Genomic DNA, 114,545 nt, shown 5'->3' with positions numbered 1-114,545 from the left:
GAACCCGCGGAGCTGGAGCGCGTCGTCCACCGCTCCGCCCAGCTCCTCGACGTGGAGATCGACCCGGCAGGCGCCGCCGAGATCGCGGGCCGCTCGCGCGGCACGCCCCGTATCGCCAACCGCCTGCTGCGCCGCGTCCGGGACTACGCCCAGGTCAAGGCCGACGGCCGGATCGACCGCGAGATCGCCGGCGCGGCCCTCGCGGTCTACGAAGTGGACGGACGGGGCCTCGACCGCCTCGACCGGGCGGTCCTGGACGCCCTGCTCAAGCTGTTCGGCGGCGGTCCCGTCGGCCTTTCGACGCTCGCGGTCGCGGTGGGGGAGGAGCGCGAGACGGTCGAGGAGGTGGCGGAGCCCTTCCTCGTACGGGAGGGACTGCTCGCCCGCACCCCGCGCGGCCGCGTCGCGACCCCCGCGGCATGGGCGCACCTCGGCCTGGTGCCGCCGCGGCAGACGGGCGGAAAGGGACAACAGGACCTGTTCGGGGCGTGATATCGGCGAGACAGTGCCGCGGCCGAAGGACAACGGCGCGGATAGTCGACCCCTCAGGAACTGCGGTGCCATGCTGAGCGTTGTTCGTTAGGTGCGGACTCGCTTAGACTCCGCCGATGCCGCCCTTGCGGGCGGCGTACCCACCCCCATCCCAATGGCCGCTTACCTGCGCGGTCGTGCGAAGGAAACTCCGTCCCGTGAATATCGTGACCCTCCTCCCGTTCATCGTGCTCATCGGGGCCATGTTCCTGATGACCCGGTCTGCCAAGAAGAAGCAGCAGGCCGCCGCGCAGATGCGTAACGAGATGCAGCCCGGCACCGGCATCCGCACGATCGGTGGCATGTACGCCACCGTCAAGGAGGTTCACGACGAAGCCGTCCTCCTTGAGGTGGCTCCCGGTGTCCACGCGGTGTACGCGAAGAACTCGATCGGCGCCGTTCTCGCCGACGACGAGTACAACCGCATCGTGCACGGCACCGAGGACGACCTGAACGAGGACGACGCCCCCGTCGTTCCGGACGACGCCTCCTCCCTGACCGAGACCGACGAGCCCGCCGACGCTTCCGCCGACTCGCCCATCGACCTCGGCAAGAAGGACACGGCCGCCGGGACCGACGACGCGGAGCCGAAGAAGACCGACGGCGAGTCCGACGCGAAGTAGTCACGGCCGGGGCCCGTGGGGCGCGCCGCTCGCGCGCCACGGGCCCCGGATCACGTGCGTTTCGCGCCGAATCCCGACACCACTTCATGGCCGCCCGCCCGGGCCTCCCCGCACCGCAAGGGGACAGACCGGACGCCGGGCGGTTGGACAGGGAGAACGAGAAGGTGGCAGCACCCAAGAAGGGCCGAAGGCAGAGCGCTCCCGGCAAGCCGGGACGCTCACTGGTCTTCATCCTGATCGCCCTCGTGGCGCTGACCGGGGGAATGTTCCTTTCCGGGCACACCACGCCGCGCCTGGGCATCGACCTCGCCGGTGGCACGAGCATCACGCTCGAGGCGAAGAACGAGCCCGGTCAGAAGAACGCGATCAACCCGACCAACATGAACACCGCGGTTGACATCATCAACAACCGCGTCAACGGCCTGGGTGTGTCCGAGGCCGAGGTTCAGACCCAGGGCGACAAGAACATCATTGTCAACATCCCCAAGGGTTCGAACGAGAAGCAGGCGCGCGAGCAGGTCGGTACGACCGCTCAGCTCTACTTCCGTCCGGTGATCACGCAGACCAGCGGCGCGCCGACGCCCGAGCCGTCCCCCAGCCCCTCGTCCGGAACGGACAAGGACAAGGCCACCGGCAAGGCGACGGACAAGGCGACCGACAAGGCCACCGACAAGGCGACGGACAAGGCCACCGACAAGGCGACCTCCCCCACCGCTTCCCCGTCGACCCAGGGCCGCGCCGTCAGCGAGGCCCTGAAGGCGGACGACCCCACGCCGTCGGACAAGGCCAAGGACGGTGACGACGGCAAGAAGAAGGACGAGACGCCGACGCCCGACCCGGCCACCGCCAAGCTCCAGGAGCAGTTCACGAAGCTGGACTGCACCGACAAGAAGGCCCGCGCCGCGGCCGGCCAGGGCGTCAAGCCCTCCGAGCCCACCATCGCGTGCGGCAAGAGCCCCGACGGCAAGTCGTGGGACAAGTTCATCCTGGCCCCGGCCGAGCTGAACGGTAAGGACGTCGACGACGCCAAGGCGACCATCAACCAGCAGTCCGGTGCCTGGGTCGTCAACATGGAATTCACCAAGGGCGGCTCGAAGAAGTTCTCGAAGGTCACCAGCAAGCTGTCGCAGCAGCAGCCCCCGCAGAACCAGTTCGCGATCGTCCTGGACCGCGAGGTGGCCTCCGCGCCCAGCGTCAACACGACCCTGAGCGCCAACGCCGAGATCTCCGGCAGCTTCAACCAGGAGTCCGCCAAGGACCTGGCGAACATCCTGTCGTACGGCGCCCTGCCGCTCACCTTCCACGAGCAGAGCGTCACCACGGTGAGCCCGGCGCTCGGCGGCGAGCAGCTGCAGGCGGGCCTCATCGCGGGCGCCATCGGCCTCGCGCTGGTCATCATCTACCTGGTCGCCTACTACCGCGGCCTCTCGCTCATCGCCATCGCGAGCCTCCTGGTCTCCGCGGCGCTGACGTACACGATCATGACGCTGCTCGGCCCGACCATTAAGTTCGCGCTGAACCTGCCCGCCGTCTGCGGTGCGATCGTCGCGATCGGCATCACGGCGGACTCCTTCATCGTGTTCTTCGAGCGCGTACGGGACGAGATCCGCGAGGGCCGCACGCTGCGTCCCGCCGTCGAGCGGGGCTGGCCGCGCGCCCGGCGCACCATCCTGGTCTCCGACTTCGTGTCGTTCCTCGCCGCCGCCGTGCTCTTCGTCGTCACGGTCGGCAAGGTGCAGGGCTTCGCGTTCACGCTCGGCCTGACCACGCTGCTCGACGTCGTCGTCGTCTTCTTCTTCACGAAGCCGCTGATGACCCTCATGGCCCGCAAGAAGTTCTTCGCCAACGGCCACAAGTGGTCCGGCCTCGACCCGGAGCGGCTCGGCGCCAAGCCCCCGCTGCGCCGGTCCCGCCGCACCACCGCTCCCCCCGCCGGCCCTGTCGACCCGAAGGAGGCGTGAGATGTCGAAGCTCGGCAATCTCGGCGCCAGGCTCTACCGCGGTGAGGTCGGCTACGACTTCGTCGGCAAGCGCAAGATCTGGTACGGCATCTCGATACTGATCACCATCACGGCCATCGTCGGCCTGGCGGTGCGCGGCCTGAACATGGGCATCGAGTTCGAGGGCGGCGCCGTCTTCAACACCCCGAAGACCAGCGTCTCGGTCTCCCAGGCCGAGGAGGCCGCGGAGAAGGCCTCCGGTCACGACGCGATCGTCCAGAAGCTGGGCGACAACGAAATGCGCATCCAGATCGCCGGTGTGGACATCAAGAAGTCCGACCAGATCAAGAAGGCGCTCGCCGAGGACCTGGACGTCAAGGCCGCCGACATCAACGCCGACCTGGTGGGCCCCAGCTGGGGTGAGCAGATCGCCAACAAGGCCTGGCAGGGCCTGGCGATCTTCATGGTGCTCGTGGTGATCTACCTGGCCATCGCCTTCGAGTGGCGCATGGCCCTGGCGGCACTCATCGCACTGATCCACGACATCACCATCACCGTGGGTGTGTACGCGCTGGTCGGCTTCGAGGTCACCCCGGGTACGGTGATCGGTCTGCTGACCATCCTCGGTTACTCGCTCTACGACACGGTGGTGGTCTTCGACAGCTTGAAGGAGCAGTCGAAGGACATCACCAAGCAGACCGGGCACACCTACAGCGAACTCGCCAACCGCAGCATCAACGGCACCCTGGTGCGCTCCATCAACACCACGGTCGTCGCGCTGCTCCCGGTGGCGGGCCTGCTCTTCATCGGTGGCGGTGTCCTGGGCGCGGGCATGCTCAACGACATCTCGCTGTCGCTGTTCGTCGGCCTCGCGGCCGGTGCGTACTCCTCGATCTTCATCGCCACGCCGCTCGTCGCCGACTTCAAGGAGCGCGAGCCGCAGATGAAGGCCCTCAAGAAGCGGGTGTTCGCCAAGCGCGCGGCGGCCGCCGCCAAGGGCGAGTCCGTGGACGCGCCGGAGTCCGCCGGTGCAGGGGAGCCGCAGGACGTCGTGGTCGGTGACGCCGCCCCGGCCGTCGTCGGTCCGCGCACCCAGCCCGCGTCGCGCGGCCGCGGCAAGGGCCGTCCTTCCGGGAAGCGCCGATGACCGAGCTCGCCGGCGTCACGGAGCTGCTGCTCAGCCGCATCCGTGACGTCCCCGACTACCCGGTGCCGGGCGTGATGTTCAAGGACATCACGCCGCTGCTCGCCGACCCGGTCGCGTTCGCCGCGCTCACGGAGACGCTCGCCGACCTCAGCGTGCGGCACGGCGCCACGAAGATCGTCGGCCTGGAGGCCCGTGGCTTCATCCTCGGCGCCCCCGTCGCACTCCGCGCCGGGCTCGGCTTCATCCCCGTACGCAAGGCGGGCAAGCTCCCCGGAGCGACGCTGAAGCAGAGCTACGACCTGGAGTACGGCAGCGCCGAGATCGAGGTGCACGCCGAGGACCTGGACGCGGGCGACCGCGTCATGGTCATCGACGACGTCCTCGCCACCGGCGGCACCGCGGCGGCCTCGCTGGACCTGATCCGCCGCTCGGGCGCCGAGGTGGCCGGAGTCGCGGTCCTCATGGAGCTCGGCTTCCTCGACGGCCGCCGGAAGCTGGAGCAGGCCTTGGGCGGGGCGCCGCTGGAGGCGCTGATCACCGTCTGAGGCACTGAGACGGTCCGCAGGACGGCACGACGGGCGTTCCGGTATCCACCGGGACGCCCGTCGCCCGTTGTCGTGCCGGCCGATTCCCTCGGCCGGCCCGCAGCGGGGGACCCGCCGGGAATCGGACACCCGCCCCTCGCGTTTCTCCTGTACAGAGCTGTCTCACCGGCCGAAGGCGAGCCGAAGGCCCAGGGTCGATACCATGGACTCTTCGGGGCCTGACCGGGGGACCCCGATCGCGCACAGGGAGCGCTCTTGCCAGACGAGTCCCAGCCACTCACCGCCGCCAAGGCCGCGCAGAAGGCCCAGCAGGCCTCGGCGGCCTCAGCCGCGCCCGCGAAAAAGGCAGAAGGCGGGCAGGGCGGCACGTCCGCGCAGCGCGCCCAGGGAGAGGTCGCCCGGGGCGACAAACCGGCCGAGCAGCCCCGCCCGAAGCCGCCCGCGGACCACCACCCGACAGCTCCCGCGATCCGGCCGGCCACCGGCCAGCCCGCGCGTTCCGGCTCCTCCAACCGCGTCCGGGCCCGGCTCGCCCGGCTCGGCGTCCAGCGCTCGAACCCGTACAACCCGGTCCTGGAGCCCCTCCTGCGCATAGTGCGCAGCAACGACCCCAAGATCGAGTCGTCCACGCTCCGCCAGATCGAGCGGGCCTACCAGGTCGCCGAGCGCTGGCACCGCGGCCAGAAGCGCAAGAGCGGCGACCCGTACATCACGCACCCGCTCGCCGTGACGACCATCCTCGCCGAGCTGGGCATGGATCCGGCCACCCTGATGGCGGGGCTGCTCCACGACACCGTCGAGGACACCGAGTACGGCCTGGACACCCTCAAGCGCGACTTCGGCGACCAGGTCGCGCTGCTCGTCGACGGCGTCACCAAGCTGGACAAGGTCAAGTTCGGCGAGGCCGCGCAGGCCGAGACCGTGCGCAAGATGGTCGTCGCCATGGCCAAGGACCCCCGCGTCCTGGTCATCAAGCTCGCCGACCGCCTGCACAACATGCGCACGATGCGGTACCTGAAGCGCGAGAAGCAGGAGAAGAAGGCCCGCGAGACCCTGGAGATCTACGCTCCGCTGGCGCACCGCCTGGGCATGAACACCATCAAGTGGGAGCTGGAGGACCTCGCCTTCGCGATCCTCTACCCCAAGATGTACGACGAGATCGTGCGCCTCGTCGCCGAGCGGGCCCCCAAGCGCGACGAGTACCTCGCCATAGTGACCGACGAGGTCCAGGCCGACCTCAGGTCCGCCCGCATCAAGGCCACCGTCACCGGCCGCCCGAAGCACTACTACAGCGTCTACCAGAAGATGATCGTGCGAGGCCGGGACTTCGCGGAGATCTACGACCTGGTGGGTATCCGGGTACTTGTCGACACCGTCCGCGACTGTTACGCCGCGCTCGGCACCGTGCACGCGCGATGGAACCCGGTCCCCGGCCGGTTCAAGGACTACATCGCGATGCCGAAGTTCAACATGTACCAGTCGCTGCACACGACGGTCATCGGCCCCAACGGCAAGCCCGTCGAGCTCCAGATCCGCACGTTCGACATGCACCGCCGCGCCGAGTACGGCATCGCCGCGCACTGGAAGTACAAGCAGGAGGCCGTCGCCGGCGCCTCCAAGGTACGCACCGACGTGCCGCGGAAGGCCGGCGGCAAGGACGACCACCTCAACGACATGGCGTGGCTGCGCCAGCTCCTGGACTGGCAGAAGGAGACCGAGGACCCCAGCGAGTTCCTGGAGTCGCTGCGCTTCGACCTGTCGCGCAACGAGGTCTTCGTGTTTACGCCGAAGGGCGACGTCATAGCGCTTCCGGCGGGCGCCACCCCCGTCGACTTCTCGTACGCGGTGCACACCGAGGTGGGCCACCGCACCATAGGCGCACGGGTCAACGGCCGCCTCGTACCGCTCGAATCGACCCTGGACAACGGCGACCTGGTGGAGGTCTTCACCTCGAAGGCCGCGGGCGCGGGCCCCTCCCGCGACTGGCTCGGCTTCGTCAAGTCGCCGCGGGCGCGCAACAAGATCCGCGCGTGGTTCTCCAAGGAGCGCCGTGACGAGGCCATCGAGCAGGGCAAGGACGCCATCGCGCGCGCCATGCGCAAGCAGAACCTGCCGATCCAGCGGATTCTGACGGGCGACTCGCTCGTCACGCTCGCGCACGAGATGCGCTACCCGGACATCTCCTCGCTGTACGCGGCCATCGGCGAAGGCCACGTCACCGCGCAGTCCGTCGTGCAGAAGCTCGTCCAGGCGCTCGGCGGCGAGGAGGCCGCCAACGAGGACATCGCCGAGAGCGCGCCGCCCTCGCGCGGCCGCAGCAAGCGCCGCTCCAACGCCGACCCGGGCGTCGTCGTCAAGGGCGTCGAGGACGTGTGGGTCAAGCTGGCCCGCTGCTGCACGCCCGTGCCCGGCGACCCCATCATCGGCTTCGTCACGCGCGGCAGCGGCGTCTCGGTGCACCGCAGCGACTGCGTGAACGTGGACTCCCTCTCGCGCGAGCCCGAGCGGATCCTGGAAGTCGAGTGGGCGCCCACCCAGTCGTCGGTCTTCCTGGTCGCCATCCAGGTCGAGGCCCTGGACCGCTCGCGCCTCCTGTCGGACGTCACGCGCATCCTCTCGGACCAGCACGTGAACATCCTGTCGGCGGCCGTGCAGACCTCCCGCGACCGCGTCGCCACGAGCCGCTTCACTTTCGAGATGGGCGACCCCAAGCACCTGGGCCACGTGCTCAAGGCGGTCAGGGGCGTGGAGGGCGTGTACGACGTGTACCGGGTGACGTCGGCGCGCAGGCCGTAAACGCGGTACTACGTAGAACGGCTCCCGCACATCGCGTGCGGGAGCCGTTCTACGTAGCGTGGTGAAAACTCAGCCGCCGAACTCGTGCAGGCCCTTCAGAGCCTGGTCGAGCAGTGCCTGGCGGCCGTCGAGCTCCTTCTGGAGCTTGTCGGCCTTGGCGTTGTTGCCCGCGGCGCGCGCCTTGTCGATCTGCTCGACCAGCTTGTCCACGGCGGCCTGCAGCTGACCGGTGAGACCCTCGGCCCGAGCCCGTGCCTCCGGGTTCGTCCGGCGCCACTCGGCCTCCTCGGACTCCTGCAGCGCACGCTCCACGGCGTGCATCCGGCCCTCGACCTTCGGGCGGGCGTCACGCGGGACGTGGCCGATGGCCTCCCAGCGCTCGTTGATGGCCCGGAACGCGGCACGGGCCGTCTTCAGGTCCGTCACCGGGACGAGCTTCTCGGCCTCGGCGGCCAGCTCCTCCTTGAGCTTCAGGTTCTCGCCCTGCTCGGCGTCGCGCTCCGCGAAGACCGCGCTGCGCGCCGCGAAGAAGACGTCCTGGGCGCCGCGGAAGCGGTTCCACAGATCGTCCTCGTGCTCGCGCTGGGCGCGGCCCGCGGCCTTCCAGTCGGCCATCAGCTCGCGGTACCGCGCGGCCGTCGGACCCCAGTCCGTCGAGCCCGAAAGGGCCTCGGCCTCGGCGACCAGCTTCTCCTTGGCCTTGCGGGCGTCCTCGCGCTGCGCGTCCAGCGAGGCGAAGTGCGCCTTGCGGCGCTTGGAGAACGCCGAGCGCGCGTGCGAGAACCGGTGCCACAGTTCGTCATCCGATTTGCGGTCCAGACGCGGCAGACCCTTCCAGGTGTCCACCAGGGCCCGCAGCCGCTCACCGGCCGCCCGCCACTGCTCGCTCTGGGCCAGCTCCTCGGCCTCGACGACCAGCGCCTCCTTGGCGTGCCGCGCCTCGTCGGACTGCTTGGCCTTCTGCGCCTTGCGCTCCTCGCGGCGGGCCTCGACGGTCTCCACCAGCTTGTCGAGCCGCTTGCTCAGGGCGTCCAGATCACCGACCGCGTGCGCCTCGTCGACCTGCTGACGCAGGTGGTCGATGGCGGTCATCGCGTCCTTGGCCGACAGATCGGTCGTCTTCACCCGGCGCTCGAGAAGTCCGATCTCGACGACCAGACCGTCGTACTTGCGCTCGAAGTAGGCCAGGGCCTCATCAGGAGATCCTGCCTGCCACGAACCGACCACTCGCTCGCCGCCGTCGGCCGTACGCACGTACACGGTCCCCGTCTCGTCGACGCGGCCCCACGGGTCGCTGCTCACAGCGCCTCCTCCACATGATGCCTGCGCAGGGCCTCGGGGCCCCCGGCATCGTCCACAGTTTCGTCACCGCCAACATAGGCGACCGGCGGGGCGGCTGTCCGCATCCCGCACGACCGAAGTTTGCCTGGCGGCGCTCAGGATTTGGTGACGGTGGCCTTGTCGATGACGACCGTCGCGTTGGGGGCGCCGTCGCCCTGCCCGCTGCTCTCGCCGGCTGCGGCGATCTTCTTCAAGACCTTCATCCCCGAATCGGAAATGGTCCCGAACGGTGTGTAGTCGGGCGGCAGCTGACTGTCCTGGTAGACGAGGAAGAACTGGCTGCCGCCGGTGTTCCTGCCCTTCTTCGCCCGGGCGTCGTACTGGTTCGCCATGGCGACCGTGCCGGCCGGATACACGTTCCCCTTCAGGCGCTTGTCCTTCAGGTTCTCGTCCGGGATCTGGTAGCCGGGGGTGCCCTTCCCGGTCCCCTTCGGGTCGCCGCACTGGAGGACGTAGATGCCGCCGGTGGTCAGGCGGTGGCACTTGGTGTGGTCCAAGTAGCCCTTGTTCACCAGGAAGTTGAAGGAGTTGACGGTGCGCGGTGCCTTCGCCGCGTCCAGGTCGAGGCCGATGTCACCGCACGTCGTCCTCAGGTCCATCGTGTAGTCGGCCGACTTGTCGATGGTGAGCGCCGGCTCCTTCTTGAAGCTCAGCGGCTTCACCTTGCCGGGCGCCGCCTTCTCGCACGGGTCCTTCGGCGCGCTGTCGGCCCGCGCGTCCGCGTCGTCCCCGTCGAAGGCCCCGGCCGCATACGACACGGCGCCACCGGCCACGACCACCGCGAGGGTCCCCGCGATCACCGCGTTGCGCGCCCGTACCCGGCGCCGCGCGGCCTCGCGCCGCTCCTGCTGCCGCAAGAACTTCTCCCGCGCGAGCTGCTTGCGCCGCTGTTCCTGGCTGACCACCGGCTCTTCTCCCCTTCTCCCGCGCATGTCTCGTCATGCGCTGCGTAGTGCCCCGTACCGTATATGGGTTACCTGTGGAATCGGCAGCGCCGGTAGGCTCTGATCTGCCGCGTTCTCCCGCCGGAGCCCGCGGCTCCCTCCCGCCGGACGACGAATGAAGGACGATCGTGCTGATTGCCGGGTTCCCCGCCGGGGCCTGGGGGACCAACTGCTACGTGGTCGCCCCCGCCGCGGGCGAGGAGTGCGTGATCATCGACCCGGGCCACCAGGCCGCCCAGGGAGTCGAGGACGCACTCAAGAAGCATCGGCTCAAGCCCGTCGCGGTCATCCTCACCCACGGCCACATCGACCACGTCGCCTCGGTCGTCCCGGTGTGCGGAGCGCACGACGTACCCGCGTGGATCCATCCCTCGGACCGGTACATGATGAGCGACCCCGAGAAGGCCCTCGGGCGCTCCATCGGGATGCCGCTCATGGGCGAGCTGACCGTGGGGGAGCCGGACGACCTGCGCGAGCTGAGCGACGGCGCGGGGCTGAAGCTGGCGGGGCTCGACTTCACCGTCGCGCACGCGCCGGGCCATACGAAGGGGTCGGTGACCTTCCAGATGCCCGAGACGGCCGAGATCCCCTCGGTCTTCTTCTCGGGCGATCTGCTCTTCGCCGGCTCCATCGGACGCACCGACCTGCCCGGCGGCAGCCACCCCGAGATCCTCCGGTCGCTGGCCCGCGTGTGCCTGCCGCTCGACGACTCGACCGTGGTGCTGTCCGGCCACGGCCCCCAGACATCCATCGGCCAGGAGCGCGCCACCAACCCGTATCTGCGGCAGGTGGCCGCCGGCCTGGGCGCGGACCCGACGTCCGCCCCGCGACGAGGAATGTGACGAGAGAACTCCCGTGAGCACCTTCAAGGCCCCCAAGGGCACGTACGACCTGCTTCCGCCCGACTCCGCGAAGTTCCTCGCGGTGCGCGAGGCGATCGCCGCGCCGCTGCGCAACTCCGGCTACGGCTACATCGAGACGCCCGGCTTTGAGAACGTCGAACTCTTCGCGCGCGGTGTCGGTGAGTCCACCGACATCGTCACCAAGGAGATGTACGCCTTCACCACCAAGGGCGGCGACGAGCTCGCGCTGCGCCCCGAAGGCACCGCCTCCGTGCTGCGCGCGGCGCTGGAGGGCAACCTCCACAAGGCGGGCAACCTCCCTGTCAAGCTCTGGTACTCCGGCTCGTACTACCGCTACGAGCGCCCTCAGAAGGGCCGCTACCGCCACTTCTCCCAGGTCGGCGCCGAGGCGATCGGCGCCGAGGACCCGGCGCTCGACGCCGAGCTGATCATCCTGGCGGACCAGGCGTACCGCGCCCTCGGCCTGCGGAACTTCCGCATCCTGCTCAACTCGCTGGGCGACAAGGAGTGCCGTCCCGTCTACCGCGCCGCGCTCCAGGAGTTCCTGCGCGGCCTGGACCTGGACGAGGAGACACGTCGACGTATCGACATCAACCCGCTGCGCGTCCTCGACGACAAGCGGGCCGACGTCCAGAAGCAGCTGGTGGGCGCGCCCTCGCTGCGTGACTACCTGTGCGACGCGTGCAAGGCCTACCACGAGCAGGTCCGCGAGCTGATCACGGCGGCGGGCGTCGCCTTCGAGGACGACGAGAAGCTCGTCCGCGGCCTGGACTACTACACCCGCACGACCTTCGAGTTCGTCCACGACGGCCTGGGCTCGCAGTCCGCGGTCGGCGGCGGCGGCCGCTACGACGGCCTGTCCGAGATGATCGGCGGCCCCTCGCTGCCCTCGGTCGGCTGGGCGCTCGGAGTGGACCGCACCGTGCTCGCCCTGGAGGCGGAGGGCGTCGAGCTCGAACTGCCCGCCGCCACCAGCGTCTTCGCGGTGCCGCTCGGCGAGGAGGCGCGCCGCGTCCTCTTCGCCAAGGTGACGGAGCTGCGCAAGGCAGGCGTCCCGGCGGACTTCTCGTACGGCGGAAAGGGCCTGAAGGGCGCGATGAAGAACGCCAACCGCAGTGGCGCGCGCTTCACCGTCGTCGCCGGCGAGCGCGACCTGGCGGACGGCGTCGTCCAGCTCAAGGACATGGAGTCCGGGGAGCAGGACGCGGTAGCGGTGGACGACATCGTGACGGTCCTGAAGGACCGGCTCGGAAAGTAGCGCCCCGCCCCGTCCGTCCCTCGTCCGTGCCTGCTTGTGTCCATCGGAGGGTGGACACACAGGCGCGTACGGCACAATGTGCGTGCCCGCGGACACCTCGAGCGACGGAACGGCGTGATGAGCAAAACGATGTCAGCGAAGGACGACGCCTCGGACGAGCGGGAGCGCGCGCACGCTCCCGGTGCCGTCGGCGGAAGCCGCGCGCTCGCCCTGCTGCTGGTGATCACGGGCGCCGCCGGACTGCTCGCCTCCTGGGTCATCACCATCGACAAGTTCGAGCTCCTGAAGGACCCGGACTTCCAGCCGGGGTGCAGCATCAACCCGGTCGTCGCCTGCGGCAGCATCATGAAGAGCGAGCAGGCGGAGGCCTTCGGGTTCCCCAACCCGATGCTGGGCCTGGTCACCTACGGCATCGTGGTCTGCGTCGGCATGAGCCTGCTCGCCGGGGCCCGCTTCCCGCGCTGGTACTGGCTCACGTTCAACGCGGGCGCGCTCTTCGGTGTCGGGTTCTGCACCTGGCTGATGATCCAGTCGCTCTACCACATCAACGCGCTCTGCCTCTGGTGCACCCTGGCCTGGATCGCCACGCTCCTGATGTTCTGGTACATCACGTCCTTCAACATCCGGGCCGGATTCCTGCCCGCGCCGGCCTGGGCCAAGAGCTTCCTGGCCGACTTCACCTGGGCGCTGCCGGTGATGCACACCGGCGTCATCGCCATGCTGATCCTCACCCGCTGGGGCGCCGACCTCTGGGCCTGAGCGGGCGGCCCGAGCTCCCGGAGGGATTGTCAGTGGGGTGACATAGGGTTCTTGACGTGGAGCCCGACCTGTTCACCGCCGCAGCCGAAGACCGCCAGGAAAAGGACCCGTCCAGCAGTCCCCTGGCCGTCCGGATGCGCCCGCGTACCCTCGACGAAGTCGTCGGCCAGCAGCATCTGCTGAAGCCGGGCTCGCCCCTGCGCCGCCTCGTCGGCGAGGGCGGCGGAGGCCCCGCAGGACCCTCGTCGGTCTTCCTGTGGGGCCCGCCGGGCATCGGCAAGACGACTCTCGCGTACGTCGTCTCGAAGGCCACGAACAAGCGATTCGTCGAGCTCTCGGCGATCACCGCGGGCGTGAAGGAAGTGCGCGCCGTCATCGACGGCGCCCGCAGGGCGATGGGCGGCCACGGCAAGGAGACCGTCCTCTTCCTCGACGAGATCCACCGCTTCAGCAAGGCCCAGCAGGACTCCCTGCTGCCGGCCGTCGAGAACCGCTGGGTGACGCTCATCGCGGCGACCACCGAGAACCCGTACTTCTCGATCATCTCCCCGCTCCTGTCCCGCTCCCTGCTCCTCACCCTCGAACCGCTCACCGACGACGACCTGCGCGCCCTGCTGCGCCGGGCGCTCATCGACGAGCGGGGACTGGCCGGCGCGGTCCAGCTGCCCGAGGAGGCCGAGGAGCACCTGCTGCGCATCGCCGGCGGCGACGCCCGCCGCGCGCTCACCGCCCTGGAGGCGGGCGCGGGCTCGGCCCTCGCCAAGGGCGAGCAGGAGATCACCCTCCAGACCCTGGAGGAGTCGGTCGACCGGGCCGCCGTGAAGTACGACCGCGACGGCGACCAGCACTACGACGTCGCGAGCGCCCTCATCAAGTCCATCCGCGGCTCGGACGTGGACGCAGCCCTGCACTACCTGGCCCGCATGATCGAGGCGGGCGAGGACCCCCGCTTCATCGCCCGGCGCCTGATGATCTCCGCCAGCGAGGACATCGGCCTCGCCGATCCGACCGCGCTGCCCACCGCCGTCGCCGCCGCCCAGGCCGTCGCCATGATCGGCTTCCCGGAAGCGGCGCTCACCCTCAGCCACGCGACGATCGCGCTCGCCCTGGCGCCGAAGTCGAACGCCGCGACGATCGCGATCCAGCAGGCCCAGGCCGACGTCCGGTGCGGCCTCGCCGGACCCGTCCCGCCCCACCTGCGCGACGGCCACTACAAGGGCGCCGCCAAGCTCGGCCACGCCCAGGGGTACGTGTACCCGCACGACGTCCCCGGCGGCATCGCCGCCCAGCAGTACGCGCCGGACACCATCGAGGGCAAGCGCTACTACCAGCCCACGAGGTACGGCGCCGAGGCGCGGTACGCCGACGTGGTCGAGCGGGTCCGCTCCCGCCTCAAGGGAGAGCAGCCCGAGAGCTAGCCCACCGGGCCCGGGCTGAGGCATCTCGCCACACCCGGTATAGTTGCCCGAAGCGCTGCGTCCCGTGTCCGGTCTCGTACCGGCACCACCAGAACGGGACATCCAGCCGGAACCCCACCGCCGTAAGGCAAGGGGGATCCAGGAGCGTCGCGCACCGTCGAAGGTGTCGCGGGCAGCCCACCACCATCTCGCACTCCGGGAATCGGTCGGTGGGCCACTCGCGTGCTGCACATAGTGCCCAGACCAGGGAGCGGCTGCCTCGTGAGCCCATGGCTCGTGAGGTTTCCCAGGCTGCGGATTGCGACCTCCCCTAACCACTGGTGAAGCCGATTTCACAGAGAACAGAGAGGTTGGTTCATGCCGAACCAGTCCCGCCCCAAGGTCAAGAAGTCGCGTGCCCTCGGCATCGCGCTGACCCCGAAGGCCGTCAAGTACTTCGAGGCCCGTCCCTACCCGCCGGGCGAGCACGGCCGTGGGCGCAAGCAGAACTCGGACTACAAGGTCCGTCTGCTCGAGAAGCAGCGGCTGCGTGCGCAGTACGACCTCTCCGAGCGCCAGCTCGTCCGTGCCTACGAGCGTGCGTCCAAGACGCAGCTCAAGACCGGTGAGGCCCTGGTCATCGAGCTGGAGCGTCGTCTCGACGCCCTGGTTCTGCGTTCGGGCATCGCCCGCACGATCTACCAGGCCCGCCAGATGGTCGTGCACGGCCACATCGAGGTCAACGGCGGCAAGGTCGACAAGCCGTCGTACCGCGTCCGTCCCGACGACGTCGTGATGGTCCGCGAGCGCAGCCGTGAGAAGCCGCTGTTCCAGGTCGCGCGCGAGGGTGGCTTCGCCCCCGACGGCGAGATCCCGCGCTACCTCCAGGTGAACCTGAAGGCCCTGGCCTTCCGCCTGGACCGCGACCCGAACCGCAAGGAGATCCCCGTGATCTGCGACGAGCAGCTCGTCGTCGAGTACTACGCCCGCTGACCCGGACGTAGCTCACCCTGCTGCAGCCCGTCGCCTCCCCGCCCTTCCTGGTGGGGGAGGTGGCGGGTTCGGTCGTTTCCGGGGCCGCCGCGCAGCGCCCGCGCCACCGCCGCGTCCAGACCGAGCGCGGCCCCCGCGCGCACGCACTCCTCGTACCGCTCGTCGCCCAGCGCCTCACGGGCCTGCCGCTCGCACAGCACGTGCGGGCCGCCGAAATGGGCCGAGCCGAACAGCGGAAGGCCCACCGAGGTCCAGATGCGGGACGCGGCGCCCTGCAGCACCGCCGCCTCCGCCGGATCGCCCTCCGCCACCGTGAACAGCGCGAGCAGCTCGATGGACAGGACCGTGCCGAGCAGGTCGTGGAAGCGGTGGTCGAGATCCAGCGACTCGGCGAGCAGCTCCCGCGCCGTCCGCGCCTCGCCGCGGGTCCACGCCGCGTAGCCGAGGACATAGAGGGCGTACGCGAGAGTCCAGCGCTCGCCGTGGTCCTCACAGACGCGGCGCACGTCCTCGCAGACCTCCACCGCGCCGGCGAGCTCCCCGCGGAAGGCCAGCACCATGGCCAGCTCGGTCTGCCCCATCAGGACATTGCTGTTGAGCTCGCCGATCTCCCGGTACCGCTCAAGCGCCGAGCGCAGCAGCGTCTCCGCGCGCGGCAGGTCGTCCGTGACCAGGGCCAGACAGCCGATGCGGTGCTCCGCGTACGCCGCGGCCACCGCGTTGCCCGTGCGCTTCGCGCCGTCGCGGCACTCGTGCAGCGCGGCCAGCGCGGCGACCGCGTCCCCCTGCAGCACCGCCACATAGCCGAGCACCCACAGCGCCTTGAGCCGCGAGTCCGCGTGACCGCCGTCGAGTTCGAGGGACCGGTCCAGCCAGTGCCTGCCCTCCGCGAGCCGCCCGCAGCCGACCCAGTAGAACCACAGCGTCCCGGCGAGATACTGCCCCAGATGGGCCTCGTCCCGCTCGGTCAGGGAGAACTCCAACGCCGCCCGCAAGTTGGGCAGTTCGGCGTCGATGAGTGCGGCGACCTCCTGCTGGCGCGGCGAGAACCAGTCCAGCTCGCACCAGGTGGCGAGCCCCATGTACCAGTCGCGGTGCCTGCGCCGCAGCCGCGCGCCCTCGCCCGCCGCCTCCAGCCAGTCGGCGCCGTAGGCCCTGACCGTGTCGAGCATGCGGTAACGCACACCCGACGGGCCCTCCTCGCGGTACAGGACGGACTGCGCGAGCAGCTCCTCCAGTACGTCGAGCACCTCGTCGGCGAGCAGTCCGTCCCCGGCACAGATGTACTCGGCGGCCTCCAGGTCGAACTGGCCGGCGAACACCGACAGGCGCGACCACAGCAGCCGCTCCCGCGGCGCGCACAGCTCGTGGCTCCAGCCGATGGCCGTCCGCAGCGTCTGGTGGCGCGGCAGCACGTCCCGCCGCACGCCCGTGAGCAGCCGGAACCGGTCGTCGAGCCGGGCGAGGAGCTGCGCGGGCGAGAGCGCCCGCAGCCGTCCCGCGGCCAGCTCCACGGCGAGCGGGATGCCGTCGAGGCGGTGGCACAGCTCCATGACGTCCGCGCGATTGCCGTCGTCGACGACGAAGCCGGGCAGCCCGGCCGCCGCGCGGTCGCTGAAGAGCGCGGCCGCGTCCGGGCCTGGCAGCGGCGCGAGCGGGAAGAGCCGCTCGCCCTCGGTCTCCAGCGGTCTGCGCCCCACGGCGAGCACCCGCAGCCCGGGGGAGTGCACCAGCAGGTCGCGCACGAGCGCGGCGCAGGCGTCGACGAGGTGCTCGAAACCGTCGACGACGAGGAGCAGCTGCCGCTCCTCCAGGTGCCCGAGCAGCACCTGGCGCGGCGGCCGCTTCGTGTGGTCGGTCAGCCCGAGGGCGTCGGCGACGGCGTGGTCGAGGAGGTCCGGGTCCCGCAGCGCCGTGAGATCCACCAGCCAGGCGCCGTCGCGCGGCCGGCTCCGCGCCGCGGCCCGCACGGCCAGGCGGGACTTCCCGACCCCGCCGACCCCCGTCACCGTGACCAGCCGCCCGGCCTCCAACGCGGCGGCCAGCTCGGCGAGTTCGCTCTCGCGCCCCACGAAGGCGTTCAGTTCCAGGGGGAGATTGCCGGACTGAGAAGGTCGCATGAGGTACGGAGCGTACTCAGTCGTATGCGGTCCGTACAATCAGGCCGGGCAACTCCTGGGTGCGCGACGGGGAATGCGGTACGGAGCGACGCCACCGGCGCGATAGGGTCGGAGGACGACTTTTCGATGTTCGGGTACGAAGTTCAGGGACGAGATTCAGGGAGCGGTGCCAAGTGTCCGGTGGAGAGGTTGCCGGGGTCCTGGTGGCCGTCTTCTGGGCGATCCTGGTCTCCTTCCTCGCAGTGGCACTGGCGAGGCTGGCCCAGACGCTCAGGGCGACCACCAAACTCGTCGCGGACGTGACCGAGCAGGCGGTCCCGCTCCTCGCGGACGCCTCCACCGCGGTGCGCTCCGCGCAGACACAGATCGACCGTGTCGACGCCATCGCCTCCGACGTCCAAGAGGTCACGTCGAACGCGTCGGCGCTGTCCACGACGGTCGCCTCGACCTTCGGCGGCCCGCTCGTCAAGGTGGCCGCGTTCGGCTACGGCGTGCGCAGGGCCATCAGCCGCAAGGCCGCTCCCGAGGCAGAGGAAATGCCCGTCAAGCCGTCCCGTCGTACGGTGATCGTGGGCCGAACCGTCCCGTCCGCACGGCGGACCAAGCGGGCCAACCGGAGTAAGAGGGACTGACGCAGCGATGTTCCGCCGTACTTTCTGGTTCAGCGCGGGCGCAGCCGCCGGCGTATGGGCCACCACCAAGGTCAACCGCAAGCTCAAGCAGCTGACGCCCGAGAGCCTCGCCGCGCAGGCCGCGAACAAGGCGATCGAGACGGGGCACCGCCTGAAGGACTTCGCGCTCGAGATCCGCGACGGCATGGCCGAGCGCGAGGCCGAGCTGGGCGAGGCGCTGGGCCTGCGGGACCACCCCGACGCCGAGCTGCCACCTTCGCGCCGCTTCGCGGTCATCGAGAACCACAGCAGCAACAAGAACCACACGAAGACGCAGTACAACTGGAATGAGGACCACTGATGGAGTCGGCTGAAATCCGCCGCCGCTGGCTGAGCTTCTTCGAGGAGCGCGGGCACGCCGTCGTCCCTTCGGCGTCGCTCATCGCGGACGACCCGACTCTGCTGCTCGTCCCCGCCGGCATGGTGCCCTTCAAGCCCTACTTCCTGGGTGAGGTCAAGCCGCCCGCGCCGCGCGTCACCAGCGTGCAGAAGTGCGTGCGCACGCCCGACATCGAAGAGGTCGGCAAGACCACGCGCCACGGCACGTTCTTCCAGATGTGCGGCAACTTCTCCTTCGGCGACTACTTCAAGGAAGGCGCCATCACGCTTTCCTGGGAGCTCCTTACCAGCCCTGTCGACAAGGGCGGCTTCGGCCTCGACCCCGACCGGCTGTGGATCACGGTCTACCTCGACGACGACGAGGCCGAGCAGATCTGGCGCGAGAAGGTAGGCGTCCCGGCCGAGCGCATCCAGCGCCTGGGCAAGAAGGACAACTTCTGGTCCATGGGTGTGCCCGGACCCTGCGGCCCCTGCTCGGAGATCAACTACGACCGCGGCCCGGAGTTCGGCGTCGAGGGCGGCCCGGCCGTCAACGACGAGCGGTACGTGGAGATCTGGAACCTGGTCTTCATGCAGTACGAGCGCGGCGAGGGCACCTCGAAGGAGGACTTCGAGATCCTCGGCGAGCTGCCGACCAAGAACATCGACACCGGCCTCGGTCTCGAGCGTCTCGCCATGATCCTGCAGGGCGTACAGAACATGTACGAGACGGACACCCTGCGCGTCGTCATGGACAAGGCCACCGAGCTCACCGGCGTGCGCTACGGCGCCGAGCACGGCTCGGACGTCTCCCTGCGCGTGGTCGCCGACCACATCCGTACGTCCACGATGCTCATCGGCGACGGCGTCACCCCCGGCAACGAGGGCCGTGGCTACGTGCTGCGCCGCATCATGCGCCGCGCCATCCGAAACATGCGGCTGCTCGGCGCCACCGGCCCTGTCGTCAAGGACCTCGTCGACGTCGTGATCGAGACGATGGGGCAGCAGTACCCGGAGCTCGCCACCGACCGCAAGCGCATCGAGACCGTCGCCCTCGCCGAAGAGGCCGCCTTCCTCAAGGCCCTCAAGGGCGGCACCAACATCCTCGACACCGCCGTCACCGAGACCAAGGCCGCCGGCGGCAAGGTCCTCTCCGGCGACAAGGCGTTCCTGCTGCACGACACGTGGGGCTTCCCCATCGACCTCACCCTGGAGATGGCCGCCGAGCAGGGCCTCTCCGTGGACGAGGACGGTTTCCGCCGCCTCATGAAGGAGCAGCGGGACCGCGCCAAGGCCGACGCCATGGCCAAGAAGACCGGCCACGCCGACCTGCACGCCTACCGCGCGATCGCCGACGCCTCCGGCGCCACCGACTTCACGGGCTACTCCCTCACGGAGAACGAGGCCCAGATCGTCGGCCTCCTGGTCAACGGCGTCTCCTCGCCCGCCGCCACCGAGGGCGACGAGGTCGAGATCGTCCTCGACCGCACCCCGTTCTACGCCGAGGGCGGCGGCCAGATCGGCGACACCGGCCGCATCCGCCTGGACAGCGGCGCGATCGTCGAGATCCGCGACGTGCAGAAGCCGGTGCCCGGCGTGCACGTCCACAAGGGTGTCGTCCAGGTCGGCGAGATCACCGTGGGCGCCCCGGTGTGGGCGTCGATCGACGCCCACCGCCGCCGCGCCATCGCCCGCGCCCACTCCGCCACGCACCTCACGCACCAGGCGCTGCGCGACGCGCTCGGCCCGACGGCCGCCCAGGCCGGTTCCGAGAACCAGCCCGGCCGCTTCCGCTTCGACTTCGGTTCGCCGTCCGCCGTGCCCACGGCCGTGATGACGGACGTCGAGCAGAAGATCAACTCGGTGCTCGCCAGGGAACTGGACGTCCAGGCCGAGGTCATGTCGATCGACGACGCCAAGAAGCAGGGCGCCATCGCCGAGTTCGGCGAGAAGTACGGCGAGCGCGTGCGCGTCGTCACCATCGGCGACTTCTCCAAGGAGCTGTGCGGCGGTACGCACGTCCACAACACCGCCCAGCTGGGCCTGGTGAAGCTGCTCGGCGAGTCCTCCATCGGCTCCGGTGTGCGCCGCATCGAGGCGCTGGTCGGCGTCGACGCGTACAACTTCCTCGCCAAGGAGCACACGGTCGTCGCCCAGCTCCAGGAACTGGTCAAGGGCCGTCCCGAGGAGCTCCCCGAGAAGATCTCCGGCATGCTCGCCAAGCTGAAGGACGCCGAGAAGGAGATCGAGAAGTTCCGCGCGGAGAAGGTCCTCCAGGCCGCCGCCGGTCTCGTGCAGGGCGCCAAGGACGTACGCGGGGTCGCCGTGGTCACCGGTCAGGTGCCCGACGGCACGGGCGCCGACGACCTGCGCAAGCTGGTCCTCGACGTACGGGGCCGTATCCAGGGCGACCGCCCGGCCGTCGTCGCCCTGTTCACCACGGCCAACGGCAAGCCGCTCACGGTCATCGCCACCAACGAAGCCGCCCGTGAGCGTGGCCTCAAGGCCGGCGACCTGGTCCGTACGGCCGCCAAGACCCTCGGCGGCGGTGGCGGCGGCAAGCCGGACGTCGCCCAGGGCGGCGGCCAGAACCCGGCCGCCATCGGCGACGCCATCGCCGCCGTCGAGCGCCTCGTCACCGAGACGGCCTGATGACCGCACCGGCAGGGGGCATGCGCCGCGGCCGGCGCCTCGCCATCGACGTCGGGGACGCCCGTATCGGGGTCGCCTCGTGCGACCCCGACGGGATCCTCGCCACGCCGGTGGAGACGGTGCCGGGGCGCGATGTCCCGGCCGCTCAGCGCCGCCTGAAGCAGCTCGCCGACGAGTACGAGCCGATCGAGATCGTCGTCGGCCTCCCTCGCTCCCTCAACGGGGGCGAGGGCCCGGCGGCCGCCAAGGTCCGCGCCTTCACCCGGGACCTCGCCCGCATGGTTGCCCCCATTGCGGTGAGGCTCGTGGACGAGAGGATGACCACAGTGACGGCCAGTCAGGGCCTGCGCGCCTCCGGCGTGAAGTCCAAAAAGGGCAGGTCTGTCATCGATCAGGCGGCGGCCGTGATCATCCTTCAGCAGGCCCTGGAGTCCGAACGGGCGTCAGGTAAAGCTCCGGGCGAGGGCGTCGAAGTGGTCATCTGATCGCGATACGGTAACGTTCCGCGCGATGCGGCGGCGTTCGAACAGCTGCCGCACAGCATCAAGAGGCGGAACGGTTGCCCGGCCATCCAGACGGCGGCCCCGCCTCGCGGCATGTAGGGGATCGATGACTGAGTATGGCCGGGGCCCAGGCTCCGAACCGTGGCATCCGGAGGACCCGTTGTACGGGGACAGCGGATGGGGAGGACAGCAGCCTTCGGGCGGCGCGTCCACCTACGGCGGCCAGGGGCAGTACCACCCGCAGCAGCCGCACCAGCATCAGCAGCAGCAGCCGTCGCACGAGTCGCAGTACGGCGGTGACTGGAGCACCGGACAGCAGCAGGCCTACGGGCAGCAGCAGTACGGCGGCCAGCAGCAGTACAACGGCGATTCCGGTCAGGGTTACAACGGAGGCCCGGGCCAGGGGTACGACAACGGCTCCGGCCAGGGCTACAACGGCGGCCCCGAGCACGGCCACAACGGTGGCAACGGTGGCTGGGACACCGGTCAGCAGGGCCAGGCCCCCTACAGCGGCGACCCGATGGACCCCTACGGCGGCCAGCAGGCCGGCTACGGCTCGGAGAACCACGACTACTACTCCACGCCGGACGCCTATTCGCCGCCGGAGCCGCCCGGCCGCCGCCGCCCGGCCCAGCCCCCCGAGTCCGAGTCGGAGGCCGACTGGGACCCGGGCCCCGACCAGGGCGAACACGCGTTCTTCGCGGGCGGCGACTCCGATGACGACGACGATGAGCCCGGCGGCCGTGGCGACCGGCGCGGCCGTGGCGGCAAGAAGCCCAAGAAGCGCCGCAACGGCTGTGCCTGTCTGGTCGTCACGCTGGTCTTCGCGGGCGGCCTCGGCGGAGTCGGCTACTTCGGCTATCAGTTCTATCAGGATCGTTTCGGCACGGCCCCGGACTACGCGGGCGAGGGGTCGGGGACGGCCGTCGTCGACATCCCCAAGGACTCCGGCGGCTATGTGATCGGGCAGAAGCTGAAGGAAGCGGGCGTCGTCAAGAGCGTCGACGCGTTCGTCTCCGCCCAGGGCAAGCACCCGGACGGGCAGACCATCCAGTCGGGCGTCTACACGCTCAAGAAGCACATGTCCGCGCAGAGCGCCGTCGAATTGATGCTCAGCCCGAAGAGCCGCAGCAACCTCATCATTCCCGAAGGCACCCGGAACGCGACGGTCTACAAACAGATCGACAAGCGCCTCGGCGTGGCAAACGGCACCACGGAAAACGTCGCCAAGAAGGAATGGAAGAGCCTCGGGCTCCCCAACTGGGCGAACACGCACAAGGACATCAAGGATCCCCTGGAAGGATTCCTCTACCCCTCCAGCTATCCGGTCGCCAAGGGCCAGAAGCCCGCGGACGTCCTCAAGAACATGGTCGCCCACGCGACGGAGAAGTACGACGAGCTCGGCCTGGAATCGAAGGCCAAGGACCTGAACCTGAAGGACCCGCTCGAACTCCTCACCGTGGCGAGCCTGGTCCAGGCCGAAGGCAAGTACAAGCACGACTTCGAGAAGGTCGCCACGGTCGTCTACAACCGTCTCAAGCCCAACAACACCGAAACGTACGGTCTGTTGGACTTCGACTCGACGGTGAACTACCTCCGCGGCAAGTCCGAGTTGGCGACGGGTTCGGTCGACGAGCTCCGCAGGCTCGAGGACCCGTACAACACGTACAAGATCAAGGGTCTGCCGCCCGGGCCGATCGGAAACCCGGGTGAGGTCGCGCTGAATTCGGCGCTGCATCCCGCCAAGGGCAACTGGTACTACTTCGTCTCCCTCAGCGAGGACAAGACCGTCTTCGCCGAGACCAACGAAGAGCAGAACCGGAACCGCGAGAAATACCTGAAGGGGCAATGAGCGCGCAGAAGCGACGAGCCGCGGTCCTCGGCTCCCCGATCTCCCATTCACTCTCCCCGGTGCTGCACAGCGCGGCATACGACGAATTGGGCCTGGGCGACTGGACGTACGAGCGTTTCGAGATCGACGAGGCGGCGCTGCCGGAATTCGTCGGGAAACTCGGTCCCGAATGGGCGGGGCTCTCGCTGACCATGCCGTTGAAGCGGGCGATCATGCCGCTGCTCGACGACATCAGCGAGACCGCGGCGTCCGTCGAGGCGGTGAACACGGTGGTGTTCGGCCCCGACGGGCGGCGCACCGGCGACAACACCGACATCCCGGGCATGGTCGCCGCGCTCCGCGAGCACGGCATCGAGCAGGTCGAGTCGGCCGCGATCCTCGGCGCGGGCGCCACTGCGTCGTCGGCGCTGGCCGCGCTCGCGCGGATCTGCACCGGCGAGGTCGTCGTGTACGTGCGCAGCGACACCCGCGCCGCCGAGATGCGGCAGTGGGGCGAGCGCCTCGACGTGGAGGTCAGGACCGAGGCCTGGGAGGACGCCCGCGAGGCGCTGACCGCCCCGCTGGTGATCGCCACGACCCCGGCGGGCACCACGGACCCGCTGGCCGGTCTGGTGCCGGAGCGGCCCGCCACCCTCTTCGACGTGCTGTACGACCCGTGGCCCACCGACCTCGCGGCGCGCTGGTCGGCGTACGGCGGGGCGGTCGTCAGCGGACTCGACCTGCTCGTCCACCAGGCCGTGCTCCAGGTCGAGCAGATGACGGGCCGCGCACCCGCGCCGCTCGGCGCCATGCGCAAGGCGGGGGAGCGCGCGCTCGCCGCACGGTGAATCCCTGGTCGCGCCGCGGTCGAGGCGCGGCCGAGGCGTGGGCCGGGGGCGTCCGTCAGATGGACCGGACGCCGGGTCACGCCTCAGGTCGTGGGAGGATCGGGGTGGCGGGCCTGGGCCGCGCACCCGGCCGCGCCGTCGAAGACAGCAGTTCGAGGCGCGAGCATGAGGAGCACCGTTGAGCAGGTTGCGTTGGCTGACCGCGGGGGAGTCGCACGGACCCGCGCTTGTCGCGACGTTGGAGGGTCTTCCCGCCGGCGTGCCGATCACGACGGAGATGGTGGCTGACCACCTGGCGCGACGGCGGCTTGGGTACGGCCGTGGTGCGCGGATGAAGTTCGAGCGCGACGAGGTCACGTTCCTGGGCGGTGTGCGGCACGGCCTGAGCATGGGCTCGCCGATCGCCGTCATGGTGGGCAACACGGAGTGGCCCAAGTGGGAACAGGTCATGGCCGCCGACCCGGTCGACCCCGCGGTCCTCGCCGACCTGGCCCGTAACGCGCCGCTGACCCGCCCCCGGCCCGGCCACGCCGACCTCGCGGGCATGCAGAAGTACGGCTTCGACGAGGCCCGTCCCGTCCTGGAGCGCGCCTCCGCCCGCGAGACCGCGGCCCGCGTCGCCCTCGGCGCGGTGGCCCGCTCGTACCTGAAGGAGACGGCCGGGATCGAGATCGTCTCGCACGTCACCGAGCTGGCGGCGGCGAAGGCGCCCTACGGCGTCTACCCGACCCCGGCCGACGTCGAGAAGCTGGACGCCGACCCGGTCCGGTGCCTGGACGCCGACGCGTCGAAGGCGATGGTCGCGGAGATCGACCAGGCCCACAAGGACGGCGACACCCTGGGCGGTGTCGTCGAGGTGCTGGCTTACGGCGTCCCGGTGGGTCTCGGCTCGCACGTGCACTGGGACCGGCGGCTCGACGCACGGCTCGCCGCCGCGCTCATGGGCATCCAGGCCATCAAGGGCGTCGAGGTCGGCGACGGCTTCGACCTCGCGCGGGTGCCGGGTTCGAAGGCGCACGACGAGATCGTCACGACCGAGGACGGCATCAAGCGCACCTCGGGCCGGTCCGGTGGCACCGAGGGCGGTCTGACCACCGGCGAACTGCTGCGCGTACGCGCCGCGATGAAGCCCATCGCCACCGTGCCGCGCGCGCTCGCCACCATCGACGTGGCCACCGGCGAGGCCGCGAAGGCGCACCACCAGCGCTCCGACGTGTGCGCCGTGCCGGCCGCCGGCATCGTCGCCGAGGCCATGGTCGCGCTCGTCCTGGCCGACGCCGTCGCCGAGAAGTTCGGCGGCGACAGCGTGCCCGAGACGCGGCGCAACGTGCAGTCCTACCTCGACCACCTGCAGATCCGGTGAGCGGGCCGGAAAGCGGCGGTCCGCAGGTCGTCCTCGTCGGTCCGATGGGCGTGGGCAAGACGACGGTCGGCGAGCTGCTCGCCGACCGGCTCGGGACCGCGTTCCGGGACACCGACGCGGACATCGTCGCCGCGCAGGGCCGGGAGATCTCCGACATCTTCGTCGACGAGGGTGAGGCGCACTTCCGTGGCCTGGAGAAGGCCGCCGTGGCGAGTGCCCTCGCGGAACACGACGGCGTCCTCGCGCTCGGCGGCGGCGCGATCCTCGACGGGACGACGCGCGCGCTGCTCGGCGCCCACCCGGTCGTCTATCTCTCGATGGACGTCGAGGAGGCCGTCAAGCGCACCGGCCTCAATCAGGCGCGCCCCCTGCTCGCCGTCAACCCGCGCAAGCAGTGGCGCGAGCTGATGGACGCCCGCCGCCACCTGTACGCCGAAGTCGCCCGCGCGGTCGTCGCCACCGACGGCCGCACCCCCGAAGAGGTCGCCCAGGCGGTCCTCGACGCACTGGAGTTGAAGGAAGCATGACCACGGAGCAGACCCCCACCCGTATCCACGTCGGTGGCACCGCCGGCACGGATCCGTACGAGGTCCTGGTCGGTCGGCAGCTCCTCGGCGAACTGCCCGGCCTCATCGGAGACCAGGCCAAGCGGGTCGCCGTGATCCACCCCGAGGCGCTCGCCGAGACCGGCGACGCGCTCCGCCAGGACCTCGCCGACCAGGGCTACGAGGCCGTCGCCATCCAGATCCCGAACGCCGAGGAAGCCAAGACGGCGGAGGTCGCGGCGTACTGCTGGAAGGCCCTCGGGCAGTCCGGCTTCACGCGCAGCGACGTCATCGTCGGCGTCGGCGGCGGGGCCTCCACCGACCTCGCCGGGTTCGTGGCCGCTACCTGGCTGCGCGGGGTGCGGTGGATCGCCGTACCGACCACGGTGCTCGGCATGGTGGACGCGGCGGTCGGCGGCAAGACCGGCATCAACACCGCCGAGGGCAAGAACCTGGTGGGCTCCTTCCATCCGCCGGCCGGGGTCCTCTGCGACCTCGCGGCGCTGGACTCGCTCCCCGTGAACGACTACGTCTCCGGGCTCGCGGAGATCATCAAGGCCGGTTTCATCGCCGACCCGGCGATCCTCGAACTCATCGAGGCGGACCCGGAGGCGGCCCGCACGCCCGCCGGACCGCACACCGCCGAGCTCATCGAGCGCTCCATCAGGGTCAAGGCCGAGGTCGTCTCGGGCGACCTCAAGGAGGCGGGCCTGCGCGAGATCCTGAACTACGGGCACACCCTCGCGCACGCCATCGAGAAGAACGAGCGCTACAAGTGGCGGCACGGCGCCGCGGTCTCCGTCGGCATGCACTTCGCGGCCGAACTCGGCCGCCTGGCGGGCCGCCTGGACGACGCGACGGCCGACCGGCACCGCACGGTCCTCGAATCGGTCGGTCTGCCGCTGACCTACCGCTACGACCAGTGGCCCAAGCTCCTGGAGACCATGAAGGTCGACAAGAAGTCGCGTGGTGACCTGCTGCGCTTCATCGTCCTCGACGGCCTCGGCAAGCCGACCGTCCTGGAGGGCCCCGACCCGGCCGTCCTCCTCGCCGCGTACGGCGAAGTGGGCCAGTAACCGGCGCTCCACGGCTGCCGGATCCGGCCACGGGCACTTCACGTACTCCCCGGCCGTTCACACAACAGCGGCCAGGGACGGTACCGTTCGGTAACGGGCGGCCCGGCCGCCGCCCGACCAGCGTCAGTCGCACGAGACGGAGTGGCACCGGATGCAGCACGCAGTGGGAACTCCGCTGCCGCCGCCCCACCAGCCGGGGCACGGACCGGCCACCGGCTGGTCGCCGGCCGCACAGCACCCCAGCGCTCCGCCGCACGCGGCGGTGCCCCCCGTTCCCGGCTTCGCGGGAGGTGGTCCCGTCCCGCCCGCGCCGCACGCTCCGGCGGCCCCGCAGCCTCCGCAGCACGGCCCGGTGCCGCCGGCGCCGGACTCCTCGGGGCAGACGGGGCACATCCAGCTGCCGCCGGGCGGCCCGGTGGCCGTGCCGAGCCCCCCGCCGGGCCCGGCGCAGACCGACACCGGCGGTACGACGCTCGCCGTGCTGCTCATCGGCCCCGCGGGCGCGGGCAAGACCAGCGTCGCCAAGTACTGGGCCGAGCACCGGCGCGTGCCGACGGCGCACATCAGCCTCGACGACGTGCGCGAATGGGTGCGCTCGGGGTTCGCCGACCCCCAGTCGGGGTGGAACGACCACTCGGAGGCGCAGTACCGCCTGGCCCGCCGCACCTGCGGCTTCGCCGCGCGGAACTTCCTGGCCAACGGGATCTCGTGCATCCTCGACGACGCGGTCTTCCCCGACCGCCCGGTCGTCGGCCTCGGCGGCTGGAAGCGGCACGTGGGTCCCGGGCTGCTGCCGGTGGTCCTCCTCCCGGGCCTGGAGATCGTCCTGGAGCGCAACGCGGAGCGCAGCGGTAACCGCCGGCTCTCCGACGAGGAGGTGGCCCGCATCCACGGCCGCATGGCCGGCTGGTACGGCTCGGGCCTCCCCATCATCGACAACTCCCAGCTGGATGTCCCCGCCACGGCCCGAGTCCTGGACGACGTCCTGGCCCGCGCCATCGCGAGTCCCCCGAAGTGGTAGTCACGGTGACGCCCACCGGTCACGGTTGGGACACCGTGTCTCCCCGGCTCCTTCACGCCACCTGAACCCGGCACTACGGTCATCCCCCTGCTACACGTTCGGGGGCATGACATGAGCAATCCGTACGGAAACCCACCAGACGCCCGCGGCCCCGCCCCGAAGTGGGCCCGGAAGCGGTACGTGATCCCCGCGATCGTCCTCGCCCTCGGGCTGGGGTTCGGCATGGGAGGGGGCGGCACAGCGGCGGACGAGGCAGCCGAGCCGAAGTCCACCGTCACCACGACGGCCACCGCGACCCGGACCGCGCAGCCCGGCCCGCGGCCGACGGCTACGGTGCGATCGACCGAGACGGTCGAAGCGACGAAGACGGTGAAGTCGACCAAGACCGTGAAGGCGACCAAGACGGTCAGGTCGACCGTCACGGCCACCCGCGACGGCGGCGGTTCCGGGGGCGGCGCCGTCCACTACGGCAACTGTTCCGAGGCCCGCGCGGCCGGCGCCGCCCCCGTGCATCGCGGTGACCCGGGGTACGGCCGGCATCTCGACCGGGACGGTGACGGCACCGGCTGCGACAGCTGAAGGTTCCGACGCCCGGTCGGACGCGCCCGCCGAGCCGTGCGGCGGCCGCGCTCATAGGCTCGCCCCATGTCAGAGGTGTACGCGGTCCGCAGGGAGCGGGTTCGGGAGCGGTGTGCCGCCGGCGGTGGCGCGGCGGCGTTGATCTCCCGGCCCGCCAATGTCCGCTATCTCGCCGGCGCGGCGCCCCACGGCGCCGTACTCCTCGTCGGCAGGGACGAGGACGTACTGCTGTGCGGGCGTCCGCCCGGCGGGCAGCAGGGCGAGGGACGGCCCGACGAAGCGCTGCGAGTGCAGCTGCTGTCCGCGCCGGGTGCCGATCCGGCCGTCGCCGGAGCCGGTCTCGCGGCCGCCGGGGGAGCCGCGGCGCTGGCCGTCGAGGAGCACCACCTGACCGTCGCCCGGCACCGGGCGCTCGGTTCGGTCGCGCCCCGGCTGCGCCTGACGGACCTCGGAACGGCCGTCGAGCAGCTGCGTCTGGTGAAGGACGCCGAGGAACTCTCCTGTCTGCGGATCGCCGCCGAGATCGCCGATCAGGCGCTGGGGGAGCTGCTCGAGTCCATCCTCGTGGGGCGTACGGAGCGGCACCTCGCGCTGGAGCTGGAGCGGCGGCTCGTCGACCACGGCGCGGACGGGCCCGCGTTCCCGACCTCCGTCGCCACCGGACCGAACTCCGGCAAGGGCGGCCACCGGCCCTCGGACCGGCGGGTGGAGGAGGGGGACTTCCTCTCCGTCTGCCTGGGGGCGAGCTACCGCGGATACTGCTGCGAGATCGGGCGTACGTTCGTCATCGGCACATCGCCCGCCGACTGGCAGATCGAGCTGTACGACCTGGTCTTCGCCGCGCAACGGGCCGGCCGCGAGGCCCTCGTACCAGGCGCCGCCTGCCGCGACGTGGACCGCGCGGCACGCCACGTACTGGACTCCGCGGGCTATGCGGAGGGGCTTGCTCCGCTGACTGGACACGGTGTGGGGCTCGAAATCGACGAGGACCCTCAATTGGCGCCCGCGGCCATGGGTAAACTGGACGCTTGCGTGCCGGTCACCGTCGAACCGGGGGTTCACCTCCCTGGCAGGGGTGGTGTCCGGATCGATGACACGCTCGTCGTGCGCCCCGAGGCGGACGGCGGACCCGAGCTACTCACCATCACGACCAAGGAACTGCTCGCGCTCTAGCGCGCGTGCCCGCCCGGGGTCGTCCACCAGTCAGTCAGTGCAGGAGATTCCGCAACCGTGGCTTCCACGAACGACCTCAAGAACGGCATGGTGCTCAAGCTCGAAGGCGGCCAGCTCTGGTCCGTCGTCGAGTTCCAGCACGTCAAGCCCGGCAAGGGCCCGGCCTTCGTGCGCACCAAGCTCAAGAACGTGCTCTCCGGCAAGGTCGTCGACAAGACGTTCAACGCCGGCGTCAAGGTCGAGACGGCCACTGTCGACAAGCGCGACATGCAGTTCTCCTACATGGACGGCGAGTACTTCGTCTTCATGGACATGGAGACCTACGACCAGCTGCACATCGACAAGAAGGCCGTCGGTAACGCCGCCAACTTCCTGATCGAGGGCTTCACCGCCTCCGTCGCGCAGCACGAGGGCGAGGTGCTCTTCGTCGAGCTGCCCGCCGCCGTCGAGCTCGTCATCCAGGAGACGGAGCCGGGCGTCCAGGGCGACCGCTCCACGGGCGGCACCAAGCCCGCGATCCTGGAGACCGGCCACCAGATCAACGTGCCGCTCTTCATCACCACCGGCGAGAAGATCAAGGTCGACACCCGTACCAGCGACTACCTCGGCCGGGTGAACAGCTAACCGTGGCTGCTCGTAACACGGCCCGCAAGCGCGCCTTCCAGATCCTCTTCGAGGCAGACCAGCGCGGTACCGACGTCCTGACGGTCCTCGCGGACTGGGTGCGCCACTCGCGGTCCGACACCCGGCAGCCGCCGGTGAGCGAGTACACGATGGAGCTCGTCGAGGGGTACGCGGAGCATGAGCGCCGCATCGACGAACTCATCTCGCAGTACGCCGTCGGGTGGACCCTGGACCGCATGCCGGTCGTCGACCGGAACATCCTGCGGCTCGGCGCCTACGAACTCGTCTGGGTCGACGGCACGCCGGACGCCGTGGTCATCGACGAGGCGGTCGAGCTCGCCAAGGAGTTCTCCACGGACGAGTCGCCGTCCTTCATCAACGGACTGCTCGGACGCTTCAAGGACCTGAAGCCGTCCCTGCGCCGGGACGAGGCGTAAGGCCAGGCGTAAGGCGTCGTCGTACGTCATCCGGAGGGCCCGCAGCAATCCGCTGCGGGCCCTCCGACTTTTCTCCCCGGAATTCGGAATGCGCGGGGAAATGCGGAAAAACCGCCGGGGTGGCCGCTGCCTTTCGGCTGCGGCCACCCCGGCGGCACGTTTCTGCTGTGGTGTCGCGCTGTGGTCAGACCTCTTCGTGGGCGACGGCGCGTCGCGCGTCCGCGTCCAGGACGCCCCAGCTGATCAGCTGCTCGGTCAGGACCGAGGGCGACTGGTCGTAGATGACCGCGAGGGTGCGCAGGTCGTCCTGGCGGATCGACAGCACCTTGCCGTTGTAGTCACCGCGCTGCGACTGGATCGTGGCGGCATACCGCTGCAGCGGGCCCGCCTTCTCCTGCGGGACGTGAGCAAGGCGCTCCAGGTCGAGGACGAGCTTCGGCGGCGGCTCGGCGGCGCCACCCGGAGCCGTACCAGGAAGAAGCTCCTGCACCGGGACGCCGTAGAAGTCCGCCAGCTCGGCGAGGCGCTGCACGGTCACGGCACGGTCGCCGCGCTCGTACGACCCCACGACGACCGCCTTCCAGCGTCCCTGGGACTTCTCCTCGACACCGTGGAGGGAAAGGCCCTGCTGGGTACGGATCGCGCGGAGCTTGGCCCCGAGCTGCTTGGCGTATTCGCTGGACATATAGCTCCCCGGACGCTGCGACAATCATGCGGCTCCGCCGCGTGGCTGGTAACTCACTGTGAGGTTACGCAGCGTTACTTGCCTGCGTCAAGCCGAAAGGTCCTTACCGCCCCTTCGGTGGAGGCCGATGACGTGCTGAGAGCCGCGTACTGGTAGCATGACTGGCGCAATTTCGACGTCCTTTAAGGTCCGTCCCGTGAGGCGGAGAAGGAGGTCCGTTTTCACATGGACACGCAGGACACAAAAGACTCCGCTGTCGCGCGCCCCGTTCTCGAAGGGCCCGACATCGCACGGGTGTTGACCCGTATCGCCCACGAGATCGTCGAGCGGGCCAAGGGCGCCGACGACGTGGTGCTGCTCGGCATTCCCACCCGGGGCGTCTTCCTCGGCCGCCGGCTCGCCGAGAAGCTCGAAGAGATCACCGGCCGCGCGATCCCGGTCGGCTCCCTCGACATCACCATGTACCGCGACGACCTGCGCATGCATCCGCCGCGCGCGCTGGCCCGCACCGAGATCCCCGGTGACGGCATCGACGGCCGCCTGGTCGTCCTCGTCGACGACGTGCTCTTCTCCGGTCGCACCATCCGCGCCGCCCTCGACGCGCTGAACGACATCGGCCGCCCCCGCGCCGTGCAGCTCGCCGTCCTCGTCGACCGCGGCCACCGCGAACTGCCCATCCGTGCCGACTACGTGGGCAAGAACCTCCCCACGTCGCTGCGGGAGACGGTCAAGGTGCAGCTCGCCGAGGAGGACGGCCGCGACGCCGTGCTGCTCGGCGCCAAGCCCGCCGCGTAAGACCGGTTTCCTCCCTCACGGGCCCAGGGCACACCCCTGCGCGCCCGCGCGCCCGCAGACCTCCACACACCGGAGTACACGCAGATGATGCGACACCTCATCTCGGCCGCCGACCTCTCCCGCGACGACGCCGTCCTCATCCTCGACACCGCCGAGGAGATGGCGCGGGTCGCCGACCGGCCGATCAAGAAACTCCCCGCCCTGCGCGGCCGCACCGTGGTCAACCTCTTCTTCGAGGACTCGACCCGGACCCGGATCTCCTTCGAGGCCGCCGAGAAGCGCCTCTCCGCCGACGTCATCAACTTCGCCGCCAAGGGATCCAGCGTCTCCAAGGGCGAGTCCCTCAAGGACACCGCGCAGACCCTGGAGGCGATGGGCGTCGACGCCGTCGTCATCCGGCACGGCGCCTCCGGCGCGCCCTACCGCCTGGCCACCTCCGGCTGGATCGACGCCGCCGTCATCAACGCCGGCGACGGCACCCACCAGCACCCCACGCAGGCCCTGCTCGACGCCTTCACCATGCGGCGCCGCCTCGTCGGACCCGACGAGGGCCTCGGCCAGGACCTGGCGGGCAGACACATCACCATCGTCGGCGACGTCCTGCACAGCCGCGTCGCCCGCTCCAACGTCGACCTGCTGCACACCCTCGGCGCCGAGGTCACCCTCGTCGCCCCGCCCACCCTCGTGCCGGTCGGCGTCGAGCAGTGGCCCTGCGACGTCTCGTACGACCTGGACAGCGTGCTGCCGAAGTCCGACGCCGTGATGATGCTGCGGGTACAGCGCGAGCGCATGAACGCCGCGTTCTTCCCGACCGAGCGCGAGTACTCGCGGCGCTACGGCCTCGACGGCGAGCGCATGGCGAAGATGCCCGAGCACGCCATCGTCATGCACCCCGGCCCGATGGTCCGCGGCATGGAGATCACCGCCGAGGTCGCCGACTCCGACCGCTGCACGGTCGTCGAACAGGTCGCCAACGGAGTCTCCATCCGCATGGCCGTCCTCTATCTGCTTCTCGGCGGCAACGAGCCCGCCGTCACCCACACCCGGCCCAACGATGCGGAGAGCAAGTAACCATGAGCAAGATCCTGATCCGTGGTGCGAAGGTGCTGGGCGGCGAGGCGCAGGACGTCCTGATCGACGGCGAGACCATCGAAGCCGTCGGCACGGGCCTCTCCGCCGAGGGCGCGACCGTCGTCGAGGCCGAGGGCAAGGTGCTGCTCCCCGGCCTCGTCGACCTCCACACCCACCTGCGCGAGCCCGGCCGTGAGGACTCCGAGACCGTCCTGACCGGCACCCGCGCCGCCGCATCCGGTGGCTACACCGCCGTGTTCGCCATGGCCAACACCTTCCCCGTCGCCGACACCGCCGGCGTCGTCGAGCAGGTCTACCGGCTCGGCAAGGAGTCCGGCTACTGCGACGTGCAGCCCATCGGCGCCGTCACCGTCGGCCTGGAGGGCAAGAAACTCGCCGAGCTCGGCGCCATGCACGAGTCCGCCGCCGGCGTCACCGTCTTCTCCGACGACGGCAAGTGCGTCGACGACGCCGTGATCATGCGTCGTGCCCTGGAGTACGTGAAGGCCTTCGGCGGCGTCGTCGCCCAGCACGCGCAGGAGCCGCGGCTCACCGAGGGCGCCCAGATGAACGAGGGCGTCGTCTCCGCCGAGCTGGGCCTCGGCGGCTGGCCCGCCGTCGCCGAGGAGTCGATCATCGCGCGTGACGTGCTGCTCGCCGAGCACGTCGGCTCGCGGGTGCACATCTGCCACCTGTCCACCGCCGGATCCGTCGAGATCGTGCGCTGGGCCAAGTCGCGCGGCATCGACGTCACCGCCGAGGTCACCCCGCACCACCTCCTCCTCACGGATGAGCTGGTCCGCTCCTACAACCCCGTCTACAAGGTCAACCCGCCGCTGCGCACCGAGCGCGACGTGATGGCGCTCCGCGAGGCTCTCGCCGACGGCACCATCGACATCGTCGCCACCGACCACGCCCCGCACCCGCACGAGGACAAGGACTGCGAGTGGGCCGCGGCCGCCATGGGCATGGTCGGCCTGGAGACCGCCCTCTCCGTGGTCCAGCAGACGATGGTCGAGACCGGCCTGCTGACCTGGGAGGCCGTCGCCGACCGGATGTCCTTCAAGCCCGCGCGGATCGGCCGGGCGACCGGTCACGGACGCCCCGTCTCGGCTGGTGAGCCGGCGAACCTCGTCCTGGTCGACGCCGATTACCGTGGGGCAGTGGACCCCGCGGGCTTCGCCTCGCGCAGCCGCAACACTCCCTACGAGGGCCGTGAGCTGCCGGGCCGCGTCACGCACACGTGGCTCCGGGGCCGGGCCACGCTCGTCGACGGGAAGCTCACGTGACATCACTTCTGGAACTGGCCGCCGGCAAGGAATCGGCGGAGGTGACCGACTGGGCCGCGCGCATCGGCTGGGTCGTCGGACTCCTGCTCTTCATCGCGCTCGTCTACTGGCTGATGCGCGAGGGCTGGAAGTGGCGCGGCACGCTCCAGGGCGACCTTCCCGAGCTGCCCGCCGCGCCGGACGACCCCGGTCCGGCCAGACTTGAGCTGAGCGGCCGCTACCACGGCTCGACCACGGCCGGGCAGTGGCTCGACCGCATCGTGGCGCACGGCCTGGGCACCCGCAGCCGCGTCGAGCTGACGCTCACCGACGCGGGCCTGGACGTCGTACGCCCCGGCGCGACCGACTTCTTCATCCCGGTCGCACAGCTGCGCGAGGCCCGCCTCGACAAGGGCATCGCGGGCAAGGTCCTCACGGAGGGCGGTCTCCTGATCGTCACGTGGGAACACGGCGGCAAGCTGCTCGACTCCGGCTTCCGCTCGGACCACGCGGCCGAGCAGCCCGAGTGGGTCGAGGCACTCAACAACATGGTCGGGACGCCCGACAACAAGAACGACAAGAACAGCACTACGGAAGGCACCGCACGATGACGACCTCCACAAGGGGAACCGGCAAGGTTTCCGCCGTACTCGTCCTGGAGGACGGCCGCATCTTCCGCGGCCGCGCCTACGGGGCCGTGGGGGAGACCTTCGGCGAAGCGGTGTTCTCCACCGGCATGACCGGCTACCAGGAGACGCTGACCGACCCGTCGTACGACCGCCAGATCGTCGTCGCCACCGCCCCCCAGATCGGCAACACCGGCTGGAACGACGAGGACGACGAGTCCGACCGCATCTGGGTCTCCGGGTACGTGGTCCGCGACCCCGCCCGCATCCCCTCCAACTGGCGCTCCGCGCGCCCCCTCGACGAGGAGCTGGCGCGCCAGGGTGTCGTCGGCATCTCCGGGATCGACACCCGCGCCCTCACCCGCCACCTGCGCGAGCGCGGCTCCATGCGCTCCGGCATCTTCTCCGGCGAGGCGCTGGCCCCGGACGCCGAGCTCGCCGCCCGCGTCCAGGCACAGCCCCAGATGAAGGGCGCCAGCCTCTACGAGGAGGTCGCCACCAAGGAGGCCTACGTCGTCCCGGCCGTCGGCGAGAAGAAGTTCACCGTCGCCGCCATCGACCTCGGCATCAAGGGCATGACCCCGCACCGCATGGCCGAGCGCGGCATCGAGGTGCACGTGCTGCCCGCGACCGCCACCGAGGAGGACGTGTACGCCGTGGCCCCCGACGGAGTCTTCTTCTCCAACGGCCCCGGCGACCCCGCCACCGCCGAGGGACCGGTCGCGCTGATGACCGCCGTCCTGAAGCGGAAGACGCCGCTCTTCGGCATCTGCTTCGGCAACCAGATCCTCGGCCGCGCCCTCGGCTTCGGCACGTACAAGCTGAAGTACGGCCACCGCGGCATCAACCAGCCGGTGCAGGACCGCACCACCGGCAAGGTCGAGGTCACCGCGCACAACCACGGCTTCGCCGTGGACGCGCCGCTCGACAAGGCCAGCGAGACCCCCTTCGGCCGCGCCGAGGTCTCCCACGTCTGCCTCAACGACAACGTCGTGGAAGGCCTCCAGCTGCTCGACCAGCCGGCCTTCTCCGTCCAGTACCACCCCGAAGCCGCTGCCGGCCCGCACGACGCCGCGTACCTCTTCGACCGTTTCGTATCGCTGATGACCGCAGAAGGAGCCCAGCGTGCCTAAGCGCACCGATATCCAGTCCGTCCTGGTCATCGGCTCCGGCCCGATCGTCATCGGCCAGGCCGCGGAGTTCGACTACTCCGGCACCCAGGCGTGCCGCGTCCTCAAGGCCGAGGGCCTGCGCGTCATCCTCGTCAACTCCAACCCGGCGACGATCATGACCGACCCGGAGATCGCCGACGCCACGTACGTCGAGCCGATCACCCCGGAGTTCGTCGAGAAGATCATCGCCAAGGAGCGCCCCGACGCGCTTCTGCCGACGCTGGGCGGTCAGACGGCCCTCAACACGGCGATCTCCATGCACGAGCAGGGCGTCCTGGAGAAGTACGGCGTCGAGCTCATCGGAGCCAACGTCGAGGCCATCAACAAGGGCGAGGACCGCGACCTCTTCAAGGGAGTCGTCGAAGAGGTCAAGAAGAAGATCGGGCACGGCGAGTCCGCCCGCTCCTACATCTGCCACTCCATGGACGACGTCCTCAAGGGCGTCGACGAGCTCGGCGGCTACCCCGTCGTCGTCCGCCCCTCCTTCACCATGGGCGGCGCCGGTTCCGGCTTCGCGCACGACGAGGAGGAGCTGCGCCGCATCGCCGGGCAAGGCCTCACCCTCTCGCCGACCACCGAGGTGCTCCTGGAGGAGTCCATCCTCGGCTGGAAGGAGTACGAGCTGGAGCTGATGCGCGACCGCAACGACAACGTGGTGGTCGTCTGCTCCATCGAGAACTTCGACCCGATGGGCGTGCACACCGGCGACTCGATCACCGTCGCGCCCGCGATGACGCTCACCGACCGCGAGTACCAGATCCTGCGGGACGTCGGCATCGCGATCATCCGCGAGGTCGGCGTCGACACCGGCGGCTGCAACATCCAGTTCGCGGTCAACCCCGAGGACGGCCGGGTCATCGTCATCGAGATGAACCCGCGCGTGTCGCGGTCCTCCGCGCTCGCCTCCAAGGCCACCGGCTTCCCGATCGCGAAGATCGCCGCCAAGCTGGCCGTCGGCTACACGCTGGACGAGATCCCGAACGACATCACCGAGAAGACCCCGGCGTCCTTCGAGCCGACCCTCGACTACGTGGTCGTCAAGGCCCCGCGGTTCGCCTTCGAGAAGTTCCCGAGCGCCGACTCCACCCTCACCACCACCATGAAGTCGGTCGGCGAGGCCATGGCCATCGGCCGCAACTTCACCGAGGCCCTCCAGAAGGCGCTGCGCTCGCTGGAGAAGAAGGGCTCGCAGTTCACCTTCGTCGGCGAGCCCGGCGACAAGGCCGAGCTGCTGGCCGAGGCCATCCGTCCCACCGACGGCCGCATCAACTCCGTCATGCAGGCCATCCGCGCGGGCGCGACCCCCGAGGAGGTCTTCGACGCCACGAAGATCGACCCGTGGTTCGTCGACCAGCTCTTCCTGATCAAGGAGATCGCGGACGAACTGGCCGCCACCGAGCGCCTGGACGCCGAGCTGCTCGGCGAGGCCAAGCGGCACGGCTTCTCCGACGCCCAGATCGCCGAGATCCGCGGCCTGCGCGAGGACGTCGTCCGCGAGGTGCGCCAGACCCTCGGGGTGCGCCCGGTCTACAAGACGGTCGACACCTGCGCCGCCGAGTTCGCCGCGAAGACGCCGTACTTCTACTCCTCCTACGACGAGGAGAGCGAGGTCGCCCCGCGCGAGAAGCCCGCGGTGATCATCCTCGGCTCGGGCCCGAACCGCATCGGCCAGGGCATCGAGTTCGACTACTCCTGCGTCCACGCCTCCTTCGCGCTGAGCGACGCGGGCTACGAGACCGTGATGGTCAACTGCAACCCGGAGACCGTCTCCACGGACTACGACACCTCCGACCGGCTCTACTTCGAGCCGCTCACTCTGGAGGACGTCCTGGAGATCGTGCACGCCGAGGCGCAGGCCGGGCCGATCGCGGGCGTCATTGTCCAGCTCGGCGGCCAGACCCCGCTGGGCCTGGCCCAGGCGCTCAAGGACAACGGCGTGCCGATCGTGGGCACCTCGCCGGAGGCCATCCACGCCGCCGAGGACCGCGGCGCCTTCGGCCGCGTGCTCGCCGAGGCCGGGCTCCCCGCCCCCAAGCACGGCACCGCGACGACGTTCGCGGAGGCGAAGGCCATCGCCGACGAGATCGGCTACCCCGTCCTCGTCCGCCCGTCGTACGTGCTCGGCGGCCGCGGCATGGAGATCGTCTACGACGAGACCCGCCTCTCCGCGTACATCGAGGAGTCGACCGAGATCAGCCCCACGCGGCCGGTGCTCGTCGACCGCTTCCTCGACGACGCCATCGAGATCGACGTGGACGCCCTCTACGACGGCGAGGAGCTCTACCTCGGCGGCGTCATGGAGCACATCGAGGAGGCCGGCATCCACTCCGGCGACTCGGCGTGCGCGCTGCCCCCGATCACGCTCGGCGGCTTCGACATCAAGCGCCTGCGCGCCTCCACGGAGGGCATCGCCAAGGGCGTCGGCGTACGCGGTCTGATCAACATCCAGTTCGCGATGGCCGGAGACATCCTCTACGTCCTTGAGGCCAACCCGCGCGCGTCGCGCACCGTCCCCTTCACCTCGAAGGCGACCGCGGTCCCGCTGGCCAAGGCCGCCGCGCGCATCTCGCTCGGCGCGACCGTCGCCGAGCTGCGCGCCGAGGGCATGCTGCCGGCCGTCGGCGACGGCGGCACGCTCCCCATGGACGCGCCGATCTCCGTCAAGGAGGCCGTCATGCCGTGGTCGCGCTTCCGCGACATCCACGGCCGCGGCGTCGACACCGTCCTCGGCCCGGAGATGCGCTCCACGGGCGAAGTCATGGGCATCGACTCGGTGTTCGGCACCGCGTACGCCAAGTCGCAGGCCGGCGCGTACGGCCCGCTGCCGACCAAGGGCCGCGCCTTCATCTCGGTGGCCAACCGCGACAAGCGCTCGATGATCTTCCCGGCGCGCGAACTGGTCGCGCACGGCTTCGAGTTGCTCGCCACGTCCGGCACGGCCGAGGTGCTCAAGCGCAACGGCCTCAACGCCACGGTGGTGCGCAAGCAGTCCGAGGGCGAGGGCCCCAACGGCGAGAAGACCATCGTCCAGCTCATCCACGACGGCGGCGTCGACCTCATCGTCAACACCCCGTACGGCACCGGCGGCCGCCTCGACGGCTACGAGATCCGTACGGCAGCCGTGGCGCGCTCCGTGCCGTGCCTGACGACGGTCCAGGCGCTCGCCGCCGCCGTCCAGGGCATCGACGCGCTGGGCCGCGGGGACGTGAGCGTCCGTTCGCTCCAGGAACACGCGGAACACCTGACCGCGACCCGCGACTAGCAGCCCACCAGGGGGACACCGGAAACGGTGTCCCCCTTCTGGTGAGGACCCCCGAGGACACTCATGTACAAGCTCTTCTTCAACCTCGTCTTCAAGCGCATGGACCCGGAGCGGGCCCACTACCTGGCCTTCCGCTGGATCCGCCTCGCGGCCCGTATCCCCGTGCTGCGCACCTTCGTCGCGGCCGTCCTCGCGCCGCGCCACAAGGAGCTCCGCACCGAGGCCCTCGGGCTGCGGATGCACGGTCCCTTCGGGCTCGCGGCGGGCTTCGACAAGAACGCCGTCGCGATCGACGGCATGTCGATGCTCGGCTTCGACCACATCGAGATCGGCACGGTCACCGGCGAGCCGCAGCCCGGCAACCCCAAGAAGCGGCTGTTCCGCCTCGTGCAGGACCGCGCGCTGATCAACCGCATGGGCTTCAACAACGAGGGCTCGGCGGCCGTGGCAGCCCGTCTGGCGGCCCGTGAGGCGGTCTTCAAGACCGTCGTGGGCGTGAACATCGGCAAGACCAAGGTCGTCCCCGAGGAGGAGGCCGCCGCCGACTACGTGAAATCGACCGAGCGGCTCGCCCGCCACGCCGACTACCTCGTGGTGAATGTCTCCTCGCCCAACACCCCGGGCCTGCGCAACCTCCAGGCCACCGAGTCGCTGCGCCCGCTCCTGACCGCCGTGCGCGAGGCCGCCGACCGCAGCGTCGAGGGCCGCCGCGTCCCGCTGCTCGTCAAGATCGCGCCGGACCTGGCCGACGAGGACATCGACGCGGTCGCCGACCTCGCCGTCGAGCTCGGCCTGGACGGCATCATCGCCACGAACACCACCATCGCGCGCGAGAGCCTCGGTCTGAAATCCGAACCCACCCTCTACGGAGAGACCGGCGGGCTCTCCGGCGCCCCGCTCAAGGAGCGCTCCCTGGAGGTCCTGCGCCGCCTCTACGCGCGCGTGGGCGACCGCATCACGCTCGTGGGCGTCGGAGGCATCGAGAACGCTGAGGACGCCTGGCAGCGCATCCTCGCGGGCGCCACCCTGGTCCAGGGCTACAGCGCCTTCATCTACGAAGGGCCCTTCTGGGGCCGCGCGATCCACAAGGGCCTTGCCGCACGCCTGCGGACCAGCCCGTACGCCACCCTCGCCGACGCCGTCGGCGCCGACGTGAGGAAGTCCGAGGTCACCGCATGAGCCCCCTGGAGCCCTTCGGCACGCGCCTGCGCCACGCCATGGACGAGCGCGGCCCCCTGTGCGTCGGCATCGACCCGCACGCCTCGCTGCTCACCGCGTGGGGCCTGAACGACGACATCGCGGGCCTGGAGCGGTTCACGCGGACCGTCGTGGAGGCGCTGGCCGGGACCGTCGCCGTTTTCAAGCCGCAGAGCGCCTTCTTCGAGCGCTTCGGCTCGCGGGGGATCGCCGTCCTGGAGAAGGCGGTCGAGGAGCTGCGGGCGGCCGGCGGCCTGGTCGTCATGGACGCCAAGCGCGGCGACATCGGCTCGACCATGGCCGCGTACGCCGAGACCTTCCTGCACAAGGACTCGCCGCTCTTCAGCGACGCGCTCACGGTGTCGCCCTACCTCGGCTACGGCTCCCTGAAGCCGGCCGTCGACCTCGCCCGCGAGAACGGCGCCGGGCTGTTCGTGCTCGCCCTCACCTCCAACCCGGAGGGCGCCGAGGTGCAGCACGCGGTGCGTGAGGACGGGCGCACCGTCGCGGCCACCGTCCTCGGACACCTCGCCGCGGAGAACGCCGGCCAGGAGCCCCTGGGGTCCTTCGGAGCGGTCGTCGGGGCGACGCTGGGCGACCTGTCCTCGTACGACCTCGCGATCAACGGCCCGCTGCTCGCCCCCGGCATCGGGGCACAGGGCGCGACCCCGGCCGATCTTCCCGGCGTCTTCGGTGCCGCCGTGCGCAATGTCGTGCCGAACGTCAGCCGGGGTGTGCTGCGTCACGGACCCGATGTCACGGCCCTGCGCGACTCCGCGGAGCGCTTCGCGGACGAGATCAGGACGGCGGTCGGAGCGGCCTGAGCGAGACCGGTGGCTCAAATCCGGGGAGAAATGCCCGATATGTACGGCTCGGTGCCAGCTGACCAGGACTTTTCGTCTGTTCTCGCTGACTCCGGCGGCCATGGCCGCTAGTCTCCGACGAGAGCGAACGGGCAAGTGCGTTGCGCGTTGCTCACCAGGTGTGGGGCGACTAGGTTCCTCACCGGTCCGTATCCGACAGTTCGACATCCGAGGTGACGTAGGCGTGGCTCTTCCGCCCCTTACCCCTGAACAGCGCGCAGCCGCGCTCGAAAAGGCCGCCGCGGCTCGCCGGGAGCGGGCCGAGGTCAAGAATCGACTCAAGCACTCCGGTGCCTCTCTCCACGAGGTCATCAAGCAGGGCCAGGAGAACGATGTCATCGGCAAGATGAAGGTCTCCGCCCTCCTGGAGTCCCTGCCTGGCGTGGGCAAGGTCCGCGCCAAGCAGATCATGGAGCGTCTTGGCATCTCCGAGAGCCGCCGTGTGCGCGGTCTCGGCTCCAACCAGATCGCGTCGCTCGAGCGAGAGTTCGGTGGCGGTGCCGCGGGCTGATGTTCTCAGGCACTCCTGAGAACCTGGATAATCGCTGCATGGCTGCAACATCCCGGGGGACGACCCCCGCGCCCCCGGACGTACGTCCGCGGCTGACCGTGCTCTCCGGCCCCTCCGGGGTCGGCAAGAGCACGGTCGTCGCTCATATGCGCAAAGAACACCCCGAGGTCTGGCTCTCGGTCTCCGCCACCACCCGCAAGCCGCGGCCCGGTGAGAAGGACGGTGTCCAGTACTTCTTCGTCTCCGACGACGAGATGGACAAGCTCATCGCCAACGGCGAGCTGCTGGAGTGGGCCGAGTTCGCGGGCAACCGCTACGGCACGCCGCGGCACGCGGTCCTCAAGCGTCTGGAGGCGGGCGAGCCCGTCCTCCTGGAGATCGACCTGCAGGGCGCGCGCCTGGTGCGCGAATCGATGCCCGAGGCACAGCTGGTCTTCCTCGCCCCGCCGAGCTGGGACGAGCTGGTCCGCCGGCTCACCGGCCGGGGGACCGAGGCGCCCGAGGTGATCGAGCGCAGGCTCGCCGCCGCCAAGGTGGAGCTGGCCGCCGAGGCCGAGTTCGACACGACCCTGGTCAACACCTCCGTCGAGGACGTGGCCCGTGAGCTGCTAGCCTTGATGAAGGTTCTTTGATCTTTACCCCTGTCTTGACCCTTCTGGTCTTGACCCCATCGGAAGGCGAAGAGTGTCCTCTTCCATCACCGCGCCCGAGGGCATCATCAACCCGCCGATTGATGAGCTGCTCGAAGCCACCGACTCGAAGTACAGCCTCGTGATCTACGCCGCCAAGCGCGCGCGCCAGATCAACGCGTACTACTCGCAGCTCGGTGAGGGCCTCCTGGAGTACGTCGGCCCCCTGGTGGACACGCACGTCCACGAGAAGCCGCTCTCGATCGCGCTCCGCGAGATCAACGCGGGCCTGCTGACCTCCGAGGCCATCGAGGGCCCGGCCCAGTAGGCGGTCCGTACTTTCGAGGTCCGTACTTTCGAGGTTCGTACCTTCACCACAGGCCCGGCAGCACGGCTGCCGGGCCTGTGGTGTGTCATGGAGCAGTACGCATCCGAGTGCGTTTCCGAGCGCGGGGAGACAGAGGCAGTGGCCGAGAAGCCGAAGGTAGTCCTGGGGGTCAGCGGTGGCATCGCCGCCTACAAGGCGTGCGAGCTGTTGCGGCGCCTCACCGAGTCCGGCCATGACGTACGCGTCGTGCCGACCGCGTCGGCGCTGCACTTCGTCGGCGCCGCGACCTGGTCCGCGCTGTCCGGCAACCCCGTCTCGACCGAGGTCTGGTCCGACGTCCACGAGGTGCCGCACGTCCGCATCGGACAGCACGCCGACCTGGTGATCGTCGCCCCCGCCACCGCCGACATGATGGCCAAGGCGGCCCACGGCCTCGCCGACGACCTGCTCACCAACACGCTCCTCACCGCCCGCTGTCCGGTGGTCTTCGCCCCGGCCATGCACACCGAGATGTGGGAGCACCCCGCCACCCAGGAGAACGTCGCCACGCTGCGCCGTCGCGGCGCGCTGGTCGTCGAGCCCGCCGTCGGGCGCCTCACCGGCGTCGACACCGGCAAGGGCCGCTTCCCCGACCCCGTCGAGCTCTTCGAGGTCGTACGCCGCGTCATCGCGCGCAAGGACCTGTCCCAGGACCTCGCCGGGCGCCACGTCGTCGTGAGCGCCGGCGGCACCCGCGAACCGCTCGACCCCGTCCGCTTCCTGGGCAACCGCTCCTCGGGCAAGCAGGGCTACGCGCTCGCCCGCAGCGCGGCGGCGCGCGGCGCTCGCGTCACGCTCGTCGCGGCCAACGCGGCGCTGCCCGACCCGGCGGGCGTGGACGTCGTACCGGTCGGCACCGCCGTGCAGCTGCGCGAGGCCGTCCTGAAGGCCGCGGCCGACGCCGACGCCGTCGTGATGGCGGCCGCGGTGGCCGACTTCCGCCCCGAGACGTACGCGACCGGGAAGATCAAGAAGAAGGACGGCCAGGAACCGGCGCCGATCGCCCTGGTCCGCAACCCCGACGTGCTCGCCGAGATCGCCGGGGCCAGGCCCCGCCCCGGCCAGGTGATCGTCGGCTTCGCCGCGGAGACGGACGACGTGCTGGCCAACGGCCGCGCGAAGCTCGCGCGCAAGGGCTGCGACCTGCTGGTCGTCAACGAGGTCGGCGAGCGCAAGACGTTCGGCTCCGAGGAGAACGAGGCCGTCGTGCTCGGCGCGGACGGCAGCGAGACGCCGGTGCCGTACGGACCCAAGGAGGCCCTCGCGGACACGGTCTGGGACCTGGTCGCGGACCGGCTTTCCTGACAGTCGCCCGTAGGTCCGCCCGCGCGCCCCTTTCTCCTTCTGGTTTCTCCCTCTGGTTTCCCCTTCTGGCGGAACTTGGCCACATTAGGACGCTTCTCTTGACGGGGTTCGCGCGGGCAGGGCTCAATGTCACTTCGCCTCATCGGGCGCCTCAAACCCGGGGAAAACGGGCGCGAGGCCGTTCGATGGAGGACGATCGTCGTACCACGCAAGACAGTGCCGCAGGTCACAGGCCTCCCAAGTGGCGAGACATGTGGACCGGCGGACGAGTGTGACCGATAAACTGGTCTCGGACGACGCCGGGCGCAGCTCCCGGCCGTCCACCCATGATCAGCCAGCAGCCGCTGCAACCACAGGGAGCGATGTGTCCCGGCGCCTCTTCACCTCGGAGTCTGTGACCGAGGGTCACCCCGACAAGATCGCTGACCAGATCAGCGACACCATTCTCGACGCGCTTCTGCGGGAGGACCCCACCTCCCGCGTCGCCGTGGAGACGCTGATCACCACCGGCCTAGTCCACGTGGCCGGCGAGGTCACGACGAAGGCGTACGCGCCGATCGCGCAGCTCGTGCGCGACAAGATCCTCGAGATCGGCTACGACTCCTCGAAGAAGGGCTTCGACGGCGCCTCCTGTGGCGTCTCGGTGTCCATCGGCTCGCAGTCCCCCGACATCGCGCAGGGCGTCGACACGGCGTACGAGAAGCGTGTTGAGGGCGACGAGGACGAGCTCGACAAGCAGGGTGCGGGCGACCAGGGCCTGATGTTCGGTTACGCCTGCGACGAGACCCCGGAGCTCATGCCGCTCCCGATCCACCTCGCGCACCGCCTCTCGCGCCGCCTCTCCGAGGTGCGCAAGAACGGGACGATCCCCTACCTCCGCCCCGACGGCAAGACCCAGGTCACCATCGAGTACGACGGCGACAAGGCCGTCCGCCTCGACACGGTCGTGGTCTCCTCGCAGCACGCGTCGGACATCGACCTGGACTCGCTCCTGGCCCCCGACATCCGCGAGTTCGTCGTCGAGCCCGAGCTGAAGGCCCTCCTCGAGGACGGCATCAAGCTGGAGACCGAGGGCTACCGCCTGCTGGTCAACCCGACAGGACGCTTCGAGATCGGCGGCCCGATGGGTGACGCCGGCCTGACCGGCCGCAAGATCATCATCGACACGTACGGCGGCATGGCCCGCCACGGCGGCGGCGCCTTCTCCGGCAAGGACCCGTCCAAGGTCGACCGCTCGGCCGCCTACGCGATGCGCTGGGTCGCCAAGAACGTCGTCGCGGCCGGCCTCGCGGCCCGCTGCGAGGTCCAGGTCGCCTACGCCATCGGCAAGGCCGAGCCCGTCGGTCTCTTCGTCGAGACCTTCGGCACGGCCACGATCGACACGGACAAGATCGAGACGGCCATCGGCGAGGTCTTCGACCTGCGCCCGGCCGCCATCATCCGCGACCTCGACCTGCTCCGCCCGATCTACTCGCAGACCGCCGCGTACGGCCACTTCGGCCGGGCGATCCCCGACTTCACGTGGGAGCGGACGGATCGTGTGGACGCGCTGCGGAAGGCGGCGGGGCTGTAGTTCCGGCTCTTCCAGGCTCGGCGAGGCCCGGTACCCCTGCGGGGGTGCCGGGCCTCGGCGTTTTTCCGGCCGTGTCAGTGGGGTCTGGTAGGAATGCAGCTGTGAGCAGGGAGAACGAAGGGTTCGGGGTGGGGGGAGACGAGGAGCCGGAGCAGCTTGCGCTCATTCGGGAGTCGGTGCGCAAGGCCAAGGTTCCGCGGGCCAAGCCGCGGACGTGGCGGGGGGCCGCGCTGGCCAAGGAGTTGCCGGTCGCGCGGGTGCTCGTCGACAAAGGGGTGCTGCATCTCGACCGGTACTTCGACTACGCCGTGCCCGAGGAGCTCGATGCCGAGGCGCAGCCCGGGGTGCGGGTGCGGGTGCGGTTCGGGGCGGGGGCGCGGAACGTGCGGGAGGGGCGGCGCGAGGGCGGCGGGCTGATCGACGGGTTCATCGTCGAGCGGTGCGCCGAGACCGAGTACACGGGTCCGCTGGCCGCGCTGGCGCAGGTCGTGTCGCCGGAGCCCGTGCTGGACTCCGGGCTGCTCGACCTGGCTCGGGCCGTCGCCGACCGGTACGCGGGGAGTCTCGCCGATGTGCTGCAGCTGGCGGTTCCGCCGCGGCACGCGCGGGCCGAGTCGCGGGTGTCGCCCGAACCTCCGGCTCCGCCGGCGGCGCCCGACGCGGGGAACTGGCGGCGGTACGGGCACGGGCCCGAGTTCCTGCGGGCGCTGGCCACGGGAGGTGCGCCGCGGGCCGTGTGGACCGCGCTGCCCGGGCCGCAGTGGGCCGAGGAGATCGCCCGCGCCGTGCAGGCCACGCTCGCCTCGGGGCGTGGCGCGCTCGTCGTCGTACCGACCGGGCGGCCCGCCGCGCGCGTCGACGCCGCGCTCACCGAGCTGCTCGGTGCGGGGCAGCACGCCCTGCTGACCGCGGACGCCGGGCAGGAGCGGCGATATCAGGAGTGGCTCTCCGTGCGGCGCGGGGCCGTGCGGGCCGTCGTCGGGACGCGGGCCGCCATGTTCGCGCCGGTAAGGGATCTGGGCCTGGTCGTCATCTGGGACGACGGGGACTCCAGCCACAGTGACGATCGTGCGCCCTTCCCGCACGTGCGGGAGGTCCTGGAGCTGCGTGCCACGCGGGACAAGTGCGGGTTCCTGCTGGGCAGTTGGAGCTGCACGGTGGAGGCCGCGCAGCTGGTCGAGAGCGGGTGGGCCGCGCCGCTGGTCGCCGATCGCGAGCAGGTGCGGGGGGCCGCGCCGCTCGTGCGGACCGTGGGCGACGGTGACCTGGCTCGGGACGAGGCGGCGCGCGCCGCGCGGCTGCCGTCGCTGGCGTGGCAGGTCGCGCGGGAGGGGCTGAAGCACGGGCCCGTTCTGGTGCAGGTGCCGCGGCGCGGCTATGTGCCGAGGCTCGCCTGCGAGCGGTGCCGTGAGCCCGCGCGCTGTCGGCGGTGCGCCGGACCGCTGGAGGCGCAGGAGAGCGGGGCCGCCCTGCGGTGCGGCTGGTGCGGGGTGGAGGAGGCCGCCTGGCACTGCGAGGCCTGTGGCGCGTTCCGGCTGCGGGCGCAGGTCGTCGGGGCGCGCCGGACCGCCGAGGAGCTGGGGCGGGCGTTTCCTGCGGTGCCGGTGCGGACGTCGGGGCGGGAGCAGGTTCTCGACACGGTGCCGGGCGCGCCGGCGCTGGTGGTCAGCACGCCGGGGGCGGAACCGGTCGCCGAGGGCGGTTACGCGGCCGCGCTGCTGCTCGACGGGTGGGCGATGCTGGGGCGGCCCGACCTGCGGGCGGGGGAGGACGCGCTGCGCCGGTGGATCGGGGCCGCGTCGCTCGTACGTCCGCAGGGTGCGGGCGGCACGGTGGTGGTCGTCGCCGAGCCGACGCTGCGGCCCGTGCAGGCGCTGGTGCGGTGGGATCCCGTGGGGCACGCGGTGCGGGAGCTCGCGGAGCGGGCCGAGCTCGGGTTTCCGCCGGTGTCGCGGATGGCGGCGGTGTCCGGGCCGCCCGAGGCGCTCGCGGAGTTCCTGGCCGGAGCCGAACTGCCGCCGGATGCGGTGGTGTTGGGGCCTGTCCCGGTGTGGGACGGGGGCTCCGGTGCCGGCTCGGCTCCTGGCCCCGGCGGTTCGCGGCGGGGTGCGGGTGCGCCCGCCGGCGAGGCGTGGGAGCGGGTGCTGATCCGGGTGCCGCCGGGCAGCGGGGCCGCTCTCGCCACCTCCCTGAAGGTGGCGCAGGCCGCGCGGATGGCCCGCGGGGCCAAGGGCGCGAAGGAGGCCGGGGGAGAGGCGGTAAGGGTGCGGGTGGATCCGTTGGACATTGGCTGAGTGGCGTGTGTGTGCGTGCGGCTAGGTGCCCTGCCGGGTGTGGGGCCTGGTGCCGTGCGCGTCGGCACAGAGCTGCCCCCTCGCCCTTGGGGAGGAGCGAGGGGGGAGCGGTCGGCGTAGGGGTCAGCCGTTGCGCGGGCCGGGGAACGCGTTCGGCCTGGGCTCTTCGCGGAGCGTGGGGCTGCCCGCGGTGGGCTGGGTCGGCATCGCGCGGGCGGCGGGGACGGACGGCAGCGGGACGCCGACCGGGAGCGGACGCGTGGCCGTGGACGTGACGGTGGACGTCACGGCCGGCGCCGGGGTCTCCGCGGCGCGCTCCGCCTCGGCCGCCGCCTGCGTGGTGGCCCGGCGCGCGCCGTACCGGCGGTGGACCGCCTGCTTGGTGACGCCGAGGGCCGAGCCCACCGCGTCCCACGAGAACCCGAGCGAGCGGTCGAAGTCCACCGCCGCGGTGACCAGCGTCTCGACGCTGTCCCGCAGTTCCTGGGCGAGGCGGACGGTCGGGGCGGGAGCCCGCCCGTACACGACGAAGCCCGCGGACGGGCTCGAGCGACGCGGGCGGTAGACGTTGCCGAGCTGGGCGGTCAGGGTACGCAGTGCATCCACCTGCCGGCGGACCCGCTCGATGTCCCGCACCAGGAGATGCAGGCTGGCCCGTGCCTGGGCGTCGTGGGTTGCGTGGTCGGCCATGAACAAGCCTCTCGAACCGGCGTTGAAAAGGATCGGGCCGAATCGGTGGCCCGTTTTGGTCAACTCTTTCTTGACCAACGCGCTAGCTCGTGTGGGGTCACGGTGCAGGGGCGTATGTGCATATGCACAGGGCGCGCGCCGCTTCGTACGCCCCCAGGAGCGTCAACCGCCGTCCTCTGAAAGGGCGACTGAGAGACCGCCTGGAAGACCGCCCCGGGTGGGTTGCTCAGGCGGCCCATAGACTGGTGCGCTGCCGTCGCCCCACCCTTGACCAGAGATCCGAGGTACCCCCGAGTGAAGCTCGTCTTCGCAGGCACTCCCGAGGTCGCCGTCCCCGCCCTGGACGCCCTGATCGCCTCCGACCGACACGAGGTCGCCGCCGTCGTGACCCGTCCGGACGCGCCCGCGGGCCGGGGCCGCAGGCTCGTGGCGAGCCCGGTCGCGGAGCGCGCGGAGGAGGCCGGCATCGAGGTGCTCAAGCCCGCGAAGCCGCGCGACGAGGAGTTCCTGGCGCGGCTGCGGGAGATCGGCCCGGACTGCTGTCCCGTCGTCGCCTACGGAGCGCTGCTGCCGAAGGTCGCCCTGGACATCCCGGCCCGCGGCTGGGTCAACCTGCACTTCTCACTGCTGCCCGCCTGGCGCGGTGCCGCGCCGGTGCAGCACGCGGTGCTGGCGGGCGACGAGATCACCGGCGCCTCCACCTTCCTGATCGAGCAGGGCCTCGACTCCGGCCCGGTGTACGGGACGGTCACCGAGGAGGTGCGGCCCACCGACACCAGCGGTGACCTGCTGACCCGCCTCGCCTTCGCCGGGTCGGGGCTGCTCGTCGCCACCATGGACGGCATCGAGGACGGCAGCCTGAAGGCGGTGCCGCAGCCCGCCGACGGCGTCACTCTCGCCCCGAAGCTCACGGTCGAGGACGCACAGGTGGACTGGGCGGCGCCCGCGCTGCGGGTGGACCGGGTCGTCCGCGGCTGCACCCCCGCGCCCGGCGCATGGACCGTGTTCCGCGGCGAGCGGCTGAAGATCATCCAGGCGGCCCTCGTCCCGGACCGCACGGACCTCGCGCCCGGTGAGCTGTCGGCCGCCAAGAACAACGTGTACGTGGGCTCCGGCTCGCACGCCGTCGAGCTGCTCTGGGTGCAGCCGCAGGGCAAGAAGCCGATGCGGGGCGCGGACTGGGCGCGCGGCGTGCGGATCGCCTCCGGCGAGCGGGTGGGCGCGGGCGACGTAGGCTAGGTGGGTTCGACCCACACCAGCAGCGGAGCACCTTGTGAACGACCAGCCGAACCGGCGACCCCGCAAGCCCGCAGGCAAGCCGGGCCAGTCCGGTAAGCCCGGCCAGTCCGGTAAGCCCGGCCAGTCCGGTAAGCCGGGCAAGCCCCACCGCCGCCCGCAGAAGGACCCCGTCCGCATCCTCGCCTTCGAGGCGCTGCGGGCCGTGGACGAGCGCGACGCGTACGCGAACCTCGTCCTGCCGCCCCTGCTGCGCAAGGCCAGGGAGAAGGACGAGAACTTCGACGCGCGGGACGCGGCGCTCGCCACCGAGCTGGTCTACGGCACGCTGCGCCGCCAGGGGACGTACGACGCGATCGTGGCGGCCTGCATCGACCGGCCGCTGCGCGAGGTCGACCCGCCGGTCCTCGACGTGCTCAACCTCGGCGTGCACCAGCTGCTCGGCACCCGCATCCCGACGCACGCCGCCGTCTCCGCCTCCGTGGAGCTGGCGCGCGTCGTCCTCGGGGACGGGCGGGCCAAGTTCGTCAACGCCGTGCTGCGCAAGGTGGCGCAGGACGATCTCGACGGCTGGGTGGAGAAGGTCGCGCCGCCCTACGACGAGGACGCCGAGGACCATCTCGCCGTCGTCCACTCGCACCCCCGCTGGGTCGTCTCGGCGCTGTGGGACGCGCTCGGCGGCGGCCGCGCCGGCATCGAGGACCTCCTCGAGGCGGACAACGAACGGCCCGAGGTGACGCTCGTGGCGCGCCCCGGCCGTACCACCGCCGACGACGTCCTCGACTCCGTCGGCGAGGACTCCGCGTTGCCCGGGCGCTGGTCGCCGTATGCCGTGCGGCTCAGCGAAGGCGGCGAGCCGGGCTCGCTGGAGGCGGTGCGCGAGGGGCGCGCGGGTGTGCAGGACGAGGGCAGCCAGCTGGTCGCGCTCGCGCTGGCGAACGCGCCGCTCGACGGTCCCGACGAGAAGTGGCTCGACGGCTGCGCCGGCCCCGGCGGCAAGGCGGCCATGCTCGCCGGGCTCGCCGCCCAGCGGGGCGCCACGCTCCTCGCCTCCGAGAAGCAGCCGCACCGGGCCGGTCTCGTCGCGCAGGCCCTCGCCGGCAACCCCGGCCCCTACCAGGTCATCGCGGCCGACGGCACCCGTCCGCCGTGGCGGCCCGGCACCTTCGACCGCGTCCTGATGGACGTGCCGTGCACGGGCCTCGGCGCGCTGCGCCGCCGCCCCGAGGCCCGCTGGCGCCGCCGCCCGCAGGACCTCGACGGCTTCGCCCCGCTCCAACGCGGGCTCCTGCGCACGGCGTTGGAGTCCGTCCGCGTCGGCGGCGTCGTCGGCTACGCCACGTGCTCGCCGCACCTCGCCGAGACCCGGGCCGTCGTGGACGACGTGCTCAAGCAGACCGGCGGCGCCGAACTCCTCGACGCCCGGCCGCTGTTGCCGGGGGTTCCGGCGCTGGGGGACGGGCCCGACGTACAGCTGTGGCCGCATCTGCACGGCACGGACGCGATGTATCTGGCGTTGATCCGCCGGACGGGCTGACGGTTCGGCCCGCCGGGACCGTGGGGTCCCGGCGGGCCGTCGAGGTGGCGGTCAGCTGTCGATGAAGGCGCCGCGGCCGCAGCCGGCGGAGGTCACCCACTCATGGGACGAGATCCGGTCGTTGGCGTTCTGGCCCGTGGTGAAGGTGTAGCCGTGCAGGTCCTGCAGGGCTACGCCGGGGCCCGCGCAGAGGAAGCCGCCGGCCCAGGCATCCGCGCCACCGGTCAGCCGGTAGAACGCGACGACGTCGTTGCCGCCGACGTAGCCGTTGTTCGCCACCGACGTGGCGTTGTTGTCGTCGGCGCCCTGGAAGGACCCCGCGCTGTTGCCCCAGTTCGCGTCGTTGCCCTCGGTCGAGCCCAGGAGGGTGCCCGAGCAGTCCGAGTGCAGCCAGGCGTACACCCTGCCGTTGGTGCCGTTGGGCGAGCAGTCGGCCATCACGCCCACCTCGTCGGAGGGGGAGGGAGCCGCCTGGGCTGCCGTGGCCGGCATCGTGAGACCGATCGCGGCCAGGAACAGAGCGGCAGCGGTGGCCTTTTTGCGCGTGATTCGCATGGTTCGCATTGCTTCTCTCCTTTGTTCTTCCTTCGGGTGTGTTCGTCCGCAGCTCTGTGCCGCGGAGGTCTCGGGCCGGTCAGTTCCGGCGGGTGAGGGCTTCGGCGCGGGTGAGGGCCGCCTGCTGGAGACGGCTGTGGACGGCGAGTTCCTCGCGGTACTTCGCGCGTACGGGGCCGAAGTAGGTGCGTTTGAGGGAGCGCGCGCGGTCGGCGAGCCGGGAGTCGCGGGCGCAGGTGGCCTCGGCGACCGCCAGTTCGGTCTCGACGGCGCGGGCTCCCTCCCTGCTCAGGCCTTTGGTGAGAGCGGGCAGGGCGGCGCGGATGCCCGGCGGGTCGGCGTAGGTATGGCCCTTGTCGCGCATACAGGCCGACCAGGCGGCGAGGGCCTTCGTGAATCGCGCGTCCTTCACGAGTTTCGGCACCCACAGCGGCGTGAGGTTCATGGCGATGCCGTTGACCCGGAACCACGTTTCCCGGTCGCCGTAGAGCTTCTTCTCCGCGGTGGCGCGGCAGCCTCCGCGGGGGGTGGTGAGCGTGCCGCCGGTGGGCAGTTCGGCAGTCAGCACTCCCTCCGACGCGTCGCCGGTCAGCGCGGCCGAGTAGGCCGCGCGTCGCACGCCGGAGAGGGACTCCACGTAGGCGCGGTTGGGATTTTGTCGCTGCTGTGCGAGCGATTGGCGCGGACTGTCGCTGCCGTAGCCGTGCGCACGGGCCCAGGCGACGTCGTCGAGGACGAAGCCGGAGCTGTGCCCGGCCTCGGCGTTGGCCGGGGGCACGGGCCAGTACCGGAAACCGCGCTCGGTCATGCACCGCTGGATGAGGCGGCCCTCGGCCCGCTGAATCCGGTCCAGTTGCGCGTTCGTCAGCCGCGGAGCCGGGGCCGGCCGGTGGCTGGAGTCGGCGACCGGCGCCGTGCATGCGGTCAGTGAGCAGAGGGCGATGGCCGTACCCGTGCCGAGCGTGGCGATGGTACGTCGCATGGTGGTGTCTCCCCCGTCGGGCCGGGCACCTCTCGTCGGGCCGAGAGCTGCGTCATGTCGGTGCGGGCCGGCCGTCCCTGTCGGCGTGGGCCCGCCGTGACCTCAGCTTTCGCGGTCGGCTCGTTGTCTGACAGGTCCCTTTCACCACCTCAGACAATTCCGTGGGGGGCCTACGAGTTCGCGTCACCTCGGTGGCGCCGGTTGGCCCGCCTCCGTACGGGTGCGTAGCGTGCGACGCGGATTCGTTCGCGCCGACGGGGGTGTCATGGGGCGTCGAGAGCAACCACTGGATGCGGCCGAGGGGCCTGTCGCACGCTTCGCCGACGAGTTGCGGAAGCTGCGCCGGGAGGCCGGCGGTCTCACCTACAGGGCGATGGCGGCGAAGGCGCACTACTCGGCCGCGACGCTGGCACAGGCGGCGGCCGGGAACCGACTGCCGTCGCTGGCGGTCACGTCGGCGTACGTGCGAGCCTGCGGCGGCGACAGCGCGTGGTGGGAGCGCCGCTGGCACGAAGCGGCGCGGGAAGCGGCCGAGGCGGCCAGGACCGACGACGAGGACGTCGAGCCGCCCTACCTGGGCCTGGCGCGCTTCGGTGTCGGTGACGGCGGCCGGTTCTTCGGACGGGACCAACTCGTCCGTGAACTCACCGAGTTGGTGCGGCGTGCGCACGTGTCGGTGGTGACAGGCCCTTCCGGGTGCGGCAAGTCCTCCCTCCTGCGCGCGGGGCTGATCGCCGGTCTCCAACAGGCCGAGCCGCCGCGGAAGAGGCCCACCGCGGTCCGGGTCCTCACCCCCGGACCGCACCCGGACCGCACCCACGCCGATGTCCTCGACCCGCTCGCCACCCCCTCCGGGACGCTGATCGTCGTGGACCAGCTGGAGGAGGTCTTCACGCTCTGCGCCGACCGGACCGAGCGTGCGCGCTTCCTCGACCGATTGTGGACGGCTGCCCAGCCCCGGCACGGTCTGCGTCTCGTCCTCGCCGTCCGCGGCGACTTCTACAGCCACCTCGCCCAGCACCCGTCCCTAGCCAGGGCCGTCCAGGGCGCCACTCTGCTGGTGACCCCCATGGGGCAGAAGGAGCTGCGTGAGGCCATCGTCAGGCCCGCCGCCCTCGGCGGCTGCGTCGTGGAGCGGAGCCTGACCGCCCGGATCATCGACGACGTCAGCGATGAGCCGGGCGGCCTGGCCCTGATGTCCCACGCACTGCTGGAAACGTGGCGGCGGCGCAGCGGCCGGGTACTCGTCGAGAGCGCCTACGACGCCGCCGGCGGCGTCCACGGCGCAATCGCCCGTACCGCGGAGGACCTCTACGCGAGTCTCTCGCCCGGCCAGGCCGAAACGGCTCGACGTATCCTGCTCCGCCTGGTCAGCCCGGGTGAGGGCAGCCAGGACACGCGCTGCCCTGCCGATCGCGGCGAGGTCACCACGCTGGGCCCAGGACCGGTGAACGATGCCGGCGCTGTCCTTGAACGCCTCGCCCGGGCCCGCCTCGTCACCGTCGGCGAGGACACCGTCGACCTCGCCCACGAGGCCGTCCTGACGGCATGGCCCCGGCTGCGTACCTGGATCGACGAGGACCGCGACCGGCTCCGCGTCCAGCGCCACCTCACCGAGGCGGCGGGCGTCTGGCAGGCCCTCGGCCGCGATCCGGGCTCGCTCTACCGGGGCGTACGCCTCTCCATGGCCGAGCAGCACTGCGCCGCACCGGACGGGCCCGACGATCTGACGCCGCTGGAGCGGGAGTTCCTGACCAGCGGTCTCGCCGCCCGGAGGCGAAGCCGTCGTCGACGGCGCGTCCGCACCGCCGCCCTGTCCCTGCTCCTCGCTCTCGGTCTCATCGCGTCCCTGATCGCCCGGCAGCAGAACCAGGCCGGTGAGCGTCGCCGAGTCGAGGCCGAGGCCCGCCGTGTCGTCGGTGTCGCGGAGGGCCTGCGGACGTCCGACCCGGGCACCGCCATGCGGCTGAGCCTGGCCGCCTGGCGCGTCGCCGACCTGCCCGAGACCCGGGCGGCCCTGTTGAGCGCTCTGGCGCAGCCGGAACGGGAGGCGTTCACCGATCCGGACACCGATGCCGACACGATGCGGTACCTCAGCCCCGACGGCCGCTCGCTGGTCAGCGTCGGCCGGCAGAAGATCACTCGGTGGGATGTCGAGACGCGCCGGAGAACGGCCTCGCTGCCGGGCCTCGGCAAGCGGCTGCGCTCCGTCGGGGTGATGCGGGCAGACGTGCGGTGGCTGCCCCTGTTCATGGGCCCGGATGGAAAAGTGGCCGTTCTGGATCTCGCCGAGGGAAAGCAGAAGGGTGCCGCGCTGGGCACCGCCCGGGCCGGCGCCGAGATGGGTACGAGCGGGCGCAGCCTCGTCGTCTACGACGCCACCCGGTCCTCCTACCGGATCCGCCTGTGGGACGTGGCGAGGCGACGGGTCATGCTCGATGTCGGGGCGCCCCGCCGGGCGCCCGCGCCGGACACCATCGGCACGGGCCTCTCCGACGCTCAGCAGGTGCTGCAACCCAGGGAGAGGCGGGGCTCGTTGGACGTCCGGGGCTATCCGGACGCGACCGTCACGCATGACGACCGTGTCCTGGCCCTGTGCCTCCCGGGGCGGCCCCTGCAACTGTGGGACGTCGCCGAACGCCGCAGGATCGCCGCGCCGTGGGCGCCACGGATCTCACAGCACCAGTGCCAGAACGAGCGGGTCTTCTTCACCCCCGACGGCCGCCGCCTGGCGCTCGTCACGGAGGAGAAGGTGCGGGTGTGGGACATCCGGTCCGGGGCCGAAGTCGCCGACTTCCGCGCGGACGCGGTGCAGACCCTCGCTTTCAGCGAGGACGGAAAGTTCCTGGCGACGGCCGGTGATGACGAGATCCTGCTGTGGAGGATGGACGTTCCGCACATGCCTGTCTTCCGTTACGAGCTGCCCGCGGAGGCGGTCAGTGATCTCCGGGTCGACTCGTGGGAGGGATGGATCCGGTACGTCGGCGGCACGCGGGGCTCCTGGGGATCAGAGGTGCGGACCCTCGACGTCAGCGAGGTGTTCACCGGCGGCTGGCGTGACGACAGGGGGGAGGCCCTCTTCAGTCCGGACGGGTCGACACTCGTCACGGCCCGGATCATGGAACGGACGGGCCAGGTCCGCTTCCGGACGAGGAACACGCGTACCGCGACCGCGGGACGCTCCGTCGATCTGCCGCGGATGCCGTGCAGGGGCGTACGGAAGACCGCAATGGCCGTCTGCGACGTGCTCATGGCCTTCAGCGCCGACGGCAAGACCCTCGCTTACGGAGTCAGCGAGGGGCGGCGACCCACATCCGCGCCCCTCCTGCACGTCAAGCTGTGGGACGTCGCTCGACGCCGGGTGACGGACTCACCCCGCTTGGAAGGAGACTTCAATGGACAGGGGAACTGGGTCGTCTCCCTCGCGTTCGGTCCGCGCGACGCGTCACTGATCACCTCGCAGGTTCCCGAAAACGGCGCGACACGCATCTGGGACCTGCGCAGCCACACCCCCGTCAAGACCCTGCCCGGCGTCAACGGCGCCCTCGCGCTCCGCCCCGGCGGACGGTTGCTCGTCACCGCCAGTGGCCAGGCGGTCGCCCTCCCCGGTGGGCGCAGGCCGCCCGGCGTGCGGAATCCCGGCCGCGACTTGGTCCTCGCCTTCAGCCGGGACGGGCGCCACCTGGCCACTGGGGACGCCTCCGGCAGAACCGTGCTGTGGAGCGGTGACCTGCGGCACCGGCTCGGTGTGCTCAGCGCCGGTTCGGCGGACAGATTCGTGTCGGCGCTGGCCTTCTCCCGCGACGGAGACGTGCTGGCCGTCGGGTTCGAGGACGGCCTCGTCGGGCTCTTCGACACCGCCACCCGCCGGCGGATCGGAGCACCGCTGCTGCTCACCTCCGGCGACAGGGTCCGAGCGCTGGCCTTCGGCGACGAGGGCGACAGGCTCCACGTGGCGGGTGAACACACACCGCCGCAGAGCTACGACCTCTCCCCGGAGCGGGCGGCGCGGACCGTCTGCCGCCGGGTGGCGGACGGCCTCTCGCCGGCGGACTGGCGTCGTCACCTGCCGGATCTGCCGTATCAGGAGACCTGCCGGGAGTGATCCTCCCGGTCCGGTTCCGGTCGCCGGGACAGCGCGTGCGGCCACCACACCTTCGGCCCCACGTCCAGGAACAGCGACGTGACCAGGATCGAACGTACGACGAACGTGTCGAGCAGTACGCCGAGCGCCACCGCGAAACCGATCTCGGCGAACGCCACCATCGGGAGCGTGCCGAGCGCGGCGAACGTGCCCGCGAGGACCAGGCCCGCCGAGGTGATCACCGCGCCGGTCGCGGCGAGGCCCGTCAGGACGCCCTGGCGGGTGCCCTGGTGGCCCGCCTCCTCGCGGATGCGGGTCGACAGGAAGATGTTGTAGTCGATGCCGAGCGCCACCAGGAACACGAAGACGAAGAGCGGGAAGTCGGTCGGCTCGCCCGCGTAGTCGAAGAGGTGGCGGAAGGCGAGCGCGCTCAGGCCGAGGGCGGTGGCGAAGGACAGGACCACCGTCCCGATCAGGAGGAGCGGGGCGACCACCGCGCGCAGCAGTACGGCGAGGATCAGCAGGACCACGACCAGGACCAGCGGGATGATCAGCTTGTTGTCGTGGGCCGTGGCGCGGTCCATGTCGAGGAGGGCCGCCGTGCCGCCGCCCACCCGCGCGTCCGCGTCCGGGACCGCGTGGACGGCGTCGCGCACCCGCTCAACGGTCCGCTTGGCGGCCGCGCTGTCGGGCGGGTCGGTCAGCGTCGCCTCGAGCAGCACCTTGCCGTCGTGCTCGGCCTTCGTCCCCGGTGGGCGGGCGACGCCGTCGGGCACCACGCCCCGGGTGTCCCGGACGGCCCGGGCGACGTCGTCGCTCCGCGCCGCGGCGGCCACGATGACCAGCGGGTCGCCGGAGCCCGCGGGGAAGTACTCGGCCTGCACCTCCTGGCCGGTGATCGAGTCCGGCTTGTCGGTGAACGCGTCGGCGTTGGTGAGCCCCTCGGCCCGCAGCTGCAGCAGCCCGAGCGAGAGCAGGGCGAGGGCCGCCGCCGTGACGCCCCAGATCAGCCGCGGGCGGCGGTCGATGCGCCGGCCCGTGCGGGCCCACACGCCGCGCTCCGTCGGCTCGGGGGAGCCGACGTGCGGGACGAGCGGCCAGAAGAACCACCGGCCGAAGATGACCAGGAGCGCCGGGAAGAGCGACAGCATCGCGAGCAGCCCCACGGTGACGCCGATCGCGGCGACCGGGCCGAGGCCGCTCGTCGAGTTCATCTCGGCGGCCAGCAGCACGAGCATGCTCAGGACGACGGTCGCGCCCGACGCGAGGACCGCGGGCCCGGCCCGGTGCAGGGCGAGCGCCATCGCCTCGTGGCGGTCCTCGTGGCGGCGCAGTTCTTCGCGATAGCGAGCGACGAGCAGCAGGGCGTAGTCGGTCCCCGCACCGAACACGAGCACCGTCAGGATGCCCGCGCTCTGGCCGTTGACGGTGAGGTCCGCGTGTTCGGCGAGCAGGTAGATGAGGGCCTGGGCCGTGAACAGCGCGGTGATCACGGCGAGCAGCGGGGCGAGCAGCAGCGTCGGACTGCGGTAGGTGAACAGCAGGATCACCACGACGATGACCGCCGCCGAGAGCAGCAGCGTCGAGTCGATGCCTTCGAACGCCTCGGCGGAGTCCGCGGCCGTGCCACCAGGGCCGGTGACGTGTACGGCCAGGCCGCCGTCGCCGTCGCCGACCCGTTCCCTGATGGCGTCGACGGCCGGGCCGATGCGCTCCCAGCCCTCGGCGTCCATGGTGATCGGGACGAAGATCTGGGCCGCCGCGGCGTCCGCCTTCTTGTCGTAGACGGGGCCGCGGGTCTCGGCGCCCCGGATGCCGTGCTCGCGCAGCGCCTCGGCCTGCCGTACGTCCTCGGCGATCCGCGCGCGGTCCGCCGCGGTGAGGCCGCCTTCGCGGGCGTACACGACGATGGCCGGGATCACCTCGGGCCTGAACTCGGCCGAGATGTCCAGGACTTGGGTCGATTCCGCGGAGCCGGGCAGCCAGGACTCCGCGTCGTTCTCCTGGGCGTCGGTGAGCTTCTGGGCCAGGGGCGCCGCGACGATCAGCACCGCCAGCCAGAACAGCACCACCAGCCACTTGGTGCGCCGCCCGCACACCAGCCACGCGACCCCGCGCCGCCCCTGCCGCCGTTCCTCCGCCATGGCTTCCCCCCGCTTGCCGTGCGCGGTGCCGCTGGACCGCCCAGCATGACACTCGGAGGGTGCGCGCGGGAGCGGCTGTGCCCATGCGGTGGACTGCGGTCAGCGGCGGGCGCCGGGCATGGCAGGCTTGGGGCATGGCCGTGCAGATCAACCCCAGCATCCTGTCCGCGGACTTCGCCCGTCTTGCCGAGGAGGCAAAGGCTGTCGAAGGCGCCGACTGGCTCCATGTCGACGTGATGGACAACCACTTCGTCCCGAACCTCACTCTCGGGGTGCCGGTCGTAGAGTCACTGGCCCGCGCGACGGACACGCCCCTGGACTGCCATCTGATGATCGAGGACCCCGATCGCTGGGCACCGCAGTACGTCGAGGCGGGCGCCGGATCGGTCACCTTCCACGCCGAGGCCGCCGCCGCGCCGGTCCGCCTCGCCCGCGAGATCCGCGCCAAGGGCGCCCGCGCCTCCATGGCGCTGAAGCCGGCGACGCCCATCGAGCCGTACGAGGACCTGCTCCCCGAGCTCGACATGCTGCTGATCATGACGGTCGAGCCGGGCTTCGGCGGCCAGGCGTTCCTGGACATCATGCTGCCCAAGATCCGCCGCACCCGTGAGCTCATCGGCAAGCACGGCCTGGAGATGTGGCTGCAGGTCGACGGCGGTGTCTCGGCCGAGACCATCGAGCGCTGCGCCGAGGCCGGCGCCGATGTCTTCGTCGCGGGCTCGGCCGTCTACGGCGCCAAGGATCCGGCAGAAGCGGTACGTTCATTGCGCGCCCAAGCGCAGGCAAAGACCGTGTCAAGCAGCTGGGCGTGCGACCACTGAGCCAAGGGAACGTGAACGCAGTCCCTCAGGGCTGATCGACTAGGCCGGATCTGCAAGGATGAACGGCGAACCCAGTTTGTGAACAGCAGTGAGGAGAGCGCCGTGTCGGCCATGTCGGCGGGTCGGTCAGCCATGCGGATGGGACCCGCGGAGCTGGTGCAGGCGGCGGCCATGGCCCGCCGCTTCTACCTCGAGGGCAAGTCCAAGATCCAGATCGCCGAGGAGTTCGGCGTCAGCCGCTTCAAGGTGGCCCGGGTCCTGGAGACCGCCCTCGAGCGGGATCTCGTACGCATCGAGATCCGGGTCCCAGCGGAACTGGACGCCGAGCGCTCGGACGCGCTGCGCGCCCGCTACGGACTGCGGCACGCGGTCGTCGTGGAGTCCCCGGCGCCCACCGACGAGATCGAGGACTCGCCGGACCCCGAGAACCTCGGCGAGGTCGCGGCGGACCTCCTCGGCGAGCTCGTCAACGAGGGCGACGTCCTCGGCCTCGCCTGGGGCCGCTCCACGATCCACATGGCGGCCGCGCTGGACCAGCTGCCGCCGTGCACGGTCGTGCAGCTGACGGGCGTGTACGACGCCGGGACCGCGGAGCGCGGCTCGGTCGAGGCCGTCCGCCGCGCCGCCCAGGTGTCCGGCGGCGAGGCCCACCCCATCTACGCGCCGATGCTGCTGCCCGACCCCGCCACGGCGGCGGCGCTGCGCAACCAGACCGGTATCGCCCGCGCCTTCGAGTACTTCGACAAGGTCACGGTCGCCTGCGTCTCCATCGGCTCCTGGGAGCCGGGCATCTCCACCGTCCACGACATGCTCAGCGACGAGGAGCGGGCGCACTACGCGTCGCTCGGCGTGGCCGCGGAGATGTCGGCCCATCTCTTCGACGCCGAGGGGCGTCGGGTGGGGCGGGATCTCGGGGAGCGGTGCATCACCGTCGAAGCGGATCGGCTTCGGCGGATTCCTGAGGTGGTCGCCATCGCGGGTGGGCAGCGGAAGGCTGCCGCGATCGATGCGGTGTTGCGGTCCGGGCTCGTCACCAGTCTGGTGACGGACACGGCTGCTGCTGACCAGTTGCTCGTCGCCGGGGCTGCGCCTCGGCCCGCGCTTAACCGGGCGGACCCGGACGGTAGCTGAGTCCCTGCGGGGGGGGGTGGGGGCTGGTCGCGCAGTTCCCCGCGCCCCCGGCGGGGGGCGGTGGGCGGGGGGGGGGGCTGGTGTCCCCGGTTGTGGCCCCGGTGGGGGGGGTGGTGGTGGTGTGTCTCGGCGGGGGGGGGGGGGGGTGTTCGGCGGATGCTGGGAGGGACGCCCCCGCCTGGGCCCGTGGCATGGCCACCGTCCAGGCGGACCGGCTGCCCGCGGAGGCGCGGAAGACGCTGCGGCGCATCGACGACGGGGGTCCCTTCCCGTACGAGAAGGACGGCGCCGTCTTCGGGAACTTCGAGCGGGAACTGCCCCGGCAGAAACGCGGCTACTACCGCGAGTACACCGTCCGCACGCCCGGTGAGCGCGATCGCGGGGCCCGGCGGATCGTCACCGGCGGCGGGGGCGAGATCTACTACACCGACGACCACTACGCGTCCTTCAAGGCGGTGCTGAGGTAATGGCCGACGACGCAGGCAGGAATCCGCTCGCGCCCGTGCTCGACGCGGCGCGCGGTGCGGGCTGGACCACTGCGACGCTCTCCCTGGCGGGGGTGACGGACAAGGCCGCGTTCATGGAGCGCTGCGCCCGCGGCCTCGGACTGCCCGACTGGTTCGGGCACAACTGGGACGCCCTCGCCGACTGCCTCACCGATCTGTCGTGGGCGCCCGCCGCGCGGGGGCGGCTGCTCGTCGTCTCCGGGTGGCAGGAGTACGCGCGGGCCGCGCCGGGGGAGTGGCGGGTCGCGCAGGAGGTGTTCTCGTCGGCGGTCGAGCACTGGCGGGACGCGGAGACCGGTCTGGAGATCGTGCTGGCGCTCGGCCCCGCCGCCATCGCCGCCACGGAGCGTGCGGAGCCCTGAACGGGCTGTTCCGGTCGACGGGGGCTCTTGGACGATCCGACGACCACCCGTACGGACCGCCTGGGTGATCGTCCCAGGCCGCACAACCCCGTCGGCATGGGAGAATGAAGTACGTGCTTTTCCCTCGGCCTAACTGTCCGGGGGCCACCTCTGATCGACTGGGATGAGCAGCACGTGCGCTTCCTCAATGACATCCAGCCTGCGTACGACCTGACGTACGACGACGTCTTCATGGTCCCGAGGCGCTCCGCCGTCGGATCCCGCCAGGGCGTGGACCTCAGCTCTCCGGACGGCACCGGCACCACGATCCCGCTGGTCGTCGCCAACATGACCGCGATCGCCGGCCGGCGCATGGCCGAGACCGTCGCCCGCCGCGGCGGCCTCGTCGTCATTCCGCAGGACATCCCGATGGAGGTCGTCACCGACGTCATCTCCTGGGTCAAGACGCGCCACCACGTCCTGGACACCCCGATCGTCCTGGCCCCGTCGCAGACCGTCGCGGACGCGCTGGCCCTGCTGCCCAAGCGCGCGCACAACGCGGGCGTCGTCGTCGACGCCGACCAGAAGCCCGTCGGCGTCGTCACGGACACCGACTTGAGCGGCGTCGACCGCTTCACGCAGCTCTCCGAGGTCATGTCCAGGGACCTGCTGCTCCTGGACGCCGACATCGACCCGCGCGACGCCTTCAACAAGCTGGACCACGCCAACCGGCGGTACGCCCCGGCCGTGGACAAGGACGGCCGCCTCGCGGGCATCCTCACCCGCACGGGCGCCCTGCGCGCCACGCTCTACACCCCGGCCGTCGACGCCAACGGCGGCCTGCGCATCGCCGCCGCCGTCGGCATCAACGGCGACGTGGCGGGCAAGGCCAAGCAGCTCCTCGACGCGGGCGTCGACACGCTCGTCGTCGACACCGCGCACGGCCACCAGGAGTCGATGATCGCCGCGGTGAAGGCCGTGCGCGCGCTCGACCCGCAGGTGCCGATCGTGGCGGGCAACATCGTCGCCGCCGAGGGCGTCCGCGACCTCATCGAGGCCGGCGCCGACATCATCAAGGTGGGTGTCGGACCCGGCGCCATGTGCACCACGCGCATGATGACCGGCGTCGGCCGCCCGCAGTTCTCCGCGGTGCTCGAGTGCGCCGCCGAGGCCAAGAAGTTCGGCAAGCACGTCTGGGCCGACGGCGGTGTCCGCCACCCGCGCGACGTCGCCATGGCGCTCGCCGCCGGCGCCTCGAACGTCATGATCGGCTCCTGGTTCGCGGGTACGTACGAGTCCCCGGGCGACCTCCAGCACGACGCCCAGGGCCGCGCGTACAAGGAGTCCTTCGGCATGGCCTCGGCCCGCGCGGTGCGCAACCGCACGTCCGAGGAGTCCGCGTACGACCGCGCCCGCAAGGCGCTCTTCGAGGAGGGCATCTCGACCTCCCGCATGTTCCTCGACCCGACCCGTCCGGGCGTCGAGGACCTGATCGACTCGATCATCGCGGGCGTCCGCTCCTCCTGCACGTACGCCGGCGCTGCCTCCCTGGAGGAGTTCGCCGAGAAGGCCACCATCGGTGTCCAGAGCGCCGCCGGATACGCCGAGGGCAAGCCGCTGCACGCCAGCTGGAGCTAGTCGCTGCGCGGTGCGCTCCGTCAGGGGCGCACCGCCGCCGCGTATGCCTTGGAAGCCGCCGCCGTCACCGCCTCCGCGAGGACACGGTGGCCCGCGTCGCCCGGATGCACCCCGTCCGCCAGGTGCCCCGCGTCCAGCAGTCCGCCGCCCGGCAGCAGCTCCGTTCCCGCGTCCAGGGCCGCCCGCTCCATGGCGGTCCGCAGGTCCCGGAGCGTGGCGCCGAGCGCGTTCGGCACCGCCTCGGCGTCCGGGCGGATGACGGGGGAGACGACCAGGACGGGGACGTCCGGGTGGCCCCGGCGCACCAGGTCCAGGAACGCCCGCAGCGTCTCGTACAGCAGCCGCGCCGAATGCGGCACCCGCGACCAGCAGTTGGTGCCGAAGGCGAGGGTGATCAAGTCGGCGTCCAGCGAGGCGAGTTGCTCGGCGGACGCCAGTTCGCCGCGTGCCGCGCCCGCGTAGCCGAGGTTCACCGTCTCCACGCCGAGGGCCCGCCCCGCGAGCGCGGGCCACGCGAGGTGGGGCCGCGAGACGGACCAGCCCTCCGCGATCGAGTCGCCGTACACGAGCCAGCGCGGGCGGTCGGCGGCGGGCGTCAGGGTGCCGTCCATCGGGTGTATCCCGTGCAGGACGGGCCGCAGAGACTCCGGCAGGTGCAGGGTGAACTCGCCGTCGGGGGCGGGGAGTTGGATCAGTGCCCGGTGCTCGCCGGGGGAGGCGGGGGTGTCGATGGCCTCCTCGCCGGTGAGGAGTGTGAACAGCGCGGGCGCGGCGCGGTGCGCGTCCGCTCCCGCAGGAGGCGACGCGGTGTACGCGACCTCCACGGCGCTCGCTCCGCGCGCCGTGAACTCCAGGCGCACCCCGGCGGGCAGGCCCGCACGGTCCCACGTGTCCCCGGGCAGCCGCTCCCGGTCGGCCGGGTCGGCGCGCACCACTCGGCCGTCCTTCGTCCACCAGGGCGCGCCCCGCACGAACTCCCTCACCGCGCGCCGCCGATCGTCGGGTACGGGAACTTCACGCCGACCCCGCCGTCCACGACGAGCGTCTGCCCGGTGACGTACGACGCGAGCGGCGAGGCGAGGAACAGCAGGGCCGAGGCGATGTCCGAGGTCTCGGCGACGCGGCCGAGCGGCGCGTTGCGGGCGTTGCGCTCGCGGCCCTCGTCGCCGACCAGGGCGGCCACGCGCGGCGTCCACACGACGCCGGGCGCCACCGCGTTCACCCGCACGCCGCGCGGACCGTACTCCACCGCCGCCGTGCGGACCAGGGAGACCAGGCCCGCTTTGGCCGCGCCGTACGCGGCGTGCAGGGGCGCCGCCGTGAGACCCGACACCGAGGCGACGAAGACCATCGCGCCGCCGCCCCCGTCGGCGAGGGCCTCGCCGCCGTACCGCACGGCCAGCCAGGCGTGCCGCAGGACCATCGAGAAGTGCCAGTCCCACCCCTCGTCGTCCAGGTCGGCCAGGGGCGAGTAGCGGGCCATGCCGACGATGTCGACGACGCCACCGACCGACCCGCACTCCCGGCGCGCGTACGCGAAGAGGTCCCGCACGTGCTCGCGCCGGGTCACGTCGGCGACGTACGGGACGCCGCCCGTCTCTGCGGCCACCGCCTCCGCCCGCGCCTTGTCGACGTCCACGCACAGCACCCGCGCGCCCGCCGCCGTCAGCGCGTGCGCGGTCTGGCGGCCGATGCCGTTGCCCGCGCCGAGCAGGACGAAGGCGCGGCCGTCCAGGCGGTGCAGGGCGGCGTAGTCGGGGACGGGGGAGGTGTCCAGGGGCTCCGTCATGCGGGCGTTCCCCTCGGCACGTACGACGCCAGCTCCGGGATGACTTCCTTGCCGAGGATCTCGATCGTCCGCAGGATCTCGCGGTGCTCCAGATAGCCCCACTGGACGTAGCAGATGAGCTGGTCGATGCCGAGGTCGGCGTACCGCTTGGCCTTGCGGACGATGGTCTCCGCGTCGCCGATGAGGATCATGTCCCCGGCATCGAACTCCTCGACGGGCACGCTGCCCTCGATGATCGGCGTGAGGAACGGGAAGGTCCGCTCGCGTTCCGCCGCAGTCAGGTGCGGCAGCTCCCAGTCGAGCGTGAACTGGGCGAGGTTGCGGTACCACCACGCGACCGAGTCCCAGACGCGCTTGGACGGCCGGTCCGCCGCGTGTACGAGGGTGTACGCGCTGACGCGGTCCGTGGTGACGTCCGTGATCGGGGACGGGGTGCGCGCCGCCCTCCGGTACGCCGCCACCTGCCGCGCCATCGACTCCAGCGGCTGCATGATCGAGAAGGAGAGCAGCCCGAGGCCGGCCGCGCCCGCGACCTCCGCCGAGCCGGGCGAGGTGGCGGCCATCCAGCACGGCGGATGCGGATCCTGCACCGGCTTCGGGGTCACCATCCGCCGCGGGAAGCTGAAGCGCTCCGACTCGTACGCGAAGTACTCCTCCCGCCACATGCCCGTGACGATCTCGATCGCCTCGCGCCAGTCGGCGCGCGACCGTTCCCTGTCGACGCCGAAGGCCGTCTGCTCCATGGGGGTCGAACGGCCCGTGCCCCACTCCACGCGGCCCTCGGAGAGCACGTCCACCGCGGCGACCTTCTCCGCGATCCGCTGCGGCGGCGTGAAGCCGAAGGGGGTGAGCGTGACGCCGAAGCCGAGGCGGATGCGCTCGGTCAGCGCCGCGATATGGCCGAGCAGGACCTCCGGCGCGGGGCAGTGCGAGCGGCCCTCGCGGAAGTGGTGCTCGACCGCCCACACGGTGCGGAAGCCCATCCGGTCGGCGAGCCGGATCTGCTCGACGGCCTCCCGGTAGGCGCGCTGCTCGGCGGCGCGCTGACCGTGCGGGTGGGGCGCGTTCCACGGTTTCGGTACGTCGATCTCGTACAGGACGTCGAGGTCCATGCCGTGCCTCCGTCTCGGGCGAGAGGCGTGCACGATGCGGCAGAACTGACGAAGTGTCAACAGAGCCCGGGGAGGCGCGGCACGCAACGGACGAAACGGACGGCGCAACGAAGAGACGTATATGACGGAAGTGCGCAATGATCAAACGCCGGTACGCAAGGTTGCTGCATTACGGTCGGGAACCATGGACTCTAGAGTCAGGCCCTGAACGTGGTGTGGCGGGGACTGCCTGCTCGGTGGTTCCCGTCGCCAAGCGCGGCTGCCCCGAGGTCCTCGCCGCCCTGACCGGCAGCGATGAAGGAGCCAGCGCGTGCTCGACCAAGGCGCACCCCCGCAGAACCGCCCAAGCACCCCGGGCACCCCCGGCCTCGGCAGCCGGCTCATGCGCCGCAAGCCGGTCGAAGCCCTGGTCGAGGAGGGTGGCCAGGGCGAGGGAGGATCGCTTCGGCGCTCCCTCGGCATGTGGCAGCTGACCATGATCAGCATCGGTGCCACGCTCGGCACCGGCATCTTCGTCGTCCTCGGCGAGAGCGTCCCCAAGGCCGGCCCCGCCGTCACGATCTCCTTCGTGATCGCCGGCCTCACCGCCCTCTTCTCGGCCCTCTCGTACGCCGAGCTGGCGGGCACCATCCCGGTCGCCGGCTCCTCCTACTCGTACGCGTACGCAACGATGGGCGAACTCATCGCCTGGGTGTGCGGCTGGTGCCTGGTCCTGGAGTACGGCGTGTCCGTGGCCGCCGTCGCGGTCGGCTGGGGCGAATACCTCAACGAGCTCCTCGACGGCACGATCGGCGTCACCATCCCCGACGCGCTCTCCGCGGCGCCCGGCGAGGTCGACGGCGCCATCATCAACCTGCCCGGCCTGATCGTCGTGCTGCTCGCCATGGTCTTCCTGCTCGGCGGCGCCAAGGAGTCGGCGACGGCCAACACGATCATGGTCATCGTGAAGATCGCCGCGCTCGTGCTCTTCTGCACCATCGGCTTCATGGGCTTCAAGTCCGGCAACTACGAGGACTTCATGCCGCTCGGCACGGCCGGCGTCAGCGCCGCCGCCGCGAGCCTCTTCTTCTCGTACATCGGCTTCGACGCCGCCTCCACCGCCGGTGAGGAGGCCAAGAACCCGCAGCGCGACCTGCCCCGCGCGATCATGCTGTCCCTGGTCATCGTCACCGCGCTCTACGTCCTCGTCGCGGCCGTCGCCGTCGGCGCCTGGAACTGGAAGGACTTCGAGGGCTCCGAGGCCACGCTCGCCGCGATCATGAACGACGTCAGCGGCCAGAGCTTCTGGGGCACGACGCTCGCCGCGGGCGCCGTCATCTCCATCGCGTCCGTCGTGCTCACCGTGCTGTACGGCCAGACCCGGGTGCTCTTCGCGATGTCCCGCGACGGTCTCGTCCCCAAGGCGTTCGGCAAGGTCAGCAAGAAGACGGGCACGCCCCGCGTGAACACGGTCATCGTGTCGCTCTTCTGCGGCGCGCTCGCCTCCGTCATCCCGCTCGGCAAGCTCGTCGACGCCACCAGCATCGGCACGCTCTTCGCCTTCGGCCTGGTCAACATCGCCGTGATCGTGCTGCGCCGGACCCGCCCCGACATGCCGCGCACCTTCCGGGTGCCGCTCGGCTGGCTCTTCCCGGTGCTCGGCTTCGGCTTCTGCGCCTACAACATGTTCAGCCTCGACTCCACCACCTGGACGGTCTTCGGTGTCTGGATGGCCGTCGGCCTCGTGTTCTACTTCCTGTACGGCATGAGCCGCTCCCGATTGGCCACAGCAGAGAAGTGATCCACCCCCCGTGCGACTGAACGATCTCGACGAACGCATCGTGCACGCCCTCGCCGAGGACGCCCGCCGTTCCTACGCCGACATCGGCCAGCTGGTCGGACTCTCCGCGCCCGCCGTGAAGCGGCGCGTGGACCGGCTGCGGGCCACGGGTGCCATCACCGGGTTCACCGTGCGGGTGGACCCGGCGGCGCTCGGCTGGGAGACCGAGGGGTTCATCGAGATCTACTGTCGCCGGAACACCTCGCCGGAGGCGATTCAGCGGGGGCTCGAGCGGTATCCGGAGATTTCGTCCGCGTCCACCGTTACCGGGGACGCGGACGCGATCGTCCAGGTCTTCGCGGCTGACATGCGGCATTTCGAGCGGGTGCTCGAGCGGATCGCGGGGGAGCCGTTCGTGGAGCGGACGAAGTCCGTGCTCGTGCTCTCGCCGCTCATGCGGAGGTTTTCTTCGGGGTCCCCGGCTTAGTTCTTTGGGCGCGGGTCGGTGTGGGTTGCGGTCTTTTTGCGCAGTTCCCCGCGCCCCTGAGGTGTCCCCGGCTTGGTTCTTCGTGGGGCGGGCCGGGGCGGCTAGGTGGCCGTCGCGTACGAGACCTTCCAGGGGAGGACGTGGAAGTCGCCGGTGCCCTTTCTGACCTTCTCGTAGGGGGCTGAGCTCGCGCACTTCGCCAGGGTGTCGGGCTGGCCGGGCGTGCCGCCGTAGGCCGCCCAGCTGTAGCCGACCCTGTCCTGGCCACCGGTGTCGTGGACGGTGAAGCCGACCCGCTTCCCCTTGATGTCCGGCATGTCGATGTCGCTGCCGGCGGCGGTGACGACACCGGTGACCGTGGCCACCTTGCCGCCCGTCATCAGGCAGTCGACGCGGCCCTCGGCCCAGGCGCCCCGGCCGCCCGGCTTCTCCAGATGGACGAAGCGGAACGTGCCGGTCGCCTTCGACGGGTCCTTCCTGTCCCCGGCCGCCAGATGCGCGTCGAACGTGAACGTCACGTCCTCGGCCGTCCTGCGGTACATCCTCGCCGAGCCGGTGAGCGCGGCGGCCTCACGCTTCTTCGCCTGTTCTCCGGCGCTCCCGGCCGCAGGTGTCGCAGGGCGCGCCGGGCCGTCACCGGCCGCCACGGCCGCGCCCGCCGCCCCCACGGTGAGCAGCAACGCGGCCGCCACGGCGACGGCGCGGGGGTGAGGGGTGCGGGGTGTGATCGTGCGGCTCATGGGGGAGTCCTCCGTCTTCGGGGGCGGAACCGTTCACCCGGCCTGTCCGGGCGTGATCACGATCTCGCGATACGGGGCCCGGCACGTCCGGCCACGGACCGCACTCCGCATCCGCCGCGCGGCGGAGGACCCCCGCGCACCCCGTGCGCCTGAAGGAGGACCACCCCGCTACCCGAGTCGCACGGTCACGCGCAACGAATCGCCGCCCCCGCCTCCCCGCACGCAACGGATCAAGCAGCTGCCCGCAACGGTCTGAGCTTGTCCGGGGGTGGTTGACGACCGTACCGTCATATCGACCCCGCCTTCCCCTTCGTACCCTCCGAGGTTCCGCCATGCCTGCGCTGCGCACCGCCCTGCTCCAGAGCTCTGGGCAGCTTGGATCCGTCGCCGAGAACCTCGCGGCCCTGGACGAGGCGGCGGGCCGCGCCGCCGCGGCGGGCGCCGGGCTGCTCATCGCGCCCGAACTGTTCCTCACCGGGTACGCCATCGGTGACGACATCGCCCGGCTGGCCGAACCCGTCGACGGCGAGTCCGCGAAGGCCGTCGCCGAGATCGCGGCGCGCCACGAGGTCGGCGTCGCCTACGGGTATCCGGAGCGCGAGGGCGATGTCGTCTTCAACTCCGTCCAGCTGGTCGGCCCGGACGGGGCCCGCCTCGCGAACTACCGCAAGACCCACCTCTTCGGCGGCTTCGAGCGCGACTCCTTCACCCCCGGTGAACAGACCGTCGTCCAGGCCGAGTTGGGCGGCGTACGGATCGGGCTGATGATCTGCTACGACGTGGAGTTCCCGGAGAACGTCCGCGCGCACGCCCTCGCCGGCACCGACCTCCTGGTCGTCCCCACCGCGCAGATGCACCCCTTCCAGTTCGTCGCCGAGTCCGTCGTGCCGGTGCGCGCCTTCGAGAACCAGATGTACGTCGCGTACGTCAACCGGGTCGGGCCCGAGGAGGAGTTCGAGTTCGTCGGACTCTCCACGCTGGCCGGGCCGGACGGCGTGGCACGCGCGCGGGCGGGCCGCGGCGAGGAACTCGTCTTCGGCGACGTCGACCCGGAGTTCCTGAGCGCCTCCCGCGCGAACAACCCCTACCTGCGCGACCGGCGGCCCGGCCTGTACGCGTCCCTCGGCTGACCGCCCGCGAGCCCTGGTCCCGGCCCGCACCCCCCTCTCACCTGCCTTTCAGTTCCGTGCAAGGAGTCCGTACCCCATGACGTCCACGGTGCCCACCGCCGTCCAGCACACCGACGCGCAGCCGCCGATCACCATGTTCGGCCCGGACTTCCCCTACGCCTATGACGACTTCCTCGCCCACCCGGCGGGCCTGGGCCAGATACCCGCGACCGAGCACGGCACCGAGGTCGCCGTCATCGGCGGCGGTCTCTCCGGCATCGTCGCCGCGTACGAGCTGATGAAGATGGGCCTCAAGCCCGTCGTCTACGAGGCCGACCAGATCGGCGGCCGGCTGCGGACCGTGGGCTTCGAGGGCTGCGACAGCGACCTCACCGCCGAGATGGGCGCGATGCGGTTCCCGCCGTCGTCGACGGCGCTCCAGCACTACATCGACCTGGTCGGCCTGAAGACCAGGGCGTTCCCCAACCCGCTCGCCGAGTCGACGCCCTCGACGGTCGTCGACCTCAAGGGCGAGTCGCACTACGCCGAGACCGTGGAGGACCTGCCGCAGGTCTACCGCGACGTGGCGAAGGCCTGGGCCGACTGCCTGGAGGAGGGCGCGGACTTCTCCGACATGAACCGCGCCCTGCGCGAGCGCGACGTGCCGAAGATCCGCGAGATCTGGTCGAAGCTCGTCGAGAAGCTCGACAACCAGACCTTCTACGGCTTCCTCTGCGACTCCGAGGCCTTCAAGTCCTTCCGGCACCGCGAGATCTTCGGTCAGGTCGGCTTCGGCACGGGTGGCTGGGACACCGACTTCCCGAACTCCATCCTGGAGATCCTGCGCGTCGTCTACACCGAGGCCGACGACCACCACCGCGGCATCGTCGGCGGCAGCCAGCAGCTGCCGCTGCGCCTGTGGGAGCGCGAGCCGCAGAAGATCGTGCACTGGGAGCCCGGTACGTCCCTGAAGTCGCTGCACGAGGGCGGCGAGCCCAAGCCCGCCGTGACCCGCCTCAACCGCACCGCGGGCAACCGTGTCACCGTCACCGACGCCTCCGGTGACATCCGCACCTACCAGGCGGCGATCTTCACCGCCCAGTCGTGGATGCTGCTCTCGAAGATCGAGTGCGACGACTCGCTCTTCCCCATCGACCACTGGACGGCGATGGAGCGCACCCACTACATGGAGTCGTCGAAGCTCTTCGTGCCGGTGGACCGGCCGTTCTGGCTCGACAAGGACGAGGAGACCGGGCGGGACGTCATGTCGATGACGCTCACCGACCGGATGACCCGCGGTACCTACCTGCTCGACGACGGGCCGGACAAGCCCGCCGTCATCTGCCTCTCGTACACGTGGTGCGACGACAGCCTGAAGTGGCTGCCGCTGTCGGCGAACGAGCGCATGGAGGTCATGCTCAAGTCGCTCGGCGAGATCTACCCGAAGGTCGACATCCGGAAGCACATCATCGGCAATCCGGTGACCGTGTCCTGGGAGAACGAGCCCTACTTCATGGGCGCGTTCAAGGCGAACCTGCCGGGTCACTACCGCTACCAGCGGCGGCTGTTCACGCACTTCATGCAGGAGTCGCTGCCCGAGGACAAGCGGGGCATCTTCCTCGCCGGGGACGACATCTCGTGGACGGCCGGCTGGGCCGAGGGAGCGATTCAGACGGCGCTCAACGCGGTGTGGGGCGTCATGCATCACTTTGGCGGGGCGACCGACGCCACGAACCCCGGTCCCGGGGATGTGTACGACGAGATTGCGCCCGTCGAGCTGCCTGAGGACTGACGGCGCCGTTTCGTCCGGGGCGCGTGGGAAGCTGCTGGTCCGTTGTGGCTGGTCGCGCAGTTCCCCGCGCCCCTGGGGGCGCCTGCCCTATACCCCCGCCGCCCTCGCCTCCTCGTACACCTGCGCCGCCAAGTCCTTGAGTTCCTGTGCGTCCCGTGCCGAGCCGCCGAGGTCGATCAGGATCTCGTCGACGCCCACCGCGGCGTGCGCGGCGAGGTCCTCGACGATCTGGTCGACGTTGCCGCGGAACGGGGCGCGGTCCGGGCCGTCGTACGCCTTGCTCGTGTAGCGCGTGTTGGCCCGCAGCACGCTCTGGACCGGGCGCTCGCGGCCCCGCTCGGCGGCCGCTTCGCGCACCCTGGTCCACTGCTCGGCGAGTGCGGAGGCGCCCGTCGCCACAGGCATCCAGCCGTCGGCGCGGTCGACGAGCCTGCGCAGGGCGCGGGGGCTGTTGGCGGGCAGCAGGATCGGGATGGGGCCGACCGGCTTGGGGCCGACCACGGAGGGCGCGATCGTGGTCAGCTCGCCCTCGTACGACACCGGGTCCGGGCCCCACACCGCGTGGCAGACGTCGATCAGCTCGTCCAGGACCTTGCCGCGCCGCTCGAAGGGGGCGACCGAGGCGGCCGCGTACTCGTCGTGGGACCAGCCCGTGCCGAGGCCCGCGACGACCCGGCCGCCGCTCGCCGCGTCCAGCGAGGCCAGGGAGCGGGCGAGTTGGAACGGGACGTGCAGCGGGGCGACGAGCACGCTGGTGCCGAGGCGGGCGCGTTCCGTGGCCGCGGCGGCGAGTGTGAGGGTGATCAGGGGGTCGGCGACCGAGCGGTACGCGTCGGGCCATGGACGGCCCGGGATGCCGTAGAGACCCTGGGTGGCGGGCTCGGGGTAGAGGACGCGCTCGTAGACCCAGAGGCTTTCGTAGCCGATGTCCTCGGCGGCCTGGGCGACCGCGGGGACGTCGCGTCCGATGGCGTACTGCCTGCCCTGCGGGAGACTCAGTCCGAGTCGCGTCGACATTCCGGTGCTCGCCATTCCGGTGCTCCTTCGCGTCGGGGGTCAGTCAGTGCATTCAACGTACATCGGTCTCAGTCCGGAAGTGGCGTCAACAAGATTCGTCCCACCAGGCCCACCGCCTCGTCGAGCCGCTCCCCGAACTCCTCGGCCACGGCGGGCAGTTCGCGCAGCGCCCACAGTGCGCGGGCCGACGCCCACGCGCCGTCCCGGGCGCGCTCCAGGCTCCACGAACCGGCCAGATGCGTCAGCGGGTCGCCGACCTGGAGTAGATCGGGGCCGGGCATCAGCTCCTCGCGGATGCGCTCCTCCAGCGAGCCGAGGACATCGCCCACGCGGTCGAACTCGTCCTCGACATCGGCCGGTTCGCAGCCGAGCGTGTGACAGCTGTCCACGAGGGCGAGCGCCAGATCGTGGCCGATGTGCGCGTTGATGCCAGCGAGCGCGAACTGCAGCGGGCTGATGCCCGGATGGCGGCGGTACTGGAACAGCGGGCGCCAGCAGGCGGGTGTCCGGTGGCCGTCGCCCGCCGCGTCGACGGCCGCCAGATAGCGTTCGGCGAAGCGGACGGCCAGCGTGCTCGCGGCGCGCGCGTCGGGGAACGCGCCGCCGTCGAGATGCCGGCCGACCTCCTCGGTGACCGAGAGATAGACGCGGTTGAAGACGGCGACCCCGTCGCGCGGCGGCCAGCCGGCGCCGAGCGCGCGCATCCGCGCCGCCACGGCGTCGACTCCGTAGGCCGGTGGCCTCAACTCCGCGAACCGCTCCAACTGCGCCATGGGGGCAGGGTCCCAGCCCCGGGCGCGCCCGGACCTCAGCGCACCGGCCGCTTCCCCGAAACGAGGGAACGGCCGCCGTGCGGGACCCGCGGCACCCGGCGGCTCAGGCAGACTGCCGTGCCTCCGGTCGCCAGCGCCGCCGCCACCAGGAGCGCGCTGACCCAGAGCGGCGAGCGGTAGCCGAGCCCCGCGGAGATCGCGAGGCCGCCGAGCCACGGGCCGAGGGCGCTGCCCACGTTGAACGCGGCCGTGGCGAACCCGCCCGACAGGTGCGGCGCGTCGGTCGCCGCGTACAGCGCCTGCGCGATGAGCGTGGACCCGACGCCGAACGACAGCGCGCCCTGCACGAGGAGCAGCACGACCGCCGCCACCGGATTCGCGGCGGTCACCGCGAGGAGGACCCATCCCGCGAGCAGCGCGAGCGAGCCGAACACCAGGAGCGGCATGGGCCGTACGTCGGCGATCCGGCCGCTCGCGGTGACACCGGCGAAGGATCCGATGCCGAACAGCGCGAGCATCGCGGGCACCCAGGCGGAGCCGACGCCGGTCACGTCGGTGACCAGCGGTGCCAGGTAGGTGAACGTACAGAACGTCGCGCCGTTCACCAGCGCGCCGAGCAGCAGCGTCACCAGCAGCCGCGGGCGGCGCAGCGCGCGCAGCTCACCGAGCGCGCTCGGCCCCGCGGCGTCCGCGGCACCGGCGGGCACGGCCCGCGCGATGGCGAGGACGGCGGGCAGCGAGATCAGGGCCACGGCCCAGAACGCCGAGCGCCAGCCCCACACCTCGCCGAGCAGCGCGCCCGCGGGCACGCCCGCGACACAGGCGAGGGTGACGCCGCCGAGCAGCGCGGAGGTCGCGCGGCCCTTCGCGTTCGGCTCGACCATGTCCGTGGCGGTCACCAGGGCGACCGCGAGGAATCCGGCGTTGGCGAGGGCTCCCACGACGCGCGTCGCGAGCAGCGCGGCGAAGCTCGTGGTGAGCGCGCCGGCGACGTGGACGAGGAGGAAGGTGACGAGGAAGGCCAGCAGGGCGCCGCGGCGCGAGAAGCGACGGCTCAGGATGGCCATCAGGGGCGCGCCGATGATCATTCCGACGGCGAACGCCGAGGTCAGATGGCCTGCGGACGGGATGGAGACATCCAAGTCCGCGGCGATGTCGGACACCAGTCCCGACAGCATGAACTCGGAGGTGCCTTGCGCGAACACGGCAAGTCCGAGGAGGTGGATGGCAAAGGGCACAGCGAAACTCCGCAACCACGGTGTGGATCGATCGAAACGATCAGGACACGGGAGCGGTGGTCCGGTGGGGGTGGAGCGGGCGCGTCAGTGCGACGGCGCGAGAAGCCACCGGACGACCGGTGGCGGGAGTCTGTCGGACTCGGGGCTGGACATGGTGCGCACCCTAATCAGGCGTCACGCACCACGTCCAACGGATTACCGGTCCAACCGGTCAGCGTTCCTCTTTGTCGTACGTCGACGTGCCGGCGTCCAGCAGTGGTTCCTGGGACTTGAGGTGCGCGGGGGCGAAGGCGCGCAGCACGTGGTAGCCCGTGATGACGACGATCGTGCCGAGCGCGATGCCGCTCAGCTCGAAGTTGTCGCTGATCTTCAGGGAGACACCGCCGACGCCGATGATGATGCCCGCCGCGGCCGGCACGAGGTTGAGCGGATTGCGCAGGTCGACCTTGGCGTTGATCCAGATCTGGGCGCCGAGCAGGCCGATCATGCCGTACAGGATGACGGTGATGCCGCCGAGCACGCCGCCCGGGATCGCGGCCACGACCGCGCCGAACTTGGGGCAGAGCCCGAAGAGCAGGGCGAAGCACGCGGCGGCCCAGTAAGCGGCCGTGGAGTAGACGCGGGTCGCGGCCATCACGCCGATGTTCTCGGAGTACGTCGTGTTGGGCGGGCCGCCGACCGCAGTGGAGAGCACGGAGGCGGCGCCGTCGGCGGAGATCGCCGTGCCGAGCTTGTCGTCGAGGTTGTCGCCGGTCATCTCGCCGACGGCCTTCACGTGGCCCGCGTTCTCCGCGACGAGCGCGATGACGACGGGCAGCGCCACGAGGATCGCCGACCACTCGAAGCTGGGCCCGTGGAAGGAGGGCAGGCCGATCCAGTCGGCCCTGCCCACGGCGGACAGGTCGAGACGCCAGTGGTCGACGACCTTGCCCGACGCGTCCGCCGAGTGGATCGTGCCGAAGACCTGGTCGAAGACCCAGGAGATGCCGTACCCGAAGATCAGGCCGAGGAAGATCGCGACGCGCGACCAGAAGCCGCGCAGGCACACCACGGCCAATCCGGTGAACAGCATCACCAGGAGCGCCGTCCACTGGTCCTGCGGCCAGTACGTCGAGGCGGTGACCGGCGCCAGGTTGAAGCCGATCAGCATGACAACGGCGCCGGTCACGATCGGCGGCATCGCGGCGTGGATGATCCGCGCCCCGAACTTCTGCACCGCGAGCCCCACCAGGAACAGCGCGGCACCGACCACGAGGACCGCGCCGGTCACCGTCGCGCTGGAGCCGCCCTGCGCGCGGATGACGGCGGCGACGCCCACGAAGGAGAGCGAGCAGCCCAGGTAGCTGGGGACCCGGCCGCGCGTGGCGAGCAGGAAGATGACGGTCGCGACGCCCGACATCATGATGGCCAGATTCGGATCGAGCCCCATGAGGACGGGCGCCACGAAGGACGCCCCGAACATCGCCACCACGTGCTGTGCGCCGAGCCCGAACGTGCGGGGCCAGGAGAGGCGCTCGTCGGGCCGGACGACCGCGCCGGGAGCGGGGGTGCGGCCGTCGCCGTGGAGTTTCCAGCGCACGCCGAGATCCATGGTGAGTGTCGCTTTCTGTGCGCCGGGCCGGGCCGTGCCCAGTGGGTCGTGTTTCCAGTGGTGCGTGGCCCGAAATGATCGACGCCATGTTAATGCGACGTCAGTGCGACTTCTCTCCGGTCGGCTGCGGGCTCGCCGCCCCGGCCGCCTTGCGGCCGTCCGTGCGGAGCACGCCCGCGAAGAGCACGAGGCCGAAGGCGAGCAGCGTCACCAGGCCGAAGGAGGTCACCAGGCTCGTCGCGTTCGCGAGGCCGCCGATCGCCGAGGGGGCGATCAGACCCGAGGTGTACGTGATGGTGGCGACGCCCGCGATGGCCTGGCTCGGGTTCGGGCCGCTGCGCCCGGCGGCGGCGAAGGCGAGCGGCACCACGACCGCGATGCCGAGGCCGAGCAGCGCGAAGCCGCACATCGCCATGACCGGGTGGGCGGCGAGGACCACGAGCAGCCCGCCGAGCACCGCGAGGACGCCGCCCGCACGCACCGTGCGCACCGCGCCGAACCGGTTGACCACGGCGTCGCCGACGAGCCGCGCGATCGCCATGGTGAGCGTGAAGCCGGTGGTCGACGCGGCGGCGACACCGGCCGACGTGTCCAGGACGTCCCGCAGATAGACCGCCGACCAGTCCAGGCTCGCCCCCTCCGCGAAGACCGCGCAGAACCCGACGGCGCCGATGAGCAGCGCCGACTTGGGCGGCAGCGAGAACCGCGGCGGCGCCTCCTCCTCCGGTTCCGCCTGTACGTCGAGCACGCCCTGGCAGGCCACGAGGCCGAGCGCGGTGAGGGTGACGGCGGCGAGGGCGTGGTGCAGGCGGGCGTCGGAGCCCAGGTGGGCGGCGACGGTGCCGGCCGCCGAGCCGATCAGGGCGCCGACGCTCCACATGCCGTGCAGACCCGACATGATCGACTTCCGCATGCGGGTCTCGGTCTCGACGCCGAGGGCGTTCATCACCACGTCCGACATGCCCGAGGAGGCGCCGTAGACGAAGAGCGCCAGGCAGAGCGTGAGCAGGTTCGGTGCCAGCGAGGGCAGGACCAGGGCGAGCGTCCACAGGGCGAGGAGGCCGCGCAGCGCGGGGCGGGCGCCGAAGCGGTGGCTGATCCGGCTCGCGAGCGGCATCGCGACGGAGGCGCCGATCGCGGGGAAGGCGAGGGCGAGGCCGAGCAGGCCCGCGCTGACGTCGGCGTGCTCCTGGATCCAGGGCACCCGGGTCGCGAAGGACCCGGCGACCGCGCCGTGCGCGCAGAAGACGGCCGCCACGGCGATCCGCGCCCGCTTCAACCGGCGCTTGTCGTAGACCACTTCACTCATTCCGCTTCACTCATTCCGTTCCGCCCCTCCCGAGTGCCGCACCGGTACGGCGACGTAAACTATCAGGAACCCTGCCTGATAAATAGAAGACTTTCTGTGGGAGGATCCGGCCATGCCTGTCTCGCCTGCCTCACCGAGTACCGCCCGGGCCATCAACGACCGGCTCGCCCTGGGGCTCCTGCAGAGCGAAGGGCCCCTGACCGCGACCCAGTTGAAGCAGCTCACCGGGTTGTCGAGGCCCTCGGTGGCCGACCTCGTCGAGCGGCTCCAGGGCTCCGGGCTCATCACCGTCGTCGGGGAGGCGGGTGCCCAGCGGCGCGGCCCGAATGCCCGGCTCTACGGCATAGTCGCCGACCGAGCCCACCTCGCCGCCCTCGACGTGCGCACCGACAGCGTCTCCGTCGTGGTGACCGATCTGGTCGGCGCGGTGCTCGCCGAGGCCTCCGCGACCGTCGGCGGCGACACGGAAGCCGCACTCGCGGGCGCCCTCGACCTGGTCGGGCGCACGGCGGGCGAGGGCGGCGTCCAGCGGCTGCACACCATCGGCATCGGTGCCCCCGGCCTCATCGACCCCGCCACCGGCGACCTGCACGACACGACCTCGCTGCCCGCCTGGCACCGCCGCCTCGCCGGCGCTCTGCAGGAACGGCTCGGCGCCCGCGTCCTCGTGGAGAACGAGACCAACCTCGCGGCCCGCGCCGAACGCCGAGACGGCGCCGCGCACGACCGGGACACCTTCGTGCTGCTCTGGCTCGGCGACGGTGTCGGCGCCGCCGTCGTGCTCGACGGAGTGCTGCGCAGGGGCGCGTCGGGCGGCACCGGCGAGATCGGCTTCCTGCCGGTGCCGGGCACGGGCTCGCTGCCGTCGGCGACCGGCTGCGAGGGCGGCTTCCACTCACTGGCCTGCGCCTCGGCGCTGCGCGAACTCGGCGCGGAGCACGGCCTGTTGCGGTCCGGCATGTCCGCCGCTGACGTGGTGCGGCACGCGGTCGAGGCCCACGAGGACGCCTTCCTGGACGCCGTCGCCGACCGCATCGCCATCGGCACCGCCGCGATGGCCGCGATCCTCGACCCCGGCTGCGTCGTCCTCGGCGGCGAGGTGGGCCGCGCGGGCGGCACCGCCCTCGCCACCCGCGTCGCCGCCCGCGTCACCGCCATGTCACCCCTGCGCACCGAGGTCCGCGCGGGCACGCTCGGCGGCGCCGCGGTGCTGCGGGGCGCCCTGCTCGCCGCGCGTGACGCGGCACAGGACGAGCTGTTCGGGCGGGCGGCGGAGGGTTCGGTCCGTCGGCGGCTCACCACGTGACACCGCAGGTCACCTGGGCAGCCCCTCCGCGACCGGAGGGACGCTAGCGTCGGCCGCCCGAGCGGGCCGCCAGGTACTGCTCGAACGTGGTTTTTCCGACGGCTCGTCCGGGGGTGAGGTGGCCGCCCGCGCGGGCCGCCCGGTAGGTGCGGCCCGCGAGCCGTACCGGCAGCAGTGCGCGCCGCTTTCCGCTCGCGCGGAGGTAGGCGCGTGCCAGTTCGGGGAAGGTGCGGACCTCGGGGCCGCCCATGTCGTCGACCCGTCCCGCCGGTGGCGACGCCGCCAGTTCGGCCAGGCGCTCCGCCACTTCGGCGACGTCGATCGGCTGGTCGCTCACGCCGGCGGGCAGCAGCATGACGGGAAGCTTCGCCGAGCCCTCCAGAATGCGCAGGGCGAGATCGTGGAACTGGGTGGCCCGCAGGATCGTCCAGCCGAGCCCCGACTCCTCGACCAGCCGCTCCACGGCGAGCTTCGCCTTGTAGTAGCCGAGCGGCACACGGTCGACGCCGACGATCGAGATGTAGACCAGGTGGGCGACGCCGGCCTCCCGCGCCGCCCGGACGAGGTTGCGGGCGGCCTGCTCGTCCCCGCCGCGCACCGTGCTCGCGCAGTGCACGATCACGTCCACGCCCGCCACCGCCGCGTCCAGACCGGTGCCCTCGCGCAGGTCCACGGCGTACGGCGGGGTGTGGCGGCTGAGCACCCGCACCTCGTGGCCGTCCGCCCGCAGCCGCTCGGTCACGAGGCGGCCGAGGGTCCCCGTACCGCCGGTCACCAGAATCGTCGTCATCGCAAGGCTCCTTCGTCGCAGCGCGTCTCCGGAACACCATGATGACGTCGACAACGCGGACACGCCCATGGGATGCCGCCGCATCCCATGGGCGTGAGCTCTCAGGAGGGGAACTCAGCAGGCGCCGAGGTCCTGCCAGACACCCCACTCGCCGCCTGCGCCGGGCTCATCGCCCTTCGTCCACCACTTGGCCTTCCAGGTGTGCGACTTGTGGGACACGGTCGTCCCGCTGCCGTACTCGGCGGACGAACTCCACGCGGGCGCCGTGCACTTGCCCGGCGTCGGCGGGTCCGTCGGGTCCGGCGGGTCGGTCGGTCCGGTGCCGCCGCCCGGCTCGACGAGCGTGGTGCCGCGCGCCAGGTCACCGGCGAGCGCGTACGTCGTGCCGCTGATGTTCACCGTCCAGTTCCACGGGGTGGAGACCGGCAGGTAGTAGTTGAAGGACAGGTCGACCGAGGCGCCGGGCGCGAGGGACTGCCAGGCGGGGAGCTTCAGCGAGACCCGGTGGAAGTCGCCCTTCAGGCCGCCGGCGTTGCTGCCCGTGTGGTCGCTGCTGATCACCTTCGTACCGAAACCGGACTGGTCGGAGGCGTTGCCCGGCGCCGCGGTGGAGTAGTCGAACTGGAACTCCGTGCCGCCCGGCAGCGCCGTCTTCGTGTTGTTGGTGATCTTCACCTTGGGCGTGATCGGGTAGTTGGAGTCGCCCAGCTTGAAGTCCCCGAAGTCCACGCCGATGTCGACGGCCTTGGTGGGCAGCTCCTTGTTCGAGACCTTCGCGCCGTACGGCTTCGCGGTCTTGAACTTGTCGTACATGAGCGAGGTGAGCGTGTCGCCGATCTCGTACTGGCCCTTGGCCGCGTTCCAGTCGTAGTCGCCGGCCATCTCCCAGACCATCGTGCCGCCGATGCCCCGGTCGACCACGTAGTCGGCCTTCTTCGCCACCGACTCCTCGTCCTCCGTCGACAGGAAGACCTTCTTGTCCGCGTTCCACAGCCAGGGCGCGACGAGCGAGGAGCTGTACTTGCGGGCGTAGGTGCCGGTGAGCTTCGTGTCGGCGGGGAAGCCGTACTTGGTGACGTAGTCGCCGACGATCCCCTTCTCCAGGTTCTTGGCGTGCCACATCGGGTTGGAGCCCGCCGGGGACTCCTTGCCGTTGTCGTCCTTGTCGTGCCAGAGGTTGTCGATGCCGACCGCGCCGTCACCGCACTTGGTCAGGCCGGATCCTGCCGGACAGCTGGTGGCCGCGGCCTTGCCCCACAGCCCGTCGGTGCCGCCCTGCACGTTCTTGTGGCCGCGCGTGTAGTACGGCAGGCCGATGTTGATGCGCCCTGCGGGCATCGAGCCGCGGAAGTAGTGGTAGGCCCAGTCGGTGTTCAGATAGCCGATGCCGCCGTACTGCGAGCTGCCGTAGACGTTGGCCGCCGCCAGCTCCGCGTCCTTGCCGTCGTCGAAGAGCGCGGCGTTGGGCCCGACGTACTCGTTCCAGGCGCCGTGCAGGTCGTACGACATGATGTTGACGTAGTCCAGGTACTTCTGGACCTGGAAGGTCTCCATGCCGCGCAGCAGATAGCCGGAGGAGGGGGCCGCCACGGTCAGCATGTAGTGCTTGCCGTCGGCCGCGCCCGCCTTGTCGAGCTTCTCGCGCAGGGACTTCATCAGCGCCGCGTAGCCCTTGACGAGGCCGCCGCGGCGGGCGTTGGAGATCGAGTAGTCGAGCGGGTTGCCCGCGTCCTTCATCGTGGTCGGGTACTCGTAGTCGATGTCGACGCCGTTGAAGCCGTACTTCTTTATGAAGGACACCGCGGAGTCCGCGAACGTGTCGATGCCGGCGTGGTTCACCGAGCCGTCCGCGTTGGTGGCCATCGAGTAGAAGCCGCCGGAGTTCACGCGCTTGCCGTCGTCCCCGAAGTAGCCGCCCGTCTCCGCCCAGCCGCCCACCGATATGAGCGTCTTGACGTTCGGGTGCTTCTTCTTGAACTTGTTGAGCAGGTTGAAGTGACCCTTGTAGGGCAGCGCCGGGTCCATCTCGGCGCCCGCGACGCCCGGCCACGTCATGCCGGTGGCGGGGTTCGTGTCGCTGTCGGAGCCGACCGAAAGCTTGTTGTCCTTGTTGACGTGCCCGAAGGCGTAGTTGACGTGGGTGACCTTCTCCCAGGGGATGTCCTTGGCGAGGTAGGCGGGCTCGCCGTTCTTGCCGGTGCGCCAGCCGGTGAAGTAGCCGATGACGCGCCGCTGGTGGTCGGCGCCCATCTTCTCGCGGCCTTCGCTGTCGTAGACCGAGCAGTAGGGGACGTCGACGCCGGGCGTCTTGTAGAGGCCGTCGGGGCGGCAGGACGCTTCGTCGGCGGCCGCGGCCTGCGTGGCGCCGCCTGAGACGAGGCTGAGCAGCATTCCGGCGACGGCGGCGCCGGACGCGAGCAGCGCGGGTCTGGCGCGGGTGAGGGACGGCAAGGGGACCTCCTGGGGCGGTGCGGAACACGAGCGGGGCGAAACAGCACGACTGGCGAAGATGTGGATCGTTCTGGGGCCCCGGCGTGCGCACACCGTCGGCTCCTGCTCCTCGGAGGTGACGGTGAGATTAAAAGGACTAGACCAGTGCGTCAATGGGTCTGGACCAAGTTGGTTGAACATGATGTTGAATGGCGGTTTGTGAGCCAGCCCACAGCAGGCCACCCGTATGGCCCGCAATCAGCCATGGCACACTGGCCTCGTACCAGAAGCAGCGCACTCCGGGGTCGGTGTAATTCCGAACCGGCGGTTACAGTCCGCGACCCGGCCACCTCCAGTGGCCGGTTGACCAGGCGAAATTCCTGGACCGACGGTGAAAGTCCGGATGGGAGGCAGTGCGCGGCGGGCGGGCATTTGTGCACGCCGCCGTAATGGCTTGTTCCTGGCTCCGGCCGGGGACGGTTCCTGGGTTTTCCCGGGACAGGTGTCATCCGGCGCAGGCGTTCCCCAGATGTCGCTGTCCGTTACTTTCTGTCGTCATCGACAGGCCCCGGAGTCCGTGCCCGAAGAGGCAGGAGGACCCGGTGGCCACCGCCGTAGCCGAAGCAGCCGCCATGCGGCGCGCCATCACGCTGGCCGCCCGCGGCCTCGGCTCCACCAGCCCCAACCCCGTCGTCGGCTGCGTCGTCCTCGACGCCTCGGGCGACACCGTCGGCGAGGGCTGGCACCAGCGCGCGGGCGGCCCGCACGCCGAGGTGCACGCCCTGCGCGCGGCGGGCGACCGGGCCCGGGGCGGCACCGCCGTCGTCACCCTCGAACCCTGCAACCACACCGGCCGCACCGGCCCCTGCGCGCAGGCCCTCATCGACGCCGGGATCACCCGGGTCGTCTACGCGGTAGGCGACCCCGACCCCACCGCGACCGGCGGCGCGCAGACCCTGCGATCCGCCGGAATCCCGGCGGAGCAGGGCCTGTTGGAGGCCGAGGCCGCCGAGGTGAACGCCGCCTGGCTGACCTCCGTACGGCTCGGCCGCCCGCACGTCACCTGGAAGTACGCCGCCACGCTCGACGGCCGCATCGCCGCCGCCGACGGCACCAGCCGCTGGATCACCTCCGCCGAGGCCCGCGCCGACGTGCACCGGCTGCGCGCCGAGTGCGACGCCGTCGTCGTCGGCTCCGGCACCCAGCGCGCCGACGACCCGCACCTCGCCGTGCGGGGCATCGACGGCGCCGTACAGCCCCTGCGGGTCGTCGTCGACACCAACGGGACCGCCGTCACGCCGGGCGCCCGCGTCCTGGACGACGCGGCGCCCACGCTGATCGCCGTCGCCGAGGACGTCACTCCCGCGTACGAAGCCCGGGAAGTGGTCCGGCTGCCGCGCACGGGAGGCGGGTTGGACATCCAAACCCTCCTGGGCGTGCTCCACGCGCGTGGCGTGCGGTCCGTCCTCCTCGAAGGCGGCCCGACGCTCGCCGGTGCCTTCGTCGCCGCCGGCGCCGTCGACCGCGTCGTCGGCTACCTCGCCCCCGTCCTGCTGGGCGCCGGCCCCGCCGCCCTGACCGGCGGCGGAATCACCACCATCACCGAAGCGTTGCGGCTCGACGTGAGCGAGACCGTCCGCATCGGCCCCGACCTGCGCATCACCGCGACCCTCGTAGCGAAGGAGCACTGAAGTGTTCACCGGAATCGTCGAAGAGCTGGGCGAGATCACCGCCGTCGAGAACCTCCCCGACGCCTCCCGCTTCCGCCTGCGCGGGCCCGTGGTCACCGAGGGCGCCAAGCACGGCGACTCCATCGCCGTCAACGGCGTCTGTCTGACGGTCGTGGAGCACGAGGGCGACGAGTTCACCGCCGACGTCATGGCCGAGACCCTGAACCGCTCCAGCCTCGGCGCGCTCACGGTCGGCTCCCGCGTCAACCTGGAGCGGCCCACCTCCGTGGGCGCCCGCCTCGGCGGACACATCGTGCAGGGCCACGTCGACGGGACCGGCGAGATCGTCGAACGCAAGCCGTCCGACAACTGGGAGATCGTCAAGGTCTCGCTCCCCGCAGGCCTCTCCCGCTACGTCGTCGAGAAGGGCTCCATCACGGTCGACGGCGTCAGCCTCACCGTGGTCGACGCGGGCCCCGACTTCTTCACCATCAGCCTCATCCCCACCACCCTCGCGCTGACCACGCTCGGCATCAAGCAGCCCGGCGACCCGGTCAACCTCGAGGTCGACGTCATCGCCAAGTACGTCGAGCGCCTGCTCGGCGACCGCGTCCAAGTGCCCGCTCAGGAGGCCACCAAGTGAACTGGCTCAACTCCGAAGCCTTCACGGCCTTCGACCAGCACATCCTCTGGTCCGACATGATCGGCAACACCGTCGGCCTCATCGCCCTGGCGCTCGGCTGGCGGCGCTCCATATGGACCTGGCCCGCGCAGTTCCTGTCCGGCGTCATCCTCGTCGCCGCGTACGCCTCCGCGCAGCTCTCCGGCGGTGTCGGCAAGCAGCTCCTGGTCATCGGCGTCGCGCTGTGGGGCTGGCGGCAGTGGACGCGCGGCAGGCAGCAGGCGCAGGACGGCTCCATCGCCATCCGGTTCGCCACCTGGAAGGAGCGGGGGATCCTGCTCGCCGGCACCGCGGTCGGCACCCTCGCCGTCGGCGCCCTGTTCAGCGCCGTGCCCGACCTGTCCTGGAACCCCTGGCCGGACGCCTACATTTTCGTCGGCACGCTCGCCGCGATGGTCGCCCAGGCCCGCGGACTCGTCGAGTTCTGGTTCGCGTGGCTGCTCGTCGACGTGGTCGGCGTGCCGCTCGCCTTCAGCAGCGGCCTCGCCTTCTCCGGCCTTGTGTACGTCGTCTACCTCGCCCTCGTCCTCTGGGGCATGCGCGACTGGTGGCTGCGCTCCCGCGCCGCCGCCTCGCAGCCCGTCATGGAAGGAGCCCCGGCATGACCGTGGCACCGATCTGGCGCAGCACCGCCAGCGATGAAGATTCCCTGGACCTCTCCCTCGACCCCGTCGAGCAGGCCGTCCGCGACATCGCGGCGGGCCGCCCCGTCGTGGTCGTCGACGACGAGGACCGCGAGAACGAGGGCGACCTCGTCGTCGCCGCCGAGATGGCGACCCCCGAGATCGTCGCCTTCATGATGAGCGAGTGCCGCGGCCTGATCTGCGCGCCGATGGAGGCCGACGAGCTCGACCGGCTCCGGCTCCCGCAGATGGTCGAGCACAACACCGAGTCGATGAGCACGGCCTTCACCGTCTCCGTCGACGCGACCGCCGCGCACGGCGTCAGCACCGGCATCTCCGCCGCCGACCGCGCCACCACGCTCCAGCTCCTGGCGAGCGGCGGGGCGGGGCCCGACGACTTCGTGCGCCCCGGGCACATCTTCCCGCTGCGCGCCAAGCCCGGCGGCGTGCTCGCCCGCGACGGCCACACCGAGGCCGCCGTCGACCTCGCCCGCCTCGCCGGCCTGCGCCCCGCCGGCGCCATCGTCGAGATCGCCGGCGAGGACGGCAGGATGCTCCGGCTGCCGGAGCTGGTCCCGTTCGCCCGCAAGCACGGCCTGACGATCATCTCCATCGAGGACCTGATCGCCTACCGCCGCTCCTCCGAGCCCACCGTCCGCCGCGAGGCCGAGGTCAGCCTGCCCACCGCCGCCGGCGACTTCACCGCGTACGGCTACCGCTCCACCGTCGACGGCGTCGAGCACGTCGCCCTCGTCCACGGCGACATCGGCGACGGCGAGGACGTCCTCGCCCGCCTCCACTCCGAGTGCCTGACCGGCGACGTCTTCCACTCACTGCGCTGCGACTGCGGCCCGCAGCTGGAGGCGTCCATGCGGCGCATCACCGACGAGGGACGCGGCGTCGTGGTCTACCTGCGCGGCCACGAGGGACGCGGCATCGGCCTGCTTTCCAAGCTGCGCGCGTACGCCCTCCAGGAGCAGGGCAGCGACACCCTCGACGCCAACCTGGAGCTCGGCCTGCCCGCCGACGCCAGGGACTACGGCGCGGGCGCGCAGATCCTGCGCGACCTCGGCGTACGCGGCGTCCGGCTGATGACCAACAACCCCGACAAGACCGACGCGGTCACGCGGCACGGCCTGAAGGTCACCGGGCGCGAGCCCATGCCCGTCGAGGCCGGCGAACACAATCTTCGGTACCTGCGCACCAAGCGGGACCGGATGGGGCACGACCTGCCCTGGCTGGACGCCACCGAAGTGTCCGCCTGCGGCAACCAGTAAGAACCGAACACGGCCAGAGGATCTGAAGGAGAAGCACGTGAGCGGCAAGGGTGCACCCGAACTGAGCGTCAAGAACTGCGGCGACCTGCGCGTCGCGGTGGTCGCCGCACAGTGGCACGAGAAGGTCATGGACGGCCTCGTCGACGGCGCCCTGCGCGCCCTGACCGAGCTCGGCATCAGCGAGCCGACGGTGCTGCGCGTGCCCGGCAGCTACGAGCTGCCCGTCGTCGCCAAGGTCCTCGCCGGGCGCGGCTACGACGCGGTCGTCGCGCTCGGCGTCGTCATCCGCGGCGGCACCCCGCACTTCGACTACGTGTGCCAGGGCGTCACGCAGGGCCTCACGCAGGTCTCCGTGGACACCGGCGTCCCGATCGGCTTCGGCGTGCTGACCTGCGACACCGAGGAGCAGGCCCTGGACCGCGCGGGCATCGAGGGCTCCCGCGAGGACAAGGGCCACGAAGCGGTCACCGCGGCTGTGGCCACCGCCACCACGCTGCGCACCGTCTCCGAACCCTGGCGCTGAGGGGGACCGCCCGGCCGCGTAGAGTGGCGACCATCATGTCCAAGAAGACTTTCGAGGAGCTTTTCACCGAGCTCCAGCACAAGGCCGCCAACGGCGACCCCGCGACCTCCCGCACCGCCGAGCTGGTCGACAAGGGCGTTCATGCCATCGGCAAGAAGGTCGTCGAAGAGGCCGCCGAGGTGTGGATGGCCGCCGAGTACGAGGGCAAGGAAGCCGCCGCCGAGGAGATCTCGCAGCTCCTGTACCACGTACAGGTGATGATGGTCGCCCGCGGCATCTCCCTCGACGACGTCTACGCCCATCTCTGAGCCGCACCCTCACCTCATCCACGCAACAACCAACAAAGGAAGCTGACCTCATGCTGCGCATCGCCGTCCCCAACAAGGGTTCACTGTCCGGACCTGCGTCGGCGATGCTCCATGAGGCCGGCTACCAGCAGCGCAAGGAGTCGAAGGAGCTCGTCCTCGTCGACCCCGACAACGAGGTCGAGTTCTTCTACCTGCGCCCCAAGGACATCGCCATCTACGTGTCGGCCGGACGGCTCGACATCGGCATCACCGGCGAGGACCTGCTGATCGACTCCGGCGCCGACGCCGAGGCGATCCTGCCGCTCGGCTTCGCCCGCTCCACCTTCCGCTTCGCCGCGAAGCCGGGCACCGCGAGCGACATCGCGGACCTCGCGGGCAAGACCGTCGCGACCTCCTACGAGGGCATCGTCGCCAAGCACCTCGCCGAGCAGGGCGTCGACGCCTCCGTCGTCCACCTCGACGGCGCCGTCGAGACCGCCATCGAGCTGGGCGTCGCCCAGGTCATCGCGGACGTCGTGGAGACCGGCACCTCCCTGCGCAACGCCGGCCTGGAAGTCTTCGGCGACCCGATCATGAAGTCCGAGGCGGTCGTCATCCGCCGCAGGGGCGCCGACACCGAGGACCCGAAGGTGCAGCAGTTCCTGCGCCGCCTCCAGGGCGTCCTCGTCGCCAGGTCGTACGTGATGATGGACTACGACTGCCGCGCCGAGCACCTGGAGCAGGCCGTCGCCCTCACCCCGGGCCTCGAGTCGCCGACGATCTCGCCGCTGCACAACGAAGGCTGGGTGGCCGTCCGCTCCATGGTCCCCGCCAAGGAGGCCCAGCGGATCATGGACGACCTGTACGCCATCGGTGCGCGGGCCATCCTGACCACGGCCATCCACGCCTGCCGCCTCTGACCGGCCCCCGATCCGGTAGGAGCACCGCCTCATGTCCGACAGCCCCGTCAGCCCCGACAGCCCAGCCGTTCCCGACCTGCCCGTCACCTTCCGGCCGACGCGGACCCGGGCCGTCCTGCTCACCGCGGGCGCCACGATCTTCGTGGTGATCACGGTGATCGCCTTCCTGCTGCCCAAGCTCAGCCCGGGGGAGCGGACCAGCTTCGTCTTCACCGGCGCGCTCCTCTTCGGCGTGCTCGTGCTGCTCAGCAGGCCCAAGGTCGTCGCCGACGACTCCGGGGTGACCGTCGTCAACATCGCGACGAGCCGCCGTCTGGCATGGGCCGAGATCGTGCAGGTCAACCTCCGCCCCGGCGACCCCTGGGTCTTCCTGAACCTCAGCGACGGCACCAGCCTCCCCGCGCTGGGCATCCAGCCGGGCATCGGCAAGCAGCAGGCCATCACCGACGCCCGCGCCCTGCGCGCGCTCGCCGACGCGCGTACGGCGCACGACGACTAGGGCGACAACTGGGCCCTGGACGTTCCGCGTCAGGTCTTGATTAATCTGTTGGCGGGGCGTGCGTGAGTGCCGCCCCGCCCCTGACGGGCCCGCCCGGCTCCCAGGGGCCCCTGCTAACCGAGGAGTGACTCCCTCCGGCGATGGACGGATCGTCCTGTAGTACCTGCGCCGCCCCCTCCCGACATACCGGGACCGGCACGACCGTAGAGGCGGCGGCATGACAGTGCCCCTGCTGCTTCTCGGGGCGGCATTCCTGCTGATTCTCGCCAACGGCTTCTTCGTGGCGGCCGAGTTCGGCCTCGTCACCGTCGAGCGGCCGGACGCGGAGAAGGCCGCGGCCGACGGCGACCGAAGGGCCCGTACGGTCGTCAGCGCCCTCAAGGAGCTGTCCTTCCAGCTCTCCGGCACCCAGCTCGGCATCACCATCACCTCGCTCGTCGTCGGCATGCTCGCCGAACCGGCCCTCGCGCACCTCCTCGCGGGCCCGTTCACGGCGGTCGGCGTCCCCGAGGGCGCCGTCGGCGGTGTCTCCGTAGTGGTCGGCATGCTGCTCGCCTCCGCCGTACAGATGGTCATCGGCGAGCTGGTGCCCAAGAACTGGGCGGTCTCCAGGCCGCTGCAGGTCGCGCGGTTCGTCGCGGGCCCGCAGCACGCCTTCTCGCGGCTCTTCCGGCCCGTGATCGCTCTCCTGAACGCCGTGGCCAACCGGCTGGTGCGGGCCCTCGGCGTCGAGCCCGCCGAGGAGCTGGCCTCCGCCCGCACCCCCGGCGAACTGGTCTCCCTGGCCCGGCACTCGGCGCAGGCCGGTGCCCTGGAGCAGGACACCGCCGACCTGTTCGTCCGCACCCTCTCCCTCGGCGAGCTGACCGCGCAGCACGTCATGACGCCCCGCGTGAAGGTCAGCGCGCTGCAGTCGTCGGCGACCGCCGAGGACGTGGTGAACCTGACCCGCGCCACCGGCCTGTCCCGCTTCCCGGTCTACGACGAGCGGATCGACGAAATCGTCGGCATGGTGCACCTCAAGGACGCCCTCGCGGTCGCCGCCCACGAGCGCCTCAGGACGCCCGTGCGCCGCATCGCGCAATCCCCGCTGCTCGTTCCCGAGACGCTGCCCGTGCAGCCCCTCCTGGAGCGGCTGCGCAGCGAGCAGCCCATCGCCGTCGTCGTCGACGAGTACGGCGGCACGGCGGGCGTCGTCACCCTGGAGGACATCGTCGAGGAGCTCGTCGGCGAGGTCCGCGACGAGCACGACCTCCTCGACCTGCCCGAGCTGTGCGCGGCGCCGGCCGAGGACGGCAGGCCCGCCTGGGACGCCGACGGCAGCTGCCGCGTCGACACGCTCCGGCGCATCGGGCTCAACGTGCCCGAGGGCCCGTACGAGACCGTCGCCGGCCTCGTCGCGGATCTCCTCGGCCGCATCCCGGCCCCCGGCGACCGGGCCGAACTCCCGGGCTGGCGGCTCTCGGTGCGCCAGGTCGGCCACTACCGCGCCGAGCGGGTCAGGATCGCGAGAACCGCGGACACCTTGGCCACCTCGGCCACCTCGGCCACCCCGGCCACCCCCGTTCCCCCGGCTCCCGTGGAGGCCCTGCGATGAGCCTGCTGCAACTTCTCTTCGCGGTCCTGCTCGTGCTCACCAACGGCTTCTTCGTGGGCGCCGAGTTCGCGCTCGTGTCCGTGCGGCGCAGCCAGATCGAGCCCCTGGACACCAAGCGGGCCCGCCAGGTCCTGTACGGCCTGGAGCATCTGCCGCAGATGATGGCGGCCGCCCAGTTCGGCATCACCGTCTGCTCGCTGACGCTCGGCGCGGTCGCCGAGCCGACCGTCGCACATCTCCTGGAGCCGGTCTTCGAGGCGGTCCACCTGCCCGAGGGGATGATCCACCCCCTCGGTTACGTGATCGCGCTCGCCGTCGTCGTCTTCCTGCACCTCGTCATCGGCGAGATGCTCCCGAAGAACCTCGCGATGGCGGCCCCCGAGAAGACCGCCCTCTGGTTCAGTCCGGGCCTGGTCGCCTTCGCGCGGCTCTGCCGGCCGGTGACCGTGGCGCTCGGGGCGTGCTCCCGCGTCGTCCTGCGGCTCTTCGGAGTGGAGCCGAAGGACGAGGTCGAGGCGGTGTTCACCAGCGTGCAGCTGGGCCGCCTCGTGGAGGACTCCGGGCAGGCGGGGCTGCTCGACCCCGTGGAGCAGGAGCGCCTGGAGGACGCCCTGGAGCTGGGCTCGCGCCCGGTCACCGACGTCCTGCTCGACCGGGCGTCCCTGGTCACCGTGGGTCCCTCGGTCACCCCGGCCCGCGTCATCGAGCTCACCGGGCGCACCGGCTACTCCCGCTTCCCGGTCTGCGCGGAGAACGGCGCCTTCATGGGTTACCTCCACGTGAAGGACGTCCTGGACCTGGAGGAGACCGACCGCGCCGTGCCGCAGCAGGTCTGGCGCCCGATGACCACGCTGCGGGCCGAACTGCCGCTGGACGACGCCCTGACCGTGATGCGCCGCGCGGCGACGCACCTCGCGCAGGTCGCCGACGCGTCCGGCAAGGTGCTCGGCCTGGTCGCCCTGGAGGACGTCCTGGAGCTCCTGGTCGGCGAGGTCCGTGACCCGGCGCACCGGGTCACGGTGCAGCGGACGCCGCCGCCGGAGGATGCCGAGGGCGCCAGGGACTCCGCGCTCGCCGTCAGCCGGGTGGGCTGAGCCTCCCGGGCCGGGCGGGGCGTCCCGGGGGTCTCAGATCCCCGGGGCGTCCTGCGGTCCCCGGCCCGAGAGCACCTCTCCGTAGGCCTGCATCAGGTCGGGCAGCCGGAGGGTCGACAGGTCGTCGCGCCCCGGTTCGCCGGGGTAGCCGGAGAGCCGCAGGTCGCGGTAGGCGCAGCTCTTCTCGTACAGCGTGCGCAGGAACCGGCCGTTGCCGAGCTCGTCGATCCAGGCCTGGTCGACGACGTGCCCGCTGATGGAGCGCAGCTCTTCGAGTGCCTCCTCGTCCCACACGTCCCCGTTGTCGGCCGCGAGGACCTCGCCGATGGCGGTGAGTTCGAGCGGGCGGTACGAGGGGAAGTCGACGCGGGTCGTGAAACGCGAGGAAAGGCCGGGGTTGGCGGCGAGGAGCCGGTCCATGCCCTCGGGGTAGCCCGCGAGGATGACGACGAGGTGGTCACGGTTGTCCTCGGCCCGCTTGAGGAGGACCTGCAAGGCCTCGTCTCCGTAGGCATCGCCCTTGCCGTAGCCGGAGTTGGAGAGGGAGTAGGCCTCGTCCACGAAGAGGACGCCGCCGATCGCCGAGTCGATCAGTTCGTTGGCCTTCACGGCGGTCTGGCCCAGGTACTCACCGACCAGGTCCGCGCGTTGCGCCTCCACCAGGTGGTCGCCGCCGAGCAGGCCGAGCGCGTAGAAGACGCGGCCGAGGATGCGGGCCACGGTGGTCTTGCCGGTGCCCGAGGGACCCGAGAAGACGAAGTGTCGTTTCGGCGGCTGCACCGGCAGGCCCTGCGCGGCGCGCAGACGGGCCATGTTCAGCTGCGCGGAGAGCGCCTTGACCTGGCGCTTCACCGGTTCAAGACCCACCATGCCCTCCAGCTCGGAGAGCGCGGCCGCCAGGAGCGCGGGGTCGGTGGGGCCCGGGGGCAGCTGCGGTGGGCCCGCCTTGATCGGGATGATCGCCTTCTCGCGGACGGCGTCGGCTTCGGAGGGCTTGGAGGGCTTGGAGGGCTTGGACGGGTTCGAGGGGCTGGTGGGGCCTGCGGGGCCGCCTGGGCCGCCGGTGCCGGTGCCGGTGGTGGGGCCGATGCCCGGCGGCAGCTGGGTATCGGTGACCTTCACGTCCCGCCCCTCGGTGCCGAACAGCGTGTCGATGCCGTCGGGCCCCTCCAGTACGTCCTGCCCCGCGCCGGTCAGACTGATCGCGGCGGCGAGATCGGCCGCCTCGTCGTACCCGTCGCCTTCGGAGATCGCCGCCAGTCGCGCCGAGGTGTCCATGAAGGAGGCGTCGACCCGGTGCACCGCGCGGTACAGCGGCAGGGCGGCCGCCGAGCGGCCGGTGCCCTCGTGCGCGCGGGCCAGCCAGTACCGCAGCTCCTTGCGCTGCGGCTGTTCGCTGCGGCAGCGCATGAGGGCGGCGGACAGCAGGGGCTCCGCCTGCCCGTACATCTCCAGGCGGACCCGGGCCATGCCTCCGAAGAGCCCGGCCTCGATGCCCAGCATGGGGTCGTCGATCAGCGGGTCCGTGTGGCGCACCAGCTGCTCCCAGTCCTTGACCAGGTAGGAGCGGCAGGCGTGCAGGAAGCGCACCTGCGGGTCCGCGTCGACGGGCGGCAGGCCCGCCAACGCCCGGTCGAGCTCCGGGACATGGCGGCCGTCGAGCCAGTGCGAGGCGTGCGCGAGCAGCAGGTCGCGGGTGCTCTCCAGGACCGGCTGCACCCACCAGCCCAGCCAGTACCAGGAGTTGAGGGCGCGCGCGTGCCGGGTGCGCTGCTCCCCGAACCGGTCCCGGTGCTGGAACATCCGCAGTAACGCCGTCGTCGTGTCGATCCGCAGCGCGTGCAGTCCGAGCCAGCCGTCGGCCATCCCCGGATCCATCCGCACCGCCGTCCGGAATTCCTCCTCCGCCTGCGGATAGGCGCCCATGGTGTAGGCGTCGACGCCCCTCAGCCAGGCGAGGTCGGCCGGAGCGGGTGAGCCCACCGCGTCGAAGTCCATCAGGTCCCCCACAAACCGTGCCCCCGTTTGCGTACCGCCGGACCGGTGCCCGCCGGCGACTGCGCTGAACCACTGCGCTGAACCACTGTGCTGCGGACGGGAGTTGGTTCGATGCGCAGAGCAGCCGTCCGAAAAGGCGCATCGAGATGCATCGTACCTGCGGGGGAGCGGTCGGCCGTAGGGTGCCGCACCGGCGGATCGGCTGGAAAGAGCCGATGCGGGTCCTGCCCGATGGTGACCGAGGGTGAGCGAATGGCGGCATCCGGCGGTCGGAAACCGGGCTCGGCGGGCAGAACGAAGCCCCCGATCACGGGGGAACAACCGGGGGCTTCGCGTCTGCGGGCGGTGTCGCAACACCGCACATTCAGAACGTAAGTCCTGTAAGGGCCCCGGGTCAAGCGTAGTTGGGGCACTGGCGAAAAACTGGCGAGGCCAACTGGAAGCGGTTTTCCGGAGGTTCAGCGGATCGCCGATGGCCCTTAACTCTGCGTGATGACTCAGGCCTGTGTAGGCGCCACTCCAGGCCCGGGAAGCACCTCGTATCCCTCTGGGCGCTGTCGTACCAGAAAGTGGGCGAAGGGCCGGGAGGGGTCCTCGGTGAAGTGCCGGCGCTCCTCGGGCTCCCAGCCGTCCCAGAAGTCACTCTGGACCGCCCCGTCCCGCCGGCGCCCCCGCCGCCATGCCTCCTCGCGCGGCACATCCATCCACAGCACCGCGGCGAGGTGCGGCCGCAGCGCCCGGCGGCCCGCGCCGACGCCCTCGACGATCACCACGGGCGCGGGCGGCAGGAGCTCGTCGGCGGGACCGAAGCGGCGCTCGTTCCAGTCGTACGTCGCGTAGCGCGCCGTCTCCCCGCGCGAGAGGGGACCGATGACCTGCCGGCGCAGCCGCTCCGTCCAGCCGAAGAGCTCCGCGTGGTTCGCGATGTCGTCGAGCCGCAGCACGGGCGCGTCGCCGGAGGCCTCGGACAGACGGCGGGCGAACGTCGACTTTCCGGAGCCCGCGTGCCCGTCCACGGCGATCAGACGGACGGGGCCGCAGGAGGGCGCCAGGCGTCGCAGGGTGTCGGCGAGGCGGGGGAGCGGGGTGGGCGGGTGTCCGGTCATCACGGGTAAGGGTACGACCGCGGAAGGATGTGTTCCGCGCGCCGTCGCAGGTCATGCCATTGGTTGAGGCCAATATTGATGCGCGCGACAGTGCCCGAAGCGCTGGCAGAAGTCGGCCGGGAACAGCCATAGTTGGCCCACTTCCGTGCACCTGACCCGACCCATCCGGATCTCGCCGGAAACCACGTCGACTGGGGGTCCCTCCATGGACCGAGCAGACCGAGCAGACCGAACCGGTGGCACCGAGCCAACCGGCAGAGCGGGCCGCGCCGACGCCGTGACCCGCAGAACCGTGATCGCCACGGCAGCCGCGGCGGCGGCCCTCGCGGCGACCGCGAGCCCCGCCCTGGCCGCGGGGCCGACGGGCGACCGGCGCCGCGCCCCGCGCGCGGACCGCTTCGTGGACAACCGTTTCTGGAGCTCGCTCGAGGACTGGCGCACCGGCACCCCGGAGGGCACGGCCGTCGTCACCGATGCCCGCCCCGGCCTGCGCATCGCCGAGCCCGCGGGCCGCACCGACTACGCCGACCCGCACACCGGCAGGACCACCACCTGGGAGTACGCCCGGTGGACGTCGCCCGCGCACCGCTCCACCGTCCCCGCCACGGAGCTCATCGCGTCCTGGAACGCCCGCACCCCGGCCGGCACCTGGCTCCAGGTCGAGCTGCGGGGCACGTACTCGGACGAGACGCAGTCGCCCTGGTACGTGATGGGGCGCTGGGCCTCGGGCGACGACGAGGAGATTGACATCCGGCGGACCTCGGTCGACGACCAGACCGATGACAAGTCCACGGTCTGGACGGACACGCTGTCCCTGGACGACACGGCCGGCGGCCTGCGCATCGTCTCGTACGAACTGCGTCTGACGCTCTACCGCAAGCCGGACGCCACCGTGACCCCCACGGTCTGGCGGCTCGGCGCGATGGCCTCGGCGGTCCCCGACCGCTTCACGGTCCCCGCGTCGAAGCCGGGCCTCGCCAAGGAGCTGAAGGTCCCGCGCTACTCGCAGGACATCCACAAGGGCCAGTACCCGGAGTACGACAACGGCGGCGAGGCCTGGTGCAGTCCGACCTCCTCGCAGATGATCATCGAGTACTGGGGGCGCGGGCCGACCGCCGAGGACCTGGCCTGGGTCGACCCCTCCTACGCCGATCCGCAGGTGTGCCACGCGGCCCGCTTCACGTTCGACTACCAGTACAACGGCTGCGGCAACTGGCCCTTCAACGCCGCGTACGCGGCGACGTACAGGGACCTCCAGGGCGTGGTGACCCGCCTCGCCTCGCTCACGGAGCTGGAGACGCTGATCGCCGCGGGCATCCCGGCCATAACGTCCCAGTCGTTCCTCAAGGAGGAGCTGACGGGCGCGGGGTACGGCACGGCGGGCCATCTCATGACGGTCATCGGCTTCACGGCGGCCGGCGACGTGATCGCCAACGACCCGGCGTCGCCCAGCAATGCGGCGGTCCGCCGCGTCTACAAGCGGCGGGAGTGGGAGAACATCTGGCTCCGGACGAAGCGCTACAACGCCACCGGAAAGGTCGTGTCGGGCACGGGAGGCGTCTGCTACCTGTACTTCCCGGTGAAACTGTCCGCACGGCAGCGTGGCGCGCTGGCCGCGGTCGGTATTCGCTGACCAGCCGCCTCCGGGTGGGCGTCCGTCAACGGGTGCCCATCAGCAGGCGTTCGAGCTCAGGGGCGGTGGCTGGTGCGGGCGCGCCGCACCCGGCCGGTACCGCAGCATCACGAACTGGGTGCCCGTCTCCGGCAGGGGGCTGGCGGCGGACGCGACGACCCAGCCCGGCCCCTTCGCGGCGTGGTTGATCTGGCGCACGGCGCCGTCGGGGTGCAGGTGGTACGAGGTCGCGGTCGCCAGATAGATGGGGCCCGCGAGCGGGTCGTGCCGGACGTCGCTCGCCAGGTCGATGAGCGCGGGGTCGGCGGGGCGGTTCGTGACGGCCCGCCGGAGCGCCGGGCAGGCCTCGCGCGCCCAGTCCTCGGCCCAGTCCAGGAGCACGTCGTGCCGGGCCTGGTCGTCCAGCAGCACCCAGCGCATGATGTTGGACGGCGGGCGCCCGCCGGGGAAGAGCGCCTTGAACTCGTCGTTGCACGCCACGACGTTCCAGTGCTCGTCGGAGAGGTAGGCCATCGAGCCCGTGACCCCCTCGACGACCGCCCGCCAGGCCGCGCCCATCGGCGTCGAGCCCGCTAAGTCCTGCCCGTCCGGCTGCACTTGCCCGTCCTCTTCATGTCGCCCGCAGGTCGGCACCGGCGCGATCACGCGCGTCCCGCCAGCCTAGTCAGCGTGCGCGGCAGGGCGTCCGGGGGCCCTACCGCAGCTATAGGGGACGTGGATCCCACCTGTAGGTGACATGTGTGTGCCCGCCCCCGCATGGGGACGGGCACACACGTCGGCTCAGCACCGACTCAGCGGTCTTCGCGGAACGAGTCGCGCATTCCCTCTGCCCTGTCGCGCATGTCGTCCGCGGCGCCCTTCGCCTTGCCCTTGGCCTGATCGGTCTTGCCCTCGGCCGCCTTGCGGTTGTCGCCGGTGGCCTTGCCCATCATCTCTTTGGCCTTGCCCTTTGCCTTGTTCATGGCGCTGTCGCCCATGACGGCTCCTCTTGGTCGGGGATGCTCCCACGCTAAGAGGAGCGGCGGAAAGCCGCATCTCGGGCAGTTCGGACGCGCGACGCGATCAGTTCAGCGCGGCCGAGGTGGTGTAGTAGAAGGTCACCTTGGGCCAGCCGCGGGACATGCCGATCTCGTTGAGAGCGTTCGCGATCTCCGTCGGGGTGATCTGCTTCGCCGCCGGCGCGTTCTCGATGTTGATCCTGAACGAGATCTCCATCCTCGCGTCGATGTCACCGATGCTGGCGTCACCGCGGAACTCGATCCCGTTCGCGACATCGACGGACGGGTCGGCGGCCTGGGCGGCGGCGGCTTTGGCACCCTCGCCCGCCGCCCCCTCGCCCGCCGCGCCGTCGGCAGCCGTGGCGGTCCCCGCCGACGCCAGGGCCGCTCCCGCGGCGGCGCTGCCCGAGTAGCCCAGCAGGGCGCGTCTGGAAACTCCGGTCATGTTCGTTCCCCTCCCATGATCTTCTGGATCTCCCCCCTGGAGATCGACCGCGAGCATAAGGGCGGAAGGCGCGACTCAGTACTGAATGGGATCATCCGCTTGTTGCCGGGTCCACCACCCAGTCCGGGTGCCCCGGCATCGGCGGCGTCTTCGAGCCGTACAGCCAGGGGTGCAGGAAACCCTCCAGATCCTCGCCCGCGACCTTCGAAGCGAGGTCGACGAACTGCCGCGTGCTCGCCGTGCGCCCCTCGAAGCCGCTCACCCACGCACGCTCGATCTTCTGGAACGTCGCGTCGCCGACCCGCTCGCGCAGCGCGTACAGGACCAGGGCCGAGCCGTCGTACCGCATGCGCTTGAAGAGGTTCGGCTCGGTCGGCTCGGCGGGCGCGCCGAAGTCGCGGCGCCAGATGTCGTGGTTCTGGTACGCGGTCTTCATGGCGGCCTCGAAGCTGTCCCCGCCGTGCCGCTCCGAGTACGCACGCTCGTAGAAGCGGGCATGTCCCTCGCTCAGCCACAGGTCGGACCAGCTCTTGAGGGCCACGCTGTCGCCGAACCACTGGTGGGTCAGCTCGTGCACCATGTTCCGCTCGGCGTCGACCCGGGTGCCGAGCAGGTCCGCCTTCGGGACGAGCGACAGGGTCTGCGTCTCCAGGGCCACACCGAGGTCGGTGTCGCCGACCAGCAGGCCGTAGCGGTTGAAGGGGTAGGGGCCGAGCTTCTCCTCCAGCCACTTCAGGTGGTCCGGGGTGAGCGCGCGGTACGCGGCCGTCGGTTCGACCAGTGCGTCCGGGACGACGTCGCGCAGCGGGAGCCCGCCAGGACCCTCGCTGTCGACCAACTGGAACTTGCCGACGGCCAGCTGCACCAGCTGGGTGGAGAGCGGCTGTTCGGAGTCGTACGTCCAGCGCACCCCGCCGTCGGGACGCTCGGCGCGCGAGACCAGCCTGCCGTTGGCGACGGCCGTGCGGTCGCCCGGTGTGGTGATGCGGAAGGTGATCGGCGCGCGCTGACTGGGATGGTCGTTGGCCGGGAAGATCAACCGGGCGCCGTTCGGCTGGGGATAGACCACCGTGCCGTCGGGCGTGGGTATCCAGCCGTAGTCCTCGATGGCGTCGTCGCGGTGCCGGGTCTGCGTCGGGTCGGCGGTGTACGAGACCTTGACCGTGAAGGAACTGCCCTTGGTTATCGGGGACTTGGGCGTGACCGTGAGTTCGTCGCCCGCGCGCGAAGCGGCCGCCGCGGAGCCGTTCACGGTGACCTTGTGCAGGGTGTTGCCGCCGAAGTCCAGGTTGAAGCGGGACAGTGCCTGGGTGGACCGGGCCCGGATCGTCGTCGTCGCCTCGAAGGGCGTCTTCGGTGCCTGCCAGTCGAAGTCCAGGTAGTAGCGCTCCACCTCGTACCCGCCGTTCCCGTCCAGTGGGAACATCGGGTCACCGAGGCCGGGCGCACCCGGAGACGGCTTCTCCGCGATGGCCGGGGCGGCCTGCGAGACCGGCGCGGTGAGGGCGGCCGCGGCGGTGATCGCGGCCGCGATGGCGAGCCGGCCTGCGCGGCGCGGGCGGGGCGTCGTCCGTTTCGTGCTCATCGGAAACCTCTCGGTCGTACGGTGCGCGGGCGAACGGACGGGAGGGACACCCCGCCGTCCGGTGTTAGACGCCCGGCGTCACGTCCGAGTTGCGGGGTGACCAAGCTCTCTCCCGCAAAAGGGTTTCCGGCTGGCATGGTGGAAGAGGTCCCGTGGGGGTGCAGTCACCGCCGGGGGCCTGTGGGGGAGTCCTGCCAGACGAGACGAGACGTCAGTGAGAAAGCCATGACCGCGACCTCTGCCACCGCCCTCCGCGCGAAGGCCCGTACCGGCGGCCCCAAGGAAGACGGGCCCAACCTCCTGGAGCACTTCGCGGGCTGGACCCTCGTCGTCGTCCTCGCGATGCTCGTCACGCAGACCGGTCTGCTGTGACGCCGCTCTCCTGACCGTCCGGGCCACCGCTCCCCGAGCCACCGCTCTCCCGGCCGCCGGCCTCGTCGAGGCCGGCCCGCCAGTGCCGCCCCGGCACGCCCACCAGGCCGTACAGCCACCGCACCGGTGATCGCCGGTGCAGCAGTGTGACGCCCGCCACGACCGCGAAGAGCGGAAGGCCGAGCCACCCGCCGGCGAGGCGCACCAGCACGCTCGCGAAGAGCGCGCCCGCGAACGGCAGCCCGTAGACCCCGGCCGCCGCGATGGCGATGCCCAGGAAGCGCGGCACCTGCCGGTCCTCGTCGGCGCCCGGCAGCGACCAGCCCTCCATGAGCCAGCCGATCTCGGTCGCCAGCATGGTGCCGATCACCGCGGCCCCGAACAGCAGCAGTGCCAGAAATGTCCCGGACGTCACGAAGTCCAGTACGTGGTTGACGACGCTGTCCCGCGACCAGTCGGCGAAATCCTCCGCGCCGGGTGAGAGGAACCGCTCGTACCCCCTGCCGTCCCACCCGTGGATCAACGTCCCGAACAGCAGGAAGTACCCCCCGACGCACTGCAGGTACGCCCAGTAGCCGGCCCCCACGAGCACCAGTCCCTGCGCCACCAGGAACCCGAGGATCGCGGCCACGGGGATCCCGCCCGCGTAGAAGAGCAGGAACCCCGCCCACACGCCTTCGTGGCCGTCCGCCACGTGCATGGTCGACCACGACGGGTTCTGCCACAGCAGGAAGAGCCCTGTCGGCACCATCAGGACGGCGGCGAAGAGCGCGGTGAGCGCCAGATACGGATTGGCGGCGCGGCTGCGCGTGCGCGGGCCCTCGCCCGCGTTGATCCGCTCCCACACCTGAAGCTGCCGCCCGGCCGAGAGGGCGAACGTGGCGCCCGCCGCGTACGCCCAGAACAACGCCGCTTGTATCTGGATCATGCCGTGGCCTTCAGCGTCAGCCCGCCCGCCACGATCGAGTCCGACGTGACCAGGGCCTGCTCGGCGCTCACGTCCGTCATGAAGATGAACGGCGGCACGAGGGGCGGCACCGGCAGCTTGTCGGGAGTGAAGGTGAGACAGAGGATGCCCTCCAGGCATCCCTTGAACTTGGTCAGATAGAGGGTGACCTGGCCGCTCAGGTCCAACGTGTCGGCGCCGAGGGCGAGTTCACGTCCGCCGTCCCGCGTCCTGAGCTGATAGTCGGTGAGCGAGGCGGCCTTCATCCGCAGCACCATGACCTTCAGCGGCCCGTCGGCGGTCGGGATCTCGCGGACGCCCGCGACGATGAAGCCCTGGGGGGCGAAGAGCGTGGTGGTGATGGTGGGCGGGGTCCTGGCCGCCACGATCGACTCGGCGGGCGCCGCCTTCGCCGGGCTCCCGTTCACGATGCCCGCGACGATCACCACGGGCAGCAGCACCCCGAGCGTCCGCGTCCCCTGCCCGTCGCGCACCCTGGGGCGCGTCGGATCCTCCTCGGCGTCCTCCGGCACCGGCGTCCAGCCGAACCCCATGGCGCTGCCCGCGATGCCGAGCAGCATGCCGACGAGGAATCCGCCGAGGTTGGTGGCCGCGAACGAGAGCACCGACAGGATCAGGGCGTTGACGCTCACGTAGTGGTGCGTGTGCGGCAGCAGCCACAGGAAGAGCCCCGCCACGACCAGCGCGATCCCGATGCCGAGCGCCGCGATCCCGCCGAGTCCCAGGCTGACGAGGACGGTCAGCGGCGAGAGCGGGATCAGGAGCAGTTCGGCGCCGCCGAGGATCATGAGCAGTCCGCCCCAGAACGGCCGGGTCCGCCGCCATCTGCGGACGGCCCGGCGCTGCTCGGGCCACGGCAGCCGCCGGTCGAGCCAGCCGCCGCCGTCGCGGCGGAAGGGTCTGACGCCTCCTCTGCCGCCGCCGGTCAGAAGCACTTCTTGCCGCCGAGGCTGACGTCGACCCGCATGCCCTTGAGCCGGAAGTTGCCGCCGGTCGCCGACCAGGCGTTCGACTTCACTCCGGAGACCGTGATGTCTCCGGCCTGGAGCCCGAACTTGCCCCTCTCGCCCTTGATTCCGGGGACCTCGTCGAGCGTCGAGGCGTCCCGGCCGATCTGTGCGGTGCCGAAGCGGGCGTCGCCGGTCAGGTCCTCGCCGTCGATGATGAGGTTGCTCGCGGTGACGTTGCCCGCGTCGCCGCCCGCCGTCAGCTTGAACACGACGGTCCCGAGCGGAGTCTTGACCTCGGCGGCCTGGCAGATGTCGGAGAGGGTCGCGTCACCGATCCCGAGGAGCGCCACCGGGTGCCCCTTCCCGTCGATGTCCCGGTCCGTCTGTACGTACGAGGACAGGCCCTGGCTGGTCAGCTTGCCGGACGACACCTGGAAGCTGGTGCCGGAGACGGCGAAGGACGCGGCGAGCGCGCCCTCGGCCATCACGGAGGCCATCACACCGACGGCCAGGACGGCCGGCAGGGCCACCACGGCCGTCTTCTTCCAGGATGTTCTGCCCTCGCGTAACGCGGTGCGGCTTGCGTTCACTGTCGTTCCTCCCGTACGTCGTTCCGCGTCCGTAGGCGTGCGTAAGGGGAGTGCGTGGGGCCGTCGGGAGCCGGACCGGCAGCCGGCAGTGGTCTGCCATACTGCGGACGATCCCGAGGCAGTTGGAGACTAGGGCCGAAATTGAATAATAGTCAACAGCGCGGAACGGACCGCTCGGCGGCACGTCGTGCCGAACTCATCGTCATCGGACGGAAGTTGTTCGCCGACACGTCCTACGACGCCCTGTCGATGGACGACATCGCGAAGCAGGCGGGCGTCGCCAAGGGGCTGATCTACTACTACTTCAAGTCGAAGCGCGGCTACTACCTGGCGATCATCGAGGACTCCGTCACGGACCTGGTCGCGCGCGCGGGACGCCACGACGACCTCCCGCCCGTGGAGCGGGTGCAGCGCACCGTCGACGGCTATCTGCGCTATGCCGAGCACCATCAGGCGGCGTACCGCACGATCATCAGCGGTGGCGTCGGCTTCGACGCCGAGGTGCAGGCGATACGCGACGGCGTGCGCGAGGCGCTGATCGGGACGATCGCCGAGGGGGCGTACGGCCGCAAGGACGTCCCGCAGCTGGTGCGCACGGCCCTGCTCGGCTGGCTGTGCAGCGTGGAGGGCGTCACGCTCGACTGGATCGGCCGCCGGGGCCTGTCGCGCGAGACGGTCGGCGCGCTCCTGGTGCGGACCCTCGGGGACACGCTGCGGGTGATCGAGGACTTCGAGCCGTCGTACCCGGCCCCGGCACGCCCCTGAGCGGGCGCACGCGAAAGGGGCGGGAGCCGACCGGCTCCCGCCCCTCAACAGACCTGTCGAACAAGGTCAGTTGATGGCCTTGATCAGCTCACCGTTGGCCGTGTCCCCGCTGAGCTCCCAGAAGAAGGTGCCGCCGAGGCCCTGCTGGTTCTTGTAGTTCATCTTGCCCGCGATGGTCGCCGGGGTGTCGTAGCTCCACCAGTTGTTCCCGCAGTGCGCGTACGCGGTCCCGCCGACCGTGCCGTTGGCCGGGCACTTGGTCTTCAGTTCCTTGTAGTCGTCGATGCCCTGCTCGTACTTGCCCGCGGCCGGTCCCGTCGCGGTGCCGCCGGGTGCCTTCTGCGTGACGCCCGTCCAGCCGCGGCCGTAGAAGCCGAGGCCGAGCAGCAGCTTCTGGGACGGAACCCCGAGCGCCTTCAGCTTCTTGATGGTGGCGTCGGAGTTGTAGCCGGCCTTCGGGATGCCGGTGTACGAGGTCAGCGGCGAGTGCGGGGCGGTCGGGCCCTTCGCGTCCCAGGCGCCGAAGTAGTCGTACGTCATGGGGTTGTACCAGTCGACGTACTGGGCCGCGCCCGCGTAGTCGGCCGCGTCGATCTTGCCGCCCGTCGAGGCGTCCGCGGGGATGGCCGCGGTGACCAGGTTGTTGCTGCCGAACTTCGAACGGACCGCCGACATCAGGTTCTTGTACGCGGCGCGCCCGCTCGTGTCACAGGTCAGACCGCAGGCGTTGGGGTACTCCCAGTCGATGTCGATGCCGTCGAAGACATCGGCCCACTTGGAGTTCTCGACGAGGTCGTAGCAGGACTGGGCGAAGGCCGCGGGGTTCTTCGCCGCCTCGGTGAAGCCGCCCGACCAGGTCCAGCCGCCGAACGACCAGAGGACCTTGAGGTTCGGGTGCTTCTTCTTCAGCTTGCGCAGCTGGTTGAAGTTGCCGCGCAGCGGCTGGTCCCAGGTGTCGGCGACGCCGTCCACGGACTGGTCGGCGGTGTAGGCCTTGTCCGTCGCCGCGTAGGCGTCGCCCATCGTGCACTTGCCGCCCTGGACGTTGCCGAAGGAGTAGTTGATGTGCGTCAGCTTGTTGGCGGAGCCGGACGTCTCGATGTTCTTGACGTGGTAATTCCGGCCGTAGACGCCCCACTCGGTGAAGTATCCGACGACCTTGGAGCCTGCGGCGGCCTCCTGCGCGGTGGCGGTCTTCGCGGCCGCGCCCTTGTCCGGGTCGGCGGCGGCGCTGCCCGCGCCGGCCAGCAGGCCCGCGCCGAGGACGGCGCAACAGGTGGTGGCGATGAGCGCCCGGAAGGAGGCGCGGGGGGAGTGCGGTCTGGGCATCGTGTCTCCTCGTGGGGGGACCGGGAGGGGGGAAGTGCTGCTGCTGAGGACCTGCGCGAGCGACTTGGCATGAACGCGGTAAGCCGTTTCGGGGGAACAGTAGGAGGACTAGACCAGTGCGTCAATGGTTCGTACCAATCCGGGCCGCGGCACCGATCTTCGGCTATCTTTCGAGTAAGCGGTCGTTAACTAGTGACGGGCTGCCGCCGATCGGGCATACTCAACGCGCCACAGCCGCTGGTCAGCTGCTTCCGAGACCCGGAAGGAGACCCCGGCTCGGCACGTTTCCCGGCGGCGCCGCCCCACCCAGCGCGGGCGTCCGCCGCAGCCCCACAGGGAGGAGAGCGTCATGCCCGACCACATCACGCAGTCGGTGGAGCGTCAGCTGCCCACGGATGAGGCCAGGGATCTGCTCTCGCTGGTCCGGGACATCGCCCAGCGCGAGATCGCCCCGAGGGCGGCCGAGGAAGAGGACGCCGGGCACTTCCCCCGCGAGGTCTTCACCCTGCTCTCCGAATCCGGCCTGCTCGGCCTGGCGTACGACTCCGAGTTCGGCGGCGGCGACCAGCCCTACGAGGTCTACCTCCAGGTCCTGGAGGAGCTCGCCGCCGCGCGCCTGACCGTCGGCCTCGGCGTCAGCGTCCACTCCCTGTCCTGCCACGCGCTCGCCAACTACGGCACCAAGGAGCAGCAGGCCGAACACCTGCCCGCGATGCTCGGCGGCGGCCTCCTCGGCGCGTACTGCCTCTCGGAGCCCGCCTCGGGCTCGGACGCCGCGTCCCTGCGCACGAAGGCGGTGCGGGACGGCGACGAATGGGTCGTCACCGGCACCAAGGCCTGGATCACGCACGGCGGCGTCGCCGACTTCTACACGGTGCTCGCCCGCACGGGCGGCGAGGGCCCCCGAGGTGTCACGGCCTTCCTGGTGCCGGGCGACGCCGAGGGGCTGAGCGCCGCGGCGCCCGAGAAGAAGATGGGCATGAAGGGCTCGCCCACCGCCCAGATCCACTTCGACGGGGTGCGCGTCCCCGACTCCCGCCGCATCGGCGAGGAGGGCCAGGGCTTCGCCATCGCGCTCTCCGCGCTCGACTCGGGGCGGCTCGGCATCGCGGCCTGTGCGATCGGCGTCGCCCAGGCGGCGCTCGACGAGGCCGTCACGTACGCGACGGAGCGGAAGCAGTTCGGCAGGCCCATCGCGGACTTCCAGGGCCTGCGCTTCATGCTCGCGGACATGGCGACGCAGATCGAGGCGGGCCGGGCGCTCTATCTGGCCGCGGCCAGGCTCCGCGACACGGGTCGGCCGTTCGCCAAGCAGGCGGCCATGGCCAAACTGCTGTGCACGGACGCCGCGATGAAGGTGACGACGGACGCCGTGCAGGTACTGGGGGGATACGGCTACACCGCGGACTTCCCCGTGGAGCGCCTCATGCGCGAGGCCAAGGTGCTGCAGATCGTCGAGGGCACCAATCAGATCCAGCGCATGGTCATCGCACGTCACCTCGCGGGTCCCGACTCGCGCTGAACTGGCCGCGGCGCACGGGCGGGGCCGAGAGCCGGGCCCACTCCGGATCGTGGTGTCCGGGCAGCGTCCGGCCGCGGTCGGCCCAGTGGCGGAGCAGAGCGCGGTAGATCGGTGGGTCCTGGAAGTAGGGCGGCTGGTAGGGCTGGTACGTCTGCCCGTACTGCTGATGCGGCTGTTGGTGTACGTGCTGTGGTGGCTGCTGGTACACGTGCTGCTGCGGTGGGGGCGGCCCCTGAGTGTGGGGTGACTGGTGCGGCGACTGGTGCTGCGGGGGATCCGGAGGGTGCCGGGGAACCGATTCTGCGACGGGCAGCGTCACCAGGGTGCGCCGCCGCCGACCGGTGGGAAGGTGCGCCGGGCCCGCGTCCGCACCCGTTTCCATGGGGGTCATACCAGGGCAACGCGCACTGTCGCGACGAAGTCACCGGCCAGGCGAATAGGGCGTCTGTTCACGGCGTGCCCGTGGAGGCGGTGAAGGTTCGGGCGGGTGTGCGATGCGTGTCCCGCGAACGGTCCGGCACGTGTCTGGCTCCGGCCTATGAACTGACGTAGCGTCAACTCCACGCCGGAGGGCCCACCGCCTCCGCCACCCTGAACTGCCGTGCGACCAGGGAGGTTTGCCGTGGCAGACGACCGTCCGGTCCCGCTCGACGAGTACCCCGTGCACCAGGTCCCCCTGTCGATGAAGCACGTCGCGACGGGCGACCGCAACGCCTACGACCGGTGCATCTTCCATCTCTTCGACCACCAGGGCCGCGCCCTGCTCATCCTCGGGCTCGGCGTCTACCCGAACACCGGTGTCATCGACGCGTACGCCACCCTGCGCATCGGCGACACGCTCCATGCCGTACGCGCCGGTGACGCCCTGGGCGAGGACCGCATGGACCTCCGCGTCGGGCCGCTGAGCATCACCGTCGACGAACCGCTGCACCGCCTCCGTCTGCGGTGCGCCCCCGACCCCGACGACCCCGCGTCCCTCTCCTACGACGTCACCTGGACCGCCGACTTTCCCGCCCTGTGGGAGCCGCACCACGTCCAGCGCCGCGGCGACCGGCTCACCCTCGAAGGGCGCCGCTTCGTGCAGGCGGGCCGGCCCGCCGGGATGATCCGCGTGGGCGGCGAGGAGATCGCCGTCACGGCGGGGGAGTGGACCGCGACCCGTGACCGCAGCTGGGGCGTGCGGCCCATTCCCGGCGAGGAACGCGGGCGCCTGGAGGAGGAGTTCGCCACCGAGGGCTTCCACTGGATCTGGTGCCCGGTGCGCTTCGAGGACCGCTTCCTCATGGTCATCGCCCAGGAGGACGCGGACGGCTACCGCACCCTCAACGACGCCACCCTCGTCCGTCCGGGCCTGCGCGACCGCCAACTCGGCTGGCCGCGTACCGACATCGCCTACCGCTCCGGCACCCGCCACCCCGAAAGCGCGGTCATCCACCTCACCGACCCCGACGACCGCAAGCCGCTGGAAGTCGACGTGCGGGTGCTCGCCTCACTGCCCCTGGCCGTGGGTGCCGGATACCCGCCCGCCGACGACTGGCAGCACGGCACCTGGCACGGCCGCGACTGGACCGACCGCCGCACCTACGACCTGTCGGACCCCGCCGCCCACCCCCTCGCCGCGTACGGCGTCATCGACCACGCCGCGCGCTTCACCCTCAACGGGCAGACCGGATACGGCATTTTCGAGCACGGCAGCTTCGGCCGCCACGACCCGAGCGGTTTCACCGGATTCGACTCCGTGGCGCCCTGAGGGCACGGGCCGGAGGAAGGAGTACGGACATGGCAACGGCACCCCGACCCCGCACCACCACCCGCGACCCGGAAGACCTCGCCCGACGCCTCGGCGCCTGGCTCGACACCCGGCTGCCCGGCGCCAAGGCGGTCGATGTGACAGCCCCCGAGTCCAACGGCATGTCCAGCGAGACCCTGCTCTTCACCGTCGAACACCCCGAACCGCCCATCACCGGCTGCGCGTTGCGGGTGGCGGCCGACCCGGTGGCGTACACGGTCTTCCCCGTCTACGACATGCCGCGCCAGTACCGCACGATGCGGCTCGTCGCCGAACACACCGACCTGCCGGTGCCGCGCGTGCTGTGGCTGGAGGAGGATCCGGGCCCGCTCGGCGCGCCCTTCTTCGCCATGGAGCGCGTCGAGGGCCGCGTCCCGCCCGACGTCATGCCCTATACGTACGAGGGCAATTGGCTGCACGCCGCCACTGACGCCGAACGCGCGCACCTCGAAGAGGCCTCGGTCCGCGTCATCGCCCACCTGCACGACCAAGTGCCGCCCGGCGCGGCGGAGTTCCTCGTGCCGCCGGGCGTGGGCACTCCGCTGCACCGCCACGTCGCGGCCCAACGCGCCTACTACGCCTGGGTGGTGAGCGGGCTGCCCCGCTCACCCGTCATAGAGAGCGCTTTCGACCGTCTCGAGAAACTGTGGCCCCGCGACGAGGGTGAGGCCGTTCTCAACTGGGGTGACGCACGCATCGGAAACATCATCTACGACGGCTTCGAGCCCGCCGCGATCCTCGACTGGGAGATGGCGTCGCTCGCCCCGCGCGAGGTCGACCTCGGCTGGGCGGTCTATCTGCACCGGTTCTTCCAGGACCTGACGGTGAGCTTCGGGCAGCCCGGGCTGCCGGACTTCCTGCGCCGCGACCGTATCGAGGAGACGTACGCCCGGCTCACCGGGCACACGCCGCGCGACATGGACTTCTACACGCTGTACGCGGCCCTGCGGCACGCGATCGTCATGCTGCGCGTCGCCTACCGGCAGGTCCACTTCGGCGAGGCCGCCGCACCCGGGAGCGCGGCGGTCGCGGACACATTGATCCTGCACCACGGCAGCCTGGCCGCCATGGTGCGGGGCACCTACTGGTGAATCAGGCGGCGGGCCGGTCCTGCCGCGGCACGCGGATCGGGCGCGAGCCCGGTCCGTGCACGTGCGAGAAGGGCTGCGTCCGCCAGTCGAGTCCCTGAGGGAGCGTCAACAGCAGGGCGGTGTCCTGCTCCTGAACCTCCATCGACTCGTCGGCGGGCGTGGCGTCGGTGGCTGCCCGGCCGGTGCCGGCGCAGACCGTGAGACCGAACGGGTTCCACGGAGTCGGGCACAGCGCGTGCTCCGGCAGCACGTCCTCGTCCGCGAGCAGCGCGATGGGCTGCTCGCAGTCGGGGCAGTTCACCCGGTACATCTCAAAGGTGTCGTAGGCGTCCAGGAAGGCGTCTGCCGGTTCGACGCCCTCCGGCTCGGGCTCGACGGCCGGCTGCTGCTTTGCGCGGGCAGACCTGCCGGGGCGCTTCAAATTCTGCATGGGAATCTCCCCCTCGGGTGGGCCGACAAGGCGCTGCGGCCTCGACCACAGCAAGCACTTCCCGTCCCGTCGTAGAGGTAATCGTTGCATCCCTTCGGACACGGTCACGAGAGTGTGTCGTTCGTCACATGCCAAATGGAGTTGCCCGCCCCGCAAAGTCGGCCCCTCAGGTATCCGCCGAGATCAAGAGCCCTGTAGGTTCGGCGCATGGAGGAGCTGGACCGACAGATCGTGCAGCTGCTCGTCAAGGACGGGCGGATGAGCTACACCGACCTGGGCAAGGCCACGGGCCTGTCCACGTCGGCCGTGCACCAGCGGGTGCGCCGGCTGGAGCAGCGGGGCGTCATCCGCGGCTACGCGGCGGTCGTCGACCCCGAGGCCGTCGGGCTGCCGCTCACCGCGTTCATCTCGGTGAAGCCGTTCGACCCCAGCGCCCCCGACGACATCGCCGACCGGCTCGCGGGCGTCCCGGAGATCGAGGCGTGCCACAGCGTCGCCGGCGACGAGAACTACATCCTCAAGGTCCGCGTCGCCACCCCGCTTGAGCTTGAGCACCTGCTCAGCCGCCTGCGCGCCCTCGCGGGCGTCTCCACGCGCACCACGGTCGTCCTCTCCACTCCCTACGAGGCGCGCCCGCCCCAGGTGTGACCCCCGCGCGGGCCCCCCGCCGGCAGGGGCGAGACTGGTCCCATGAGCGAGAGCACCACCCCCCAGGATTCGCAGAACCACCGCACCGTGCTGCTGCGCGGCGGTGACGTCCACAGTCCCGCCGACCCGTTCGCCACCGCGATGGTCGTCGAGCGGGGGCACGTCGCCTGGGTCGGCTCCGAGGGCGCCGCCGATTCCTTCGCCGACGGCGTCGACGAGGTCGTCGATCTCGAAGGCGCCCTGGTCACCCCGGCCTTCACGGACGCCCACGTACACACCACGGCCACCGGCCTCGCGCTGACGGGACTGGACCTGACCGGGGCCCGCTCGCTCGCCGACGCACTCGTTCTCGTACGCGAACACGCCGCCGCGCGGCCGCACGACACCGTCCTCCTCGGCCACGGCTGGGACGCCGCCCGGTGGCCCGGCGGCCGCCCGCCCACGCGCGCGGAGCTCGACGAGGCGACCGGCGGCAGGCCGCTCTACCTCTCCCGCATCGACGTCCACTCGGCCGTGGTCACCACCGCGCTGCTCGACCTGGTGCCCGGCGTCACCGAGCGTGCCGGCTACCACCCGGACGCCCCGCTGACCGCCGACGCCCACCACGGCGTGCGCGCCGCGGCGCTCGGCGCGATCACCGCGCGGCAGCGCACGGAGGCCCAGCGCGCCGCGCTCCGGCACGCCGCGTCCCTCGGCATCGGCTCCGTGCACGAGTGCGCGGGCCCCGAGATCTCCGACGAGGACGACTTCACCGGACTGCTGCGGCTCGCCGCCGAGGAGCCGGGGCCGCGCGTCGTCGGCTACTGGGCCGAGCGGGACGTCCGGCGCGCCCGGGAGCTCGGCGCGGCCGGCGCCGCCGGTGACCTGTTCGTCGACGGCGCCCTCGGCTCGCACACCGCCTGCCTGCACGAGCCGTACGCAGACACCGACCGGGGTGCCGCCCATACCGGCATCCCCTACCTGGACGCCGCCGACGTCGCCGCCCACGTAGTGGCCTGCACCGAGGCGGGCCTCCAGGCGGGCTTCCACGCCATCGGGGACGCCGCGGTGACCTCCGTGGTCGACGGCATGCGCGCGGCCGCCGAGAAGGTCGGTCTCGCGCGCGTGCGCGCCGCCAGGCACCGTGTCGAGCACGCCGAGATGCTCACGCCCGAGACGATCGCGGGCTTCGCCGAGTTCGGCCTCACCGCCTCCGTCCAGCCCGCCTTCGACGCGCTGTGGGGCGGCGAGGACGGCATGTACGTCCAGCGCCTCGGCGCCGACCGGGCCCGCACCCTCAACCCGTTCGCGGCGCTGCTGCGCACCGGTGTGCCGCTGGCGTTCGGCTCCGACAGCCCCGTCACACCGCTCGACCCGTGGGGGACCGTCCGCGCCGCCGCCTTCCACCGCACGCCCGAGCACCGGATCTCCGTGCGTGCCGCCTTCACCGCGCACACCCGCGGCGGCTGGCGGGCCGTCGGCCGCGACGACGCGGGCACCCTGGTGCCGGGCGCACCCGCGGACTACGCCGTGTGGCGTACCTCCGATCTGGTGGTGCAGGCCCCGGACGACCGGGTGGCCCGCTGGTCGACCGACCCCCGCTCCGGCACGCCCGGCCTGCCCGATCTGTCGCCGGGCGCCCAACTCCCCGTGTGCCTGCGCACGGTGGTGGCCGGACGGCCCGTGTTCGTGCGGCCGGAAGAGTGATGTCCCGGCGGTGCGCGCCGCGGGTCGCGGCCCGGCACCGCCTCGCACGACCTGGGCATCCTCGGCGCTGACCTGGCGGTCTGTGAAGTCACCGCAGATCAGCGGGGTATTGACAGAGAGCCGCCGTGGGCCGGTAGGTTCGGCCGGGTCCACCACAGGACGTCCGACCGGCGACCCTCCACGCAGTCGTCGAACGCCGCTGGATCACAGGTGGTGTGCCGCACCGGCGCACCATCACTGGGAGCCAGGTCCAGCGTCCGCGACGCGGAGGCGAGGGAACGCAACAGCCGGCCGGCAGGTGTGACCCGGGTGGGGCCCGGACGCTCAGTAGACAACGGCTCTCGGTCGATCCGCAGCCAGCGGGTCCCAGGCCGGCCCGAAGGGCGCCGGGCCCCGATCCGCAGTACGTCCCGTGCCGTCGCTGCGTCGCAGGCCGCGGCCACTATGGTGGTCCTCTGCGTACGAACGAAGGGGCAGTAGTGAACGACGGCGGCGGGGTCTCCGAAGCGGGGGACCAGGGGAGGCGGTTCGGCTCGCTCGGCACGGCCTTGGTGATCATTCCGACCTACAACGAGGCGGAGAACATCAAGTCCATCGTCGACCGGGTGCGGGCCTCCGTACCGGACGCGCACATCCTGGTCGCCGACGACAACAGCCCCGACGGCACCGGCAAGATCGCCGACGAGGTCGCGGCCGACGACGAGCAGGTCCACGTGCTGCACCGCAAGGGCAAGGAAGGGCTCGGCGCGGCCTACCTCGCGGGCTTCCGCTGGGGCCTCGACAACGACTACGGAGTCCTCGTCGAGATGGACGCCGACGGCTCCCACCAGCCCGAGGAACTGCCCCGCCTGCTCACCGCGCTGAAGAACGCCGACCTCGTGCTCGGCTCGCGCTGGGTGCCGGGCGGTCGGGTCGTCAACTGGCCCAAGCACCGCGAGTTCATCTCGCGCGGCGGCAGCACCTACTCGCGCCTCCTGCTCGACGTGCCCATCCGCGACGTGACCGGCGGCTACCGCGCCTTCCGCCGCGAGACCCTCGAAGGGCTCGGCCTCGGCGAGGTCGAGTCGCAGGGGTACTGCTTCCAGGTCGACCTGGCGCGCCGCGCGGTCAAGGCGGGCTACCACGTCGTCGAGGTGCCCATCACCTTCGTCGAGCGTGAGCTCGGGGACAGCAAGATGAGCCAGAACATCGTCGTCGAGGCGCTGTGGCGGGTCACCGCCTGGGGTGTGGGCGAGCGCGTCGGCAAGGTCATCGGCCGCAAGCAGCCCTGAGCCCCCAGCGTGGGCGGGGCTTCTTGATCATCCCCTTATGCCGGACTGAGGCGGGCCCAGGCACACTGGGAGCATGACGACTGGCGCACCGCCTCCCATCCGACCCGCCCGGCCCCGGCGCTCCGGGCCCCTGAGGTTCCTGCCGCTCGGCATCGCCGCGTGGCTGGTCCTCGAGATCTGGCTGCTCACCGTGGTGGCGGGAGCCACCAGCGGGTTCGTGGTCTTCCTGCTCCTGGTGGGCGGCCTCGTGCTGGGCTCCGCGGTGATCAAGCGCGCGGGCCGCAGGGCCTTCCGCAAGCTCAGCGAGGCGGTGCAACAGCAGCAGAGCGGCGTGACGCCCGCTCCGGAGACCGGGGGCGGCAGCGCCCTGACGATGCTGGGCGGCCTCCTGATCATCCTGCCGGGGCTCGTCTCGGACGCCCTGGGGCTGATCCTGCTGGTCCCGCCGGTCCAGAAGGCCCTCGGGCGGTATGCGGAGCGGACCTTCGAGCGCAAGGTGCGCGAGGCGACGCCCGGTGGCCTGGGCGACGCCTTCCAGCAGGCCCGGATGCACCGGCCCGACGGCAAGGTGGTCCAGGGCGAGGTCATCAGGGACGACGAGCCGCCGACGCGGAGCCCGCGCCCGGACGACCCGCAGCTGCCGCACTGATCGCACCATGAACACACAAAGGGCCGGGGGGGGGGGGGCGCGCGGGGGGCGGGGGCGGGGGGGCGGGCGGGGGGGTGGGGGGGGGGGGGGCGCGGGGGGCGGGGCCGGGGGGGTGAGGGGGGTTGG

102 protein-coding genes and 1 riboswitch (1 of these 103 cut by a window edge) are annotated in these 114,545 nt (G+C 71.2%); of the genes, 72 read left to right on the top strand and 30 right to left on the bottom strand.

Annotated features, from left to right (window positions below):
• From ruvB to ACI2L3_RS30060, 6 genes are all read left to right on the top strand, one after another.
• On the top strand, positions 1-492 hold the 3' end of the coding sequence (gene ruvB, locus ACI2L3_RS30085) for a Holliday junction branch migration DNA helicase RuvB (protein WP_404755533.1). Its footprint begins 606 nt before the window's first position; the window shows 492 of its 1,098 coding nt (coding positions 607-1,098); its start codon lies beyond the left edge, outside the window; its stop codon occupies positions 490-492.
• Between the two features lie 197 nt (positions 493-689).
• Complete coding sequence (gene yajC, locus ACI2L3_RS30080; RefSeq protein ID WP_404755532.1) at positions 690-1,154, top strand: preprotein translocase subunit YajC; 465 nt, start codon at positions 690-692, stop codon at positions 1,152-1,154.
• Positions 1,155-1,318: 164 nt separating this feature from the next.
• Positions 1,319-3,115 (top strand): protein translocase subunit SecD, encoded by a 1,797-nt coding sequence (gene secD / locus ACI2L3_RS30075; RefSeq protein ID WP_404755531.1) that lies wholly within the window; start codon positions 1,319-1,321, stop codon positions 3,113-3,115.
• A gap of 1 nt (position 3,116) precedes the next feature.
• Complete coding sequence (gene secF / locus ACI2L3_RS30070; RefSeq protein ID WP_404755530.1) at positions 3,117-4,241, top strand: protein translocase subunit SecF; 1,125 nt, start codon at positions 3,117-3,119, stop codon at positions 4,239-4,241.
• Complete coding sequence (locus tag ACI2L3_RS30065) at positions 4,238-4,786, top strand: adenine phosphoribosyltransferase (RefSeq protein WP_404755529.1); 549 nt, start codon at positions 4,238-4,240, stop codon at positions 4,784-4,786. Before secF ends, ACI2L3_RS30065 begins: the two co-directional genes overlap by 4 nt.
• A gap of 255 nt (positions 4,787-5,041) precedes the next feature.
• Positions 5,042-7,582, top strand: coding sequence for a RelA/SpoT family protein (locus ACI2L3_RS30060; RefSeq protein ID WP_404755528.1), 2,541 nt, complete (start codon positions 5,042-5,044; stop codon positions 7,580-7,582).
• A gap of 69 nt (positions 7,583-7,651) precedes the next feature.
• Here ACI2L3_RS30060 and ACI2L3_RS30055 read toward each other — a convergent pair whose 3' ends face one another.
• Positions 7,652-8,884, bottom strand: a complete 1,233-nt coding sequence (locus ACI2L3_RS30055; RefSeq protein ID WP_404755527.1) for a DUF349 domain-containing protein — start codon at positions 8,882-8,884, stop codon at positions 7,652-7,654.
• Positions 8,885-9,018: 134 nt separating this feature from the next.
• Positions 9,019-9,828: a peptidylprolyl isomerase gene (locus tag ACI2L3_RS30050; RefSeq protein WP_404755526.1), complete on the bottom strand. Its 810-nt coding sequence runs from the start codon at positions 9,826-9,828 to the stop codon at positions 9,019-9,021.
• A 167-nt stretch (positions 9,829-9,995) separates the two neighbouring features.
• Here ACI2L3_RS30050 and ACI2L3_RS30045 point away from each other — a divergent pair, with 167 nt between their 5' ends.
• From ACI2L3_RS30045 to rpsD, 5 genes are all read left to right on the top strand, one after another.
• The gene (locus tag ACI2L3_RS30045; protein WP_404755525.1) at positions 9,996-10,709 is read left to right on the top strand and encodes an MBL fold metallo-hydrolase; all 714 of its coding nucleotides are present in this window, start codon (positions 9,996-9,998) and stop codon (positions 10,707-10,709) included.
• 13 nt (positions 10,710-10,722) lie between these two features.
• Entirely contained in the window at positions 10,723-11,988 is a 1,266-nt protein-coding gene (hisS, locus tag ACI2L3_RS30040; RefSeq protein WP_404755524.1) for a histidine--tRNA ligase, read from the top strand.
• Between the two features lie 117 nt (positions 11,989-12,105).
• Positions 12,106-12,747, top strand: coding sequence for a vitamin K epoxide reductase family protein (locus ACI2L3_RS30035; RefSeq protein ID WP_404755523.1), 642 nt, complete (start codon positions 12,106-12,108; stop codon positions 12,745-12,747).
• A gap of 56 nt (positions 12,748-12,803) precedes the next feature.
• Complete coding sequence (locus tag ACI2L3_RS30030) at positions 12,804-14,165, top strand: replication-associated recombination protein A (protein ID WP_404755522.1); 1,362 nt, start codon at positions 12,804-12,806, stop codon at positions 14,163-14,165.
• Between the two features lie 357 nt (positions 14,166-14,522).
• Complete coding sequence (gene rpsD / locus ACI2L3_RS30025) at positions 14,523-15,137, top strand: 30S ribosomal protein S4 (protein ID WP_125511570.1); 615 nt, start codon at positions 14,523-14,525, stop codon at positions 15,135-15,137.
• Here rpsD and ACI2L3_RS30020 read toward each other — a convergent pair.
• Positions 15,125-17,257 carry an ATP-binding protein gene (locus ACI2L3_RS30020; protein WP_404755521.1) on the bottom strand — a complete coding sequence of 711 codons (2,133 nt, stop codon included), beginning with the start codon at positions 17,255-17,257 and terminating at the stop codon, positions 15,125-15,127. The two genes, rpsD and ACI2L3_RS30020, sit on opposite strands and share 13 nt — an antisense overlap.
• 173 nt (positions 17,258-17,430) lie before the next feature.
• Between ACI2L3_RS30020 and ACI2L3_RS30015 the strand changes: the two genes are divergently transcribed.
• The 14 genes from ACI2L3_RS30015 (at position 17,431) to nusB (ending at position 30,898) form a co-directional block, all read left to right on the top strand.
• On the top strand, positions 17,431-17,889 hold the full coding sequence (locus tag ACI2L3_RS30015; protein ID WP_404755520.1) for a DUF948 domain-containing protein: 459 nt from the start codon (positions 17,431-17,433) through the stop codon (positions 17,887-17,889).
• A 7-nt stretch (positions 17,890-17,896) separates the two neighbouring features.
• Positions 17,897-18,229 (top strand): DUF6167 family protein, encoded by a 333-nt coding sequence (locus ACI2L3_RS30010; RefSeq protein ID WP_404755519.1) that lies wholly within the window; start codon positions 17,897-17,899, stop codon positions 18,227-18,229.
• Positions 18,229-20,898, top strand: a complete 2,670-nt coding sequence (alaS, locus tag ACI2L3_RS30005; RefSeq protein ID WP_404755518.1) for an alanine--tRNA ligase — start codon at positions 18,229-18,231, stop codon at positions 20,896-20,898. The genes ACI2L3_RS30010 and alaS overlap by 1 nt, the downstream gene beginning before the upstream one ends.
• Positions 20,898-21,383 carry a Holliday junction resolvase RuvX gene (gene ruvX, locus ACI2L3_RS30000; protein WP_404755517.1) on the top strand — a complete coding sequence of 162 codons (486 nt, stop codon included), beginning with the start codon at positions 20,898-20,900 and terminating at the stop codon, positions 21,381-21,383. The genes alaS and ruvX overlap by 1 nt, the downstream gene beginning before the upstream one ends.
• Positions 21,384-21,507: 124 nt before the next feature.
• Entirely contained in the window at positions 21,508-23,253 is a 1,746-nt protein-coding gene (gene mltG / locus ACI2L3_RS29995; protein WP_404755516.1) for an endolytic transglycosylase MltG, read from the top strand.
• Positions 23,250-24,080 (top strand): shikimate dehydrogenase, encoded by an 831-nt coding sequence (locus ACI2L3_RS29990; RefSeq protein ID WP_404755515.1) that lies wholly within the window; start codon positions 23,250-23,252, stop codon positions 24,078-24,080. The genes mltG and ACI2L3_RS29990 overlap by 4 nt, the downstream gene beginning before the upstream one ends.
• Positions 24,081-24,258: 178 nt before the next feature.
• Positions 24,259-25,443: a chorismate synthase gene (gene aroC / locus ACI2L3_RS29985; RefSeq protein WP_404755514.1), complete on the top strand. Its 1,185-nt coding sequence runs from the start codon at positions 24,259-24,261 to the stop codon at positions 25,441-25,443.
• A 44-nt stretch (positions 25,444-25,487) separates the two neighbouring features.
• A complete protein-coding gene (locus tag ACI2L3_RS29980) occupies positions 25,488-25,970 on the top strand; it encodes a shikimate kinase (protein WP_404755597.1) in 483 nt (160 codons plus the stop codon).
• Positions 25,967-27,064 (top strand): 3-dehydroquinate synthase, encoded by a 1,098-nt coding sequence (gene aroB, locus ACI2L3_RS29975; RefSeq protein WP_404755513.1) that lies wholly within the window; start codon positions 25,967-25,969, stop codon positions 27,062-27,064. The genes ACI2L3_RS29980 and aroB overlap by 4 nt, the downstream gene beginning before the upstream one ends.
• Before the next feature lie 151 nt (positions 27,065-27,215).
• Positions 27,216-28,085, top strand: a complete 870-nt coding sequence (locus tag ACI2L3_RS29970; protein WP_404755512.1) for a Pro-rich N-terminal domain-containing protein — start codon at positions 27,216-27,218, stop codon at positions 28,083-28,085.
• A 111-nt stretch (positions 28,086-28,196) separates the two neighbouring features.
• Entirely contained in the window at positions 28,197-28,664 is a 468-nt protein-coding gene (locus ACI2L3_RS29965; protein ID WP_404755511.1) for an excalibur calcium-binding domain-containing protein, read from the top strand.
• A 66-nt stretch (positions 28,665-28,730) separates the two neighbouring features.
• Positions 28,731-29,837, top strand: coding sequence for a M24 family metallopeptidase (locus ACI2L3_RS29960; RefSeq protein ID WP_404755510.1), 1,107 nt, complete (start codon positions 28,731-28,733; stop codon positions 29,835-29,837).
• Between the two features lie 57 nt (positions 29,838-29,894).
• A complete protein-coding gene (efp, locus tag ACI2L3_RS29955) occupies positions 29,895-30,461 on the top strand; it encodes an elongation factor P (RefSeq protein WP_404755509.1) in 567 nt (188 codons plus the stop codon).
• Positions 30,462-30,463: 2 nt separating this feature from the next.
• Positions 30,464-30,898 carry a transcription antitermination factor NusB gene (nusB, locus tag ACI2L3_RS29950; protein WP_365363174.1) on the top strand — a complete coding sequence of 145 codons (435 nt, stop codon included), beginning with the start codon at positions 30,464-30,466 and terminating at the stop codon, positions 30,896-30,898.
• Between the two features lie 184 nt (positions 30,899-31,082).
• Here the strand turns inward: nusB and bldD are convergent, their stop codons facing one another.
• Positions 31,083-31,583: a transcriptional regulator BldD gene (gene bldD / locus ACI2L3_RS29945; RefSeq protein ID WP_030787240.1), complete on the bottom strand. Its 501-nt coding sequence runs from the start codon at positions 31,581-31,583 to the stop codon at positions 31,083-31,085.
• Positions 31,584-31,808: 225 nt separating this feature from the next.
• Here bldD and pyrR point away from each other — a divergent pair, with 225 nt between their 5' ends.
• From pyrR to ACI2L3_RS29875, 14 genes are all read left to right on the top strand, one after another.
• Positions 31,809-32,378, top strand: a complete 570-nt coding sequence (gene pyrR, locus ACI2L3_RS29940; protein WP_404755508.1) for a bifunctional pyr operon transcriptional regulator/uracil phosphoribosyltransferase PyrR — start codon at positions 31,809-31,811, stop codon at positions 32,376-32,378.
• An 84-nt stretch (positions 32,379-32,462) separates the two neighbouring features.
• The gene (locus tag ACI2L3_RS29935) at positions 32,463-33,449 is read left to right on the top strand and encodes an aspartate carbamoyltransferase catalytic subunit (RefSeq protein ID WP_404755507.1); all 987 of its coding nucleotides are present in this window, start codon (positions 32,463-32,465) and stop codon (positions 33,447-33,449) included.
• Positions 33,450-33,451: 2 nt separating this feature from the next.
• Complete coding sequence (locus tag ACI2L3_RS29930; protein ID WP_404755506.1) at positions 33,452-34,738, top strand: dihydroorotase; 1,287 nt, start codon at positions 33,452-33,454, stop codon at positions 34,736-34,738.
• Positions 34,735-35,328 carry a hypothetical protein gene (locus ACI2L3_RS29925; RefSeq protein WP_404755505.1) on the top strand — a complete coding sequence of 198 codons (594 nt, stop codon included), beginning with the start codon at positions 34,735-34,737 and terminating at the stop codon, positions 35,326-35,328. The genes ACI2L3_RS29930 and ACI2L3_RS29925 overlap by 4 nt, the downstream gene beginning before the upstream one ends.
• Positions 35,325-36,476: a glutamine-hydrolyzing carbamoyl-phosphate synthase small subunit gene (carA, locus tag ACI2L3_RS29920; protein WP_404755504.1), complete on the top strand. Its 1,152-nt coding sequence runs from the start codon at positions 35,325-35,327 to the stop codon at positions 36,474-36,476. The genes ACI2L3_RS29925 and carA overlap by 4 nt, the downstream gene beginning before the upstream one ends.
• Positions 36,469-39,777: a carbamoyl-phosphate synthase large subunit gene (carB, locus tag ACI2L3_RS29915; protein ID WP_404755503.1), complete on the top strand. Its 3,309-nt coding sequence runs from the start codon at positions 36,469-36,471 to the stop codon at positions 39,775-39,777. Before carA ends, carB begins: the two co-directional genes overlap by 8 nt.
• A gap of 63 nt (positions 39,778-39,840) precedes the next feature.
• A complete protein-coding gene (locus ACI2L3_RS29910; RefSeq protein WP_404755502.1) occupies positions 39,841-40,956 on the top strand; it encodes a quinone-dependent dihydroorotate dehydrogenase in 1,116 nt (371 codons plus the stop codon).
• Positions 40,953-41,798, top strand: a complete 846-nt coding sequence (gene pyrF, locus ACI2L3_RS29905; protein WP_404755501.1) for an orotidine-5'-phosphate decarboxylase — start codon at positions 40,953-40,955, stop codon at positions 41,796-41,798. Before ACI2L3_RS29910 ends, pyrF begins: the two co-directional genes overlap by 4 nt.
• Positions 41,799-42,021: 223 nt before the next feature.
• Positions 42,022-42,348: an integration host factor gene (locus ACI2L3_RS29900; RefSeq protein WP_055564204.1), complete on the top strand. Its 327-nt coding sequence runs from the start codon at positions 42,022-42,024 to the stop codon at positions 42,346-42,348.
• A gap of 38 nt (positions 42,349-42,386) precedes the next feature.
• The gene (gene gmk, locus ACI2L3_RS29895; RefSeq protein WP_404755500.1) at positions 42,387-42,980 is read left to right on the top strand and encodes a guanylate kinase; all 594 of its coding nucleotides are present in this window, start codon (positions 42,387-42,389) and stop codon (positions 42,978-42,980) included.
• Between the two features lie 52 nt (positions 42,981-43,032).
• The gene (gene rpoZ, locus ACI2L3_RS29890; protein ID WP_005319902.1) at positions 43,033-43,305 is read left to right on the top strand and encodes a DNA-directed RNA polymerase subunit omega; all 273 of its coding nucleotides are present in this window, start codon (positions 43,033-43,035) and stop codon (positions 43,303-43,305) included.
• A gap of 87 nt (positions 43,306-43,392) precedes the next feature.
• Entirely contained in the window at positions 43,393-44,649 is a 1,257-nt protein-coding gene (coaBC, locus tag ACI2L3_RS29885; RefSeq protein WP_404755499.1) for a bifunctional phosphopantothenoylcysteine decarboxylase/phosphopantothenate--cysteine ligase CoaBC, read from the top strand.
• A 364-nt stretch (positions 44,650-45,013) separates the two neighbouring features.
• A complete protein-coding gene (metK, locus tag ACI2L3_RS29880) occupies positions 45,014-46,222 on the top strand; it encodes a methionine adenosyltransferase (protein WP_055564207.1) in 1,209 nt (402 codons plus the stop codon).
• Between the two features lie 101 nt (positions 46,223-46,323).
• The gene (locus ACI2L3_RS29875; RefSeq protein WP_404755498.1) at positions 46,324-48,516 is read left to right on the top strand and encodes a primosomal protein N'; all 2,193 of its coding nucleotides are present in this window, start codon (positions 46,324-46,326) and stop codon (positions 48,514-48,516) included.
• Between the two features lie 123 nt (positions 48,517-48,639).
• Here ACI2L3_RS29875 and ACI2L3_RS29870 read toward each other — a convergent pair whose 3' ends face one another.
• On the bottom strand, positions 48,640-49,206 hold the full coding sequence (locus ACI2L3_RS29870; RefSeq protein WP_404755497.1) for a hypothetical protein: 567 nt from the start codon (positions 49,204-49,206) through the stop codon (positions 48,640-48,642).
• Between the two features lie 294 nt (positions 49,207-49,500).
• Here ACI2L3_RS29870 and fmt point away from each other — a divergent pair, with 294 nt between their 5' ends.
• Entirely contained in the window at positions 49,501-50,445 is a 945-nt protein-coding gene (gene fmt / locus ACI2L3_RS29865; RefSeq protein ID WP_404755496.1) for a methionyl-tRNA formyltransferase, read from the top strand.
• Positions 50,446-50,479: 34 nt separating this feature from the next.
• Entirely contained in the window at positions 50,480-51,979 is a 1,500-nt protein-coding gene (locus tag ACI2L3_RS29860; protein ID WP_404755495.1) for an RsmB/NOP family class I SAM-dependent RNA methyltransferase, read from the top strand.
• A gap of 51 nt (positions 51,980-52,030) precedes the next feature.
• Here the strand turns inward: ACI2L3_RS29860 and ACI2L3_RS29855 are convergent, their stop codons facing one another.
• Both ACI2L3_RS29855 and ACI2L3_RS29850 read right to left on the bottom strand, forming a co-directional pair.
• Entirely contained in the window at positions 52,031-52,543 is a 513-nt protein-coding gene (locus ACI2L3_RS29855) for a hypothetical protein (RefSeq protein WP_404755494.1), read from the bottom strand.
• Positions 52,544-52,613: 70 nt separating this feature from the next.
• A complete protein-coding gene (locus ACI2L3_RS29850) occupies positions 52,614-53,516 on the bottom strand; it encodes a hypothetical protein (protein ID WP_404755493.1) in 903 nt (300 codons plus the stop codon).
• A gap of 265 nt (positions 53,517-53,781) precedes the next feature.
• Between ACI2L3_RS29850 and ACI2L3_RS29845 the strand changes: the two genes are divergently transcribed.
• The gene (locus tag ACI2L3_RS29845) at positions 53,782-57,621 is read left to right on the top strand and encodes a hypothetical protein (RefSeq protein ID WP_404755492.1); all 3,840 of its coding nucleotides are present in this window, start codon (positions 53,782-53,784) and stop codon (positions 57,619-57,621) included.
• On the opposite strand, the gene ACI2L3_RS29840 is transcribed toward ACI2L3_RS29845, so the two are convergent.
• Entirely contained in the window at positions 57,600-59,744 is a 2,145-nt protein-coding gene (locus ACI2L3_RS29840) for an MMPL family transporter (RefSeq protein ID WP_404755491.1), read from the bottom strand. The genes ACI2L3_RS29845 and ACI2L3_RS29840 overlap by 22 nt on opposite strands.
• Positions 59,745-59,878: 134 nt before the next feature.
• On the opposite strand from ACI2L3_RS29840, the gene rpe reads away from it, so the two are divergent.
• The 5 genes from rpe (at position 59,879) to ACI2L3_RS29815 (ending at position 64,181) form a co-directional block, all read left to right on the top strand.
• Entirely contained in the window at positions 59,879-60,565 is a 687-nt protein-coding gene (gene rpe, locus ACI2L3_RS29835; RefSeq protein WP_404755490.1) for a ribulose-phosphate 3-epimerase, read from the top strand.
• A gap of 78 nt (positions 60,566-60,643) precedes the next feature.
• Positions 60,644-61,696, top strand: a complete 1,053-nt coding sequence (locus ACI2L3_RS29830) for a sugar-binding transcriptional regulator (RefSeq protein ID WP_150165561.1) — start codon at positions 60,644-60,646, stop codon at positions 61,694-61,696.
• Positions 61,697-61,809: 113 nt separating this feature from the next.
• Complete coding sequence (locus ACI2L3_RS29825; RefSeq protein WP_404755596.1) at positions 61,810-62,163, top strand: ribonuclease domain-containing protein; 354 nt, start codon at positions 61,810-61,812, stop codon at positions 62,161-62,163.
• Positions 62,163-62,564 carry a barstar family protein gene (locus ACI2L3_RS29820; protein ID WP_404755489.1) on the top strand — a complete coding sequence of 134 codons (402 nt, stop codon included), beginning with the start codon at positions 62,163-62,165 and terminating at the stop codon, positions 62,562-62,564. The genes ACI2L3_RS29825 and ACI2L3_RS29820 overlap by 1 nt, the downstream gene beginning before the upstream one ends.
• A 174-nt stretch (positions 62,565-62,738) precedes the next feature.
• Positions 62,739-64,181, top strand: coding sequence for a GuaB1 family IMP dehydrogenase-related protein (locus ACI2L3_RS29815; RefSeq protein WP_404755488.1), 1,443 nt, complete (start codon positions 62,739-62,741; stop codon positions 64,179-64,181).
• Positions 64,182-64,201: 20 nt separating this feature from the next.
• On the opposite strand, the gene ACI2L3_RS29810 is transcribed toward ACI2L3_RS29815, so the two are convergent.
• From ACI2L3_RS29810 to ACI2L3_RS29800, 3 genes are read right to left on the bottom strand one after another with little or no spacing between them, the layout of a single operon-like run.
• Positions 64,202-65,152, bottom strand: a complete 951-nt coding sequence (locus tag ACI2L3_RS29810; protein ID WP_404755487.1) for a GDSL-type esterase/lipase family protein — start codon at positions 65,150-65,152, stop codon at positions 64,202-64,204.
• 8 nt (positions 65,153-65,160) lie between these two features.
• Complete coding sequence (locus ACI2L3_RS29805; protein ID WP_404755486.1) at positions 65,161-65,970, bottom strand: SDR family NAD(P)-dependent oxidoreductase; 810 nt, start codon at positions 65,968-65,970, stop codon at positions 65,161-65,163.
• Positions 65,967-67,082 (bottom strand): LLM class flavin-dependent oxidoreductase, encoded by a 1,116-nt coding sequence (locus tag ACI2L3_RS29800; RefSeq protein ID WP_404755485.1) that lies wholly within the window; start codon positions 67,080-67,082, stop codon positions 65,967-65,969. The genes ACI2L3_RS29805 and ACI2L3_RS29800 overlap by 4 nt, the downstream gene beginning before the upstream one ends.
• A gap of 310 nt (positions 67,083-67,392) precedes the next feature.
• Here ACI2L3_RS29800 and ACI2L3_RS29795 point away from each other — a divergent pair, with 310 nt between their 5' ends.
• Both ACI2L3_RS29795 and ACI2L3_RS29790 read left to right on the top strand, forming a co-directional pair.
• Positions 67,393-68,862 (top strand): amino acid permease, encoded by a 1,470-nt coding sequence (locus ACI2L3_RS29795; protein WP_404755484.1) that lies wholly within the window; start codon positions 67,393-67,395, stop codon positions 68,860-68,862.
• A 10-nt stretch (positions 68,863-68,872) separates the two neighbouring features.
• Positions 68,873-69,328, top strand: coding sequence for an Lrp/AsnC family transcriptional regulator (locus tag ACI2L3_RS29790; RefSeq protein ID WP_268770070.1), 456 nt, complete (start codon positions 68,873-68,875; stop codon positions 69,326-69,328).
• Between the two features lie 101 nt (positions 69,329-69,429).
• Here the strand turns inward: ACI2L3_RS29790 and ACI2L3_RS29785 are convergent, their stop codons facing one another.
• Positions 69,430-70,068 carry a Repetin gene (locus ACI2L3_RS29785; protein WP_404755483.1) on the bottom strand — a complete coding sequence of 213 codons (639 nt, stop codon included), beginning with the start codon at positions 70,066-70,068 and terminating at the stop codon, positions 69,430-69,432.
• 332 nt (positions 70,069-70,400) lie between these two features.
• Here ACI2L3_RS29785 and ACI2L3_RS29780 point away from each other — a divergent pair, with 332 nt between their 5' ends.
• Both ACI2L3_RS29780 and ACI2L3_RS29775 read left to right on the top strand, forming a co-directional pair.
• Complete coding sequence (locus tag ACI2L3_RS29780) at positions 70,401-71,198, top strand: carbon-nitrogen hydrolase family protein (RefSeq protein ID WP_404755482.1); 798 nt, start codon at positions 70,401-70,403, stop codon at positions 71,196-71,198.
• A 76-nt stretch (positions 71,199-71,274) separates the two neighbouring features.
• The gene (locus ACI2L3_RS29775; protein WP_404755481.1) at positions 71,275-72,969 is read left to right on the top strand and encodes a flavin monoamine oxidase family protein; all 1,695 of its coding nucleotides are present in this window, start codon (positions 71,275-71,277) and stop codon (positions 72,967-72,969) included.
• Positions 72,970-73,056: 87 nt separating this feature from the next.
• Here the strand turns inward: ACI2L3_RS29775 and ACI2L3_RS29770 are convergent, their stop codons facing one another.
• From ACI2L3_RS29770 to ACI2L3_RS29750, 5 genes are all read right to left on the bottom strand, one after another.
• Positions 73,057-73,986: an LLM class F420-dependent oxidoreductase gene (locus tag ACI2L3_RS29770; RefSeq protein WP_404755595.1), complete on the bottom strand. Its 930-nt coding sequence runs from the start codon at positions 73,984-73,986 to the stop codon at positions 73,057-73,059.
• Positions 73,987-74,054: 68 nt separating this feature from the next.
• The gene (locus ACI2L3_RS29765; protein ID WP_404755480.1) at positions 74,055-74,759 is read right to left on the bottom strand and encodes a DUF5995 family protein; all 705 of its coding nucleotides are present in this window, start codon (positions 74,757-74,759) and stop codon (positions 74,055-74,057) included.
• A gap of 35 nt (positions 74,760-74,794) precedes the next feature.
• Positions 74,795-75,997, bottom strand: a complete 1,203-nt coding sequence (locus tag ACI2L3_RS29760; protein WP_404755479.1) for a Cmx/CmrA family chloramphenicol efflux MFS transporter — start codon at positions 75,995-75,997, stop codon at positions 74,795-74,797.
• 211 nt (positions 75,998-76,208) lie between these two features.
• Positions 76,209-77,588 (bottom strand): uracil-xanthine permease family protein, encoded by a 1,380-nt coding sequence (locus ACI2L3_RS29755; protein ID WP_404755478.1) that lies wholly within the window; start codon positions 77,586-77,588, stop codon positions 76,209-76,211.
• Between the two features lie 100 nt (positions 77,589-77,688).
• Positions 77,689-78,897 (bottom strand): MFS transporter, encoded by a 1,209-nt coding sequence (locus ACI2L3_RS29750; protein ID WP_404755477.1) that lies wholly within the window; start codon positions 78,895-78,897, stop codon positions 77,689-77,691.
• 112 nt (positions 78,898-79,009) lie between these two features.
• Here ACI2L3_RS29750 and ACI2L3_RS29745 point away from each other — a divergent pair, with 112 nt between their 5' ends.
• Entirely contained in the window at positions 79,010-80,203 is a 1,194-nt protein-coding gene (locus tag ACI2L3_RS29745) for an ROK family transcriptional regulator (RefSeq protein ID WP_404755476.1), read from the top strand.
• A gap of 43 nt (positions 80,204-80,246) precedes the next feature.
• Here ACI2L3_RS29745 and ACI2L3_RS29740 read toward each other — a convergent pair whose 3' ends face one another.
• Together ACI2L3_RS29740 and ACI2L3_RS29735 are read right to left on the bottom strand one after the other, a co-directional pair.
• Positions 80,247-80,993 carry an SDR family oxidoreductase gene (locus ACI2L3_RS29740; protein WP_404755475.1) on the bottom strand — a complete coding sequence of 249 codons (747 nt, stop codon included), beginning with the start codon at positions 80,991-80,993 and terminating at the stop codon, positions 80,247-80,249.
• Between the two features lie 114 nt (positions 80,994-81,107).
• Positions 81,108-83,384 (bottom strand): chitinase C-terminal domain-containing protein, encoded by a 2,277-nt coding sequence (locus ACI2L3_RS29735; protein WP_404755594.1) that lies wholly within the window; start codon positions 83,382-83,384, stop codon positions 81,108-81,110.
• A gap of 329 nt (positions 83,385-83,713) precedes the next feature.
• Positions 83,714-83,844, top strand: a riboswitch (FMN riboswitch).
• Positions 83,845-84,055: 211 nt separating this feature from the next.
• Between ACI2L3_RS29735 and ribD the strand changes: the two genes are divergently transcribed.
• The 10 genes from ribD to ACI2L3_RS29685 all read left to right on the top strand — a co-directional run bounded on the left by ribD (position 84,056) and on the right by ACI2L3_RS29685 (position 92,595).
• Positions 84,056-85,114 (top strand): bifunctional diaminohydroxyphosphoribosylaminopyrimidine deaminase/5-amino-6-(5-phosphoribosylamino)uracil reductase RibD, encoded by a 1,059-nt coding sequence (ribD, locus tag ACI2L3_RS29730; RefSeq protein ID WP_404755593.1) that lies wholly within the window; start codon positions 84,056-84,058, stop codon positions 85,112-85,114.
• Position 85,115: 1 nt separating this feature from the next.
• On the top strand, positions 85,116-85,736 hold the full coding sequence (locus tag ACI2L3_RS29725; protein ID WP_404755474.1) for a riboflavin synthase: 621 nt from the start codon (positions 85,116-85,118) through the stop codon (positions 85,734-85,736).
• Positions 85,737-85,792: 56 nt separating this feature from the next.
• Entirely contained in the window at positions 85,793-86,380 is a 588-nt protein-coding gene (locus tag ACI2L3_RS29720; protein WP_362994958.1) for a nicotinamide mononucleotide transporter family protein, read from the top strand.
• The gene (locus ACI2L3_RS29715) at positions 86,377-87,675 is read left to right on the top strand and encodes a bifunctional 3,4-dihydroxy-2-butanone-4-phosphate synthase/GTP cyclohydrolase II (protein ID WP_404755473.1); all 1,299 of its coding nucleotides are present in this window, start codon (positions 86,377-86,379) and stop codon (positions 87,673-87,675) included. Before ACI2L3_RS29720 ends, ACI2L3_RS29715 begins: the two co-directional genes overlap by 4 nt.
• Before the next feature lie 37 nt (positions 87,676-87,712).
• Positions 87,713-88,198 carry a 6,7-dimethyl-8-ribityllumazine synthase gene (ribH, locus tag ACI2L3_RS29710; RefSeq protein ID WP_404755472.1) on the top strand — a complete coding sequence of 162 codons (486 nt, stop codon included), beginning with the start codon at positions 87,713-87,715 and terminating at the stop codon, positions 88,196-88,198.
• Positions 88,199-88,233: 35 nt separating this feature from the next.
• On the top strand, positions 88,234-88,506 hold the full coding sequence (locus ACI2L3_RS29705; RefSeq protein WP_030951748.1) for a phosphoribosyl-ATP diphosphatase: 273 nt from the start codon (positions 88,234-88,236) through the stop codon (positions 88,504-88,506).
• A 50-nt stretch (positions 88,507-88,556) separates the two neighbouring features.
• Complete coding sequence (gene hisG / locus ACI2L3_RS29700) at positions 88,557-89,405, top strand: ATP phosphoribosyltransferase (RefSeq protein WP_404755471.1); 849 nt, start codon at positions 88,557-88,559, stop codon at positions 89,403-89,405.
• Positions 89,406-89,436: 31 nt separating this feature from the next.
• Positions 89,437-89,904: a PH domain-containing protein gene (locus ACI2L3_RS29695; protein ID WP_404755470.1), complete on the top strand. Its 468-nt coding sequence runs from the start codon at positions 89,437-89,439 to the stop codon at positions 89,902-89,904.
• A 217-nt stretch (positions 89,905-90,121) separates the two neighbouring features.
• The gene (locus ACI2L3_RS29690; RefSeq protein WP_404755469.1) at positions 90,122-91,501 is read left to right on the top strand and encodes a hemolysin family protein; all 1,380 of its coding nucleotides are present in this window, start codon (positions 90,122-90,124) and stop codon (positions 91,499-91,501) included.
• Positions 91,498-92,595, top strand: a complete 1,098-nt coding sequence (locus ACI2L3_RS29685) for a hemolysin family protein (protein ID WP_404755468.1) — start codon at positions 91,498-91,500, stop codon at positions 92,593-92,595. Before ACI2L3_RS29690 ends, ACI2L3_RS29685 begins: the two co-directional genes overlap by 4 nt.
• Before the next feature lie 33 nt (positions 92,596-92,628).
• On the opposite strand, the gene ACI2L3_RS29680 is transcribed toward ACI2L3_RS29685, so the two are convergent.
• Entirely contained in the window at positions 92,629-94,593 is a 1,965-nt protein-coding gene (locus ACI2L3_RS29680; RefSeq protein ID WP_404755467.1) for an AAA family ATPase, read from the bottom strand.
• 497 nt (positions 94,594-95,090) lie between these two features.
• Complete coding sequence (locus tag ACI2L3_RS29675) at positions 95,091-95,699, bottom strand: uridine kinase (protein ID WP_404755466.1); 609 nt, start codon at positions 95,697-95,699, stop codon at positions 95,091-95,093.
• Between the two features lie 205 nt (positions 95,700-95,904).
• Here ACI2L3_RS29675 and ACI2L3_RS29670 point away from each other — a divergent pair, with 205 nt between their 5' ends.
• Positions 95,905-97,332, top strand: a complete 1,428-nt coding sequence (locus ACI2L3_RS29670) for a peptidase C39 family protein (protein WP_404755465.1) — start codon at positions 95,905-95,907, stop codon at positions 97,330-97,332.
• Between the two features lie 39 nt (positions 97,333-97,371).
• Here ACI2L3_RS29670 and ACI2L3_RS29665 read toward each other — a convergent pair whose 3' ends face one another.
• From ACI2L3_RS29665 to ACI2L3_RS29650, 4 genes are all read right to left on the bottom strand, one after another.
• A complete protein-coding gene (locus tag ACI2L3_RS29665; RefSeq protein WP_404755464.1) occupies positions 97,372-97,929 on the bottom strand; it encodes a hypothetical protein in 558 nt (185 codons plus the stop codon).
• A 194-nt stretch (positions 97,930-98,123) separates the two neighbouring features.
• Positions 98,124-98,309 (bottom strand): CsbD family protein, encoded by a 186-nt coding sequence (locus tag ACI2L3_RS29660; RefSeq protein ID WP_404755463.1) that lies wholly within the window; start codon positions 98,307-98,309, stop codon positions 98,124-98,126.
• An 85-nt stretch (positions 98,310-98,394) separates the two neighbouring features.
• Positions 98,395-98,775, bottom strand: coding sequence for a hypothetical protein (locus tag ACI2L3_RS29655; protein ID WP_404755462.1), 381 nt, complete (start codon positions 98,773-98,775; stop codon positions 98,395-98,397).
• Positions 98,776-98,866: 91 nt separating this feature from the next.
• Positions 98,867-100,360 (bottom strand): M1 family metallopeptidase, encoded by a 1,494-nt coding sequence (locus ACI2L3_RS29650; protein ID WP_404755461.1) that lies wholly within the window; start codon positions 100,358-100,360, stop codon positions 98,867-98,869.
• A gap of 225 nt (positions 100,361-100,585) precedes the next feature.
• Here ACI2L3_RS29650 and ACI2L3_RS29645 point away from each other — a divergent pair, with 225 nt between their 5' ends.
• The gene (locus tag ACI2L3_RS29645; protein WP_404755460.1) at positions 100,586-100,732 is read left to right on the top strand and encodes an SCO1431 family membrane protein; all 147 of its coding nucleotides are present in this window, start codon (positions 100,586-100,588) and stop codon (positions 100,730-100,732) included.
• Here ACI2L3_RS29645 and ACI2L3_RS29640 read toward each other — a convergent pair.
• The 3 genes from ACI2L3_RS29640 to ACI2L3_RS29630 are packed head-to-tail and all read right to left on the bottom strand — an operon-like array spanning position 100,710 to position 103,146.
• Positions 100,710-101,660 (bottom strand): hypothetical protein, encoded by a 951-nt coding sequence (locus ACI2L3_RS29640; RefSeq protein ID WP_404755459.1) that lies wholly within the window; start codon positions 101,658-101,660, stop codon positions 100,710-100,712. The genes ACI2L3_RS29645 and ACI2L3_RS29640 overlap by 23 nt on opposite strands.
• Positions 101,657-102,634, bottom strand: coding sequence for a DUF6114 domain-containing protein (locus tag ACI2L3_RS29635; protein WP_404755458.1), 978 nt, complete (start codon positions 102,632-102,634; stop codon positions 101,657-101,659). Before ACI2L3_RS29635 ends, ACI2L3_RS29640 begins: the two co-directional genes overlap by 4 nt.
• A complete protein-coding gene (locus tag ACI2L3_RS29630; protein ID WP_404755592.1) occupies positions 102,625-103,146 on the bottom strand; it encodes a DUF6230 family protein in 522 nt (173 codons plus the stop codon). Before ACI2L3_RS29630 ends, ACI2L3_RS29635 begins: the two co-directional genes overlap by 10 nt.
• 234 nt (positions 103,147-103,380) lie before the next feature.
• Between ACI2L3_RS29630 and ACI2L3_RS29625 the strand changes: the two genes are divergently transcribed.
• Positions 103,381-104,004, top strand: a complete 624-nt coding sequence (locus ACI2L3_RS29625) for a TetR/AcrR family transcriptional regulator (protein WP_404755457.1) — start codon at positions 103,381-103,383, stop codon at positions 104,002-104,004.
• Positions 104,005-104,070: 66 nt separating this feature from the next.
• Here the strand turns inward: ACI2L3_RS29625 and ACI2L3_RS29620 are convergent, their stop codons facing one another.
• Complete coding sequence (locus tag ACI2L3_RS29620; protein ID WP_404755456.1) at positions 104,071-105,333, bottom strand: glycoside hydrolase family 18 protein; 1,263 nt, start codon at positions 105,331-105,333, stop codon at positions 104,071-104,073.
• A gap of 349 nt (positions 105,334-105,682) precedes the next feature.
• On the opposite strand from ACI2L3_RS29620, the gene ACI2L3_RS29615 reads away from it, so the two are divergent.
• The 3 genes from ACI2L3_RS29615 to ACI2L3_RS29605 all read left to right on the top strand — a co-directional run bounded on the left by ACI2L3_RS29615 (position 105,683) and on the right by ACI2L3_RS29605 (position 109,735).
• A complete protein-coding gene (locus tag ACI2L3_RS29615) occupies positions 105,683-106,855 on the top strand; it encodes an acyl-CoA dehydrogenase family protein (protein WP_404755455.1) in 1,173 nt (390 codons plus the stop codon).
• 622 nt (positions 106,856-107,477) lie between these two features.
• The gene (locus ACI2L3_RS29610) at positions 107,478-108,605 is read left to right on the top strand and encodes a hypothetical protein (RefSeq protein ID WP_404755454.1); all 1,128 of its coding nucleotides are present in this window, start codon (positions 107,478-107,480) and stop codon (positions 108,603-108,605) included.
• 29 nt (positions 108,606-108,634) lie between these two features.
• On the top strand, positions 108,635-109,735 hold the full coding sequence (locus ACI2L3_RS29605; RefSeq protein ID WP_404755453.1) for a phosphotransferase family protein: 1,101 nt from the start codon (positions 108,635-108,637) through the stop codon (positions 109,733-109,735).
• A gap of 1 nt (position 109,736) precedes the next feature.
• On the opposite strand, the gene ACI2L3_RS29600 is transcribed toward ACI2L3_RS29605, so the two are convergent.
• Positions 109,737-110,165, bottom strand: coding sequence for a hypothetical protein (locus tag ACI2L3_RS29600; protein ID WP_404755452.1), 429 nt, complete (start codon positions 110,163-110,165; stop codon positions 109,737-109,739).
• Positions 110,166-110,372: 207 nt separating this feature from the next.
• On the opposite strand from ACI2L3_RS29600, the gene ACI2L3_RS29595 reads away from it, so the two are divergent.
• The 4 genes from ACI2L3_RS29595 (at position 110,373) to fxsA (ending at position 114,419) form a co-directional block, all read left to right on the top strand.
• Complete coding sequence (locus ACI2L3_RS29595) at positions 110,373-110,813, top strand: Lrp/AsnC family transcriptional regulator (RefSeq protein WP_150219824.1); 441 nt, start codon at positions 110,373-110,375, stop codon at positions 110,811-110,813.
• Between the two features lie 42 nt (positions 110,814-110,855).
• Positions 110,856-112,499, top strand: coding sequence for an amidohydrolase (locus ACI2L3_RS29590; RefSeq protein WP_404755451.1), 1,644 nt, complete (start codon positions 110,856-110,858; stop codon positions 112,497-112,499).
• A gap of 479 nt (positions 112,500-112,978) precedes the next feature.
• Positions 112,979-113,770 carry a polyprenol monophosphomannose synthase gene (locus tag ACI2L3_RS29585; protein WP_404755450.1) on the top strand — a complete coding sequence of 264 codons (792 nt, stop codon included), beginning with the start codon at positions 112,979-112,981 and terminating at the stop codon, positions 113,768-113,770.
• Between the two features lie 73 nt (positions 113,771-113,843).
• Positions 113,844-114,419, top strand: a complete 576-nt coding sequence (gene fxsA, locus ACI2L3_RS29580) for an FxsA family membrane protein (RefSeq protein WP_404755449.1) — start codon at positions 113,844-113,846, stop codon at positions 114,417-114,419.
• Positions 114,420-114,545 lie beyond the last annotated feature (126 nt).

Source organism: Streptomyces sp. NPDC029674 (assembly GCF_044903205.1).
Taxonomy (GTDB): domain Bacteria; phylum Actinomycetota; class Actinomycetes; order Streptomycetales; family Streptomycetaceae; genus Streptomyces.
Note: the sequence above shows the minus strand (reverse complement) of the source record. Positions and strands in the feature narration are given on the sequence as shown.

Bases quoted from the DNA above. Each gene is read 5' to 3' on its own strand.
- ACI2L3_RS29705 (WP_030951748.1), top strand. From the start codon at position 88,234: ATGTCCAAGAAGACTTTCGAGGAGCTTTTCACCGAGCTCCAGCACAAG.
- alaS (WP_404755518.1), top strand. From the start codon at position 18,229: ATGGAGTCGGCTGAAATCCGCCGCCGCTGGCTGAGCTTCTTCGAGGAG.
- ACI2L3_RS29600 (WP_404755452.1), bottom strand. From the start codon at position 110,165: ATGCAGAATTTGAAGCGCCCCGGCAGGTCTGCCCGCGCAAAGCAGCAG.
- secF (WP_404755530.1), top strand. From the start codon at position 3,117: ATGTCGAAGCTCGGCAATCTCGGCGCCAGGCTCTACCGCGGTGAGGTC.
- ACI2L3_RS29720 (WP_362994958.1), top strand. From the start codon at position 85,793: ATGATCGGCAACACCGTCGGCCTCATCGCCCTGGCGCTCGGCTGGCGG.
- ACI2L3_RS29690 (WP_404755469.1), top strand. From the start codon at position 90,122: ATGACAGTGCCCCTGCTGCTTCTCGGGGCGGCATTCCTGCTGATTCTC.
- ACI2L3_RS29630 (WP_404755592.1), bottom strand. From the start codon at position 103,146: ATGGCCTCCGTGATGGCCGAGGGCGCGCTCGCCGCGTCCTTCGCCGTC.
- fxsA (WP_404755449.1), top strand. From the start codon at position 113,844: ATGACGACTGGCGCACCGCCTCCCATCCGACCCGCCCGGCCCCGGCGC.
- ACI2L3_RS29980 (WP_404755597.1), top strand. From the start codon at position 25,488: ATGGGCGTGGGCAAGACGACGGTCGGCGAGCTGCTCGCCGACCGGCTC.
- ACI2L3_RS29645 (WP_404755460.1), top strand. From the start codon at position 100,586: ATGACCGCGACCTCTGCCACCGCCCTCCGCGCGAAGGCCCGTACCGGC.
- ACI2L3_RS29660 (WP_404755463.1), bottom strand. From the start codon at position 98,309: ATGGGCGACAGCGCCATGAACAAGGCAAAGGGCAAGGCCAAAGAGATG.
- ACI2L3_RS29775 (WP_404755481.1), top strand. From the start codon at position 71,275: ATGACGTCCACGGTGCCCACCGCCGTCCAGCACACCGACGCGCAGCCG.
- ACI2L3_RS29640 (WP_404755459.1), bottom strand. From the start codon at position 101,660: ATGATCCAGATACAAGCGGCGTTGTTCTGGGCGTACGCGGCGGGCGCC.
- ACI2L3_RS29990 (WP_404755515.1), top strand. From the start codon at position 23,250: ATGAGCGCGCAGAAGCGACGAGCCGCGGTCCTCGGCTCCCCGATCTCC.
- ACI2L3_RS29765 (WP_404755480.1), bottom strand. From the start codon at position 74,759: ATGGCGCAGTTGGAGCGGTTCGCGGAGTTGAGGCCACCGGCCTACGGA.
- carA (WP_404755504.1), top strand. From the start codon at position 35,325: ATGACGACCTCCACAAGGGGAACCGGCAAGGTTTCCGCCGTACTCGTC.
- ACI2L3_RS29655 (WP_404755462.1), bottom strand. From the start codon at position 98,775: ATGACCGGAGTTTCCAGACGCGCCCTGCTGGGCTACTCGGGCAGCGCC.
- ACI2L3_RS29695 (WP_404755470.1), top strand. From the start codon at position 89,437: ATGTCCGACAGCCCCGTCAGCCCCGACAGCCCAGCCGTTCCCGACCTG.
- ACI2L3_RS29965 (WP_404755511.1), top strand. From the start codon at position 28,197: ATGAGCAATCCGTACGGAAACCCACCAGACGCCCGCGGCCCCGCCCCG.
- ACI2L3_RS29605 (WP_404755453.1), top strand. From the start codon at position 108,635: ATGGCAACGGCACCCCGACCCCGCACCACCACCCGCGACCCGGAAGAC.
- ACI2L3_RS29960 (WP_404755510.1), top strand. From the start codon at position 28,731: ATGTCAGAGGTGTACGCGGTCCGCAGGGAGCGGGTTCGGGAGCGGTGT.
- ACI2L3_RS29910 (WP_404755502.1), top strand. From the start codon at position 39,841: ATGTACAAGCTCTTCTTCAACCTCGTCTTCAAGCGCATGGACCCGGAG.
- ACI2L3_RS29735 (WP_404755594.1), bottom strand. From the start codon at position 83,384: ATGCTGCTCAGCCTCGTCTCAGGCGGCGCCACGCAGGCCGCGGCCGCC.
- rpe (WP_404755490.1), top strand. From the start codon at position 59,879: ATGGCCGTGCAGATCAACCCCAGCATCCTGTCCGCGGACTTCGCCCGT.
- ACI2L3_RS29770 (WP_404755595.1), bottom strand. From the start codon at position 73,986: ATGTCGACGCGACTCGGACTGAGTCTCCCGCAGGGCAGGCAGTACGCC.
- rpsD (WP_125511570.1), top strand. From the start codon at position 14,523: ATGCCGAACCAGTCCCGCCCCAAGGTCAAGAAGTCGCGTGCCCTCGGC.
- ACI2L3_RS29870 (WP_404755497.1), bottom strand. From the start codon at position 49,206: ATGGCCGACCACGCAACCCACGACGCCCAGGCACGGGCCAGCCTGCAT.
- ACI2L3_RS29670 (WP_404755465.1), top strand. From the start codon at position 95,905: ATGGACCGAGCAGACCGAGCAGACCGAACCGGTGGCACCGAGCCAACC.
- ACI2L3_RS29930 (WP_404755506.1), top strand. From the start codon at position 33,452: ATGAGCAAGATCCTGATCCGTGGTGCGAAGGTGCTGGGCGGCGAGGCG.
- bldD (WP_030787240.1), bottom strand. From the start codon at position 31,583: ATGTCCAGCGAATACGCCAAGCAGCTCGGGGCCAAGCTCCGCGCGATC.
- ACI2L3_RS29840 (WP_404755491.1), bottom strand. From the start codon at position 59,744: ATGGCGGAGGAACGGCGGCAGGGGCGGCGCGGGGTCGCGTGGCTGGTG.
- pyrR (WP_404755508.1), top strand. From the start codon at position 31,809: ATGGACACGCAGGACACAAAAGACTCCGCTGTCGCGCGCCCCGTTCTC.
- mltG (WP_404755516.1), top strand. From the start codon at position 21,508: ATGACTGAGTATGGCCGGGGCCCAGGCTCCGAACCGTGGCATCCGGAG.
- ACI2L3_RS29595 (WP_150219824.1), top strand. From the start codon at position 110,373: ATGGAGGAGCTGGACCGACAGATCGTGCAGCTGCTCGTCAAGGACGGG.
- ACI2L3_RS29820 (WP_404755489.1), top strand. From the start codon at position 62,163: ATGGCCGACGACGCAGGCAGGAATCCGCTCGCGCCCGTGCTCGACGCG.
- ACI2L3_RS30010 (WP_404755519.1), top strand. From the start codon at position 17,897: ATGTTCCGCCGTACTTTCTGGTTCAGCGCGGGCGCAGCCGCCGGCGTA.
- ACI2L3_RS29740 (WP_404755475.1), bottom strand. From the start codon at position 80,993: ATGACGACGATTCTGGTGACCGGCGGTACGGGGACCCTCGGCCGCCTC.
- ACI2L3_RS29675 (WP_404755466.1), bottom strand. From the start codon at position 95,699: ATGACCGGACACCCGCCCACCCCGCTCCCCCGCCTCGCCGACACCCTG.
- ACI2L3_RS30020 (WP_404755521.1), bottom strand. From the start codon at position 17,257: ATGCGACCTTCTCAGTCCGGCAATCTCCCCCTGGAACTGAACGCCTTC.
- ACI2L3_RS29745 (WP_404755476.1), top strand. From the start codon at position 79,010: ATGCCTGTCTCGCCTGCCTCACCGAGTACCGCCCGGGCCATCAACGAC.
- hisG (WP_404755471.1), top strand. From the start codon at position 88,557: ATGCTGCGCATCGCCGTCCCCAACAAGGGTTCACTGTCCGGACCTGCG.
- ACI2L3_RS29590 (WP_404755451.1), top strand. From the start codon at position 110,856: ATGAGCGAGAGCACCACCCCCCAGGATTCGCAGAACCACCGCACCGTG.
- ACI2L3_RS29680 (WP_404755467.1), bottom strand. From the start codon at position 94,593: ATGGACTTCGACGCGGTGGGCTCACCCGCTCCGGCCGACCTCGCCTGG.
- ACI2L3_RS29850 (WP_404755493.1), bottom strand. From the start codon at position 53,516: ATGCGACGTACCATCGCCACGCTCGGCACGGGTACGGCCATCGCCCTC.
- ACI2L3_RS29845 (WP_404755492.1), top strand. From the start codon at position 53,782: ATGGGGCGTCGAGAGCAACCACTGGATGCGGCCGAGGGGCCTGTCGCA.
- coaBC (WP_404755499.1), top strand. From the start codon at position 43,393: ATGGAGCAGTACGCATCCGAGTGCGTTTCCGAGCGCGGGGAGACAGAG.
- ACI2L3_RS29650 (WP_404755461.1), bottom strand. From the start codon at position 100,360: ATGAGCACGAAACGGACGACGCCCCGCCCGCGCCGCGCAGGCCGGCTC.
- ACI2L3_RS29855 (WP_404755494.1), bottom strand. From the start codon at position 52,543: ATGCGAACCATGCGAATCACGCGCAAAAAGGCCACCGCTGCCGCTCTG.
- ACI2L3_RS29715 (WP_404755473.1), top strand. From the start codon at position 86,377: ATGACCGTGGCACCGATCTGGCGCAGCACCGCCAGCGATGAAGATTCC.
- ACI2L3_RS29685 (WP_404755468.1), top strand. From the start codon at position 91,498: ATGAGCCTGCTGCAACTTCTCTTCGCGGTCCTGCTCGTGCTCACCAAC.
- ACI2L3_RS30035 (WP_404755523.1), top strand. From the start codon at position 12,106: ATGAGCAAAACGATGTCAGCGAAGGACGACGCCTCGGACGAGCGGGAG.
- ACI2L3_RS29755 (WP_404755478.1), bottom strand. From the start codon at position 77,588: ATGGATCTCGGCGTGCGCTGGAAACTCCACGGCGACGGCCGCACCCCC.
- ACI2L3_RS29780 (WP_404755482.1), top strand. From the start codon at position 70,401: ATGCCTGCGCTGCGCACCGCCCTGCTCCAGAGCTCTGGGCAGCTTGGA.
- ribD (WP_404755593.1), top strand. From the start codon at position 84,056: ATGCGGCGCGCCATCACGCTGGCCGCCCGCGGCCTCGGCTCCACCAGC.
- ACI2L3_RS29620 (WP_404755456.1), bottom strand. From the start codon at position 105,333: ATGCCCAGACCGCACTCCCCCCGCGCCTCCTTCCGGGCGCTCATCGCC.
- ACI2L3_RS29935 (WP_404755507.1), top strand. From the start codon at position 32,463: ATGATGCGACACCTCATCTCGGCCGCCGACCTCTCCCGCGACGACGCC.
- ACI2L3_RS29800 (WP_404755485.1), bottom strand. From the start codon at position 67,082: ATGGACCTCGACGTCCTGTACGAGATCGACGTACCGAAACCGTGGAAC.
- ACI2L3_RS29805 (WP_404755486.1), bottom strand. From the start codon at position 65,970: ATGACGGAGCCCCTGGACACCTCCCCCGTCCCCGACTACGCCGCCCTG.
- ACI2L3_RS30065 (WP_404755529.1), top strand. From the start codon at position 4,238: ATGACCGAGCTCGCCGGCGTCACGGAGCTGCTGCTCAGCCGCATCCGT.
- ACI2L3_RS29615 (WP_404755455.1), top strand. From the start codon at position 105,683: ATGCCCGACCACATCACGCAGTCGGTGGAGCGTCAGCTGCCCACGGAT.
- gmk (WP_404755500.1), top strand. From the start codon at position 42,387: ATGGCTGCAACATCCCGGGGGACGACCCCCGCGCCCCCGGACGTACGT.
- aroB (WP_404755513.1), top strand. From the start codon at position 25,967: ATGACCACGGAGCAGACCCCCACCCGTATCCACGTCGGTGGCACCGCC.
- ACI2L3_RS29970 (WP_404755512.1), top strand. From the start codon at position 27,216: ATGCAGCACGCAGTGGGAACTCCGCTGCCGCCGCCCCACCAGCCGGGG.
- ACI2L3_RS29750 (WP_404755477.1), bottom strand. From the start codon at position 78,897: ATGAGTGAAGTGGTCTACGACAAGCGCCGGTTGAAGCGGGCGCGGATC.
- pyrF (WP_404755501.1), top strand. From the start codon at position 40,953: ATGAGCCCCCTGGAGCCCTTCGGCACGCGCCTGCGCCACGCCATGGAC.
- ruvX (WP_404755517.1), top strand. From the start codon at position 20,898: ATGACCGCACCGGCAGGGGGCATGCGCCGCGGCCGGCGCCTCGCCATC.
- ACI2L3_RS29785 (WP_404755483.1), bottom strand. From the start codon at position 70,068: ATGAGCCGCACGATCACACCCCGCACCCCTCACCCCCGCGCCGTCGCC.